This is a genomic window from Empedobacter sp. 225-1 (genome assembly GCF_030328185.1).
GTDB lineage: Bacteria > Bacteroidota > Bacteroidia > Flavobacteriales > Weeksellaceae > Empedobacter > Empedobacter stercoris.
In genome coordinates, this window is the sequence record NZ_JACALO010000006.1 from 1 (window position 1) to 84,784 (window position 84,784).

General features: G+C 32.2%; 73 protein-coding genes, 3 tRNA genes and 1 pseudogene. 33 read left to right on the forward strand and 44 right to left on the reverse strand.

The genetic code is table 11. The annotated features are described in order from the left end of the window. Nucleotides 1-57 precede the first annotated feature (57 nt). Nucleotides 58-486 carry a helix-turn-helix domain-containing protein gene (locus HX088_RS02920; RefSeq protein WP_286421175.1) on the reverse strand — a complete coding sequence of 143 codons (429 nt, stop codon included), beginning with the start codon at nt 484-486 and terminating at the stop codon, nt 58-60. A gap of 82 nt (nt 487-568) precedes the next feature. After that, nucleotides 569-1,588 carry a helix-turn-helix transcriptional regulator gene (locus HX088_RS02925; protein ID WP_286483298.1) on the reverse strand — a complete coding sequence of 340 codons (1,020 nt, stop codon included), beginning with the start codon at nt 1,586-1,588 and terminating at the stop codon, nt 569-571. A gap of 899 nt (nt 1,589-2,487) precedes the next feature. On the opposite strand from HX088_RS02925, the gene HX088_RS02930 reads away from it, so the two are divergent. Together HX088_RS02930 and HX088_RS02935 are read left to right on the forward strand one after the other, a co-directional pair. Then, complete coding sequence (locus HX088_RS02930; protein WP_286483300.1) at nt 2,488-3,579, forward strand: slipin family protein; 1,092 nt, start codon at nt 2,488-2,490, stop codon at nt 3,577-3,579. Between the two features lie 17 nt (nt 3,580-3,596). Beyond that, nucleotides 3,597-5,043: pseudogene (locus HX088_RS02935) on the forward strand (RtcB family protein). A 47-nt stretch (nt 5,044-5,090) separates the two neighbouring features. On the opposite strand, the gene hemF reads toward HX088_RS02935, so the two are convergent. Both hemF and HX088_RS02945 read right to left on the reverse strand, forming a co-directional pair. Further along, nucleotides 5,091-5,993 (reverse strand): oxygen-dependent coproporphyrinogen oxidase, encoded by a 903-nt coding sequence (hemF, locus tag HX088_RS02940; protein WP_171622679.1) that lies wholly within the window; start codon nt 5,991-5,993, stop codon nt 5,091-5,093. A gap of 211 nt (nt 5,994-6,204) precedes the next feature. Continuing rightward, nucleotides 6,205-6,456: a hypothetical protein gene (locus HX088_RS02945; protein WP_171622678.1), complete on the reverse strand. Its 252-nt coding sequence runs from the start codon at nt 6,454-6,456 to the stop codon at nt 6,205-6,207. A gap of 356 nt (nt 6,457-6,812) precedes the next feature. Here HX088_RS02945 and HX088_RS02950 point away from each other — a divergent pair, with 356 nt between their 5' ends. Next, nucleotides 6,813-7,766: an isopenicillin N synthase family dioxygenase gene (locus HX088_RS02950; RefSeq protein WP_171622677.1), complete on the forward strand. Its 954-nt coding sequence runs from the start codon at nt 6,813-6,815 to the stop codon at nt 7,764-7,766. A 59-nt stretch (nt 7,767-7,825) separates the two neighbouring features. Here HX088_RS02950 and HX088_RS02955 read toward each other — a convergent pair whose 3' ends face one another. The 3 genes from HX088_RS02955 to HX088_RS02965 all read right to left on the reverse strand — a co-directional run bounded on the left by HX088_RS02955 (nt 7,826) and on the right by HX088_RS02965 (nt 10,720). After that, nucleotides 7,826-8,272 (reverse strand): hypothetical protein, encoded by a 447-nt coding sequence (locus HX088_RS02955; RefSeq protein ID WP_171622676.1) that lies wholly within the window; start codon nt 8,270-8,272, stop codon nt 7,826-7,828. A 119-nt stretch (nt 8,273-8,391) separates the two neighbouring features. Next, nucleotides 8,392-8,964, reverse strand: coding sequence for a hypothetical protein (locus HX088_RS02960; RefSeq protein ID WP_171622675.1), 573 nt, complete (start codon nt 8,962-8,964; stop codon nt 8,392-8,394). Between the two features lie 457 nt (nt 8,965-9,421). Further along, entirely contained in the window at nt 9,422-10,720 is a 1,299-nt protein-coding gene (locus HX088_RS02965; RefSeq protein WP_286483306.1) for a M28 family metallopeptidase, read from the reverse strand. A gap of 198 nt (nt 10,721-10,918) precedes the next feature. Between HX088_RS02965 and HX088_RS02970 the strand changes: the two genes are divergently transcribed. The 4 genes from HX088_RS02970 (at nt 10,919) to HX088_RS02985 (ending at nt 16,535) form a co-directional block, all read left to right on the forward strand. After that, on the forward strand, nt 10,919-12,097 hold the full coding sequence (locus tag HX088_RS02970) for a thiolase family protein (protein ID WP_284583964.1): 1,179 nt from the start codon (nt 10,919-10,921) through the stop codon (nt 12,095-12,097). A 158-nt stretch (nt 12,098-12,255) separates the two neighbouring features. Continuing rightward, nucleotides 12,256-13,209: an acetyl-CoA carboxylase carboxyltransferase subunit alpha gene (locus HX088_RS02975; protein WP_171622672.1), complete on the forward strand. Its 954-nt coding sequence runs from the start codon at nt 12,256-12,258 to the stop codon at nt 13,207-13,209. 96 nt (nt 13,210-13,305) lie between these two features. Continuing rightward, entirely contained in the window at nt 13,306-14,865 is a 1,560-nt protein-coding gene (gene dnaB, locus HX088_RS02980) for a replicative DNA helicase (RefSeq protein ID WP_225539324.1), read from the forward strand. A gap of 296 nt (nt 14,866-15,161) precedes the next feature. Next, nucleotides 15,162-16,535, forward strand: coding sequence for an NAD-dependent succinate-semialdehyde dehydrogenase (locus tag HX088_RS02985; protein WP_260543850.1), 1,374 nt, complete (start codon nt 15,162-15,164; stop codon nt 16,533-16,535). 57 nt (nt 16,536-16,592) lie between these two features. On the opposite strand, the gene HX088_RS02990 is transcribed toward HX088_RS02985, so the two are convergent. Then, on the reverse strand, nt 16,593-16,991 hold the full coding sequence (locus tag HX088_RS02990; protein WP_188319795.1) for a group III truncated hemoglobin: 399 nt from the start codon (nt 16,989-16,991) through the stop codon (nt 16,593-16,595). Between the two features lie 94 nt (nt 16,992-17,085). Here HX088_RS02990 and rbfA point away from each other — a divergent pair, with 94 nt between their 5' ends. Together rbfA and HX088_RS03000 are read left to right on the forward strand one after the other, a co-directional pair. Further along, nucleotides 17,086-17,445, forward strand: a complete 360-nt coding sequence (rbfA, locus tag HX088_RS02995; RefSeq protein ID WP_188319794.1) for a 30S ribosome-binding factor RbfA — start codon at nt 17,086-17,088, stop codon at nt 17,443-17,445. Beyond that, nucleotides 17,445-18,629 carry an ABC transporter permease gene (locus tag HX088_RS03000; RefSeq protein ID WP_260543854.1) on the forward strand — a complete coding sequence of 395 codons (1,185 nt, stop codon included), beginning with the start codon at nt 17,445-17,447 and terminating at the stop codon, nt 18,627-18,629. The genes rbfA and HX088_RS03000 overlap by 1 nt, the downstream gene beginning before the upstream one ends. 55 nt (nt 18,630-18,684) lie before the next feature. On the opposite strand, the gene HX088_RS03005 is transcribed toward HX088_RS03000, so the two are convergent. From HX088_RS03005 to guaA, 8 genes are all read right to left on the reverse strand, one after another. Continuing rightward, complete coding sequence (locus HX088_RS03005) at nt 18,685-20,445, reverse strand: outer membrane protein assembly factor (RefSeq protein WP_284583966.1); 1,761 nt, start codon at nt 20,443-20,445, stop codon at nt 18,685-18,687. Nucleotides 20,446-20,519: 74 nt separating this feature from the next. Continuing rightward, complete coding sequence (locus tag HX088_RS03010; protein WP_260543859.1) at nt 20,520-21,077, reverse strand: C40 family peptidase; 558 nt, start codon at nt 21,075-21,077, stop codon at nt 20,520-20,522. Nucleotides 21,078-21,128: 51 nt separating this feature from the next. After that, nucleotides 21,129-21,671, reverse strand: coding sequence for an RNA polymerase sigma factor (locus tag HX088_RS03015; RefSeq protein WP_286483320.1), 543 nt, complete (start codon nt 21,669-21,671; stop codon nt 21,129-21,131). A 78-nt stretch (nt 21,672-21,749) separates the two neighbouring features. Further along, a tRNA-Gln gene (locus HX088_RS03020) sits at nt 21,750-21,820 on the reverse strand. Nucleotides 21,821-21,853: 33 nt separating this feature from the next. Further along, nucleotides 21,854-21,924, reverse strand: a tRNA-Gln gene (locus HX088_RS03025). Nucleotides 21,925-22,006: 82 nt separating this feature from the next. After that, nucleotides 22,007-22,077, reverse strand: a tRNA-Gln gene (locus tag HX088_RS03030). 211 nt (nt 22,078-22,288) lie between these two features. Further along, nucleotides 22,289-22,867 (reverse strand): xanthine phosphoribosyltransferase, encoded by a 579-nt coding sequence (gene xpt, locus HX088_RS03035; RefSeq protein ID WP_260543950.1) that lies wholly within the window; start codon nt 22,865-22,867, stop codon nt 22,289-22,291. 66 nt (nt 22,868-22,933) lie between these two features. Beyond that, nucleotides 22,934-24,466 carry a glutamine-hydrolyzing GMP synthase gene (gene guaA / locus HX088_RS03040; RefSeq protein WP_188319790.1) on the reverse strand — a complete coding sequence of 511 codons (1,533 nt, stop codon included), beginning with the start codon at nt 24,464-24,466 and terminating at the stop codon, nt 22,934-22,936. 167 nt (nt 24,467-24,633) lie between these two features. Here guaA and HX088_RS03045 point away from each other — a divergent pair, with 167 nt between their 5' ends. Then, nucleotides 24,634-25,389 carry a glycerophosphodiester phosphodiesterase family protein gene (locus HX088_RS03045; RefSeq protein ID WP_171622661.1) on the forward strand — a complete coding sequence of 252 codons (756 nt, stop codon included), beginning with the start codon at nt 24,634-24,636 and terminating at the stop codon, nt 25,387-25,389. Nucleotides 25,390-25,485: 96 nt separating this feature from the next. Here the strand turns inward: HX088_RS03045 and mtgA are convergent, their stop codons facing one another. From mtgA to HX088_RS03070, 5 genes are all read right to left on the reverse strand, one after another. After that, on the reverse strand, nt 25,486-26,157 hold the full coding sequence (mtgA, locus tag HX088_RS03050) for a monofunctional biosynthetic peptidoglycan transglycosylase (RefSeq protein ID WP_188319788.1): 672 nt from the start codon (nt 26,155-26,157) through the stop codon (nt 25,486-25,488). 343 nt (nt 26,158-26,500) lie between these two features. Beyond that, a complete protein-coding gene (locus tag HX088_RS03055; protein ID WP_171622659.1) occupies nt 26,501-26,719 on the reverse strand; it encodes a hypothetical protein in 219 nt (72 codons plus the stop codon). Further along, complete coding sequence (locus HX088_RS03060) at nt 26,719-27,630, reverse strand: RHS repeat protein (RefSeq protein ID WP_286483322.1); 912 nt, start codon at nt 27,628-27,630, stop codon at nt 26,719-26,721. The genes HX088_RS03055 and HX088_RS03060 overlap by 1 nt, the downstream gene beginning before the upstream one ends. Before the next feature lie 79 nt (nt 27,631-27,709). Further along, nucleotides 27,710-29,293, reverse strand: a complete 1,584-nt coding sequence (locus HX088_RS03065) for an FMN-binding glutamate synthase family protein (protein ID WP_171622656.1) — start codon at nt 29,291-29,293, stop codon at nt 27,710-27,712. 232 nt (nt 29,294-29,525) lie between these two features. Beyond that, nucleotides 29,526-31,112 carry an ABC transporter substrate-binding protein gene (locus HX088_RS03070; RefSeq protein WP_260393810.1) on the reverse strand — a complete coding sequence of 529 codons (1,587 nt, stop codon included), beginning with the start codon at nt 31,110-31,112 and terminating at the stop codon, nt 29,526-29,528. Between the two features lie 56 nt (nt 31,113-31,168). On the opposite strand from HX088_RS03070, the gene mtaB reads away from it, so the two are divergent. The 3 genes from mtaB (at nt 31,169) to HX088_RS03085 (ending at nt 33,852) form a co-directional block, all read left to right on the forward strand. Further along, a complete protein-coding gene (gene mtaB, locus HX088_RS03075; protein WP_225539335.1) occupies nt 31,169-32,503 on the forward strand; it encodes a tRNA (N(6)-L-threonylcarbamoyladenosine(37)-C(2))-methylthiotransferase MtaB in 1,335 nt (444 codons plus the stop codon). Nucleotides 32,504-32,615: 112 nt separating this feature from the next. After that, the gene (locus HX088_RS03080; protein ID WP_171622654.1) at nt 32,616-33,143 is read left to right on the forward strand and encodes a DUF4136 domain-containing protein; all 528 of its coding nucleotides are present in this window, start codon (nt 32,616-32,618) and stop codon (nt 33,141-33,143) included. A 106-nt stretch (nt 33,144-33,249) separates the two neighbouring features. Then, the gene (locus tag HX088_RS03085; protein ID WP_286483330.1) at nt 33,250-33,852 is read left to right on the forward strand and encodes a porin family protein; all 603 of its coding nucleotides are present in this window, start codon (nt 33,250-33,252) and stop codon (nt 33,850-33,852) included. A gap of 62 nt (nt 33,853-33,914) precedes the next feature. On the opposite strand, the gene HX088_RS03090 is transcribed toward HX088_RS03085, so the two are convergent. From HX088_RS03090 to HX088_RS03100, 3 genes are all read right to left on the reverse strand, one after another. Next, a complete protein-coding gene (locus tag HX088_RS03090; protein WP_260543965.1) occupies nt 33,915-35,186 on the reverse strand; it encodes a T9SS type A sorting domain-containing protein in 1,272 nt (423 codons plus the stop codon). Between the two features lie 279 nt (nt 35,187-35,465). Further along, the gene (odhB, locus tag HX088_RS03095; protein ID WP_188319783.1) at nt 35,466-36,689 is read right to left on the reverse strand and encodes a 2-oxoglutarate dehydrogenase complex dihydrolipoyllysine-residue succinyltransferase; all 1,224 of its coding nucleotides are present in this window, start codon (nt 36,687-36,689) and stop codon (nt 35,466-35,468) included. Between the two features lie 18 nt (nt 36,690-36,707). Further along, nucleotides 36,708-39,485, reverse strand: a complete 2,778-nt coding sequence (locus HX088_RS03100; protein WP_286483335.1) for a 2-oxoglutarate dehydrogenase E1 component — start codon at nt 39,483-39,485, stop codon at nt 36,708-36,710. A 157-nt stretch (nt 39,486-39,642) separates the two neighbouring features. Between HX088_RS03100 and HX088_RS03105 the strand changes: the two genes are divergently transcribed. Next, nucleotides 39,643-40,794 (forward strand): sensor histidine kinase, encoded by a 1,152-nt coding sequence (locus HX088_RS03105; RefSeq protein WP_286483337.1) that lies wholly within the window; start codon nt 39,643-39,645, stop codon nt 40,792-40,794. Between the two features lie 69 nt (nt 40,795-40,863). On the opposite strand, the gene HX088_RS03110 is transcribed toward HX088_RS03105, so the two are convergent. The 3 genes from HX088_RS03110 to rsmA are packed head-to-tail and all read right to left on the reverse strand — an operon-like array spanning nt 40,864 to nt 43,451. Next, nucleotides 40,864-41,313, reverse strand: coding sequence for a GyrI-like domain-containing protein (locus HX088_RS03110; protein WP_286483338.1), 450 nt, complete (start codon nt 41,311-41,313; stop codon nt 40,864-40,866). 11 nt (nt 41,314-41,324) lie between these two features. Beyond that, the gene (mgtE, locus tag HX088_RS03115) at nt 41,325-42,680 is read right to left on the reverse strand and encodes a magnesium transporter (protein ID WP_225539339.1); all 1,356 of its coding nucleotides are present in this window, start codon (nt 42,678-42,680) and stop codon (nt 41,325-41,327) included. A 3-nt stretch (nt 42,681-42,683) separates the two neighbouring features. Then, on the reverse strand, nt 42,684-43,451 hold the full coding sequence (gene rsmA, locus HX088_RS03120) for a 16S rRNA (adenine(1518)-N(6)/adenine(1519)-N(6))-dimethyltransferase RsmA (protein WP_171622646.1): 768 nt from the start codon (nt 43,449-43,451) through the stop codon (nt 42,684-42,686). Between the two features lie 106 nt (nt 43,452-43,557). On the opposite strand from rsmA, the gene HX088_RS03125 reads away from it, so the two are divergent. Genes HX088_RS03125 through truB form a run of 4 tightly spaced genes read left to right on the forward strand, consistent with a single transcriptional unit; the run spans nt 43,558 to nt 46,352 of the window. Continuing rightward, a complete protein-coding gene (locus HX088_RS03125) occupies nt 43,558-44,451 on the forward strand; it encodes a cell division protein FtsX (protein ID WP_171622645.1) in 894 nt (297 codons plus the stop codon). Continuing rightward, on the forward strand, nt 44,451-44,753 hold the full coding sequence (locus tag HX088_RS03130) for a DUF3098 domain-containing protein (protein WP_286483340.1): 303 nt from the start codon (nt 44,451-44,453) through the stop codon (nt 44,751-44,753). The genes HX088_RS03125 and HX088_RS03130 overlap by 1 nt, the downstream gene beginning before the upstream one ends. Then, the gene (locus tag HX088_RS03135; protein ID WP_171622643.1) at nt 44,753-45,637 is read left to right on the forward strand and encodes an undecaprenyl-diphosphate phosphatase; all 885 of its coding nucleotides are present in this window, start codon (nt 44,753-44,755) and stop codon (nt 45,635-45,637) included. Before HX088_RS03130 ends, HX088_RS03135 begins: the two co-directional genes overlap by 1 nt. A 1-nt stretch (nt 45,638) precedes the next feature. Next, nucleotides 45,639-46,352, forward strand: coding sequence for a tRNA pseudouridine(55) synthase TruB (gene truB / locus HX088_RS03140; protein WP_188319780.1), 714 nt, complete (start codon nt 45,639-45,641; stop codon nt 46,350-46,352). Nucleotides 46,353-46,391: 39 nt separating this feature from the next. Here truB and HX088_RS03145 read toward each other — a convergent pair whose 3' ends face one another. After that, nucleotides 46,392-47,054: an alpha/beta fold hydrolase gene (locus HX088_RS03145; RefSeq protein WP_171622641.1), complete on the reverse strand. Its 663-nt coding sequence runs from the start codon at nt 47,052-47,054 to the stop codon at nt 46,392-46,394. A 6-nt stretch (nt 47,055-47,060) separates the two neighbouring features. Then, nucleotides 47,061-47,882, reverse strand: coding sequence for an AraC family transcriptional regulator (locus HX088_RS03150; RefSeq protein ID WP_225539341.1), 822 nt, complete (start codon nt 47,880-47,882; stop codon nt 47,061-47,063). A 192-nt stretch (nt 47,883-48,074) separates the two neighbouring features. Between HX088_RS03150 and scpC the strand changes: the two genes are divergently transcribed. The 6 genes from scpC to HX088_RS03180 all read left to right on the forward strand — a co-directional run bounded on the left by scpC (nt 48,075) and on the right by HX088_RS03180 (nt 52,689). After that, nucleotides 48,075-49,586: a succinyl-CoA:acetate CoA-transferase ScpC gene (scpC, locus tag HX088_RS03155; protein WP_286483343.1), complete on the forward strand. Its 1,512-nt coding sequence runs from the start codon at nt 48,075-48,077 to the stop codon at nt 49,584-49,586. A gap of 104 nt (nt 49,587-49,690) precedes the next feature. Next, nucleotides 49,691-49,969: a hypothetical protein gene (locus HX088_RS03160; RefSeq protein WP_286483345.1), complete on the forward strand. Its 279-nt coding sequence runs from the start codon at nt 49,691-49,693 to the stop codon at nt 49,967-49,969. Between the two features lie 6 nt (nt 49,970-49,975). Beyond that, nucleotides 49,976-50,365 carry a hypothetical protein gene (locus HX088_RS03165; protein ID WP_286483346.1) on the forward strand — a complete coding sequence of 130 codons (390 nt, stop codon included), beginning with the start codon at nt 49,976-49,978 and terminating at the stop codon, nt 50,363-50,365. Between the two features lie 9 nt (nt 50,366-50,374). Then, nucleotides 50,375-51,511 (forward strand): glutathionylspermidine synthase family protein, encoded by a 1,137-nt coding sequence (locus tag HX088_RS03170; RefSeq protein ID WP_286483348.1) that lies wholly within the window; start codon nt 50,375-50,377, stop codon nt 51,509-51,511. Nucleotides 51,512-51,757: 246 nt separating this feature from the next. Beyond that, the gene (locus tag HX088_RS03175; protein ID WP_225542014.1) at nt 51,758-52,417 is read left to right on the forward strand and encodes a DUF4240 domain-containing protein; all 660 of its coding nucleotides are present in this window, start codon (nt 51,758-51,760) and stop codon (nt 52,415-52,417) included. Nucleotides 52,418-52,422: 5 nt separating this feature from the next. Next, the gene (locus HX088_RS03180) at nt 52,423-52,689 is read left to right on the forward strand and encodes a cytoplasmic protein (RefSeq protein WP_260543993.1); all 267 of its coding nucleotides are present in this window, start codon (nt 52,423-52,425) and stop codon (nt 52,687-52,689) included. Nucleotides 52,690-52,747: 58 nt separating this feature from the next. On the opposite strand, the gene sucD is transcribed toward HX088_RS03180, so the two are convergent. The 3 genes from sucD to HX088_RS03195 all read right to left on the reverse strand — a co-directional run bounded on the left by sucD (nt 52,748) and on the right by HX088_RS03195 (nt 55,538). Then, nucleotides 52,748-53,617, reverse strand: a complete 870-nt coding sequence (gene sucD / locus HX088_RS03185; protein WP_171622633.1) for a succinate--CoA ligase subunit alpha — start codon at nt 53,615-53,617, stop codon at nt 52,748-52,750. Nucleotides 53,618-53,741: 124 nt separating this feature from the next. Beyond that, complete coding sequence (locus HX088_RS03190; protein ID WP_286483350.1) at nt 53,742-54,668, reverse strand: UDP-3-O-(3-hydroxymyristoyl)glucosamine N-acyltransferase; 927 nt, start codon at nt 54,666-54,668, stop codon at nt 53,742-53,744. 87 nt (nt 54,669-54,755) lie between these two features. Then, complete coding sequence (locus tag HX088_RS03195) at nt 54,756-55,538, reverse strand: META domain-containing protein (RefSeq protein WP_260543997.1); 783 nt, start codon at nt 55,536-55,538, stop codon at nt 54,756-54,758. 163 nt (nt 55,539-55,701) lie between these two features. Here HX088_RS03195 and dnaG point away from each other — a divergent pair, with 163 nt between their 5' ends. Then, the gene (gene dnaG, locus HX088_RS03200) at nt 55,702-57,645 is read left to right on the forward strand and encodes a DNA primase (RefSeq protein ID WP_260543999.1); all 1,944 of its coding nucleotides are present in this window, start codon (nt 55,702-55,704) and stop codon (nt 57,643-57,645) included. Between the two features lie 247 nt (nt 57,646-57,892). Next, complete coding sequence (locus HX088_RS03205; RefSeq protein WP_260544001.1) at nt 57,893-58,393, forward strand: septal ring lytic transglycosylase RlpA family protein; 501 nt, start codon at nt 57,893-57,895, stop codon at nt 58,391-58,393. 59 nt (nt 58,394-58,452) lie between these two features. Here HX088_RS03205 and HX088_RS03210 read toward each other — a convergent pair whose 3' ends face one another. Beyond that, the gene (locus HX088_RS03210) at nt 58,453-58,758 is read right to left on the reverse strand and encodes a hypothetical protein (RefSeq protein WP_394368351.1); all 306 of its coding nucleotides are present in this window, start codon (nt 58,756-58,758) and stop codon (nt 58,453-58,455) included. Between the two features lie 116 nt (nt 58,759-58,874). On the opposite strand from HX088_RS03210, the gene HX088_RS03215 reads away from it, so the two are divergent. Continuing rightward, nucleotides 58,875-59,183 carry a hypothetical protein gene (locus HX088_RS03215; RefSeq protein WP_286483353.1) on the forward strand — a complete coding sequence of 103 codons (309 nt, stop codon included), beginning with the start codon at nt 58,875-58,877 and terminating at the stop codon, nt 59,181-59,183. A gap of 74 nt (nt 59,184-59,257) precedes the next feature. On the opposite strand, the gene HX088_RS03220 is transcribed toward HX088_RS03215, so the two are convergent. The 6 genes from HX088_RS03220 to HX088_RS03245 are packed head-to-tail and all read right to left on the reverse strand — an operon-like array spanning nt 59,258 to nt 67,863. Beyond that, a complete protein-coding gene (locus HX088_RS03220; RefSeq protein ID WP_286483355.1) occupies nt 59,258-60,595 on the reverse strand; it encodes a hypothetical protein in 1,338 nt (445 codons plus the stop codon). 18 nt (nt 60,596-60,613) lie between these two features. Further along, nucleotides 60,614-61,273: a c-type cytochrome gene (locus HX088_RS03225; RefSeq protein WP_260544007.1), complete on the reverse strand. Its 660-nt coding sequence runs from the start codon at nt 61,271-61,273 to the stop codon at nt 60,614-60,616. Next, nucleotides 61,273-61,842, reverse strand: a complete 570-nt coding sequence (locus HX088_RS03230; protein ID WP_221411950.1) for a DUF3341 domain-containing protein — start codon at nt 61,840-61,842, stop codon at nt 61,273-61,275. The genes HX088_RS03225 and HX088_RS03230 overlap by 1 nt, the downstream gene beginning before the upstream one ends. Beyond that, nucleotides 61,823-63,226, reverse strand: a complete 1,404-nt coding sequence (nrfD, locus tag HX088_RS03235) for an NrfD/PsrC family molybdoenzyme membrane anchor subunit (RefSeq protein ID WP_286483357.1) — start codon at nt 63,224-63,226, stop codon at nt 61,823-61,825. The genes HX088_RS03230 and nrfD overlap by 20 nt, the downstream gene beginning before the upstream one ends. 34 nt (nt 63,227-63,260) lie before the next feature. Then, nucleotides 63,261-66,422 carry a TAT-variant-translocated molybdopterin oxidoreductase gene (locus HX088_RS03240; RefSeq protein WP_225539349.1) on the reverse strand — a complete coding sequence of 1,054 codons (3,162 nt, stop codon included), beginning with the start codon at nt 66,420-66,422 and terminating at the stop codon, nt 63,261-63,263. A gap of 22 nt (nt 66,423-66,444) precedes the next feature. Continuing rightward, entirely contained in the window at nt 66,445-67,863 is a 1,419-nt protein-coding gene (locus tag HX088_RS03245; protein WP_286483360.1) for a c-type cytochrome, read from the reverse strand. Nucleotides 67,864-68,276: 413 nt separating this feature from the next. On the opposite strand from HX088_RS03245, the gene HX088_RS03250 reads away from it, so the two are divergent. Beyond that, the gene (locus HX088_RS03250; protein ID WP_260544010.1) at nt 68,277-68,765 is read left to right on the forward strand and encodes an SPOR domain-containing protein; all 489 of its coding nucleotides are present in this window, start codon (nt 68,277-68,279) and stop codon (nt 68,763-68,765) included. 49 nt (nt 68,766-68,814) lie between these two features. Next, on the forward strand, nt 68,815-69,006 hold the full coding sequence (locus tag HX088_RS03255; RefSeq protein WP_225539351.1) for a hypothetical protein: 192 nt from the start codon (nt 68,815-68,817) through the stop codon (nt 69,004-69,006). 114 nt (nt 69,007-69,120) lie between these two features. Here HX088_RS03255 and HX088_RS03260 read toward each other — a convergent pair whose 3' ends face one another. Continuing rightward, nucleotides 69,121-69,441, reverse strand: coding sequence for a hypothetical protein (locus tag HX088_RS03260; protein WP_225539352.1), 321 nt, complete (start codon nt 69,439-69,441; stop codon nt 69,121-69,123). A gap of 156 nt (nt 69,442-69,597) precedes the next feature. Here HX088_RS03260 and HX088_RS03265 point away from each other — a divergent pair, with 156 nt between their 5' ends. Continuing rightward, entirely contained in the window at nt 69,598-69,921 is a 324-nt protein-coding gene (locus HX088_RS03265; RefSeq protein WP_225539353.1) for a HopJ type III effector protein, read from the forward strand. Between the two features lie 46 nt (nt 69,922-69,967). On the opposite strand, the gene ccoG is transcribed toward HX088_RS03265, so the two are convergent. Together ccoG and HX088_RS03275 are read right to left on the reverse strand one after the other, a co-directional pair. Beyond that, nucleotides 69,968-71,422 (reverse strand): cytochrome c oxidase accessory protein CcoG, encoded by a 1,455-nt coding sequence (gene ccoG, locus HX088_RS03270; RefSeq protein ID WP_286483363.1) that lies wholly within the window; start codon nt 71,420-71,422, stop codon nt 69,968-69,970. Between the two features lie 195 nt (nt 71,423-71,617). After that, complete coding sequence (locus tag HX088_RS03275; protein ID WP_171623732.1) at nt 71,618-72,499, reverse strand: AraC family transcriptional regulator; 882 nt, start codon at nt 72,497-72,499, stop codon at nt 71,618-71,620. A 52-nt stretch (nt 72,500-72,551) separates the two neighbouring features. Between HX088_RS03275 and HX088_RS03280 the strand changes: the two genes are divergently transcribed. After that, entirely contained in the window at nt 72,552-73,655 is a 1,104-nt protein-coding gene (locus HX088_RS03280; protein ID WP_286483366.1) for a patatin-like phospholipase family protein, read from the forward strand. Nucleotides 73,656-73,695: 40 nt separating this feature from the next. Here the strand turns inward: HX088_RS03280 and HX088_RS03285 are convergent, their stop codons facing one another. Next, on the reverse strand, nt 73,696-74,022 hold the full coding sequence (locus HX088_RS03285) for a hypothetical protein (protein ID WP_125349744.1): 327 nt from the start codon (nt 74,020-74,022) through the stop codon (nt 73,696-73,698). Between the two features lie 378 nt (nt 74,023-74,400). On the opposite strand from HX088_RS03285, the gene HX088_RS03290 reads away from it, so the two are divergent. Together HX088_RS03290 and tamL are read left to right on the forward strand one after the other, a co-directional pair. Further along, complete coding sequence (locus HX088_RS03290; RefSeq protein WP_502875130.1) at nt 74,401-79,662, forward strand: translocation/assembly module TamB domain-containing protein; 5,262 nt, start codon at nt 74,401-74,403, stop codon at nt 79,660-79,662. Continuing rightward, nucleotides 79,659-82,007: a translocation and assembly module lipoprotein TamL gene (gene tamL / locus HX088_RS03295; protein ID WP_286483370.1), complete on the forward strand. Its 2,349-nt coding sequence runs from the start codon at nt 79,659-79,661 to the stop codon at nt 82,005-82,007. The genes HX088_RS03290 and tamL overlap by 4 nt, the downstream gene beginning before the upstream one ends. A gap of 62 nt (nt 82,008-82,069) precedes the next feature. Here tamL and katG read toward each other — a convergent pair whose 3' ends face one another. After that, nucleotides 82,070-84,292, reverse strand: a complete 2,223-nt coding sequence (gene katG / locus HX088_RS03300) for a catalase/peroxidase HPI (protein ID WP_286483371.1) — start codon at nt 84,290-84,292, stop codon at nt 82,070-82,072. Between the last annotated feature and the right edge of the window lie 492 nt (nt 84,293-84,784).

An 84,784-nucleotide genomic window follows, 5' to 3' on the forward strand; every position in this document is an offset into this window, starting at 1 on the left:
GTTTCAAATGACGATAATAAACCTGTCGGTCAACCCCGAACAATTCACAGGAGAAACTTATGGTTTCTTTTTGTTCCTTTCGGAAAGAATCGATAGTTCGGGTGGTGAGTTTTTTCGTATATCAATTTGATATTCCTCTTCGGCAAGGTTAATCATCATATCGAAAATAATGGCTTTTTTATCAGCCACATAAGCTTGTTTCTCAAGGAAAGCCTTCTGCTTTTGCAAAAGCTTTACTTGGGCTTCAAGCTCCATGATCTTTTGTTCTGGTGACTTTGGCATATTCGAGGGTGTTTGGTTCTCCCAATCAAAGGTACCAAATTTTCTGAGCCAACTCATAACTGTACTTCGGGCTTGGATGCCATACTTACGGCAAGCGCCCACAGTAGATAATTCCCCAGACTCAATTTCTTTTACAACATTCAACTTAAAAGACATACTGTAATCGCGCTGAGTACGTTTGACATAATTGCTTCTTTCTTCCATAATAACGATTTCTTTTTTGTATCGCTATTTCAGGACGGGACACGTTATTACATATAAAAAGCTGTCTTATCTGAGAAAGCTTTTATTTTTTGTATTGATTATACGCTTTATCTAATCGAGTTTTTATTCTTTTTTTCACTAACCTTGGTGCAAGAATTTCAATTTCTTCACCAAAGCCTAAAAGTTCTCGTTCTAACTCAAAATTATGCACCACTTCTATCGAAAACAACGTTCCTTCATCTGTAATCTCCAATGTTTTTTGCGATGCATGAATAGGTTTTGTTACGACATAAGGCGCCAATTTTTTATTAACCCGAAAAATAACTCGTTGCTCCCTTTCTTTCACGTTTTTTGTCACACCAATCGCATTATTATAATACGTATCAAAATCAATTTCTAACTCATCAATAAACGGCTCATTGGCCAATTCATAAAACTCAACAATCCTATCCAAAGCCAAAGTATACAACTTCATGTCTTTTCTCGATTTAGCCAATAAAAACCAACGATTGCGATATTCTTTCAACAAATACGGATAATAAACTTGTTGTTTTGGTTCTTGACTTTTTGCTTTGAACGATTGATACGAAATCAACAAAGGTTGTTTCTTGACAATTGCTTGATACAACCGATTCAAATGTTCTAAACCTTTTAATAAAGGATTTTCTTCGAACTGAATATAATTTGGTTGTTGATGAGTTTGCTTGGATAAATTATTTTCGAGGCGCGTAATAATCTCATTCATATCATCAAAATAATTAAAACCATTCAATTGTTTCATCACCGAAATCACTTCTTTCATTTTATCCAAATCTGCAGACGAAACTGGTGAATTATGAATCGAATACTCTCGATCTTCATATTCATAAAACTTTTTTTCACGCACAACAATTGGCGCATTATAGCCCAATTTATCACTACGCATCACTTGTAAGTCACCTTGTATCGTTCGTTTCGAAACTCCAGACGTTATTCCTTCGTATTCATACAATGCTTCCGAAACTTTTTCTATCAAATCTTCTAATGTCCATTTTCTGAAATGATTTTGCAAACATTTATCAATCGTTTGGTAGCGTATTAATGCAATTTTATTAGTTGCCATGGTTGATTTCTTTGTTCAATACTACAAATTTCAAATCAAAGTACGCAATCTATTTGCGTAGAAATTTTTATTTCAACTTTTATTCAAAATATTTTCAATATAAAACCCTCTATTCATCATTATTTACAAATTATTTTAATAAAAATTTTTATTACGCAATTCTCTTGCGTACTTCTACTTCAACTTTGTCAAAGGTTTAACAACCAAATGATTTTAATTGTTCCTTGACTAATGTTTCAGTATAGCATTGTAGTAGAAAATGTTTCATCACTTCTATTCTGAATAATTAAAATTATCAACGGATGGGTCGTAGGTTCGAATCCTACTTTCAGGAAACTGAAATAACTCAGTGGGTAGAGCAATTCATACAGACTTTAAATCTGTTCATCGCCCGAAAGGGCAACATTGAAAACAAAAAAGCTAAAAAATTTTCTTTTCGAATAAAGAATTTATTTCGTAGAAATGAATTTGAAATAAGATCAAAAAACTTGATTAAAACCTGAATTTGAAACTTTAGTTGATGATTGATTTCAAAAGTTTAGATAAGACATCAAGTCAAAATGATTGGAGGAAATATTTAAAAACAAGACATCAAAACAAGCTGCTCAAACTTCAAATTCCGTTTTAAAAAAAGGAAAATGATTTAGCTTTTTTAATTAGATAATCTGTCACATTGAACTTGTCGAGGACAGAATAACATAAAATAAGAGAGACGATTCTTCGATAAACAAAGAATGACAATAATTCGTCAATTCGAGTGGTTTTCGTTTCGAAAGAAAAAGAAAATTATATTGAGAACAGAGAATTTTTCAATCCTTTTTCTCGATACAAAATTGTTTCACAATTTCACTCGAAATGACGGTTTGAAAAAATAATAAAAACCAATAAAAAAATAGATAATGAAAAAATTAGCGATTAACAACCAAGAAATTGGAATCTATATCAAAAATAACGAAGTAGAAAAAATTTACACAAGAGGAAATTTTTGGATTTTCTTCAATAAAAATATCGAAAAACTAAACATCAACGAAATAATTGATGAAAAATTCCAGGCAATGTTTATGGAAAATGAAATATTGAAAGAAATGGTTGATTTTATAGAAGTGTTGCATAATGAGGTATTGATTATTTACAAAAACAATCAATCATACAATTCGTTTTACAATAAAAATGTAATGATTTGGAAAAATTCAACTCAATTAAAAGCTGTAAAATTTGATTTGAATTCTACTGACGAAATTAAGAATTTAACAAAAAGAGAAATTGATATTTTAAGAAAAGCTGGTGCGATTCGTATTATTTCAATTCCAACTTATCATGAAGGAATTTTGTTTAAAGACAATGAATTTGACTCGGTTTTTAAAGCTGGTGAGTATAAATTTTATAACAACGAAGTCAAAATTTCGATGGTTTCTTATGATATGCGTCCGCAAACAATTGAAATTTCTGGACAAGAAATTTTGACAAAAGATAAAGCACAATTACGAATCAATTTTATGGTAGACTACCAAATCACAGATTTGATAAACGCTTTTCAATCGAACAAAGATTTCGAGAAAATGATTTATCAAGCGATTCAATTGGGATTGAGAGAATTTATTGGCAATATGAATTTTGACGATTTGATGTCGGATAAAAATTCGGTAACGAATTATATTATTCAAAAATATCAAACTCAATTTGAAAAAATTGGTCTAAAATTAATCAACGCAGGGATGAAAGATATTATTCTTCCTGGAGAAATAAGAGAAATTATGAACCGTGTTTTGATTGCCGAAAAAACGGCTCAAGCCAATTCGATTACACGTCGTGAAGAAACTGCTTCGACAAGAAGCTTGTTAAACACAGCAAAATTGATGGAAGAAAATGAAACTTTATGGAAATTAAAAGAAATGGAATACATTGAAAAAATAGCTGATAAAGTTGGAGAAATCTCAATTTCTGGTAGATCAAATGTATTAAATGAATTAAAAACAATGTTTACTAAATAATATTCTAACCAAATTATATGAAAACAACTGAACAACAAAACAAACCAATTAATGGAAATGATTTGATTGCCTTGGGTTATCCTGAAAATGAAATATTAGGAATCGCCTTAAAAATCAACAAAAAAAAGAAATGGTTACACAAAAGCAGAAATTCTTGATAAATATGTGCAAGTTTTATCTTCGCCACAAGATTTCTTAGAAGATAAAGTTTTTAAAACATTGGCAAAAGGTTTTATTGATGGAATTCATTCGCCAAAACAAGATGAAAACTTAATTGAATTGAAAGAAAATCCTAACGATTTCAATATTTATGGTGCAGAAAATATTGAAGACGGTGCTTTAGAACAAATGAAAGTTGCGATGAAACTTCCTGTGACAATTGCTGGTGCAATTATGCCAGATGCGCATCAAGGATACGGTTTACCAATTGGTGGTGTTTTAGCGACAAAAAATGCGATTATTCCTTATGGTGTCGGTGTTGATATTGGTTGTAGAATGGCTTTATCGATTTATGATTTACCAGCTTCTCATTATTTTGAACATCACGATTCGTTAAAAGAAACGTTGATAAAAAACACAAAATTTGGTGCAGGCCATGGATTTCATGGTCAATACAAAGCAGAACATCAGGTTTTGGATGACACAAAATTTGAAACGAATTCATTTATTCAGAATTTAAAAGACAAAGCGTGGTCGCAATTAGGTTCTTCTGGTGGTGGAAACCACTTTGTAGAATTTAGTTTGATCGATTTCAAAGAAGATGATGAGAAATTAAACATCAAAAAAGGTTCGTATTTAGCTTTATTGACACATTCTGGATCGAGAGGTTTCGGTGCTACTATTGCTGGATATTACACTAAAATCGCTAAAGAAATTTGTAAACTTCCGTATAAAGCACAAAATTTAGCTTATTTGGATTTGGATTCTGCAGAAGGTCAAGAATACTGGATTGCGATGAATTTAGCGGGTGAATATGCTTCGGCTTGTCACGAAATTATTCATCAAAAAATCGCAAAATCAATTGGTGCTGAAGTTTTAGCGAAAGTAGAAAATCATCATAATTTTGCTTGGAAAGAAATTCACAATGATGAAGAAGTAATTGTGCATCGAAAAGGTGCTACACCAGCTGCTAAAGATGTGATGGGAATTATTCCAGGTTCGATGACTGCACCAGGATTTTTGGTTCGAGGAAAAGGTGAAGAAAATTCGATTCATTCGGCTTCGCATGGAGCTGGTCGACAAATGAGCAGAACACAAGCGATAAAATCATTGTCTCAACACAAGATAAATGATTATTTAAACGATTTTGGAATTACATTAATTGGCGGTGGAAAAGACGAAGCTCCAATGGCATACAAAGATATTCACGAAGTAATGGCTGCTCAACAAGATTTAGTTGATGTTGTGGCGATATTTACACCAAAAATGGTCCGAATGGCTGATGACGGCTCAAGAGAAGATTAAATGAAAAGCCTGAACAAATTTGTTCAGGCTTTGTATAGTCTAAAAGATTAAATCCATTCCTTTGGATGCATTAATACATCAAGTAATTTAGCTTCTGGTGAATCTGTTTCAGGCTGATGATTATAATGCCATTGTACGTGTTTCGGTAAACTCATTAAAATAGATTCAATTCTACCATTTGTTTTTAAGCCAAACAAAGTACCTCTGTCATGAATTAAATTAAATTCAACATAACGACCTCTCCTTATTTCTTGCCACTCTTTTTGAGCGGCAGTATATTCGTCATACTTATGTTTTTCAACAATTGGCAAATAAGCTTCTAAAAAAGAATTTCCGACTTCCGTCACAAAATCATACCATTTTTCAACAGGCATTTCTTCGGTTGGTTTTAAGTAATCAAAAAACAAACCACCCACTCCTCTTGCTTCTTCGCGATGCGTATTCCAAAAGTATTTATCACATTCTTGTTTATATTTAGGATAAAATGAATCATTATGTGCATCACAACTTTTTTTACAAACCGAATGCCAATGAATAACATCATTTTCATCTAAATAATAAGGTGTCAAATCTTGACCTCCGCCAAACCATTGATCTACAACATTTCCATCTTGATCATACATTTCGAAATATCTCCAATTAGCATGTGTTGTTGGAATATGTGGACTTGTTGGATGAATAACCAAACTCAATCCACAAGCAAAAAATTTACCTGATGAAACATTTAGCGCTTTTTGCATTGTTTCTGGTAATTCACCATAAACTTTCGAGATATTAACACCAGCTTTCTCAAAAACAGCACCGTCAGTTAAAACACAAGAAAGACCTCCACCTCCTTCTTCGCGATGCCATTCGTCTTTTATAAATTTTGCTTTACCATCTACTGCTTCTAACTGAGCAATAATCTTCTTTTGAAGATCTTGTATATATTGGAAAAATTGATCTTTCATCATAATTATTTTTCCAAATATACTAATGATATCTACTCGTGATGAAATTAGGTTTAGGTTTAAATAAGATTAAGCAATAATTAAAATAAAAAAAACACATATTAATTAATAATTTTAAATGGTATATTAAAATTCAAGCTTGCTGCTTCTCCTTTTTCAGTAACAGCAGGAATTATTTTCTTATTATCTTTTTTCAATTTTACAACATAATTTACAAAAGCTTTGTAAGAAGAAACTTCTCTGAATCAGTTCCAATTATTTCTAAATCTTGAAACTCGCCTTCTTTACTTATTTTGAATTTAACCTTTGTATTAACATTTATTTCATTAATTGTTAAATCATTACTTTTTAAAACCTGTTCTACTTCAAACAATAGTTGTTTATTAAAATATTTACTAAAGCAGTCTGCTAATTTCTGTACACCTTTCTTCTCATATTTTTCACATCCAGGGTAAATTAACATTACAGCTTTTCTATTTCTTGTCCAAATAAAACAGAGCTAAATAGCAATAGTATAAATAGTAGTTTCATTGTATTTTATATTTAACTAAAATAATCAAAACATCAAATCAATGTAATCAATTATATTTATTACAATTTAAAACACGATATATATAATTGATATATTCTTAAAGAAATAAAATCACACCAATAGTCTTTATAATAACTGATTTACAATTGTTTAATAAAATAAAAAACGAATAATTATCTAATTCCCCATCAATACAATACTTACACAAAAAAGTTATTAACAATATTATTCACAAAACAAATCTTTGTCCTACATTTGCAAAAGAAATTTTATAAAAGAAAATATAAATGTCACAAAACGGAATTCCATCGGTTAATTTAGCAGACTTTTTATCTGATGATCCTGCAAGAAAACAAAAATTTGTCAACGAAATTGGTCAAGCATATGAAGAAATAGGATTCGTTGCTTTGAAAGGACATTTTTTATCTGACGAATTAGTTGAAAATTTATATAAAAGCGTTCGCGAATTTTACGCTTTACCTACAGAAACTAAACAAAGTTATATCGTAGAAGGCATTGGTGGTCAACGTGGTTATACGGCTTTCGGAAACGAACATGCTAAAGGTAGAACTGTTGGTGATTTGAAAGAATTTTGGCATTTTGGACAGTATTTAACTGAAGAAGATAAAGCGAAATACAATTATCCAGAAAACGTGAAGGTAAATGAAGTTCCTGGTTTTAATACTTATGGAGAAGAAACATACCTACAATTAGAAAAAACTGGAGTTTACGTATTGCGTGCTTTGGCCTTATTCTTAGATTTAGATGAGTTTTATTTTGATGATAAAGTAAAAAACGGAAATTCTATTCTAAGAGCAATTCACTATCCTCCTATCACAGAAGAACCTAAGGATGCTGTTCGTGCAGGTGCTCACGGTGACATCAACTTGATTACGTTATTAATGGGCGCTCAAGGTCGTGGATTACAAGTTCAACGTCACGACGGAACTTGGGTTGACGCAATTGCCGCTGACGACGAATTAGTTATTAATGTTGGTGATATGTTATCTCGTCATACAAACAACAGATTAAAATCTACTATTCATCAAGTGGTGAATCCTGAGAAAGAACTATGGGGAACATCTCGTTTTTCTATACCTTTCTTTATGCATCCAGTTTCTGATATGGATTTATCTGTTTTAGATAATTGTATAACAGAGGAAAATCCAAAACAATTTGAAGATATTACTGCTGGAGATTTTTTAACTCAGCGTTTAAAAGAAATTGGTTTAATTAAATAAACCATATTTAATCTATTATTTCAAAAAAAGAGAGTTGATTTTTTCAACTCTCTTTCTTTTTACATACCTTTTACGTACATATTGTAGTTAAATATATCCAAACACAACAAGGTGTATTTATAATCACTTTTATTGATATTCACTTCTAAAATTGGATCAGAATTGTAAAATCTAATTTTTAAATTGTCATTTTTATCCAACAACAAATAAATAGAAGAAATCGTCGGTCTAATCTCATTCATCCAATTTTTCAATAACTCTGTAGAGTCTTTAATTAATTCAAACTTCTGAAAATAATCTTGAAAAAAATTCTCTAATCGTTGTACTTGTGTTAATCGATCTAATTCACGATACAAATCTATAAAAGCACATAACTTTTCTCTTTTCGGACAAACACATGGATAAGGATGTTCGCCATTGTAAAACCATCTTTGCCACTTTTTACAACTTGTTTCGTCAATCGCTTTTTCAAATTCATCTTCATATTTCAAAAGCCACCAATTCATTCGGCAAATTCGTAAACTACCTTTTGAAAGCTGTAAAAGTTCGTCTATATAAGCACTAACATTTAACATGAAATAGAAAATTAAAGTACAGCTAATTTACAATTTTTTTTTCTTGAATTTTAAGATTTTAAGAATAATTTTTCGAATTTTAATATCTTAAAACTTTCATCAAATAAAAAGTTATAAAAGAACATTTTATCATGCATGATTTTATTCTTCATTTGTACATTTCGAACTGGGATTAAGACATTAAACTGAAACTTCCTATCTTTCTCAAAATGTGCTACTGCAGCATAATAAACCAAATTATACCATGAATCAATCGGTGCGTAAATTCCATAAAAATCTGGGTACAAAGCATCCGATTCATTCTTATAAACATTTGTAATTGTATAGTGATCTATTTCAAATTTTGTGACACATTTATAGGGAGATAATTTAGTACAAAAAGATAAATTTTGATCGTACTTCGCCCCATCTAATTGCAAACCAAATTCATCCATTTTTAAGTCTTGGAATTTATTAATTGTTGGATCAATTACAATTATTTTATTCGGAAAAGCCAAACTTTGTTTTTGGATATCCTGCAAAATAGTATCATAAATCGTCGTTCGTATTTGATCTGGATTAATAATTTGCGCATCAACTGATAAGAATAAGTTGAAGGTTAAGATGAATAAAAATAGTCTCATTCTGTTTTTTGATTAAAATTTATTTACCTTTATTAGGCTGTTAAAATGAAATCAAAATTAACACAAAGATTCTAATTCGTATTATTTCTTCATTGTAATGTGATTAAATAGTTAAATTATCGTTAAAATAAAGCTTTTTAATTTTTCTCTTACAGTATATTAATAAAAGCTAACTATTTACTTTAAAAGCATATAATCAATTACAAATAATTAGTATAGTTTTTATCTATATTCAGTATAAATAAAAACTTTAACTATTTTTTCAAATAAGACATAAAACTAAGACATTTGCAGTGTCAAATAATTTATTCATAGATAGTAAGACAAAGAGGACAAACGAGTATAAGGAAATGGATTTATGAAGTTTGAAATTACTCGCACTCTTTTTTACTTTTTAGAGTTTTTTATAGTAGTTTAGGTTGGTTAGTAATCCGTTCTTATAGAACGGATTTTTTTTTTATAGCTGTTTTATAAAATCTCTCAGTAAGTTGTATACCTTTTCAGAATAACTTAAATCTAAATTTTCGGGTGTATCATAAGGATCATGATAAAAACCTTTTCCTCCTAATGTATAAATAAAAAAAGACGGAACACCTTTCATATAAAACGGACAATGATCAGAATTACATGCTTCTCCTCTTGTTTTTATTTCTCTAAGATAATTATTTTTGGAATTTATTTTTACTAATTGTTGAAACTCCTTCAAAAATATCTTACCATTCACCACTTGAACCCCCTGTTCGCCAGCTCCCATAATATCCAAATTAATTAAAAACTTGATTCGGTTCAAAGAAAATAATGGATGATTAACATAATAATCTGCACCTAAAATACCAGCTTCTTCGCCTGCAAAAGCCATAAAAACGGTTTTATATTTGGGTTGATGTTGAGAATAATACTTCATTAACGTCATCATCATTGCGGTTCCACTTGCATTATCACTTGCTCCTGAAAAAATTGTAGACCCCACTTTTCCTAAATGATCATAGTGCGCAGCAATTACAACTACACTATCGTTGTTCTTTCCTTCTATATACCCAATTATATTATTTGCTTCGAAAGAATTATTCAATTCTGATTCAATAAAAAAATCGTTTATTTTTAAGTTTTTTGTAAAGTAATTATCCGAAATAATAAATTCTGAAACCGAAGATCTTCTTTGACTTAGACTTGCAGTTAGTTTATCCGAAGTAAATCTAAAAATAGCCCGATGTTGGTTGTTATCTTTTTCATAAATATTCGCCCATTGCTTGTAATATTGCTGAATAGAATCAACTTTTGTTTGTAATGGAGGCAAAATAATGTGTTTCTCTTTTTGATTTTGATTATCCTTTATAATAAAACTTCTTGTCTTTTCTTTAGATTGAAAAGATGCGATATATGCAACTGTATCAAATATATAAAAGGGTAAATCAACTTTAGATATTGACTTAGAGCTTGGTTTCACAATAAAATCAATCCCATATTTTAACTCTTTTCCATTTATTTTCAACTTTGCATCTTTAATTACATTAATCGGAAAAGTGAATGTTTGATGATAATCCGAAGAAAATGATTTTAGTCCATTTTTTTGAAATTCGTTTTGTATATAAATACCCGCATTCCTCATTCCATCTTCTACATAACCACGTCCAGCAAAAGATTTTGAAGTAAGTGAATCTAAAACTGTTTTAAAATAATTTTGATCAAACGATTGAGCTTTAGCTATCGCAACTGTAAAACAAGAAATCAATCCAAAAAGTATTATTTTTTTCATCATCATTTGATTCATATTCTTTAAAAAAAACATTCAACACAAACTCAATTATCATTTTAATAAAAAACAACAACTATCTATAGTAACTCGTTAACAAATTTAGAAAATCTTTAAAGAGTAAATCAAATTAATACTACTATAATTTTTATATCTTGCATTATATAAGTTATTATAATAAAAACAACAAATCACAATTAAATGAAAGAAGTCGTAATAGTTTCAGCTGTTCGTACAGCAATGGGATCTTTTTTAGGAAGTTTATCAAATGTTCCTGCTACAGATTTAGGTGCAACAGCGATTAAAGGCGCTTTAAATAAAATTAACCTAGATGGTTCTTTGGTTGATGAAGTATACATGGGGAATGTTTTGCAAGCTGGAGAAGGACAAGCTCCTGCTAAACAAGCTATGATAAAAGCTGGTTTACCAAATACAATTCCTGCAACAACCGTAAATAAAGTATGTGCTTCAGGAATGAAAGCTGTTATGTTTGCAACACAAGCAATTCGTTTGGGTGACGCAGAGATTGTTGTCGCTGGAGGAATGGAAAACATGTCGATGGTTCCTTTTTATTCACCAAATGCAAGAACAGGTAATAAATACGGAAATACCGTTTTATTAGATGGTATTGTAAATGATGGGCTACAAGATTATTATAGCAAAGAAATGATGGGGCTTTTTGGAGATACTTGTGCAACTGAATTTAATATTTCTCGTGAAGAACAAGACGAATTTGCCATTAATTCTTATAAAAAATCGGCTGCAGCTTGGGCTGCGGGTAAATTTGATAATGAAGTTGTTCCTGTAGAAATTCCTCAACGTAAAGGAGAACCAGTTATTTTTAAAGAAGATGAAGAATATAAAAATGTAAACTTTGATAAAGTTCCAGGTTTACGCGCTGTTTTTTCTAAAGAAGGCACTGTAACTGCTGCTAATGCGTCAACAATTAATGATGGGGCTTCTGCTTTAGTTTTAATGTCTTTAGATAAAGCAAATGAATTAGGAATAAAACCTTTAGCTAAAGTAATTGCCTACGCTGACGCTTCTCAAGAACCTTCAAAATTTACGACTGCACCAGCGAAAGCGGTTGAGAAGTTATTGAAAAAAGCAAATATATCTGCAACTGATGTTGATTTTTGGGAATTTAACGAAGCGTTTTCAGTCGTTGGAATCGCTAATACTAAAATTTTAAACTTAGACTCTTCTAAAGTCAATGTAAATGGAGGTGCTGTTTCTATTGGTCATCCACTTGGAAACTCTGGATCTCGTATTTTAGTTACCTTATTAAACGTTTTAGAACAAAATGGAGGTAAAATTGGTGGAGCAGCTATCTGTAATGGTGGCGGTGGAGCTTCAGCGATGATTATCGAAAAAATGTAAAATTCAATTTCAAAAGATAAAAGCGTCTACTAGATAAGTGGACGCTTTTATCTTTTGAAATTGAAGGAATTGTAAAAAATATCAAAAACATTCTACATTTATTTATAATTGGCTAAAAAACCTTTTCTATATTTGTTGAACTGAACAAACACTTTTGTATGGAATATTTAGAATTTGAACAACCTATCAAAGATTTAGAAGAACAGTTATTAAGCTGTCAAATCGTCGGAGAAGGAAGCGGTGTTAACATCAAACAAGCTTGCGTTGAAATTGAGATTGCAATTGAAAATAAAAAGAAGGAAATCTATGGTAATTTAACACCATGGCAACGTGTACAATTGTCTCGTCATCCTTCTCGCCCTTATACTTTAGACTACGCTTACGCGATTACAGATAATACATTTATCGAAATTCACGGAGACAGAACATTTGCTGATGATAAAGCTATGGTTGGTGGTATGGGAAAAATCAATGGTCAAACTTTCATGATTATTGGTCAACAAAAAGGTAAAAACACCAAAGAAAGACAATATCGTCGTTTCGGGATGTCTAATCCAGATGGTTACCGCAAAGCATTACGTTTAATGAAATTAGCAGAAAAGTTTAATATTCCTGTTCTTACTTTAGTCGATACTCCAGGTGCATATCCAGGTTTAGAAGCTGAAGAACGTGGACAAGGAGAGGCAATTGCTAAAAACATCTACGAAATGTTAAAACTTACTGTTCCTGTAATTACAGTTGTAATTGGTGAAGGAGCTTCTGGTGGAGCTTTAGGAATTGGTGTAGGAAATAAAGTTTTCATGATGGAAAACACGTGGTACTCTGTAATTTCACCAGAAAACTGTTCGACTATTTTGTGGAGAAGTTGGGATTACAAAGAACAAGCTGCTTCTCAAATGAAATTAACTGGACCTGATATGTTAGAATTAGGATTAATTGAAGACATTATACAAGAACCTCTTGGTGGTGCTCATTACAAGCCAGAAGTTGCGTACACAAATCTTAAAAATAAAGTTTTGGAAACGTACAATGAATTGAAAAAATTATCTCCAAAAGAACTACAAACGCAACGTCAAGAGCGTTATATCAAGTTCGGAGAATTTTCAGGATAATACATTTTACAACAACATGTATTGTAGAATATACGAATTTAAAACGAGATATAAAATTAGTTATATCTCGTTTTTTTCTTTAATTTTGAGCCTCTTATGGAACAAGCAAATTATAATCCTGAAATACCAGCCAACAAGCGCAATATCATTGGTTTAGAGAAAGGTAAACTTCCTCCACAAGCTGTTGATTTAGAGCAAGCTGTACTTGGTGCGATGATGATTGATAAAAAAGGGCTGGATGAGGTAATCGACATCCTTACACCACAAGTTTTTTATCGTCCCGAGCATCAAGCGATTTATGCTGTCATTCAAAAATTATTTAACGATTCTGAACCGATTGATTTGTTAACGGTTTCGAATGAATTAAAAAAAGACGGCAAATTAGATCGTATTGGAGGTGATTATTATTTAATCCAATTAACACAAAAAGTTTCTTCTTCTGCACACGTCGAATATTACGCACGTGTGATTCAAGAAAAATATATTTTACGTCGGTTAATTGAAATTTCGAGCCAAGTGATCGAAAAATCATACGACGATACAGCAGATGTTTTTGATTTATTAGATTATTCCGAATCGAAATTATTCGAAATTACAGAAGGTGGTATCAAACGTAGTTATTCAGAAGCCAAAGATTTGGTAACTGAAGCAATTGATAAAATTAAGGCCCAATCTACAAAAGAAGGAATGTCTGGTTTATCTTCTGGATTTACGGAGATTGATAAAATTACTTCTGGTTGGCAAGAATCCGATTTGATTATTTTAGCCGCTCGTCCAGGTATGGGTAAGACTGCCTTTATCCTTTCGATGGCGAAAAATATGACGGTTGATAAAAATATTCCAGTTGCTGTTTTCTCTTTAGAGATGTCTTCTGTTCAGTTGATTACACGTATGATTTCAGGTGAAACAGGGATTTCAGGTGAAAAATTGCGTAAAGCAAAATTGGCTGACCACGAGTGGAAACAATTATATACAAAAGTAAAGGGTCTTGAAAATGCACCTTTATATATCGATGATACTCCCGCCCTTTCGATTTTCGATTTAAGAGCAAAAGCACGTCGTTTGGTTTCTCAGCATGGCGTAAAAATGATTTTAATTGACTACTTGCAATTAATGACGGCCGGTGGAAAAGCAAACGGAAATCGTGAACAAGAAATTTCGATGATTTCGCGCTCATTAAAAGCGATTGCAAAAGAATTAAGTATTCCTGTTATTGCACTTTCGCAATTATCGCGTTCGGTAGAAACACGTGGAGGAAGTAAACGACCTTTACTTTCAGATTTACGTGAATCTGGAGCGATTGAACAAGATGCCGATATCGTTTCGTTTATTTATCGTCCCGAATATTATAAACTCGAATATTGGGATGACGAGAGTGAACCTTGTGCTGGACAAGCTGAATTTATCATTGCGAAACACCGTAATGGTGCGTTAGAAAATGTACGTTTACGCTTCATTAATGAACAAGCTAAATTTACTGATTTAGAAACTTCTTATGGTAGCGATTTCGAAATTCAAAGTTCAATGAATGATGGTTCGCAAGAAATGGGAAGTGCTATGAATTTATCTGCTATTGATCCTTCAGATGCCTTTGGAGATTTTGGAAGTGAGTTTACCAGCTCAATGAACAATGACGACGATAATTTACCATTTTAATACATAAAATCAATTTAAATAAGATATATCTTAAGCTGAAATCATTTTCAGCTTTTTTTGTTTATATTAATTACAATTAACAATTCTTTCAAGCTTATGGTGACCATCTTAGTATTTGAAATCTTGAAATACTTTTGAAATATTCTATTTTCAATAAACTAAAAAATACTTATTCATCATTCCTTGCTATCAACTCAATTACATTTTATTCGATAAACTATCAGTTTTATTTATCCTAAAAGTTTTGTTAGGAACGAGAATTGCTACAACTTTGTATAGATTAAATAAAGAGTGAAATGGCAAGTTCAATCAGAACACTAAATCCTGCTACAGGTAAAATCGAAAAAGAATTTCAAGCCTACACAAGCGAAGAAATCAATCAATATATAGACGACGCAAACGAATTATATCAAACATGGCGATTCGAATCTTTTGAAGATCGAAAAGCTGTAATGAAACGTGTTGCAAACGAAATGCGTAAACAAAAATCACGATTAGCAGCTTTAATTACAACTGAAATGGGTAAACCATTGCATGAAAGTGAAATCGAAATTGAGTATAGCGCAAATATTATCGATTATTATGCAGATAATGCAGAAGAATTTTTAGCAAATGTTCCTTTACAAACAGAAAAAGGTGACGCCTATGTAGTTTCAGAACCTATTGGTGTTTTGTTAGGTGTTATGCCTTGGAATTTTCCTTTTTCTCAAATAGCACGTTTTGCAAGTCCACATATCATGGCTGGTAACACGGTTGTTTTGAAAACAGCTTCTAATATTCCGCAATGTGGAATTGCATTCGAAGAAATGTTTATAGCAGCTGGTGCACCAAAAGGTTTGTACAAAAACTTATTGATGTCAGGAAAAGATACAGATGTAATTATCAATAACCCAAAAATAGTTGGTGTTTCTTTAACTGGTTCAGAAGCAGCAGGTGCAGAAGTTGCAAGTATTGCAGGTAAAAATGTAAAACCTTTAGTTTTAGAACTTGGTGGTTCTGATCCAATGATTGTTTTAGATGATGCCGATATCGAAAAAGTAATGAACGGAACAATTAATGGACGTTTGCGTAATGCTGGACAAGCGTGTACTTCTTCGAAACGAATTATTGTACAAGAAGGTATTTACGACGAATATTTAAAACGAATTACAGCTCATGTAAATGGAATGAAAGTTGGCGATCCGACACAAGCAGATACTAATATGGGTCCTGTCAGTTCAGAAAATGCCTTAGAAAAATTATTGGAGCAGATCAATGATTCAGCAAATAAAGGTGCAACAATTCTTGCTGGAGGAAAACGTATTGATCGTGATGGCTTCTTTTTACAACCAACAATTTTAACAGATTTAAAACCTGGAATGAAGGCCTATGACGAAGAAGTTTTTGGACCTGTGATTTGTATTTGGAAAGTTAAGGATGTAGAAGAAGCAATCAAAATTGCGAATGATACGCCTTACGGATTAGGTGCTTCTATTTATACAGAAGATGTTCCGAATGCGGAGAAAATCGCTCGTAGAATAGATTCGGGAATGGTTTACGTAAACAAACAAGTTTCTTCAAGCCCAGATTTACCTTTTGGAGGAGTAAAACATTCGGGATATGGACGTGAACTTTCTAAAGCTGGAATTTTAGAATTTGTGAACAAGAAATTAATCATGATTGCAAAATAGTTTTTCGATCAGCATGATCAAACATAAAAAAATGCAACTTTTAAGAGTTGCATTTTTTTATTGAATAAAACCTTGTTTTTGTTCCATTTGGTCAATTTTGAAAAGAATCAAATCGCGCATTATTTTCGCTCTATTTTTAGCTTCATTTGCAATCTCTCCTTCAAAATTTTCGTCAATTATTCCAAACCACAATTCCATCCAACGTTCGAAATGATGTGGTTTTAATTTTTCTTTCTGACTCAAAACCAAATGTGTTCGCATTGGCCAACCTTCAAAAGTTGCTTTTCCCAACAAAACAGTTTCCCAAAACTGAATCATATGCGGTAAATGTTCGTCCCAATTTACTTGTGCAACTTCCGAAAAAAAGTAACCAATGACATCATCTTTTTGCACTTTATCGTAAAACGTATTTACCAATAAAGCAACATCTTCTGAAGTTTCGATATCTTTTTTCATTAAAACAAATTTACAAAGAACTTAATTCAATTCATCAATGTTTTTAATCACAAAAAAATGCAGTAATTTTACAGTCTTATAAAAACGAATAGAATTGGATAGCAATAGACAACAAAAAGTAAGTAAATTATTTCAAGAAGAATTAGCAGAAGCTTTTAGAAAATGGGCTGTAAAGGAATTCCCAGGAAATTTGATTAGTGTTACAGAAGTAAAAGTAACACCAGATTTAGGCGTTTCTAAAATCTATGTTAGTATTTTCCCTAACACTCAAAAAGATGAAATTTTCAAGGAAATAAAAGTAAATACACCGTTTTTTAGAGGAATTTTATCAAAAAGTGCTTCTAAACAAATGCGTATTACACCTGAATTAATTTTTATTTTAGACAATTCGTTAGACGAAATGGATAAAATCGACAAAGCGTTAAGAGGAGAAGGAAATAATCCGATCTTATAATGAGAAACATTTCGCTTTACATTGCAAAACGCTACATTTTTTCGAAAACGAATACAAATGCTGTAAACATTATTACATCGATTGCTGTTGGTGCTATTTTGGTTGCTACAGCTGCTTTGTTTATCATTTTATCCGTTTTTTCGGGTTTAGAAAAAATGAATTTAAAATATTATAGCAATGTAAATCCTGAAATTAAAATCTCTCCTTCGAAAGGAAAAGTATTAGACAGTTTAACTTTTGTTGTGGATCAATTGAAACAACAAAAAGAGGTTAAAGCTTTTTCGAAAATCATCGAAGAAAAAGTCTACATTAATTACAAAGGAAAGCAAGATATTGCCTACTTGAAAGGTGTAGACGAAAACTTTACCAAAGTTACCCGTTTGGATACGGTAATTTATGGTGGACAATATTTAGATTATACACGAGCGGATAATTTTATTGTTTCGAATGGAATTGCAGAACGTTTGCAACTTTATATCGATCCGATAACGCCAGCAGATTTGATGATGCCAAAGGCAGGAACTGGTTTAATCAAACAAGAAAGTGACGCTTTTACGAGTAAAGATGCGTATAGTGTTGGTGTCTTTATGTTGAATGAACAATATGATAAACATATTTTTACAACACTTGGATTAGCGCAAGAATTATTACTTTTGAATCAAGATCAATGTTATTCGATTGAAGTTAAAACAACTGGCAAAAAGTCGTTTAATGAAGTGAAGAATCAACTTCAAAAAACATTAGGCGATAATTATAAAATTGAAACCAGACAAGATTTAGATTCAGCTTTCTTGAAAGTGATGAATATGGAAAACTTGATTAGTTACCTGATTTTTACTTTAGTCATTATCATTGCGTGTTTTAATTTGGCAGGAACAATTATCATCTTGATTTTAGATAAAAAGAAAGAAATACAAACCATGTATAGTTTTGGTCTATCACGAAAAAACATTCGTAATATCTTCTTTCAAACTGGATTTATCATCACTTTTATTGCGATGACAACAGGTTTATTAATTGCTTCGGTAATTGGATTGTTACAAATTAATTTTGGATTGGTAATGGCATCCGCAACCGTTCCTTTTCCTTTTCTATTTTCTGTAGAAAACTTTATTGCTGTTATTATAACGGTATTAGGTTTAGGAAGTTTAGTTTCGTGGATAGTATCAAGACAAGTGAAATAAAAAACACAACTATTCAATACAAATAGCTTGAAGATTTCTTCAAGCTATTTGTATTTTAATCCCATCTATTCCAACGAATATAATTAGGTTTTGAGAAGTCAAAATCCATCATTTGATAATCTCTATTATCTAATAAATTAGTTTTGATTAAGTTATTACCTTGTCCTGGAATTGACGGATAATACGACAATGAAAATCGAATATTGTTAAATACAAAATAATCATTTGTCAACATTACACCTATACTAAAACGCGAATAAATCGGGTTATTATTCAAAATAAATTTTTTGCTATCCCCTATCGCTGCAAACATAGCATTGAAATAAGGTGAAATACGAAATCCTAAAAATTCGTATGGTAAATACGATTGTAATTGATATTCTATCATCAATTTTTGTTGCCCCGTTAAATCTCTATCCGATTTAAAACCAGCCATTCCAAGATAATCATGTTCATGAAGAGAGAGTTGATCTGCGGGTGAATCCATCCGATTATGTCCCAATAAATAATTCGCCTTTACGAAGTTCCTGAATTTCCAATCTCCCCAATTGATTAACCTTGCCATATATTGCATTTCCACTGACAAGGTTTTTTGTTCAAATTTTCCTTTGTTAAAAAAGCCTCCAAATTCAACACCAAAACCCCAGAATCCGGTATTCAAGAAACCTCCCGCAGAAGCTTTCCCTCCTAAATAATAACGAGTTGTTTGGCGAATATTCTGAATTCCGCCTATTATTCCTAAAGTTTTACCAATTGCAATATCTTCTTCGATATCATAATTAAAAATATATTTTGTTTTGATGTATCGTTTAGATGAAATTCCTAAACCTACTAAATAATTGGTTTGATCAGAAAAAAAATGAACCGGATCATTTTCTTCTGTAGGCATTTCCGTATAATTACGATCATAAAATCGACCAGAAACAATAAGGTTAGTGATATTTTCGGAATAACCATCATCTATTCGAAAAGCCCTCGCTAACCAATAATCTTGAAAATTATACTTAAATGGATTGTTTTCTAAAACTGGTTTATCAAAATCTAACGAATCTTTAAAATAAATTTGTCCCACAGAAACTCCTCCTGCATAATGCGCCAAAGGAGAATAAAAAGGACGTACAAAACTCACCGATTTGGAATAATGATCATCTTCATTCTTAAAATAACGTACATTACCAATAATTCGAGTTTGTGCAATATTAGGCACTGTATAATTGAATTGATAAAGCGAATTTCCTGTTTTATAATTGTGACGATAACGATTATCAAATACATGTCCTACCCCCAGAAAATTTCGTTCACGAACTCTTAATCCTGCTTTTGAACTTGAAACGGAACCTGTAATAAACATACTCCACGAATCTATCGAATTAACATATAAATCAACCGAATCTGTTCCAACAGCTTCTTCTTTGATTTCGACACGACGAATAGAACGATTTGCACGAATTAGACGTTCTGACTCTGTTACTTTTAATGAATCATAACGTTCGCCTGGTTTAACTAACATGTTTTGGCGCAACACAAAGTGTTTTGTTTTCCCGTGTAATGTATTTCCAGCTCTTTCTATCCATTTTGTAGGTACTCTAGTCGTATCTTGTAAAGAGTAACCAAAAGGATCTTGTGTCTTGTAATATATGTTTCGAATTACCTTCCCTTGATACTTTTCGTTCTCAGCAGCATTATTGTATTGAATAGGAAATCTTGTTGGTTTTTTCTTGAACAATAATGTTTCGTAAAGTTTTCTGAATTTAGAATGAGATTTATTTTCTATCCTAACGGTATCAATTTTAATACTGTCATCTTGTGCATTCACAACTATGGATAAACTAAAAAATAGAAATCCAAAAAATGTTAATGATATATTTTTTTTATTAAACACACTTCAAGTTATAAAAGTCTAACCGCTTTTACAAATCTTGTTTTCCAATAATTTTCATCAAGGGAAGAGATAATAACACCTTTTGAAGTCGAAGAATGTACAAAATAGATTGCTCCATCGTTATTAATACGCTCTACGATACCCACATGAGAAATAGAATTTCCCGAAGTATTAAAGAAAATCAGATCACCTATTTTAACATTTTTAATGTTAATTTCTTTTCCATACTCAGCTTGATCACTCGAACGACGCGGTAATTCTAATTTCATTTCCTTAAAACTTACATAAACTAATCCCGAACAATCGAAACCAGATCGAGTAATTCCTCCATATTTATAAGGTGTACCTAAATAGGACTTGGCTGTTTTTAGAATTTTATTAATGTCACGAGGAGCGCTATCATCTGCATTTACAGAACGAAAAACTTCTGAAGTTTCTGATTTTTTAGTTGAAGAATATACTTTTTTAGCTCCTGTTTTTTTGTAAGAAGTTACTTTGCTACTTCCACAAGATGTTAAAAACAAACTTATCATTAGGATTGTTGTAAGGTATATATACTTCTTCATTTCTATATTCTTTTCTATTTTACTTCAACAACTTTTCAACGAATAAATGTACTAAATATTATTTTGCATCACCTCTGTTAACAATTGTTTGGCTCTTAATAATCTAACTTTAACATTTGGTAAGGTTAAATTAAGTTCCTCCGCAATCTCTTTATAGGTTTTATCTTCGATGTATCTCAATTCGATAATTTTCTGATACGGTTCTCTCAGCTTTGCAATGGCCTTTATTAGCGTATCATTATCTTGTTTCAGTATCAGATGTTCTTCAGGAGATGGATGATCTTCTAAAATCTCGAGTAGATTCGTTTCATCATCAATTGAAATATTAAGTTTAGGAGATTTTCTAATATGATCAATCATCGTATTATGAGCAATAGAAATCACCCAAGTCGTAAAGTCAAAATCTTCGTTATATAATTTCAATTTACTGAAAACCTTAGTAAACGTTTCTATCGCGATGTCTTCTGCTTCTTCCTCGTTTCTAATCTTATTATAAACATAATAATAAACTTTGTTCCACAAAACCTCAATCACAGCATTCTGAGCGTTTCGTTTTCCTTTTTTAGCTTCTAAAATTATGTTTTCTAAAGTCATTTATAAATCAATTATTATAAATATAGTAAATTTTATCCATAAAAAAAGCTTCAATACGTATATTGAAGCTTAAATCAGTAGACCCACAGGGATTCGAACCCCAACTAGCGGCACCAAAAACCGATGTGCTACCGTTACACCATGGGTCTGTCCATGATTATTATATATAATTGAAAAAATTGTAGACCCACAGGGATTCGAACCCCAACTAGCGGCACCAAAAACCGATGTGCTACCGTTACACCATGGGTCTGCTACATTTTATTTCAATTTTCGCAACTTTTATTAGATAAAAAAATCTCAACAATTTTTTTATTGAGATTTAAGACATTTAGTAGACCCACAGGGATTCGAACCCCAACTAGCGGCACCAAAAACCGATGTGCTACCGTTACACCATGGGTCTATGTCTTAATTGCTGTGCAAATATAGAAAGGTTTTTTAATTCTCCAAAACTAATTTTACATGTTTTTAGCTAAAACAGACGATTGTTTTGATAATCCATTGAAAATGAATTTTAAAAAAATGTTATTTTTTTTTCTTTTTTGAAAAATATTGAAAACATTCATTTTTTAGATTCTATTTTCGAATAAATAAGTACTTAAAATTGCTTTCTTTTACATTTTTTCTTCAACAAATTCAATCGAGTTTTCTCCTAACCAATCAATTCTAACCAACGATTCAACACGAATTCCTTGATCTATTAATCGATTTCGTCCTTCTTGAAAAGATTTTTCGATGATAAATCCCATTCCCAAAAGATTTGCTCCAGATTGTTTGATTAAATCTTTTACACCTAATGCTGCATTTCCATTTGCTAAAAAATCATCGATAAAAATTACATTATCGTCTTCATTTAAATATTGATTACTTACACATACATCGTACGTTCTGTCTTTTGTAAAAGAGTAAACTTGCGTAGAATAAAAATCTTGCATTGTTTTTGGTTTGGATTTTTTCACAAAAACAACAGGTAATTCTAGTGCTAAACCAACCAATATAGAAGGTGCAATTCCACTTGCTTCGATGGTAATAATCTTGTTAATTTTAAGATCAGAGAAACGTTGAACAAATTCTGAAGCGATAGCTTTCATCAAAATAGGATCCATTTGATGATTGATAAAACTATCTACTTTTAAAATTCCACCTTCGAAACTTTTTCCATCCTTCAGAATTCTTTCTTTTAAAAGTTCCATTTTAATATTAGTTTTTATAGTGTACAAAAAAGTCAGCACTATGGCTGACTTTATATAATAATTCGTTTATTCCCACTCAATAGTTGCTGGTGGTTTTGAACTGATATCGTAGGCTACACGGTTAATTCCTTTCACCTCGTTGATGATTCTATTCGAAACGATTTCTAAGAATTCGTAAGGTAATTTTGACCATGTTGCTGTCATAAAATCGATTGTATTAGCTGAACGAACAACTGCTGTATATTCGTACGTACGCTCATCTCCCATTACACCAACCGATTTCACAGGCAATAATACAACGAAAGCTTGAGAAACTTCGTCGTATAAATTATGTGCATAAAGCTCATCAATAAAAATTTGATCAGCTTCTTGTAAAATACGTACTTTCTCTTCATCTACTTCACCTAAAACACGGATACCTAAACCTGGTCCTGGGAAAGGATGACGGTAAACTAATTCGCGAGGAATACCTAATTCTACTCCAACTTTACGCACCTCATCTTTAAATAATTCGCGTAATGGTTCTAATAATTGAAGTTTCATATCTTCTGGTAAACCACCTACATTGTGGTGTGATTTAATCGTTGCAGAAGGACCTTTTACAGATTGTGATTCGATTACATCAGGATAGATAGTTCCTTGCGCTAAGAAAGAAGCATCATCAAATTTCTTCGATTCTTCATCAAAAACGGCAATAAAATCGTGTCCAATCGATTTACGTTTGGCTTCTGGTTCTTCAATTCCTTTCAAGTTAGATAAAAAGCGATCCGCAGCATCTACCATTTTGATGTTCATGTTGAAGTGTTTTCCATAATTTTCCATTACTTTTTTCCCTTCATCCTTACGTAATAAACCTGTATCAACAAAAATACAAGTTAATTGATCACCAATTGCACGATGAATTAAAACCGCAGCTACAGAAGAATCTACTCCTCCCGAAAGACCTAAAATCACTTTTTTATCACCAACTACTTCTTTTATACGAGCAATTTCTGTTTCGATAAAATCTTTTAAAACCCAATTCTTTTCAGCCTGACAAATATTGAAAACAAAGTTTTCTAACATTGTTGAACCATATTCTGAATGTGTAACTTCTGGGTGAAATTGTACCGCAAAGATCTGACGTTCTTCATTAGCAATTGCTGCTATATCGATGTTTGATTTTCCTGAAACTGTAAATCCAATTGGCGCATTTATGACTTCGTCAAAGTGGCTCATCCAAACTGTAGATTGTTCTGGAACTCCTGTAAATAAGCTGTTTTGAGCTAAAACAGTTAATTCAGACTTTCCATATTCTCCTTTTTCTCCTTTTTTAACTTCACCTCCTAATAAGTGAGAAATCAATTGCATTCCATAGCAAATTCCTAATACAGGAACGCCTAATTCGAATAATTCTTTTTCTACCAAAGCAGCTTCATCTCCAAAAACTGAAGAAGGACCTCCTGATAAAATAATTCCTTTTGGATTGTGTTTTTTGATTTCTTCGATTGAAGTGTTGTAGGGAATAATTTCTGTGTAAACTCCAAATTCTCGAATTCGGCGCGCGATTAATTGATTGTATTGCGAGCCAAAATCTAAAATAATAATTCCTTGCGTCATTGTGTTTGTCTTTGTGCAAAATTAAGCGAATTTCGGTTGAATCCCAATTTTATTCGCTTCATTTTTTCTGCTTTTCGATAGATTTTGAAAGTTTAATTTTAACTTAATATGATCCTAACTTTAAAATCAATTTATCGAAATATTTTTGTTGAGAGAAATAATTCATCATGAAAAAAATTATATTTACTGCCTTAACAACCTTTATGTTCGCAAATATGGCAAATGCGCAAAAAATAATCGCTCATCGTGGTTATTGGGATACTGAAAACAATGCAAAAAATTCAATTCAATCTTTAAAATCTGCACAAGAAATTAATGTTTACGGTTCTGAATTTGACGTGTTGATTAGTGCTGATGATGTTTTGATGGTAAATCACGATGATCATTACCAAGGCTATACAATTGAGACGACAAACTCTACTGTTTTAAAAACGTTGAAATTGGCTAACAACGAAAATATGCCAACTTTGGAAGAATATATTGAACAAGGAAAAAAGAATAAAAATGTTAAATTAATTTTCGAATTAAAACCTCATTCATCCAAAGAAAATGAAAATCGTGCTGTAAAAAAAGCAGTTGAATTGATCAAAAAACATCAAATTGAAGACCAAATTGAAATCATTTCTTTTAGTCAAAATATTTGTGATGAATTTAAACGTTTAGCGCCTGAACATCATGTTTCTTACCTAAATGGTGATTTATCTCCTAAAGAAATAAAAGAAAAAGGTTGGAATGGAATTGATTACAATTACAAGGTTTTTCAGAAAAATCCGAATTGGGTAAAAGAAGCACAAGCATTGGGATTATTGGTGAATGTTTGGACAGTTAACCAACCCAAAGTCATGCAAGAAATGATTGATTTGAAAGTAGATTATATCACTACTGACAAACCGTTGATTTTAAAAGAGCTTTTGACGAAATAATTTAAATTCTTTAAAATCACTAAGAATTAGAAAAAATTTCTGCTGTTAAAATTTATTGGAAACAAAAAAGAGAAGTTAATTAACTTCTCTTTTTTATTATTCTCCTAAAACTTTTTCTAAATCAGCACTTCCTTGTATATTTCGCATCTGACGCTCGATATGACTGGCGCGTCTACTGATAAAAGACGAAGGCGGATTGACATTATATTTTCGTGGCAATGGTAAAGCTGCTGCAATACGAGCTGCTTCGTTCTTCGTTAAATCTTTCGCAGGTTTATTAAAATAATATTCTGATGCAGCTTCAACTCCAAAAACACCAATTCCCATTTCAGAAGTATTCAAATACATTTCTAAAATACGCTGTTTACCCCAAATTTTTTCAATCATAAATGTAAAATACACTTCCAATCCTTTTCTCAACCAAGAACGACCTTGCCACAAGAAAACATTCTTTGCAACTTGTTGAGAAATCGTAGAACCTCCACGAAGTTTTTTTCCTTCTTTGTTTTTTTCGATTGCTTTTTGTATTCCGTCCATATCAAATCCATTGTGAACAGGAAATTTTTGATCTTCAGAACCAATTACTGCTAATTTAATATTACGTCCCATTTCGTTGTACGAAATATAATCGCGCTTAAATTTTCCTTGTTCTATTCCTTGTTGAACTTGTGTGATGGTAAAAGGAGGGTTAATCCATTTTAAAACAACGATGTAAACAAGATGTATTACAAAAAGATAAAGTATAACTTTACGTATAAATTTGAACATGTTTTTACCTTAAATTACAAAAGCAAAGTTATAGGATTTATTGAATTTTGGAAAAATTTTTCTATCGAATTCGTCTGTCATCTTTTTTAACTTTACTCACTTTGTAAATCGATTTATTAATGAGAATAATGCTATCTTCATTAAAGAAATTAAAGCTTTACTAAAACTGATAAAATAACAAAAGGCAAACGTTTGTTTGCCTTTTACTTTATTGTAATTTTGTAGTGTAACAACACATCTGGAACACTACCTTAGTCCACTATTGGGTAAAGTTATTTAATGATTAAATTGTTGTTTGTGTGTGGATTGTGTGATAACAACACTTCTGGAACATTACCCACTTTTACTTTATAAACTTTTTTAATAATAATACTATAATTATTAAGACAGCTATCCCAATGTAAAAAGCTTTTATTCTATCATAATTAGACTCTTTATGGTTAGCATTTATTATTTCGCTGAATTTTTTATTATTTCCTGTTAACTTATATATAAAAAAGAGAATTACTGCACCAATATATATAGTTATGATTTGTTTAAAAATTATTTCTAAAAATTTCATTATTTTTTCTTCTGGTTATTTTCTTCTGGTTTAAATGATGAAATTATACTGATATAATCTCCTGAAGTTCTATCTTTTATAAAGTTAACACCTTTATTATATCCTCTATTTAATAAACCTCTTGTTTGAGCAGAAGCTCTGCTTATAGCAGTACCCTTAAACATAGATGAAAATTGAGCAGCATTTAGCGTTTTTAATTCAGGGGCAAGTTTCGCTTCTCCTGCTAAAGGCATTACTGTAGTAGAGAATGAAACTGCTACATTTCCACTATTATATTCTGTAGAACCGTCTAAATTTGTGTATGCTCTTTGTCCTGTAAGAGGATTAGAGACATTCTCACCGATTATATCTAAATCAAAATCTAAAACTTGGGAAGTGAGATAAATATCATTAGCCATTCCATAGCCTAATTTAGCAAGAAAATTATCTGATTTAGATAAATTTCCCCAAAAGCCTTTATCATCATTTCCTTGTTCAATAGTCTGATTATTAGCTTGATTAACCGCTGTAAAAGATTCTCCGTTGGAAGTAAAAGAACCATTGTCTCCTAATGTAATTTTATTTCCAGTATCTGTTGCTGTATATGAATATCCAGTTGAATGATATGTAGAATCAGAACCATATCTTTCTGTTGCAGAATCTTGATTTGTTACCCTACTGTCATAAACCATTGAACCATTTGATAATCTAATCCAATCATCAGGTGCCATTCCATCAGGGTCGATGAAGAAGATAGGATTGTTGAATGAGTAGTTGTAAGGCGAATGTCGACGCATTTTCTCCGCGAGCGGGTCTATGTTGAACCAACGTCCAATAGCAGGGTCGTAGTTTCGTGCCCCGTAATCATACAAATTAATATTAAAATCGTCTTGTAACTCTTTACCATTGTATTTGTACTTATAACAATTCATCATCATAAATATAAAAAAATACTAAATACAAAAAAAGCTCAATCGAAATTGAGCTTTAAAAATATTTTTTTGAGTTTGATTAATTCACCTTGCTCATTGTACGAACTCTAATTTCTTGTAAAACTTCTTCTACAGACATGCCAACATATGCACCTTCTTCTACAATTGGGTATAATTGGTCATAAGACATAATACGTGTATTGTCGATACGTAAATTAACATGAGAACGGTTAAAATCTCTGTGCGATTTAACACCTGTTGCAGAAATTAATTCAGATAAAATATGCATTGTTTTCTTGTGGAAATTATACATACGCGTTGCTTTATCTTCTACATCTAATCCCTTCATCAATTCACGATCTTGTGTTGCCACACCAACAGGACAAGTATTTGTGTTACATTGTAACGCTTGAATACAACCTACAGCCATCATCATGGCACGAGCAGAATAAACCAAATCAGCACCAATCGCCATAGCGCGTGCAATATGGAAAGAAGAAATTATTTTTCCTGAAGCGACCACACGAATATCTTTTTTAAGACCATAACCACGTAATGTATCAACCGCAAAAGCTAAACCATCTAATAATGGCATACCCAAAGAGTTAGAAAACTCTACAGGCGCAGCTCCTGTTCCTCCTTCTCCACCATCAATTGCGATATAATCTGGCTTAATACCTGTTTTGATCATTGCTTCACAAATTTCAATAAATTCACGTTTGATCCCAATACATAATTTGAAACCAACTGGTTTTCCTCCAGATAAATCTCTTAATTGTTTGATGAAATGTAACATCCCTTCAGCATCAGAGAAAGCCGAGTGAGATGGAGGTGAATCTACAGTTGTATAAGGTTCTACAGCACGAATTGCTGCAATTTCTGGTGTATTTTTATTTGCTGGTAAAATTCCTCCGTGCCCTGGTTTAGCACCTTGAGAAATTTTCAATTCAATCATTTTTACATTTGGTAAACTTGCGCGCTCTACATATTTATCAGGGTCAAATCCTCCGTCTTTTGCACGACATCCAAAATATCCTGTACCAATTTGCCAAATTAAATCTCCACCTGGTTGTAAGTGATAAGGAGAAATTCCTCCTTCACCTGTATTGTGAGCAAAGTTTCCTAATTTTGCACCTTTGTTCATTGCCAACACAGCATTTTCACTTAATGATCCGAAAGACATGGCAGAAATGTTCAATAAACTTGCTAAATAAGGCTGCTTACATTCACTTCCTCCAACTTTAACACGTGGATCATCTGCATGTTTAATTTTACCTGCATACATCGAATGGTTTAACCATTCATATCCTGGTTCGTAAACATCTAATTGCGTTCCGAAAGGCACCGTATCAATTACATTTTTTGCACGACGATAAACCATACTACGCATCAAACGGTCGATCGGTTTTCCTTCTGTATCCGTTTCTACAAAATATTGCATGATTTCTGGACGAATACTTTCCAATAAATAACGGCCATGTCCTACAATAGGAAAGTTTCTTCTAATAGCATGTTTTGTTTGCGTAATATCAGCAATTCCTAAAGCAATTAAAGGAAGAATAATTATTAAAGACCAAAGAATTCCTGGCCAAAAATAAGAGATTACTCCAATTGCAACAAGAGTAATGATAGATCCTACTACGAAAAGTTGTCTTACTTTCATAAGTAAAAATTTAAATGATTTTGATTAAAAATTTGCTGTCAAATATATCTAAAAAAACTCGGTTTTATCGCTTAAATTCTGAAATAATTTGTTTTAAAATATTGATTTCAAACGTTAGAGAAAATTGCTTATTTCAAATAAGCTAACAATTATCGAATGTCGTGAAATAAAATGAAATATTATTCAATTTTTATTAAAAGATATTCAATCTTTCTATGAAAAGTTAAACGAATTATTCTTTGTATACTCGTGTTAAATCTAATAATTTGATTGGTCCCATTGAAAAATTCTTCACTTTTTTATTCAAAAACAACGTTGTCTGATCATAGAATAATGGTAGAATTGGCGCATTTTGCATCATCAATGCATCCATTTTTTGATATTTTTTTGCACGTTCCTCTGGATTATTGATTAAAAAAGCTTCTTCATACAATTTGTCGAATTCTACATTTTTGTAATGTGAATAATTTGGTCCTTCTGGTGCGAAATTTTTCGAATAATATAAGGACAAAAAGTTTTCGGCATCTGGATAATCTGCACCCCAATTTGCTCTAAAAAGTGTAAATTTCCCTGTCGATTTTCCATCGCGCATAGTAGGTCCAGGTACTACATTTACTTTTATTGGTAAACCTAGTTTAGCCATTTCTGCAGCAATATATTCACAAACATCTACGTATTCTTGCACAGTTGTCAACTCTATAGGCTCTATCTTGCCTGTTGTTTTTTTATAACCATTGATTAATTTACGCGCTTTTTCAGGATTATATGCATAACCGCTTTCAGCAGAATATCCAGGTAAACCTTTTGGTATGAAACCTCCATCAGCTTCAAAGGCTTGACCTTTCATCATGTATTTGATGATTTTATCTTTGTTCACTCCATAATTTAAGGCTTGACGCAATTTCAAATCAACTGCATTTGGTGCATCCAGATAAAAACACAAATAAACTGTACTTAAATAAGGAACTTTTTGAATTGTTAATAGATGCGCATATTTTGGATTCAAATCACCTATTGGATTCAGAATTTCATCTTTATAAGACGGGTCCAAATCTGCCATCATATCTAAATTACCTTTGATTAATTCTAAAAATTCAGAATTTTTCTCTGGTAAAAAAGATAAATTAACCGCTTCTAAATATGGTAAACGTTGCCCTTTTTCATCAAATTCAAAATAAATTGGATTTTTTCTAAATACCATTTTCACGTTATCTTCCCAAATTTTAAACTGAAAAGGACCTGTTCCGATAGGATGTTTGATGAAATCTTCGTTTCCATTTCTAAACATTTCTTTTGGAACAACAGAAGCATACTTCATCGATATTAAACCAAGAAAAGCAGGATACGCTTCTTTCAATTTAATCTCGAAAACTGTATCATTAATTGCTTTATACGAATCAATATTATTCATTATCCAACCACCAGAACCTCCAACTTTAGGATCTTTTAATCGATTAAAACTATATTCGAAGTCTGAGGCTGTCACAATTCTTGTAGAATCTTTACCAAACACTTCGTGCTTGTGGAAGTAAACATCGTTACGTAAATGAAAAACATAAGATTTACCATCTTCAGAAATCGACCAAGATTTCGCAATATCTGGTTGAATTTCCAATTGGTTATCAATCTTTACCAAACTATTGTATATCAAGTTACATGCCCAGTTATTGGCTTGTGTGCGTGCATTAATCGGATCTAAAGAAGAAATATTATCGTAACGATTAAGCTTAAATACTTTGTTTTCATCGATTTCTATTTTCTTGGAACACGAAAATACTGAAACGAATAACATAATGTAGATAAAGTATTTAGTCATCATAAAAAGGTGATTTTTTTATGTTTCAAAACTATGGATAATTTCTTAAATTTGCAGCTATGAATAATCAAACTAAAACAGTTGCATTTCATACATTGGGATGTAAGCTTAATTTTTCTGAAACTTCGACGATCGCGAGAAACTTGAAAGATAATGGTTATCAGAAAGTTGAGTTTACAGATTCTGCGAATGTGTACGTAATAAACACATGTTCGGTAACCGCAAATGCAGACAAAGAGTGCAGAACGATTGTGAAAAATGCAATGAAAGCAAATCCAGAAGGTTTTGTTGTCATTGTAGGTTGTTATGCGCAATTGAAACCGCAAGAAATTGCGGAAATGGAAGGTGTTGATTTGGTTTTAGGAGCTGCAGAAAAATTCAATATTGCTGAATATTTAGACGATATCAATAAAAAAGAAGAAACGATTGTACATTCTTGTGAAATTGAAGAGGCCGATTTTTACGTTGGTTCATACTCAATTGGTGACCGTACACGTGCATTCTTGAAAGTACAAGATGGTTGCGATTATAAATGTACCTATTGTACGATTCCTTTGGCACGTGGAATTTCACGTTCAGATACTGTAGAAAATGTGATCAAAAATGCGAATGAAATTGCACAAAAAGGAATCAAAGAAATTGTATTGACTGGTGTAAATATTGGTGATTATGGGAAAGGTGAATTCGGAAATAAAAAACACGAACATACTTTCTTAGAATTGGTGCAAGAATTGGATCAAGTTGAAGCAATCGAACGCATTAGAATTTCATCTATTGAACCAAATTTATTGAAAAATGAAACAATTGATTTTGTATCTAAAAGCAATCGATTTGTTCCACATTTTCATATCCCATTGCAATCAGGTAATGATGAAATTTTGAAAAAAATGAAACGTCGTTATTTATCAAATCTTTATTTAGATCGTGTAACGAAGATTCGAGAAGTAATGCCAAATGCTTGTATTGGCGTAGATGTGATTGTTGGTTTTCCTGGTGAAACTGAAGAATTATTTATGGATACCTATAATTTCTTGAACGAATTACCTATTAGCTATTTACATGTATTTACTTATTCTGAAAGAGATAATACAGAAGCTATCGAATATGATGGTGTTGTAGATCAAGGAGAGCGTAAACGTCGCAATAAAATGTTGCGTATACTATCGGAGAAAAAACGCCAAGCTTTTTACCAATCTCAATTAGGATCAACTCAAAAAGTGCTTTGGGAACATGACAACAAAGATGGAAAAATGTTCGGATTTACAGAAAATTATGTAAAAGTTCAGACGGATTTTAATCTTGAATTAGTCAATCAAACACAACTTGTAGATTTAGTAAGAATCAATCACAATGGTATTGTTGAAGTAAAAATTAACGAGTTAGAATTAGCCTAATAAATTTTGTAAATATTAGTTAAAAAGAAGTTCAATTGTTTTGAGCTTCTTTTTTTTAATTTAACTTTACATTTAGGAATAATAATTGTAGTTTTAATTAAAAATTAAGGTCATGAAAATTATACATTTTACTTTTATAATTTTGTTGTCTTTATTTGTAACGAGCTGTGGTACAGTTCAGGTAAGTACAGATTATGATAGATCAGCAAATTTCGCAACGTATAAAACTTATTCTTTCCATCAAAAAGGCTTGGATAAGCTGAAGGTGAACGATTTAGATAAAAACAGATTAATTGCCGCAATTGATGCACAAATGGCAGCAAAAGGTTTTACAAAAGTAAATACTGATGCCGATTTGGTAGTTAATTTATTAACAAGTTCAAAAGAACAAATTTCTGTAAACAATAACAATTGGGGGTATGGTCCTTACGGATACTACGCCGGTTATTATGGAAATAGCGTTTCATCTTATCAAGCAGGCACAATTGTTCTTGACATTGTAGATGACAAACGAAATGTATTGGTATGGCAAGGTGTAGGATCTGATCTGAACTTGAGTAATATTAGTGCAAAAGCGGAAAGAATACCGAAAGCTATTGAAGAAATTTTAGCTAAATTTCCACCACAACCAAAACAATAATTTTAAACTATTTTATCATATTAGCTCTTCCAAAGAAGAGCTTTTTTGTGGAATGAAAATTGTATTAAAAAAAACTTTAATTTTGTTAAAAAATATACAATAACTTATGAAAAATTTAAAAACCAATCTATTAAGCTTAATCTTATTAAGTTTATCTACTTTGTCTTTTGCTCAAATGGAATATGGAGTAAAAGGTGGTGTAGGACTTAGTAATACAACTATTGTTCATGGAGTTTCTAAAGAGAGAGTTGGATTTTTAGCTGGAGGTGTAGCGAAATATCAATTAACAACACGAAATGAAAACCACTATTTACAAGCCGAAGTTTTATATACTACTCAAGGAGAATATTCATTATATAAAGAAGGGGGCGATAAATATAAAGCGTTCTTGAACTATATCAATATTCCAATTATGTATAAATATTATTTTGATGATCAAGGAAAAGATTTCTTTGTTGAAGGAGGACCACAATTAGGTTTCAAAGTATCAGAAAAATTTGATGAAAATGAGCCAGAAAGAACAAATAATGTTCCTAAATCGTTTGATTTAGCTTTTAATATTGGGGGTGGTTATTCTATTGATAGAAAATATGAAATCAATTTACGCTATCAATATGGATTAATTGACACCTATGACTATACTCGTTGGGACAATGGAACGAATCGTTCTTCTTTCTTAACATTAGGACTTACTTATTTTTTTAAATAAAATTTAAAAAGTCGCTCATATTCAACTATTGAGCGACTTTTTTTTGTGTTAATCTGAATGAATTACTTTTTGATAAACTTAATTGATTCGTTAGTAGAATCTGTATTAATTTTAATCATATAAACTCCTTTATTTAAGAAATTTAAATCAATTTTATTAGTTGTAACTTTAGTTGATTTCCAAACTTGTTGACCTACTAAATTATAAATTTCTATTGTATTAATTTTCTCTTTTGAGTTTATTGTCATTTCATCAATGACAGGATTTGGCGAAATCGTTGTGATATTTTTCTCTATAACGTTTTCTGTTACAGTTAAATTATCTTTCAATTTTATGACAAAACCTTTCAAATCCATTTCATCCCAATTAATTCCAATTCCTCCTATATATTGTCCATTAGGAGAAATTCCTGTTGGTAATACAAAAGTGAAGCTTTTGTCATCAAATCCAGCTTCTTTTACATAGTCTTCAATTTTAACCATACCTTTATCTTTAAACCAGATAAAACCTTCTCCGTCCGTATTTGTTGCATACCATAATCTTGAATATCCAACAGCAACATTACCATCATCTGAAACCGCAATTATAGATGATACATATTCTGGATCTGGATGTTCTACCATTGTATAAACACCTGTTGTAACATTATAGATATATCCTTCTGGATCATTAAATCCAACAATTATATTACCATCAGCAGAAACAGACAATGCTTCCCCTACTTCATTTCCTTGTAAATCTTTTATATGAGTTTGTACTCCATTTTTCCAATACACACCTTTACGAAAACCATTTTCATCATCTTGCCAACCAACAACCATTGTTCCGTCGTTGTTAACAGAATTAGCTCTTGCGCTTTTACCTGAGAAAGTTGACGGCAATTGTTTTATTCCATCTTTTCTATTCCAAACAATAGGTAATGCTTGTGAAGCTGTTAAAAATTTTAATCCAACTAAAGTTTCACCATTACTTGACATACCCCATGCAGAAGTATCCTTCCCTCCTATAAATTCCCATTTATTGTTAGAAATATTATAAAGCGCCAATTCATCATTTCCTGTATCAGGATTTGTCATAGTTCCCGACACCAAAGTCCCATCAGCAGAAATAGTTGTATTACCTGAAATATAATCATCACTTCCAGATAATTCTCCAATTACAGAAGGACCATCTTCTTTTGTCCATTTAAAATGTAAAACACCAGCAGCATTCCCAACAGCTACACCATTATTTGAGATATCAGTAACTTGAGCCCATGTCCCTACATCATAAACCTGTGCGTTCGAATTTAAAAGCATTAATAAAGTAAATGCTGATAAGTAAATTTTCTTCATAATTATTAAAGTGTTAATTCAATACTTTAAAATTAAACTATTTTATCAACAGATGGATAGAAGGAAAATCAAATAGATTTATTTTCCTAAAAATTAAAGAATAATTTAGTGATTATCAATTAATTATTTAAAAAATTTACTCTGTTTAAAAAGAAGAAATTCTTGAAATTCATTTATTAAAAAACAGAATACAATAATATTAATTAGAAAATATCATAAACCAAAAAAGCCATTCTTACGAATGGCTTTCAATTTATGGATTGTTAGAATGTTCTTGTATTACAATTCTAAAGCTCTTTTAGCATCACCTCCCATTAATACATTTAATGGATCTTCTACCGCTTCTTTAACTGCAACTAAGAATCCAACAGATTCGCGTCCGTCAATAATACGGTGGTCATAAGACAAAGCAACATACATCATTGGAGCAATAACAATTTGTCCGTTTTTAACAACTGGACGCTCAACAATATTGTGCATTCCTAAGATACCAGATTGAGGTGGGTTGATGATTGGAGTAGACATCATTGATCCAAATACACCACCATTTGTGATTGTAAATGTACCTCCTGTCATTTCATCAACTGAAATTTTTCCGTCACGTACTTTGATTGCTAAATCTTTGATAGATTGCTCAACACCACGGAAAGTTAAGTTTTCTGCATTACGAACTACTGGTACCATCAAACCTTTTGGTCCTGATACTGCAACAGAAACGTCTGCAAAATCAAATTTAACTTGGTAGTCACCGTCGATCATAGAGTTTACATCTGGGTACATCTCTAATGCGCGAGTAACTGCTTTTGTAAAGAATGACATAAATCCTAAACCAACACCATGTTTCGCTTTGAATTCGTCTTTATATTGATTACGTAAAGCAAAAATTGCTGACATATCAACTTCGTTGAATGTTGTTAACATTGCAGTTTCATTTTTAACAGAAACTAAACGTTGTGCAATTTTACGACGTAATGATGATAATTTTTTCTCTGATTGAGCACGTGTTCCTTGAGTAGAAGTTCCCATTGCTGGAGTAAAACGAACTGCGTCATCTTGAGTGATACGACCGTCACGTCCTGATCCTTTTACTTGAGAAGCGTCAATACCTTTCTCATCTAAAACTTTTTTAGCAGCTGGAGATGGAGTTCCAGTAGCATATGTTGTAGCTGGAGCAGCAGGTGCTGGTGTTGCAACTGGAGCTGGAGCAGCTTTCACTTCTTCTTTTACTTCAGCTTTAGGAGCTTCAGCGCTTCCTCCTGCTGGTTTAGCAGCTGATGTATCAATAAGACAAACAACTTGTCCTACTTCTACAACATCACCTTCTTCAGCTTTCAAAGTGATAATTCCACTTTCTTCTGCTGGTAATTCTAATGTTGCTTTATCTGAATCAACCTCTGCAATTGCTTGGTCTTTTTCTACGTAATCACCGTCTTTTACTAACCACGTAGCGATTTCTACTTCTGTTATTGATTCCCCTGGTGATGGGACTTTCATTTCTAACATATCTATTAGCTTTATTTTTTAATTGAATACTTTATTAATTACCTCTTCGTAAATTGCAGCCCAACGTTTGCTTGAACCTGGTGCTGTTGCTGCACTTTCTGCTGGTGAAACTACGTCGAATGGATATTTTCTTAATTTACGTAAGATATACATCCAAGCTCCCATGTTTTCTGGCTCTTCTTGTGCCCAAACCAATCTAGCATCACCAAATTTAGAGATGATAGTATCTACTTTTTCTTCGTTTAATGGATATAATTGTTCTAAACGAATAATTGCAGTTTCTTTATCTCCTAATTCTTGGCGTTTTTTGTCTAAGTCATAGTAGATTTTACCTGAACAGAAAACTACTTTTTTCACTTTCTTAGCATCTACTGTTACATCTTCGATGATTTCTTGGAAACCTCCATTTGTGAAATCTGCTAATGATGATACAGCTGACGGATGACGTAATAAAAATTTTGGAGACATGACAACCAATGGTTTACGGTAATCAGTAACGACTTGTCTTCTTAATGCATGGAAGAAGTTCGCTGGAGTTGTGATGTTTGCAACAAACATATTGTTACCAGCACACATTTGTAAGAAACGCTCTAAACGTGCTGAAGAGTGCTCTGCTCCTTGTCCTTCATATCCATGAGGCAATAACATCACTAAACCGTTTTGTAATTTCCATTTATCTTCAGCTGCAGAAATGTATTGATCGATTACAATTTGTGCTCCATTCACGAAATCTCCAAACTGAGCTTCCCAAATTGTTAATGCTTTTGGATTAGCCATTGCATATCCATAATCAAAACCTAAAACTGCATACTCAGATAATAATGAATTATAGATTCTTAATTGACCTTGCTCATCATTAATATGGTTTAATAAAATAATTTCTTCTTCTGTGTCTTCAGTTTTTACAACCGCATGACGGTGAGAGAATGTTCCACGCTCTACATCTTCTCCAGAAACACGTACATTACGTCCGTCTGTTAAGATAGAACCGAAAGCTAAAGCTTCTCCTAATCCCCAGTCAATTTTATCTTCCTCAATCATTTTTCCTCGTCCTTCAATCAAACGAGAAACTTTTTTGATTAATTTTTTACCTTCTGGAACTGTAGAAACAGCTTTTGCAATTTCTCTTAATTTCGCTTCGTCATAAGCGGTATTTGCTTGTTCAAAAACTTTCGCATCATCAGCAATTTCAAAACCTTCCCACTCTTCCGGCATAAAAGGGAAGATATGGTTACGTTCGATTTCTTTAGAAGCTTCGAAGTTTTTTTCTAATAACGCTTTAAATTCAGCTTCTTTTTGTTTTACAATTTCTTCTCCAATTACACCCTCTTTTAATAATTGTTCCTTGTAAATTTCACGAGGATTTGGGTGTTTAGAGATTACATTATATAATTTTGGTTGAGTGAATTTTGGTTCATCACCTTCGTTATGTCCATATTTACGGTATCCTAATAAATCGATGAATACATCAGAACCGAATTGTGCACGATAATCTGCTGCAAAACGGAAAGCATGAACTACCGCCTCTACATCATCAGAATTTACATGCATTACAGGAGATAATGTTACTTTCGCAACATCTGTACAATAAGTAGATGTACGGGCATCTAAATAATTTGTTGTAAATCCGATTTGGTTATTTACAACAACGTGTACTGTACCACCTGTTTTATATCCGTCTAATCCTGCCATTTGAACAACTTCGTAAACGATTCCTTGTCCAGCTACAGCAGCATCACCATGAATTAAGATTGGAATAATTTTAGAATAATCATCTTTATAATCTTCCTCAGCTTTTGCACGTGTAACCCCCTCAACAACTGCATCTACAGTCTCTAAGTGAGATGGATTTGGTGCTAAATTGATTTTGATTTCTTTTCCATTCAATGCTTTGATTTGATTAGATGATCCCATGTGATATTTAACATCACCAGCCATCAAATCTGTATCAAACGCTTTTCCTTCGAATTCTGAAAAGATTTGAGAATATGATTTTCCAAAAATGTTAGCCAAAACATTCAAACGTCCACGGTGAGCCATCCCTACGATAACCTCTTGTACACCGTGATCTGCAGAACGATTAATCAATGTATCCAAAGCAGGAATCAATGATTCATTTCCTTCTACTGAGAAACGCTTTTGTCCAACATATTTAGTGTGCATAAAGTTCTCAAAAGCAGTAGCTTCATTCAACTTTTCTAATACACGCTCTTTCTCCTCTTTCGATAATTTTGGTTGATTCAAGTTTTGGTTTAACCAATTCTGAATCCAATTAATTCTTTGAGGTTCTCTAACATACATATACTCGATTCCGATAGATTCGCAGTACATGTTTTCTAAGTGTCCAATGATTTCACGTAAAGTGATTGGCCCACCGATTCCCAAAATTTCACCAGCGTTGAATGTTAACCCTAAATCAGCATCAGTCAAACCGAAGTTTTTGATATCTAATGAAGGTTCAAAAGTTCTACGCGCTCTAACAGGGTTAGTTTTTGTAAACAAATGTCCACGAGTACGATAAGCATCAATTAAGTTGATCACTTTAAACTCCTTTTGTACATTGTCTGGAACTTGAGAAACAACGGCAGGATTCACCCTTGCTTGCGTTGTCTGATTACCTTTGTTAGGTGCTGGTGCAAATAATGGCTCTCCATCATATGTTGCATTTGCAAAGTCATACCCTTGGAAAAAAGCTTTCCAACTTGGTTCAATACTATCCGGATATTGGACGTATTGATCATATAAGTCGCCTATAAACTCTAAATGAGCGGCATTTAAAAACGAAAAACGATCCATAAATTTTACTCTCTATGAGATTTAGCTACAAAAATAAACTATTTAAGGCTTTAAAAAAAATTACTTTCATCATATTTATCTTATTGCGCCATAAAAATATATTATAATCAAATAATGATTACATTTGATATAAATTTAAGAAAGATTTTACATTTAGATGAGAAATTTTCTAACAAGAAAAATAAACAAACGTTGGATTGGCTTCTTTATAATAATTGTTATTTTTTCCATTACCATTTGGTCAAGTAACAAAATTGTAGAAGAATTAAAACTTGAAGAACATAATCGTGTAGAAAATTATGCCCGATCGTTAGAGTTAATTAGCTCATCAGAATTTTTAGATTCTAAAACGCAAGATTTTTTATTTAAATTAATCAAAGACAACAAATCTATTCCGGTTGCACTTGTAGATGAAAAAGGAATTATTGTAGATACTAAAAACATTGATGAATCAATTGTAAAAGATTCTGTAAAATTAGAGAGGTATGTACAAAAAATGAAATCAATTAACCAAACTATTGAAATCGAATTAATTGGTTCTAAAAATTTTGTTTACTTTAAAAACTCCAAACTTTTAAGTCAATTACAATACTATCCACTTATCATTATTTTATTGATTTTAATCTTTTTTGGTTTTTCGTATTGGTATTTCAAAACTATTCGCGAAACCGAAAAAAGTTATTTATGGGCTGGAATGGCAAAGGAAACTGCGCATCAAATTGGAACACCACTTTCTTCTCTGATGGGTTGGGTCGAACTTTTAAAATTAGAAGATATTGATCAGATATCCGTTGTGGAAATTGAAAAAGATGTTGATCGTCTAAAACATATTGCTGAACGTTTTTCTAAAATAGGTTCGACTTCTGAGTTGAAACCAATCGATTTAATCTCGACCTCTAAACAAACGGTTGATTATATTTCGCAACGTATATCAAAAGGTATTGAAATTAATTTCAGAACAGATGTAAAAGAGTTTAAGATCAACCTCAATGCTTCCTTATACAGTTGGGTAATCGAAAATTTGATGAAAAATGCAGCTGATGCCATGCAAAATAAAGGCGTATTGGATATTACCATTACGACAACCAATAAATTTGTGGAAATTACTATTGCTGATACTGGATCTGGCATTCCAACAAAATTACAAAGAAAGATTTTCGAGCCTGGATTTACAACCAAAAAACGTGGATGGGGATTGGGTTTATCGTTAGCAAAACGAATTATAGAAGATTATCACAAAGGAAAAATATTTGTTGCCAAATCCTCTAAAGAAACTGGAACTGAATTTAAGATTTTGTTGAGGAAATAACTTCAAAGATTAAAGCTATAGAAGTTAGAAAACTTTTTCTCTAATTTCTATAGCTTTATACTAAAAATATCAAGCTTTCACTCCTATATAAATCTCAATTTCGGCATCAGCAGGGTTTTGTGCTTTTTCGGTGTATAATTCGTAGTCGTATATATACGTACGATTTAAATTTGCGTCATCATTCCAGATATCATTCCAAGTTTTCGCTACAGCTTCATGCAATTCTCCTTTGGCGATATATTTCTTAAACGTTTGAGGTTGAAATTCTCTTCCAACCATTCCTTCTGGAATTTCATCTAAAGAAGAAACTTCACAACCAATAATTGTTGTATATTTTCCTTTAAAATCACTTTCGTAATCTGTATAAATGGAATAAATATTAGCATTGATTTTATTAGGAATCTTTTCGATAATACTATCCGTAAAAAATTGATGCCATAATTTTCCTAAATCTTCAATCGCTTGGTGATTGTTATTTGAAGTCTGAATCGAAATTCCAATAATTTTCAATGTATTCATTTTGTTATCGTTTAAAATCCTAAAATCATTTTTGCAATCGAAAAATAAATTAACAGCCCAAAGATATCATTACTTGTTGTAATAAACGGACCTGTTGCAATTGCTGGATCTACGCCATATTTATGCAACGTAATAGGAATAAACGTCCCAATTAAACTTGCTAAAATCATAACAATTACTAAGGCCAATACTATTGTAGAAGAAATTTCATAACTCGTACTCATTAAAAAATGTGTTGCGACTAATAATACAAGCGCTAACAAAGTACTGTTTAACAAGGCCAATAACATTTCTTTTCCGAGTCTTTTCCAAATAGAACCAGAAATATTACTATTAGCCAACCCTTGAACAATAATTGCGGAAGATTGCACGCCAACATTTCCTGCCATGGCAGCAACAAGTGGTGTAAAAAAGAATAGTTGAGGATACAAATCCATTGCATCGCTAAAACTTTGAGATACATTTACTGCAATAAAACTACCTACCAAAGCCAATAAAAGCCAAGGTAAACGAGCTCGTGTTAACTTCAAAATACTATCGTCCGAATCTACATTTTGCGTAATCCCTGCTGCCAATTGATAATTTTCTTCAGCTTCTTCACGAATTACATCAATCACATCATCTACCGTAATCACTCCAACCAAACGCATCAATTCATCTACAACTGGAACTTCGTACAAATCATATTTCTCAATCACTTTGGCAACTTCCAAGTCAGTTGTATAGGTTTTTACATATTGTATTTTTTCGTTGTAAACATCGGCTACTTTAGAATTTGCAGAAGTTGTTAACAAACGTTTCAAGCTCAATGTCCCAAGTAATTTATCATCTTCATCGACCACATAAATCGAAAAAACCTCTTCAAAATCCTCTGCTTGTTTACGCATTTGTTTAACAGCTGTAATCACCGACCAATCTTTATTCACTTTGATCAACTCTTTACCCATCAACCCCCCAGCTGTGTCTTCGTCATATCGTAATAAATCAACAATTTCACGGGCGTGTTCTTGGTCTTCTAATTGTGCAATTACCTCATCTTTCTTTTCGTCCGAAAGCTCATTAATCACATCAACAGCATCATCGGTATCCATCTCGTTAATCACATCTTCTGCAATCTCTTTTGCAGTAAGTGTTTTCAGAAATTTACGTCGATCATCCTCTTCTAATTCAAGAAGAATATCAGCAGAAATTTCGTTATCGAGCAAATCAATTACAAAAGACTGTTCCTTGGTCGAAAGTTCATCAAACAATTCGGCAATATCGGCGGGGTGCAAATCTTGCAACATCTCCTTTACCTCTTTTGCATTTTGTTGATTGATTCTTTCTGTTAAAAGTTCAATAAAATCTTTTGTAATTTTCACCTCCATAATCTATTTCATTCTTTTCGTTAATTCAATAAAATCTTCGACAGATAATTGTTCTGCGCGCATACTCATAAATTCGTGATCGTTTAAATCTTCAGGAATTCCTAAAGCTTTCAACGAATTACGAAGCGTTTTTCTTCTTTGTCCAAAACCAGCTTTCACTACTTGAAAAAATCGTTTTTGTTCAACTCCTTCTATTTCTGTTCTGTAACGCTTCATTATAATAACACCTGATTTCACTTTTGGTGGTGGTGTAAAAACGTGTTCTGGCACAGTAAACAAATAATCGCAATGATAGTACGCTTGCGCTAACACTGAAAGTATACCATAATCTTTTGTACCTTTTTTAGAGGCAATACGTTCGGCAACTTCTTTCTGAAACATTCCACAAACTTCGGGAACTGTGTGACGCTCTTCTAACGCTTTAAAAATAATTTGCGAAGAGATATTATACGGAAAATTTCCTAAAATAGCAATTTGTTCATCAAATTTTGATGAGAAATCCATTTTCAAAAAATCCTCAGAATGAATTTTAAATCCTGGATAAAATGGTTGATAATATTCTTTTAAATACTCAACAGATTCATTATCAATTTCTACAACCTCTATATTTTTCTTTGCTTGTAAAATATATTTTGTCAACACTCCCATTCCTGGTCCAATCTCCAACACACGATCATATCCTTGCCAAGTCAATCCTTCAGCAATATCTCGTGCTATATTTTCGTCATTCAAAAAATGCTGACCTAAATGTTTTTTAGCTTTTACTTTCAAAAATTCTAAATTTTAAGTTTTCTTTAACCAACTTACCGTAGAATATATACGGAATATCTTTCTTGCGAAATAAGTTTTTTTTATCTTAGCCCCAAAATTAACCCAAATGTCAAAAACGAACGATAAATTTGAGAAAAAAAGACTGCGCTCTTCTAACATTACTGTTGTGATTAGTATTTCGCTTGTTTTATTTCTATTAGGTATTTTCGGCTTAATTGTCATTAATGCACAAAGTTACGCAGAACATCTAAAAAGAGAGTTAAAAATCGAGGCATATTTTAAAGATGTCGAAGATCCGAAATTAAAAGATAAGGAACTCGATTTACAAAAATCTTATATCGATTCGTTAAAAATTAAATACCCTTTTGTTGAAGCTACACAATATATTAGCAAAGAAGAGGCTGCAAAAATTGCCAAAAAAGATTTAGGTACAGATGGTAGTGATTTCTTCGAAGAAAGTATTTTCCCTGCTTCGGTTCAAATTACGTTAAACCCTGCAATGATAGAATCTGTCGAACAAATTGATTCGATCAACAAAGTTTTAGCAAAAAATCAAATCATAGATGAAGTAAAGAGTGATAAAGAAGCAATGGTAACGATTTATCATAGTATCAACAACATTACGTTTTGGATTATGATATTTGCTGTTATCTTCTTGATAATTGTAGTTGTATTAATCAACAATTCTATCCGCCTGAAAATTTATGCGAAACGTTTTAGCATTAAAACAATGCAATTAGTAGGTGCTCGTAGACGTTTTATTGTAAAACCGTTCTTAATAGAAGCAGCTATTTTAGGTTTCTTAGCAGCATTTATTGCCGTTATTGGTTTAGGTTTCTTGTGGTATATTTTAGCAACAAAAGTAGGTTTGGTTATTTGGAACCCTAACTTTACACTATTAATCCTTATTCTTATTGGAATTGGTGTTGTAATTGCGGTATTTAGTACATTGTTTGCTGCATGGCGTTATTTAAGATTAAAAACTGATCAACTTTATTAATGAAATCAAATTCTATCGATACAACAAAAAAATCAGCAGTTACAAATACTGCTGGTTTTACTTTTTTATTCGGAAAAAGAAATTACATTTTCATGGCAATTGGTGTTGCACTAATTGGTCTTGGCTTTTTATTAATGACAGGACACGATGCCAACACAAAACCTGATGGAACTTGGGATGCTAATTATTGGAACGACGAAATCTATTCTTTCCGAAGAATTAGATTAGCTCCATTTTTAGTTGTTGCAGGTTTTATCGTTGAAATTTATGCCATTTTAATCAATCCGAATAAAGAAAAATAATGAATACTTTACAAGCAATTATCATTGCTATTATAGAAGGTCTTACCGAATATTTACCAATTTCTTCTACAGCGCACATGGGATTTACCGCTGCGTTGATGGGAATGCCAGAAAGCGAATTCTTAAAAATGTTTCAAGTTTCAATACAATTTGGAGCTATTTTATCAATCGTTGTGTTGTATTGGAAAAAATTCTTTGACTTCAAAAATTTTAATTTCAACTTTTACATCAAATTAGCATTAGCTGTAGTTCCTGCGTTAATTTTAGGAAAATTATTTGATGATAAAATTGAAGCTGTTTTAGGAAATCAGATCGCAATTTCTGGTATGTTAGTTTTTGGAGGTGTCATCTTATTATTTGTAGATAAATGGTTCAAAAACCCTAAAATTGATGATGAAAAAGAAATTACCATAAAGAAAGCAATCATTATTGGTTTTTGGCAATGCTTAGCCATGATGCCAGGAACTTCTCGTTCTGCCGCTTCAATTATTGGTGGTATGACGCAAGGTTTAACACGCAAAGCTGCTGCCGAATTCTCTTTCTTTTTAGCTGTTCCTACGATGTTGGCTGTTACCGTCTATTCGATCTTCGTAAAAACATGGGGCGAAAATACCGCTAACCCAATGAAAGGTTACGAAATGATTTTACAAGATCAACATCATATTACTTTATTTATCATTGGAAATGTGGTTGCATTTATCGTTGCCTTGATCGCTGTAAAAACATTTATTGCTGTTTTAACAAAATATGGTTTCAAGTTTTGGGGTTGGTACAGAATAATTATCGGAATTATTTTATTGATTTATTTCTGGAACACTACTCCATCTCAAGTAGAAAAAGACAATGCCGCTTCAGTAGAAACTACAATGATTCAGCACAACTAAAATGAACGTAGAAAAAATACAAGATGGTCACGTTTTTTTGATTGACAAACCACTTGATTGGACTTCTTTTGATGTAGTCAATAAAATTCGTTGGAACATCAGAAAAGCTTATAATTTAAAGAAAATAAAAGTTGGTCATGCCGGAACTTTAGACCCTAAAGCCACTGGCCTTTTATTGGTTTGCACAGGTAAATGGACAAAACGCATTGACGAATTTCAGGCACAAGAAAAAACGTATACAGGAACAATCAAATTAGGCGTAACTACTCCAACTTATGATTTAGAATCAGAAGAAAACGAAATTTTTCCTACAGAACATATCACAGAAGAAATTATTCACGAAACAACGAAACAGTTTATAGGAGAAATTGAACAATTTCCACCAATGCATTCGGCAATTAAAGTGGACGGAAAACGTTTGTACGAATTGGCACGTGATGGTCAAGAAATCGAACGAAAAGCACGTAAAGTTAATATTCTCGATTTCAAAATAACAAAAATAAATTTACCTTTTGTTGATTTTGAAGTGAATTGCAGCAAAGGAACGTATATACGTTCGTTGGCTTATGATTTTGGAAAAGCTTTAAATTCGGGAGGATATTTAACTGCGTTAAGACGAACGAAAATTGGAGAGTTTGATGTAATCAATTCCGAAAATTTAGCTTTAGAAAGAAGTTATTTTGAAGAAGAAGATCAAACAGAAAAAGAATTATAATATATACAAAAGCTTGAATAAATGTTCAAGCTTTTCTTTTTATAATGTAGTCAAAACTTTATTGATTTCTTCACTTACTTGTTTTGGTTTTTGCATCACCATAATATGCGTTCCTCCATCTATTTGTATAGCATCTTTGATGTATTCAATCGGAAAAACGATATCTTTTGTTCCATGAATGTGCGTTACATTTTTTTCGTGATAAGCAGCAGAGTGTTCCCAATTAACAATCTTATGAATCGACCATTTTAAATAATCCGCATTTTTAAACTCAAAAATATCATCTATATTATCTTTTTCACGATCTGTATAATACAACTTTCTCATCATCATATAAGAAAATGTTCGATCTGAAGTTAAAAAACTCATTGGAATTATTTTATGCGCATTGATCAATGCAGAAAATCGAAATAATTTAGGAATCTCTGTTCTATTCTTAACTGTAGAAATTAAAAATGTATGAGCGGGATCAATAAAACGATTCATTTCTTGTACAATTATTCCTCCAAAAGATAATCCCATCAAAAGAAATTCTTCTGTGGGATTTATTTTATCTAATAATCGTTCAGCATAATGAGCCAAAGTTTCGTCTTTCTCTGGGTCTAACCAAGGAATATAAACTTGCTCAAAATCTTGTTCCAAGCGCAGATTTCTAAATGCATTTGCATTTGCACCTAATCCACTTACTTGATAAATTTTCATATCTTATTATAATATATCTTTCTTTTTTGAGTAATCTGTAGGGCGTACACCAATCACTTTTTGAAAAGTATTACTAAACGTCGGTAAACTATTGTATCCTACCATAGTTGATATTTCGCTGATAGAATATGTATTGTCAATCAATAACTGTAAAGCACGTAACATTCTTAGAATAGTAAAGTACTGCACAAATGTCATATTCAAATCTTTTTGAAATAAACGTGACAATGATCGTTCTGAAAACCCAAACTCTGCTGTAATTTTTTTCATTGTGATCGAAGAATCCATATTATCATCTAAGAATTGTACAATTTTTTTCAGACGTTCATCATGTGGAAGTGGTAAAGCTAATCGTAAACTGCTTTTACTTACTTTAGGTAAAATTTCTTTAAATGCTTGTGCTATTACATATTCGCTTCTGTTTTCAGGCACTATGTCACCTTTCCATTGATTAGAGAACAATAAAAGTTCTAAAAGTAAACCATCAGTTGGATAAATTCCTACTTTCTTATAAAACGAATTATCGCTTTCATTTATAGGAAAATATAAATTTCTCATGATTACATCTGGTGTATTTGGGTGTATACTGTGTTCAACATGAGGCGGTATCCACATATAGTGTCTTGCAGGTAAATAAAAAGTATCTTTTCCTATTTTGACATACACTATACCTCCCTCACAATAAAGAAATTGCGCTTTATTATGTTTGTGCTCTACAACGTATGCCTCCGAAATTTCCTTGTGATAACAGAAAATAGAGGTCGGTAGTTTATCAATTTCAGTTAGGTAGTATCGTGTTTCGAATTTATTATCTAAGTGTATATTCATAGTTTTTTAATCTGTGAACTAATATAATAATTTATTTGATATAATGTATCAAGTACACAAATAAAAGTGTCTGAAATAAATAATTATTTGACTATTATTGATATTGACTTTTTATTAAATTATACAATATTTGTAATTCCCTCTACTGAGAAGGGTACAATTATTGAAAAGTATTAGAAAATAAGTTGCATTATGTTGGAAAGAATAAAATTAACTGACTTACAATCAAAGGTAATGACAGCAGAGGAGTCTGCCAAATTTTTTGAAGATGGAATGACTGTAGGTTCAAGTGGTTTTACAAGAGGAGGTGATACAAAAGTTGTATTAAAAGCTGTTGCGGAGCGTGCCAAATCTGAAAATTTAAAAATCACTTTAGTTACTGGTGCATCATTAGGCCATGGAACGGACGCTGCTTTGGTAGAAAGTGGAGCGTTAAAAAAACGTTTACCATTCCAAGTTGACACTGTAATGCGTAAAAATATTAATGCAGGAAATGTATTATTTATAGATCAACACTTAGGAGAATCAGCTGAACATATTTTAGATGGTCAATTTAAGATTGATTTAGGTGTTTTAGAAGTTGCCGAAATTTTAGAAGATGGTTCTTTAGTTCCTACAACTTCTATCGGTAATAATGCAGAAATTGCAGAAAATGCTGATAAATTAATCATCGAGATTAATACAGCTATCCCTACAAATATCAGAGGTATTCACGACATCTATAGTGTAGAAGAATATGGAAAACGTACCCCAATTAACATCACTTCTTGTGATTCTAAAATTGGACGTGAAACAATAAAAGTAGATCCTTCTAAAATTGTTGGAATTGTATTCCACGACATTCAAGATGCTCCTGGAGATATTCAACCAGCTGACGAAGCGACTGCGGCAATTGCACAAAATATTGTAAAATTCTTCGAAAATGAAGTAGAAGAAGGACGTCTTACAAAATCTTTGATGCCATTACAATGTGGTATTGGAAAAGTTGCAAATGCTGTATTAGGTGGATTAGAGCATTCCGACTTCGAAGATTTAGTTATGTATTCAGAAGTTTTACAAGATTCTACATTTGATTTAATCGATTCTGGAAAAATGAAGTTTGCTTCAGCATCTTCAATGACAGTTTCTCAAGAATGTTACGATCGTGTAATTGGAAATGTTGACAACTACAAAGGAAAAATCCTTTTACGTCCACAATCTATTTCTAACTCTTGCGAAGTGATTCGTCGTTTAGGAATTATCGGGATCAATACATCTTTAGAGTGTGATATTTACGGTAACGTAAACTCTACTCACGTTTCTGGTACTCACATGATGAACGGAATCGGTGGTTCTGGAGATTTTGCTCGTAATGCATTTATCTCAATCTTTGTTACTGCTTCTACTGCAAAAGGTGGAAATATTTCTTCTATTGTTCCGATGGTTTCACATACAGACCATACAGAACACGATGTTGATATTATTGTAACAGAACAAGGTTTAGCTGATTTAAGAGGTTTAGCTCCTCGCGAAAGAGCAATCGAAATCATCAACAACTGTGTTCACCCAGATTATAAAGCTGAATTATTATCTTATTTCGAAAGAGCTTGTGCAGAAAGAGGTGGTCAAACACCACATATCTTAGAAGAAGCGTTCTCTTGGCACACAAGATTGAAACAAACAGGTTCTATGAAAAAAGAAGAATTATTAGTATTAAATCATTAGAAATAATAAATAATAAGACTATACTTATTCAAAAGCATAATTCGGAAATTTCGGATTGTGCTTTTTTTGTGAAATAATGTAACTTTGTTAGAATTCTAAAAAACATGAAAAAGATCGTATTCCTAACACTTATTTTGACAACATTTATTGCTTGTCAATCCAATCAAAACGAAAATCAAAATTTAGAACAATTAAATAAAAAATCAGCACGCGAAGTTGTCTTAACAACAGAAACTAAAGGTGATTCTGTTTTACATATTACCAAACAAAAAATTTGGGCTAATAATATGATGATTGCCGAAAAAGTAGATACATTGATTACACATAAACAATATACCCCTACAGATTCGACAAAAATTCCTATTTACGTAACCATACAATAAATAATGATGAATAAAAGAGAAAAAAGGGCGAGTAAAGTAGTAACATTGGTATTAATTTCTTCGGTTCTTAGTTCGTGTATGAATCGTGAAGAACCTGCAGTAACCAATAATGCGCAAAAAGTTTATATGCGAGCAGATTCTACTGCGCCATATAGTGATGTTTCCTCTAATTACGCAGCCCAATCTAGCGGTTCGCATCATGGTGGAATGGGAAGTTCTCTGCTTTGGTTTATGGCATTCCGTAGTTTAGCTGGTGGTGGAATGGGTTATGCAAGCCCAGGTTTACATCAACAATCAAATGTCGGAACAAACACTGCAAAAGCGAAAGCATACAAAAGTCAAACTGTTCGTGGTGGATTTGGAAAATCTGCATCCTCTCGTTCAGCTTCATCTTAAACTAATTTTATGCAATTAAAAAAAATAAAAGCTGACGAAAACTGGCAAGAAAGGTTAGAAAATATCGGCTTTGGATTTCATACAGACGACAATAAACAAACTTATTGGGTCGAAGATTATTATTATTCGATAACAGAAAAAGAAGCGGATCAATTTTTTGAAGCGACAAACGAATTATGGGAAATGTGCTTAAATGCGGTAGAACATGTCATTCAAAATAATCGGTTAGACGAATTTAAAATTCCAAAATTTATTCAACCTTATTTAATTGATACTTGGGAAAATGATGCACCAAGTATTTATGGTCGTTTCGATTTTGCCTATAAAAATGGTCAACTTAAATTATTAGAATTCAATGCAGATACACCAACTTCATTGTTTGAATGTGGTGTGGTACAATGGCTTTGGATGGAAAATTATTTCGGCGAAACAAAAGATCAATTCAATTCTGTTCACGATAAATTAATTGAAACGTGGAAAATGTTAAAACCTTATTTAAAAGGTGAAACCTTACATTTTTCTTGCGTAAGAGAATCCTTAGAAGATTTAACAAACATAGAATACATAAGAGATTGCGCAATACAAGCGGGAATTAATACCAAACTAATTTACATTGACGAAATCGGTTGGAATAATGTCAATTTTGTAGATTTGGAAGAGGAAGAAATTACCGATATATTCAAGCTTTATCCGTGGGAATGGCTGGTAAATGAATTGTTTGCTTACAACATAAAAAATGATGAAATCAACGCAAATTGGATTGAACCTGCCTGGAAAATGATTCTTTCAAACAAAGCAATTTTACCAATTTTATGGGAATTATATCCCAATCATACGTTGTTGTTAGAAGCTTATGCAGATACGCCAAAAGAGATGAAAAACTATGTCAAAAAACCATTGCTATCGCGTGAAGGTGCAAACGTAGAAGTTGTAAAAAATGGTCATATTGCTGAACAAACTTCGGGCGAATATGGCGAAGAAGGTTTTGTCTACCAAGCTTTAACAGATTTGCATCACGAAGAAACAGGTTATACCATTATCGGAAGTTGGGTAATCGGACAAGAATCATGTGGAATTACAGTTCGAGAAAGTAATCAGTTTATTACAACTGACAAAAGTCGATTTGTGCCACATATCATTGAGTAGAGATATAAAAAAAACATACAAAAAGTCTAATTCCTTCAAGAATTAGACTTTTTAGTTTAAACAAAATCAAATAATTACCGCTAAAATTACAAATAATTTAAAAATTGATAGGTTTCATCATTTATTATTTATAAATTAAAAAAAGATTTAGCTAAAATTTTTTATAAATTAAACGTTTAAGGAATAAAACCTTAGATAATTTTTAGCAAATTAAAATTAGCAAATTAAAAACTAAAATGTAAAATTATGGATTTTTTAGATGATTTGTTTAATTCGTCAACTCTACCGCCAGAACGAGTTTCTCGTATGCTCGAAGAAGATCTGTTTTGGCAAATTATAGAAAATTCGTTGATCGATGCCAATAATCTGCAAGACCAAGAATTAGCTTTGATGCAAGAATTAGATGTTCTAACTGCCGAAGATATTATTGGTTTTCAACTTCGATTAGATTTTTTTGCTTACACATTGCATTTACCAGAGGTTTGGTGTGCGTCTTGTATTATGAATGACGGTACAAATCCTGAACATTTTTATTATTTCAAAAATTGGATTATTTCTCAAGGAAAAGAATTGTTTGAAAAAGCGATTTTAAATCCAGATTATTTGGCAGATTTTTTTGAAGAAGGTTTCAATGAAGATGATTTGTTCGAATTCGAAACTTTTCACTTAATTGCAAATAATGTTTTCTATTGTAAATTCGAAAATGATTTTTTTGATTTTATTGATCAAGAATGTATGAAATTCTTTACTGAAGAATTTCCAAAACCAGACTTTGATTGGGATGACGAGAATTTAACAAATCTTCAAGTTATTTGCCCAAGATTATTCAAGGTTTTTATCGAAGATTATTCTCCTGATGACGACGAAACAGAGGATGATTTTGATGATGAAGATGAGTTTTTGTAAATTTTATGAAGTATTCTATTGAATTTTTGAAACAAGCTCACAAAGCGTCTATATTCAATAAATCAAAAATATTGAATACTAATAGTTGCGCATGTTTTTGTTGTAAAGAAATTTTATCTACTACTGAAATCAAAGAATTTATTGAAGAAATAGATGGAAAAGATGAAACTGCAATTTGTCCAAGTTGTGGAATTAATTCTATTATTGACGATATTTTTCCTATTAATGATCCAATTTTCTTAGAGGAAATGAGTAAATATTGGTTTGAATAAAAGTTATAAAAAAAAGGAACTCAAATTGAGTTCCTTTTATATTTAGAAAGAATTTTTCTTATCCTAAAACTTCAGCAACTTTAGCTCCGATATCAGCAGGAGAAGACACCACATGAATTCCACATTCTGTCATAATCGCCATTTTAGCTTGCGCTGTATCATCAGCTCCACCTACGATAGCTCCGGCATGTCCCATTGTACGCCCTTTTGGTGCAGTTTGTCCTGCAATAAATCCTACAACTGGTTTTGTACCATTCGCTTTAATCCAACGAGCAGCTTCAGCTTCTAATTGACCACCAATTTCACCAATCATTACGATACACTCCGTTTCTGGGTCATTCATAAATAATTCAACCGCTTCTTTAGTAGTTGTTCCAATAATTGGATCTCCGCCAATTCCGATTGCTGTAGAAATTCCGTAACCAGCTTTTACAACTTGGTCAGCAGCTTCGTACGTTAAAGTTCCTGATTTAGAAACTATACCAACTTTACCTGGTTTGAAAATAAATCCTGGCATAATACCAACTTTCGCTTCACCTGATGTAATAACACCTGGACAGTTCGGTCCAATTAATGTTACATCTCTTTGGTCAACGTACGCTTGTACTTTTACCATATCTTCTACAGGAATACCTTCTGTAATACAGATAATTACTTTGATACCTGCTTCTGCAGCTTCCATAACAGCATCAGCTGCGAATGCTGGTGGAACGAAAATAATAGAAACGTCAGCTCCAGCCTCAACAACAGCATCTTTCACTGTGTTAAAAATTGGTAAACCTAAATGTGTTTGTCCACCTTTACCTGGAGTTACGCCTCCTACTACGTTTGTTCCATATTCAATCATTTGCTCAGCATGAAAAGTTCCTTCTTTTCCTGTGAACCCTTGAACGATTATTTTTGAATCTTTGTTTACTAATACAGACATTGTGATTTTTAATTTACACAAATATAAAAGGAGTTTTGGATTTTAAAAAATATTCGATGTAAAAAATACACTATCTAATTATCGAAACAAGACAAAAATCTATAAGATATTTATCATAAAAAAATTATTTTTTTCTATAATCGCGTACCATTATCTCTGTGGCTGCTATCTTTTTATACAATCCTCTTGCTTCTTCTGCCGGAGTTCCGAAATAAGTTTTCCCTCCTTCCAAAGATTTACTTACACCTGCTTGTGCTAATAAGACTGCTTTTGTACCTATAGTTACACCACTCGTGATCCCAACTTGTCCCCAAATAGAAACTTCGTCTTCTACATTTACGCATCCTGCAATTCCTACCTGAGAAGCAATCAAACATTTTTTACCAATAATCGTATCGTGACCAATCTGAATTAGATTATCCATAATTGTTCCTTCACCAATAATTGTTGAGGCAGATACTCCTCTATCTATTGTACAGTTTGCACCAATTTCGACATGATTTTCAATAATTACATTTCCGACAGATTTTAAACGATCATAACCCGTTTCACGATTTTTGTAATAAAAAGCATCTGCACCCAAAACAGTTCCTGAACGAATAATAACATTATCTCCGATAATCGCATGATCGTTAATTGAAACATTAGAATGAATCACACAATTTTTACCAATTTTAACATGGTTTCCAATGAAAGCACATGGTTGAATAATTGTCCCCTCCCCTATTTCTGCTGAATCAGAAATTTGCTTATTTGATGGTTGAAATGATAAAAAATATTGGCCAATCTTTACAAAATCACGAAATGGATCATCAGAAATCAGCAGAGCTTTTCCTTCTGGACAATCAACTTCTTTATTAATTAAAACAATTGTTGCATTAGATTGTAATGCTTTATCGTAATATTTAGGATGGTCAACAAATACAATATCTCCCTCTTCTACACGGTGAATTTCATTGATTCCTTCAACTGGAAAATTTTCGTTTCCAATAAATTTTGCATCTATAATAGATGCAATATCTTTTAATTTATGTGTTTGTGGAAATTTCATCTTTCTCTACTTTTAAAAGTCTACAAATATAAAAATAAAAAAGCTGTCAAAAAATGACAGCTTTAATGATTTATGAATTAAATCGAATTATTTTTTCTTGAAAACCATTGTTTTAACATCGTTTGCAAACAAAACTAATTTTCCGTTTTGAATTTCATATTTGTTTACATTGTTAAAACGCTCTCCAAATGCATCAGCATCTACACCTTGACAAGCCATACGTGTTGTCGCAATGTTTTTCACTTTAAGTGAATTTCCAACAGCTAAATAAGCACCTGATAAATTATTACATCCATCATTTCCAGAAACTTTATTATTTTGGAACGTTAAAGTTGGTTTCTGATTTGGAAAACGATCATCCAAAGATTTTGCACTTCTATCTCTACCAATAAATTCTTCTAATTCCCAAGAACCTGCTAAATTCCCTGGACGAACAAAAGTCATTACAACGATATCGTCTTGAATTAATAATAATTTATTATCTGAAATTGAATATTTTAACTTTCCGTTTAATTTTGAACTGAAATTTGAATCTTCTACATTCTCACATGCTTTCATCGTAGACATCATATTTCCGAAAGTAATTTCATTTCCTGAAATTGTAACCCCTCCGTTTAATGTGTTACATCCGTCAGAAGCATTTAACATATTAGTTGAAACAAAATTAAGATAAGGAACACCCATTGGATATGCTTCTGCCAATGTTGCTGCTTTCATAGAATTAACATGACTTAATTCCCATTTACCTAAAATAGAAGTTGTGTTAGTCGTTTCTGTATTTCCACCCATATTATTTACCGTAGAACAAGATGTTAAAAATCCTGTTGCTAAAATTGCTGCAAAAGATATTTTTAAGATTGTTGATTTCATAAAATTTAATTTCAAGTTTCTTCGTATTATACGAATACCATACCAAAATTGAAATATGTTAAAAATCTTTTCTACAATGCTTTTAAGAAAGATGAATTGATATCAATAAAAAGTTATAATTTTGAAAAATAAATCTGGTTTCATCCCTCAAAAATAATTCAATTTGATTTCTCAAAGAACAATAGATATAATCTTCGAAACAGCTCGTGTAGAAGAAGTTGTTGGTGATTTTGTCACTCTGAAACGTGCAGGTTCCAGTTTAAAAGGACTTTCGCCTTTTGGCAATGAAAAAACTCCTTCTTTTGTCGTATCACCTGCTAAACAAATTTGGAAAGATTTTTCATCAGGTAGAGGAGGAAATGTTGTCACTTTTTTAATGGAAGTTGAACAGTTTACCTATCCTGAAGCTTTGCGATGGTTGGCAAAACGTTATAACATCGAAATTGAAGAAGATGGAGAATATAATTTTGAGCAACAGCAAGAAGAAAAAGAACGAGAAAGTTTATATATTTTGACTGATTTTGCAAAGAAATTCTTTGTGAATCAATTACATAATTCCGAAGAAGGAAATTTAATTGGTCTTAGCTATTTCCGGGAACGCGGTTTTACAAAAGAAACGATTGATAAATTTGAACTCGGTTATTCACCAAAACAATGGGATGCATTAGCAGAACATGCTTTAAAAAACGGATATTCAAAAGAATTAATTGAGGAAGCTGGTTTAGCTACGTTTAAAGAAGATCATAAAAAATATGATAAATTTCGCGAACGTGTCATGTTTCCTATTTACAGTTTTTCTGGAAGAACTTTAGGTTTTGGAGGGCGTATTCTACGTAATGATGCCAAAGCTGCAAAGTATTTAAATTCTCCCGAAAATAAAATTTACCACAAAAGTAAAACACTTTATGGTTTATTTCAGGCAAAACAACATATTACAAAAGCCGATCAATGTTTTTTAGTTGAAGGTTATACTGATGTACTTTCTTTACATCAAGCAGGGATACAAAACGTAGTGGCAAGTTCTGGAACAGCGCTAACAAATGAACAAATTCGTTTGATAAAGCGTTTAACAGAAAACATCGTCGTGATGTATGATGGTGATAATGCTGGTATTAAAGCTTCTTTCCGAGGAATAGATATGATTCTGGAACAAGAAATGAACGTCAAAATTCTATTGTTACCAGAAGGTGAAGACCCGGATTCTTTTGCTAAGAAACATTCGACAACAGAAATTGAAGCTTATATAAAATCAAATGCAACAGACTTTATTCGTTTCAAAGCAAATGTTTTATTAGAAGATGCGAAAAATGATCCAATCAAAAAAGCTGAATTAATTCGAGAAATTGTCAAATCAATTTCACTGATTCCAAATATTATTAAACAAGAAGTTTATATTGCGGAAACTTCTAAAATAATGGAAATTCGTGAAGAAGTTTTGTTCAAAGAATTGGCTCAATTACAAAATTCTAATGACAAATCGACCTCTTCTTCTCATATCACCGATCAGTCGAGAACAAAAAAACCAGCCATTTCAATCGTTCCTTCAACAAAAGAAGTTATCAATGTACAGCAAACTGTAGAGAATGAAATCATTAAGCTTATCATGCAATTTGGTGATTTGGAAGTTGATTTAAAGAACGAAAACAACGAACTATATAAAACAACGGTTAACCAAGAAATCATTACCCAATTTGAAGAAAACAATTTGAGTTTGAGTAATCCACTTTTTCAATCGATTTTGGATGATGTAAAAACTGGTTTAGAAAATGATGAACTACGAACAGGAACTTATTTTTCTCGATTAAGCAATCCCGAAATTGTAAATCTTGCCTCTGAAATGATGATGGAAAAACATAGTTTAAGTGAAAATTGGACGGTAAAACAAGGTATCAATATCAAAAAGAAAGAAGAGTTTGTACACAAAGATTTGTTCGATGTCTTATTACGTTTCAAGATTATTTACATCGATAATGTGATAAAAGAGTTAATGCAACAAACCAAAAACACTGATTTATCAATTGAAGAAACGAACCAAATTCTTCAACAGATTATGCATTTTACTGGTTTGAAAAATATCTTAAATCAACATCTTAATCGTGTAATTTAATTCACGCGTTTGTTAAATATTCCGTATTAACCTAATACTCTATAAATTAACGATTAATTAAAGGCTTTTCTTAAAAATTTTAATAAGTGTCATTTTTTTTAACTTAACGTTAACAACTATTCGTAATACAGCTGATAATAATGAATTAGAAGTGTTTTATTAATTGAAAATCAATAAAAAATACTATGCATGTCTAATTAAATTCAATAATTCTTATTTTAGATACAGATTCAGAAAAAACTAAAGAATGACAAAGAATTTTTTAACATTATTAGTAATGCTGATGATTATTCCGTTTGCACAAGCAAAGGAAGAATCAAATTTTTCAACAGTAAGTCCTTTACCATTGCCGGTATCAGTTTATACAAAAAATTTAAAATCTACTCTCCTTAATAAAGTAGCAGATTTAAATAAAATAGACAACACAACTGTTGCAGAAATAGTGGAAAAAGCTGGAAATAAAGTAAGCGGAATAGTTTCTTGGTATGCAGACAAATTTCACGGAAAAAAAACTTCGAGTGGCGAATTATACAATAAAAATAACTTCACAGCTGCTCATAAAACATTACCTTTCGGTACAAAAGTAAAAGTAACAAATACAAATAATGGTAAATCTGTAGTTGTAAAGATAAACGACAGAGGACCGCATACAAAATCAAGATTATTAGATTTGAGTAAAGCAGCGTTTACATCTATAGGTTCTACGAGTGCAGGAATTCTGAACGTACAAATGGAAGTTGTAGATTAAACCGATTTTTAGATATTAAAACAAAAAAAAGGATTGAATGTATTCAATCCTTTTTTTTGTTAATCATCGTAATGTTTATGATGATTTTTCTTTTTGTAATATTTATTATGCTTTTTTTGTTGACCTGGTGCATAATATTTCGCAGACTTATCTCCATGTATCTTTTTATGTTGTCCAGGTGGGAGATTTCTATGGTTATCATACCTTGCATCATATTTGGGATACTTTTTATACTTTTTCTTTTTATGATGTGTATGCTCAATACCATAAATTGTAGTAGAACCATCACAAGAAGTTAGAAATAAAGCCGCAAGTGCAAAGATTGCAACTAAATTAATTTTCTTTAAAACTGTTAATTTCATCATCACTTTAATATATAATGTGAAGAGTAAGACAAGAACCTTACCAAAAATATAATTTAATAAATTTAATTGTCTTTAATGGAATAGTATTTGAGAATCAATTCATAAACCATTAAAATATGAAAGAAAAAATTCAATACCGTTATAAAACTACTAACGAAGCTTTAACGGAGTTAACTGAAAACGGTTTTATAATTGATTATAATATCGAAAAAGGACAATTAAAGCAGAATCCTGAACATTTTGATATTGTATGTATTTACCGTTACGAAGGAATGTCAGATCCTGATGATGAATCTTCTGTTTATGGAATAATTAATAATCAGAGTGGTGATAAGGGGGTATACGTTGTAGGAAATTTATCTACGGGTGATGATGTAGATAAATTTATTGTGAATTTAGAAATTAAACGTAGAACAATTAAATAATAATCATTATTAACAAAATAAAAAAGCTCGATACATATGTATCGAGCTTTTTAGATTTTATAACATCTTTCTGATTAGAAAGGATATTCATAAATTTTTGATTCGTGGAAATAAGGGTGACCTTTTGCTTCTAAGTTTAATTTAGAAACTGCATTCATTACTACGAATGTAAATAATCCTCCAATTCCAACTAACGATCCAATTTCCATTAATCCGAAATTGTGGAACGGTCCAACTGCTGCTGGCATAATTTGGTTGTAAAAATCCCAATAGTGTCCAATAATGATTACAAATCCCATCACGAAAACGATTTGGTAACGACGTTTCATGCTTGATGAAATTAAAATCAAGAATGGAGCTACTAAGTTGATTACTAACATCCAGTAGTATAATGGATATTGCGCCATACGTTGTTGGAAGTATTGAGCTTCCTCAGGAATGTTTGCATACCATTGTAACATAAACTGACAGAACCATAAGTAAGACCATAATAATGAGAAACCGAACATATATTTTGTTAAATCATGTAAGTGGTTATCATTGAATAATGGTAAAGCATTCTTTCTTTTTAAGTAGATTGAAATAATTGCCATAATAGAAACCGCAGAAACTAAGTATGAAACCATTCCGTACCACATAAATAAAGAAGAGAACCAGTGTGGATCTAAAGACATCACGAAATCCCATGCAAAAGCTGCAGAACAAAGTGCAAAAATCACTAAATAAATAACTGATTTTTTGTACAATTGAGCGTAAACTTTTAAGTCTCCTTTTGTTTCATCTAATTTGCGAGTTGCATTTTTAATAACTGGTAACATTAAAGATAATACTACCAAGTAAATAATACAACGAACTAACCAGAAGTTAGGACTTAACCAAAGCTGTGCTTTGTTCGCCATAAAGATGTCATACTTAGCATTGTCTGGATCTATTAAATCAGCATCCATCCAGTGGAATAAATGATTCATGTGAAAATAAGATCCTAATACGATGATTGCTAAAAGAGCAGAACCTACTGGTAAGAAAGAAGCTACAGCTTCCATTACACGAGATACTACCATCGACCAACCTGCATTTGCTACGAATTGAATACATAAGAAAAACAATGCTGAAGCTGCGATACCAAAAGCTAAATAAGCAGGTACATAGAAAGCAGCCCAAGGTCTATTTTTCAATAAATTCTCTAAATGGTGCATATGTGCATCATGATCTGTGTTCATCGATGCAAATGAATCTGAAATATACTCACCAAAAAATTGAGTTGGGTGAGCTTCAATCAAACCGTTAATATATTCAGTTGAATTAGCAACATCTTGTTGATGTAAGAAAAATCCTATCCCGTAAAGCACAACACCTATCACTGTTAGAATAAGTGATGCATTTTTTAATCTTGGGGAAAATGTATATTGCATAATAATTAACTTATTTTATTATTTATTAGTTGCTGTTTCTTCAGTTGCAGGTGTTGCTTCTGCAGCAGGTGCAGCAGTTGAACCACCTTTTAAACTCATTACATATTCAGCAACTCTCCAACGGTCTGCAGGAGTCAATTGAGATGCGTAAGAACCCATCGCATTTTTTCCATACATAATTACATGATAAACAGAACCTACTGTAATCTCTCTTTCTCCGTAAGTCGGAACTCCAGAATAAGCTTTAGATTTTACGATTGATCCTTGTCCATCACCTGCGTCACCGTGACAAACTGCACAGTTTTGACCATATAACACTTTTCCTCTTTCTAAATCCGCAGTTTTGGTTGCAGCATCTAATGGAGAAACAGTTACACTTTTTGATTGAGCATAACCAGCATTATTGTTTTTGAAAGTCCATGGCAAAATATCACCATCAGTTCTTGCAACAGCACCTTCTACAGATTCTAATGCAGACATATTGTGATTTTTATTCATTACAGGAACTTCAGAGTTCTCTTTATCTTCAGGGTAACCGTAAGTTGCCTTTTCATAAGGATCATATGCTGTCGAATAATACATATCCGGCATATATACGATACTCGCGTCACGTTTTTTATCAGAACAAGAAGTGATAATAATACTTCCTAATCCTATAAGTAATGCTATCTTTTTCATTATGCTTCTTGTACTAAATTGTTAACACTTGGTTCTACGACTACATCACCTTTTACTGTTACTTCTTCAGCACCAGTTTCTACAAATACATTTTTGATTTTCTCAACATCAGCAGTTCTGATTTCGATTAAGAATTTATCATCTGTTGTACGTGGATCTGGGTTTTTAGCTTTCGCACCTGGGTACATTTTGTTACGCGCTAAATATGTTAATGACATAAAGTGCGCTGCACAGAAAACTGTCAACTCGAACATAATAGGAACGAACGCTGGCATATTTTCTCCCCAAGAGAAAGATGGTTTACCACCGATATCTTGAGCCCAATCATGGTTCATAATAAACCATGTCATCAAAGATGCTAATGTTGTTCCAAATGCACCGTAGAAGAAAGCAAGGTCAGAAATACGAGTTTTCTTTAAACCTAAGGCTTTATCTAAACCGTGTACAGGGAAAGGTGTATATACTTCATCTATCGTAATACCTTGTTTACGTATAGATTTTACTGCTTTTAATAAATCATCATCGTCTCCGTAAAGACCATAAACGATTTTAGTGTTCGTGATGCTCATCTTCAGTATGATGTTTTTTATAGCTTTCGCCTGATGATTTCAAAATAGTTTTTAATTCAGATTGTGAAATAACTGGGAATGTACGTGCGTACAATAAGTATAACACAGAAAAGAATCCCATAGTACCTAAGAAGATACCTACGTCTACCCATGAAGGCATAAACATTGTCCAGCTTGATGGTAAATAGTCACGAGATAAGTTGATAACGATAATATCAAAACGCTCGAACCACATACCAATGTTAACTACGATAGAGATAACGAATGTCCAGAAGAAGTTTCTTCTAATTGAACGAATCCATAATAACCCTGGTACTAAAACGTTACAAATAATTAACGCCCAGAATGCCCACCAATAAGGTCCTGTTGCTGCTCCTGGAGAAAAATATGTAAAGTCTTCGTAACGAGATCCTGAATACCAAGCGATCCATAACTCAGTTAAATAAGCTACTGCAACCATACCACCTGTTACAACGATTACAATATTCATGTACTCGATATGTTTACGTGTGATATAATCTTCATAGTGTAAAACTTTACGCATTACACTTAATAATGTTTGTACCATCGCGAAACCAGAGAAAATAGCTCCAGCAACGAAATAAGGAGGATATACTGTTGAGTGCCATCCTTTGATTACCGATGTTGCGAAGTCAAAAGATACAATCGTGTGTACCGAGAATACTAACGGTGTACATAAACCAGCTAATACCAAAGATAACTCTTCGAAACGTTGCCAGTGTTTTGCTCCACCACCCCATCCGAATGATAAGATTCCGTAGATTTTCTTAGCGAATGGTTTTGTTGCACGGTCACGTATCATAGCGAAGTCAGGAATTAATCCCATCAACCAGAAAACTGTTGATACAGAGAAATACGTAGAAATCGCGAATACGTCCCATAACAATGGTGAGTTAAAGTTAGGCCATAATGATCCAAATTGGTTAGGAATTGGGAAAACCCAATACATTAACCATGGACGACCCATGTGGATTACAGGGAATAACGCTGCCTGTACAACGGCGAAGATCGTCATGGCTTCCGCAGAACGGTTAACCGACATTCTCCATTTTTGACGGAATAATAATAAAACGGCTGAGATTAACGTACCAGCGTGACCAATACCTACCCACCATACAAAGTTGGTGATATCCCATCCCCAGTTAATCGTTCTATTCAATCCCCAAACACCAATACCAGTTCCAACTGTATAAGCAATTGCACCAACACCAAAGATGAATGCTACCATTGAAATACCGAAACATAGCCACCACAATTTACTTGCAGGCGTCTCAATTGGACGTGCAATGTCTACTGTGATATCGTGGTAGGTTTTATGTCCTAAAATAAGGGGCTCTCTTACCTGTGATTCGTAATGTGACATATTTGTTTACCTTATTAATTCTTTATTAATTTAATTAAGCTTGTTCTTTTCTGTTTCTAACTTTTACTTGATAGATAACATTTGGTTTTGTACCAATTTCTTCTAATAAAACGTAAGAACGTTTATCTTTCGATACTTGTCTTACTTCTGATTTATCATCATTGATATCTCCAAATTTCATCGCTCCTGTTCCACAAGCAGCAGCACAAGCAGCAGCAGCCATAAACTCTTCGTCTTTAACTACTCTGTTTTCTTTCTTAGCTTTTAAGATTGCAGCTTGCGTTTGTTGGATACAGAATGAACATTTCTCAATTACACCTCGTGTTCTTACAACAACATCTGGATTAAGTACCATACGACCTAAATCATTGTTCATGTGGAAGTCGAATTTATCGTTATTCGCCCAGTTAAACCAGTTGAAACGACGTACTTTATAAGGACAGTTATTCGCACAGTAACGAGTACCAACACAACGGTTATAAGCCATCATATTTTGACCTTGACGACCATGAGATGTTGCTCCTACTGGACACACAGTCTCACAAGGAGCGTGGTTACAGTGTTGACACATTAATGGTTGGAAAATCACATCTGGATTTTCTGCCTCTGGCTTAATTAATCGTGTATATTGTTGTGGTTCGTTATCTGGATCAGATTCTAACGCAACTTTCTGAGTTAATTTTCCGTTTGGATCATTGTATGTTACATCAGAGTAGTAACGGTCAATTCTTAACCAGTACATATCTCTTGACATACGCATTTCCTCTTTACCGACAGTTGGTACGTTGTTTTCTGCTTGACAAGCAATTACACACGCTCCACATCCTGTACAAGCATTCATATCAATTGTTAAATTGAAGTGAGGTCCTGTTGAACGATCAAAACTTGCCCATAAGTCAACTTCACCTACAGGAGAATCTCCTCTCCAAGTTGGCATTTTAGCAACTGGATTCCATTCTTGACGGTCTGTATTGATAAAATCAGCTAAAGAAACTTCTCTTGCGATTTCGTAACGACCCATCAATGTTGGTTGTTGCTGCATATTAGCGAACTCATGTTTATCTGTACGAGAAGATTTTTCAATTTTAACGTTAGAAACTCCAACTGTTCCGTTATATAATGTATAAGCATTAACCCCTACATTATTTGAAACTTTACCAGCTTTTGTGCGACCGTAACCGAAAGCTAAACCTACAGTTCCGATAGCTTGACCTGGCTGAATGAATACTGGAACGTTTTCTAAAACAACTCCATTAACAGTTAAGTTTACATACTCACCGTCAAATTGCATTCTTCCATTTGTAACGTTGTAGTTATCTTGAATTTTGATTCCTAATTTCTCCGCATCATTTGGATTAACTGTTAAATAGTTATCCCAAGAGTTACGTGTAATTGGATCTGGTAATTCTTGTAACCAAGGATTATTAGCCTGAGTACCATCTCCTAATCCAGCTTTAGAATAGAATTGGATTTCCCATTCTGTTGCTTTACCTGCAGCTAATTTAGCAGAAGCAGCAGAAGCAGCAGCTGTGTTAGCTGTAAAAGCCGTAGTTTCAGCCGCTTCATTATAACCATTGTATAATGCTTTGTTGAAATCTACACCTAATTTTGGTAAAATAGCTGAATCCCAATTTTGTTTTACGTATAAGTAAAATGGAGATACTTTTTGTCTTGTTGCAGAAACTGCCATCACCATAATTGGATCATTTGGATCTTCTACTTCAGTCACTTCAGTTACTCCTGTCATCCAAGCAATTAATGAATCTTGGAATTGACGAGAATCAAAAATACGTGGAATTGTTGGTTGTTGTAATGAGTACACACCTGTTATTGGGCTGAAATCATTCCAAGACTCTAAACCGTGAGTAACTGGAGCGATAACGTCCATTACTGATGCAGTTTCGTCTAATTTTTCAACTAAACCAACTTTAAGTCCAATGTTTTTGAAAGCTGCTTCAATTTCTTTTGCGTTTTTCGCGTTGTAAATTGGATTCGTTTGGAAGTTTAATAAAACTCCAACTTGCCCAGCTTTAGCGTCTGCAATGAATTGATTGAATACAGTATCGTTAGACTCTTTTAATAATACAGCTTTATCTGAAACTACAGCTGATCCTAAAACTTGGTTAATTGCGAATGCAATAGTATACGCTTCTTTAGAACCATCAGCCATTACAACTGCTTTAGAACCTTTTTCTTTTAACTCAGCAACAATTGCTTTTGCTTCTTTAGATGAAGCAGCTCCACCTGTTAATCCTTGATAAACTTCTGCTAACACTTTTTCAGTATCAGTTGGTTTTAAAGGATAACGTGTATCAGCATTTGCTCCTGTTAAAGATAAAATAGACTCTACTTGGATGTGACGCATCATGTTTGCTCCTGGTTTACGAGCTACACCATAATCACCTTCCATTCCACCACCATTGTAGTCACCTAAGAAATCTGCGTTGAAAGAAACAACTAATTCAGCATTCTTAAGATCATAGAATGGTAATTCTCTTTTTCCGTATACTTCTTGTGCAGCATCTAATGCATTCGAATAAGAAATTGCATCATATACTACATGTTGAGTTGTTGGATATTTTGTTGCGAATTCTGCAATCAACTTTTTAGTTGTTGGAGAAGGTAAAGACGGAGTTAAAATAACTACTTTCTTTCCTCCTACAGATGCTAATGCTTTAGAAACAGTAGCGTCTAAATCTTTCCAAGATGTTGCTTTGAAATTCTCACCACCGTTAATTAAAGGTGATTTTATTTTATCAGAATCATATAATGATAATACAGATGCTTGAACACGAGCATTTGTAGAACCAAAATATTTCGCTCCTTTATTTGCATCAATTCTAATTGGACGACCTTCTCTTGTACGTACTAATACACTCGCATAATCGTATCCATCAAAAACTGTAGATGCATAATATGTAGGCACACCAGGCATAATATTTTCTGGTTTCACTACGTAAGGAACAGATTTTACGATTGGAGCTTCACAGGCTGCTAATGTAACAGCAGCTGTACTGAACCCTAAAATCTTCAAAAAGTCACGTCGTGAAGTTTGACTATTCTCCATGGCGTTGTCATTCCCTAAGAAATTGTCTACGGGAATTTCTTCTGCAAATTCATTGGTAGTTAACTTTTCATTTAATGTATTGTCAGTTAACTCCTCAAAACTTTTCCAGTAATTTTTCTTCGAAGCCATTTATACTCCTCTCTTTTTTATATTAATAATGACATTTACCACACTCTAAACCTCCGATAGCATCAACTGTAATCTTAGTTGCGTCACCGTACTGTTTTTTTAACTTTTCGTGTAGTTCTGCGTAATATTCTTTGTTATACTCGTTGTCCATATCTACCTCAGTAGTTCTGTGACATTCGATACACCATCCCATTGTGAAATCATTCGCCATTTTCACTTCGTTCATCTCATCAACACGTCCGTGACAAGCGAAACAAGTTTGGTCTCCTGATCCAATGTTCAATTCTTTTGCATTTGGAATTGTCCCATCCTTAATTGCTTTCTTAATCGCTTTTTCTCCAGCTACAACGTGTTGTGCGTGGCTAAAGAATACGAAATCTGGCATATTGTGGATACGTACCCATTCGATTGGTTTTTGTGGACCATCGTATTTGTTCGTTTCTGGATTCCATCCAATCGCTTTATACATTTTTTGGATTTCTCCTGTGTAGAAATTTTTAACAGCGTCTTCATCTGCGAATTTACCAGAAGTGATTAATTCTTCTTCGAAGTAATCTCCTTTGTATTCTTTGATTGTTTTGTGACAGTTCATACATACGTTTGGTGAAGGAATTCCAGACACTTTACCGTATTTCGCTGAACTATGACAATACTGACAATCAATCCCTTGCACGCCTGCGTGAACTTTATGAGAGAAGTAGATCGGTTGTTCCGGCTCGTAACCTTTGTCAACACCTACACCCATTAATCCCCAATACACATTGTACAATGCAAAGAATGCTAATACAGCAATTACTACACCACCAACTTTTTGGTATTTTTGGAAGAAGTCAGCAAAAGAAAAAGCAGCTTGCTCATCTTTAGAATTTAAATCTTCTGTAGCTGTTGCTTTAACCAATGCATTAACGCGAACTAAAATCCACAATAACAATGCAGCTAAAACTACAAAACCTACAGCGATAATCCCTGTACTTGCTCCTCCACCTTGTGCAGCTTCAGCAGCTTTTTTATCAGCAGCCTCCTTCTTTTTCAAAGCTTTAGCTTCCTCAAAAGCTTTCACTCCTCCATCAGGATCTGCTGTATATGCTAAAATATTATCAATATCACCATCTGATAAGTTAGGGAAAGCTAACATCTCAGTGTTATTGTAATCAGCATAAATTTTGTTTGCATACGCATCTCCAGATTCGCGCAAAGCTTTGTTGTCCTTAATCCAAGCGTGTAACCACTCTTTTCCAAGTCCAGCTTGCTCTTGTACGCGTTTCTCAACATCACGTAATTCCGGCCCAATTAAATCACCATCAATTTGGTGACATGCTGTACAGTTAGCTTCGAATAACTCGTAACCTTTACCTGCATCTTGGGCATTTGCTAAGGAGAACGTCGATAGTATTATCGCGCAGCTCCATAAACGTATTCTTTTTAGAAATCTTGCCTTCATTTACTTAAATAATCTCAGTTCGTTGTTTCTTTTAACTCGTTTTTATTTGAACACTTAACTATCAGCAAAAATAGCTTCAATACTTAATAAAATCATAAAGTTTACATACTGAACTTTGTCATTGAGCTTAATTTAAAACGTTTCTAAATTAATTATTGAAAAAATTATGATGAAAATAATCTCTATTTGATTTGAGATTAGAGCTTTTCATTTGATGAAAAATCTATTTAACATAATTTCTTTAAAATAATTTTAATATTTTTTATTCAAAAAAGACAATAAAAAGAATCTAATCCATCCTTTAAAGTGAAAAAAAGGTTAATTTGGAATAATATTCGTAGTAAGAAAATAAAAGTCTATAAAATTTAATAACTTAATTGTAAAAAGTATATTTGCACATATTAATTCATCCTATGAAAAAATTTATCTTTTTATTTCTTATCAGTTTTTCTAGTTGTGGTTTTGCACAAAATAAAATTGATACTGTTCAGATTATTAATAACGGTACATTGAACATGGAAATTGATAGTAGAATAAATACTGTATTAAAAGCGAAAGAAGACGCAGTCTGTGTTCATAATGCACCTATCAAAAAAAACACAGAGAAAAAACCTATTGTACATTCCAACGATCCATGTGCTGGAACACCACAAATAAATGGTTTCAAAATTCAGATATATTATTCGAAAGATAGAAAGGACGCTGACAAAGTAAGAAATGAATTTGCCCGTTCTTTTCCTGAGTTGTCGTCTCAAACCGCATACTTTTCACCAGATTATCGTGTTTTAGTTGGTGATTATTTTACAAGAGCATCAGCTTCGAGAGATATTCGTCGTTTAAAATCAAAATACAATAGCGCTTTTTCGATTCCATTCAAAGTATTGTGTAGAAAAGCAAAATAAGCGTTATCATTATTAGTTCTAATCATCATTTTCTTTAAAAAAATGAGAGATGTATCCTTATCATAACAAAATAAAACAACGAATAAATAATGGTGAATTGGTTTCGTACGAATTTGTAGAAAAATATAAAAATATTTCAACATGCTTGGTTTTATATTTCAAAGCAGAACCTTATACACGACCGATTCGTGAACACCGTTTTTCTGAATATAAACTCTTATTAAAAATAGAGGACAAATAATTTATTTTTCGATTTTAAAATTATTGAAAATATAATAAAGCGTTATCAAATTTCTTGGTAACGCTTTTTCAACTTTTAATTGTAACAATTAGTAATCGATTCATGTTTTTGAATTTAATTATTCAGAGTTCGATTTCTACCCTCTATTTCTAATTGGATAAGTATAGATGCCAAAATTGTTTGCACAAATCCTAAATTACCTGCAACTAACACACCTTTTTCTCCTGTTGATATTTTTTCGATTCCATAAACACTTGACTCATCTTCTGGATTTGAATTTCCTTCGTAACGATAGATATAAATAATTCTAAAATCGTGTGGATGATCAATCAAATCATTTTCTAATAAATTAAAATCTTCTTGATATCCTTTTTCTGCTAACTCCTTTAGCGCTACGCTTGAAGTTTCGTAATTAAATTGTCTTCTCTCGAACATATAAATAGTTTTATTTGGTTAATACTTATAAATCTAATCAATTACTTTACAAAAAGTTGTTAAACATAAGTTAAGTATATTTAGTATGAAATAATTTAACATTGTTAATGATTTATTGTATTGGAAATAAGTTCTTACTTTTGACAAAAAGATAAAATGATTTTAGAAAAATTAAATCAAAACGAGGCGAATTTTGCTGATGTTATTGCTTATATCGAAGAAAATTATAATTACACTGCTTCTGCTTTTGTGAATGGAAATCAAGAAAATGCGATAGACCAAAATCAAGGTAGTGCGAAAGTATTTGCTTTTGCAAATTTAAATAACCTTTCTAAAGAAGATACTTTGAAATTATTTGCTGAACATTATGAAGCTGTTTTAGCAACTCCTGAAGGAACTGATCATAATAATATTCGTCAATTTATAAAAAATGGTTGGGAAGGTTTAAAATTTAAAAACGAAGTTTTAACAAAAAAATAATCTCCAAAAAAAACGTCTTACAAAATGTAAGACGTTTGTTAATCATTTAAAATGGAGCCATAAAACTAATCGTGTAATGATCGATGGTTTTTCCTTGCAAATCCTTCAATTCTAAAATAACTGGAACTTTATATGATTTTAGTTCACTTTTAGGAATTTTAATATCTATTAAACCTTGTTTCAATTCCCCTTCATTAATTTCAATATATTGATTAGGCTCTACTAACAAAATTGTTTTCCCTCCTTTGAAACCATTTACATTTACAACCATTTTATAGGTTTTATTTGTTTTATTCATCAAACTATATTGCATTGTATTAATGATATAATCACCTTCTACAACATAATCTTTACCAGGAACTTGTAAAAATTTAACTTCGACATCACTTCTATTTAGCGTAAAAGCAATCATTGCAGAAATCATTGCAACTAAAACAAAAGTAAATGCAATCAATCTTGCTGAAAGTTTAAAAGGTTTTCCTTGTTCTATATTTTCTTCGGAAGCGTGACGAATTAAACCTGTTGGTAGATTAATTTTCGTCATAATTGTATCGCACGCATCCATGCAAGCAGTACAGTTTACACATTCTAATTGCGAACCATTTCTAATATCAATTCCGGTAGGACAAACTGCTACACATTGACCACAATCAATACAATCACCTTTTCCTGCTGCAACTCGATCTTCTCCTTTTCTAAATTTTGAACGTCCGTTTGTGCTTTCTCCTCTTGGAAAATCATACGAAACTTGAATTGTTTTTTTATCAATTAAGACACCTTGTAATCTACCATAAGGACAAACCAATGTACAAACTTGTTCGCGAAACCAGGCGAAAACAAAATAGAATAATACACTAAAAATAAATAATCCTAAAAATTTACCTGCATGTTCTGATGGACCTTCTGAATAAATTTTTATCAGTTCATCAATTCCAATAATATAAGAGAACAGTATGTTCGCGAAGAAAAATGAAATTATGTAAAAAACAGTCCATTTTCCACCTCTTTTCAATATTTTTTCTTCGTTCCAATCTTGTTTATCCAAACGTATTTGTTTACTACGATCTCCTTCAATCCAATATTCAATTCTACGAAAAACACTTTCCATAAAAATGGTTTGCGGACAAACCCAACCACAGAACAAACGTCCGTAAATTGTCGTAAATAAAATAACGAAAACAACACTTACAATCATTCCGAATGCAAGTAAGAAAAAATCTGTTGTAAAAAATGGATAACCAAATAAAATAAAATTGGTATTGAAAACATCAAATTTAAAAACAGGATTTCCATTTGGCAATTTTATAAAAGGTAAAACCACTAATAAAATCAACAAAATCGAAGAAACGATTGAACGATAATTAGTGTACTTTCCTGAAGGTTTTTTTGCATAAACCCATTTTCGAGTTCCTTTCTTATCCATTGTTGCAACCTCTGTTCTAAATTGTTCATTTTCAATCTCAAAACCAAGCTGCGTTGTATCTTGTTTTAAATCACTCATATTAACTATAAATATCTATACAAAGATACCGCCACCTGTAAATTAAAACTTGGCAATATTTATGGTATTTATGGTAATATTTACGTATTGATATAAATCATTTATTTACAATCATCTATTTTTTTTCAAAATACTGACTTGTTCATGATGATAAAATCACTTAAAATAACCATCTTTCTAATTGATACAATTTACTTATAAATAATATTGTTTTCTGAATTGTTCTGGCGTAAAACCTGTATATTTTTTAAAAAATTTGACAAAATAAGAAGCATCTTGAAAGTTGAGTAAATAAGCAATCTCTGTAACCGAAATTTCTTTGTTAACAAGCAAACGCTTGGCCTCAAGCACCACCCTACTCCGAATTAGTTCGCCCGCAGAATTTCCTAAAACATCCTTACAAAGCGCATTCAAATGATTCGGCGTGATATATAAAAGTTCGGCATATTCTTTTGGTAATTTTTTCTTTTTAAAATTTTGTTCAATAAGCGATTGAAAATTATTTATTAACACCGATTGATAATCATCTTCTTTTACATTTACACCTTCCAAACTACGTTCAATATCAATAAACAAATTCATCAAATGAAAACCAATTTTTAAATTAGAAAATTGATCATCTTGATAGTTTTCATGTATCATTTCCTCAAAATAATTTGAAATTTTTTGTTGTAAATCTTTCGAAACTTCAACAACATGATCCTCTACTAAAATAGATTGCAAAAATTGAAACTTTTGTAAAATAGAAGAATTAATTCCAATCCAATCAAAAAAATTGTCCGAAAAATTAACAACAAATCCATCATATTTCTCTTTAAAATACCATTGATGCACTTGTCCCGGTTTCATAAAATACATGGTTCCAGATTTAGCTTCAAATTTTTCGAAATCGATTAAATGCTCACCACTCCCTTCTGTAAAATAAACCAAATGGTAATATTTATGGCTATGCACTTCTTGCAAATGCGGATTACTGTCCACATACCCTCTGAATCGATCTACAGAAAACAAATCATTGCTATTTTTTTCTGTATTCAAATTACAAATATCAAATGTCGGAAATAGTTTTTTGGTCATAATCGAGTAAATTTTTCAGATGTAAAAATAAATACTATTAAAAACATTTAAATTGAAAAGTTTAACTTTAGGCAATAGAACATTAAAAATGGAATTTAAAGAGAAAAAAATTGTCTTACTTTCTTTGGATGGAGGCGGAATTAGAGGAATTATATCTTGTGTCATTTTAAAATACATCGAAGATAAATTAAAGAAAATTCATGACGAAAATGCCAAAATAGGCGATTATGTCGATTTTATTGCAGGTACAAGTACTGGCGCTTTAATCGCTTCTTTGTTATTATCTCCTTCTACCGAAAATCCAAAAAGAGCAAAACACTCGATCACAGATGCACTGAATATTTATTTAGGTGAAGGGAAAAATATCTTCTCAAAAACATTTTGGACAATTCTCAATAATCCGTTGAGTGTGCTAAAAGATAATTTACCAACACTTGTATTGGAAGAGCAATTAAAAATCGTTTTTGGAGATACAGAGTTAAAAGATTTGATTCGTCCTTGCGCGATAGTTTCTTATGATACTGAGCATCAAAAACCAAAAATTTTCAATTCGATTGATGGAATCTCTCCTTTCCGAAATTTCTATGTAAAAGATATTTGCCGTGCTTCATCAGCTGCGCCAACTTATTTTGAACCTGCAAAAATAAAATCATTCGCTGATCAAGAATTTAGTTGCATTGATGGTGGTGTTTTTGCAAACAATCCAACTTTTGTTGGCTTTATCGAAACGCAAAAAATAAATTTTAATAAATATTTCAAAGATGAATTAAAATATAATGGAACAGCACCTTTACAAGAATTTATTATCATTTCTCTCGGAAATGGTTCACGTGCAAAATCATATAAACACGAACATTTAACACGAATTTCAAAATCGAAATGGGTAGATCCTTTGGTAGACATTTTTATTTCGACTGGCGTTGATATGGTCGATCAGGAAATGAGAAGCATGTTCGCTTTATTGAAGCCAAAATATCAACAAAATTATTATCGATTTAATCCTGAAATTCCAGAATCTGCATTGGATTTAGGAAATGTTTCCAACAGCAACATTAAAACATTATTGGACGTTGCCAATGATTATGTCGCAAAACACAAAGAACATTTGGATGAAGTCGTTCAAAAATTAATTTTCAATCAAATTGAAATCTCATAAAAAAAGGCTTTGAGTAAAATTTCAAAGCCTTTTGTAATTTCTATTTATTTCGAACATAAACAAATATTTCTTGTTCTCTATTCAATCCTCTATTATCCACAATACTTTCTAAACACGCATGACAATCTGTTACAATTCCCTCTCCATTGTAATTCGTGTAACTCCCATTCTCTAGCGCAACAACATGTGGTTTCAACAAATCTGCATTCAGTTTTTTGCGTTCTCCAATCAAGGTGTACACATATTCACGTCCAGTTTCGTCAGTAAAATTATCTACTTTATAAATTTGATCCAATTCTCTTTCGTGATCAATTATAACAAATAAGTAGTCTTTGTGGCTATCTTTTTCAAAAAAAATTCTTCTCATAGCTTCAATTGTTTGACTCAAATTTAATAAAAGAATATTGGTTTTACCAATGAAAATTAAAAAGTTTTAAGAGAATTTTAAAATATTATCAATTTCAAAACAGATAATATTTTACTTTTACATCAACCAAAACACAAAAATGAAAACTCTTCTAAAAATCTTGACTTTAGGATTAATTTGCCTTATTTGTCAACCAATTTTTGCGCAAAAAAACGCGAAATTAAAACATAACTTCGAAAAAATTATCCATTCAAAACATTCATTATCTTTTAATGTATGTAGTTGTTATCGTTTCCAAAATGGTAAAACGATTTATGAAAAAATACATTTTTGGTATTATCCTTGTAGAAAATTTGTATCTTAATTCCAATAAAACAAATAAAATCTAACCAATTGAAATTCAACTTAAAAAAAGTATTAAAATATTTTTCCATCACACTCTTGTCAATAATTCTATTGTTGACCATTGCAATTTTTAGTTTACAGTTTCCTATTGTACAAAATTTTGTAAAAAATAAATTAGTTAATTACCTCGAGAATAAAATACATACAAAAGTACAATTAGATCGTGTTTATGTCGATTTTCCAAACAGTTTGGTCATGGAAAATCTATACTTACAAGGACAAGATGTCGACACGCTTTTATCGGTCAAAAAGTTTGACGTTGGTTTAGATATTTGGCAATTGACCAAAAGTAAAGCCGATATAAAATCTATTGATTTAAGTGGCGTTCATGCAAATGTTATCCGTAAACCAGATGGAAAATTCAATTTCGATTATATTATCAATGCTTTTGCAACTGACGAAAAAGACGAAAGTCCTTCAAAACCATTTATCATTTCGTTGGATAAAATAAAACTGAATGATATGAATGTTTTGTTCAATGATCAGCAAGCGGCAAATAACATCAAAGTTCATCTAAATTCGTTTGATACGCGTGTCAAAAAATTCGATTTAGAACAAAATTCGTATGGAATTAGCGATATCAATTTAGATGGTTTAAAACTAAAATTGAAACAAGATATTGTAAAAGAAGTTGCGAAAAAAGTAGAAGAAAAAGTAGATTCTTTGAATGATCAAAAGCCAATGAAAATTGAATTGAACGGCATTCATTTAACCAATTTTGATATCGATTATGGCGATGATATTTCTGGAATGTTTGCTAAAGTCAAATTCAAAGATTTCAAAACGCGTGTTAAAAAACTTGATTTACAACAAAATTCTTATGCGGTTGATGATATTTTAGTGAATGGTTTGTTGGTTGATTTTGATCAAAAAATGGTTAATAAAATCAAAGAAAATAATGTTGATAAAATTGATCCAAAATCTAAGCAAAACCCTCTTCAAATTGCATTAAACAAAATTAATTTGAATGATATAAAAGTCAATTATAGTGACGAAAATTCGAAAACGTATGCAAAAATTAATTTGAATGAATTCGAAACAAAAATCAATAAACTTGATATCGAAAATTCAACCTTTGACATCGAAAATATTTTATTAAAAGACGCCGACATCGAAGCCAATTTATACCTTTCTTCTACTAATTCGACATCTTCTCAAACATCATCTTCATCAGCAATGAACTTGGTTTTGAATAAAACAATTTTAGATAATGTAAACGTAAAATACAACAATACAGCAGAGCGTAGAACTGCGCAAGGAATGGATTTTAATCATTTAGATTTCTCTCCATTAAATCTTGATTTGCGTAATTTCAAAATGTACAATAATACGTTTACTGGACAAGTAAAAAGTGCTGAAATAAAGGAATCAAAAGGTCTAAATATACAAAAATTAACGACAAACTTCTTGTATGCGAATACACAAGCTTATCTGAAAAATCTATACTTACAAACACCTAAAACAATTCTTCGGGACGAAGTAATTCTTCAATACAATAGCATTCAACAACTAACATCTAATCCTGAAAATGTATTGGTTAATGCGAATATCAAACATTCTAAAATTGGATTTGCAGATATTCTAAATCTTGTTCCAACGCTTAGAAAAACGACGCCTTTCGACAACTATCCAAATGCAATTTTACACGTAAACACGAATGTAAAAGGAAAAGTAAATGATTTATTCATCAATAATTTACAGGTTTCTGGTTTAGATGATTTAGAAGTTTCGGCTTCGGGAAGAGTGAAAAATGCAATGAATCCAACGAAATTATTTTATGATTTGAACATTAAAAACTTTTCTACTTCATCGAAAACAATTTACAATTTAGTTCCTAAAAACATTATTCCAAACAACATTAGAATTCCGTCAAAACTTTCTGTAAAAGGAAAGGCGAAAGGAACAACGAAACTTATCAATACGCAATTAACCATCAACTCGACCTTAGGAAACGCAAAAATTGATGCCATTGTGGATATGTTGAAAAAAGATGCGGAAAAATATAACGTAAAAGCTGAAGTCCAACATTTAGATGTCGGAACTTTAATTAGTAATAAAGACATCGGGAAAGTCACTGCAAAATTGAATGCTATCGGCACAAGTTTTAATCCCGAAAAAATGAATACGAAGCTTTCAGGATTTATTACGTCTGCGAATTACAACAATTACACCTATCAAAATATTAACCTTGATGCAAAAATAAATGAAGCTGTTTTTGAAGCACAAGTTTTATCAAAAGATCCAAATGCAAACCTTAATTTAATTGCTTCTGGTCTCTACAAAAAAGAGTTGTCAGATGTAAAATTAAATGGGAATATCAATCAATTAGATGTTCAAAAACTTGGTTTTTATAACGAACCTATGATTATCGCTGGGGAAATAGTTGCAAATTTTGCTAACCTAAATCCTAATCATTTAAATGGATCATTGACTCTCAAAAACTTTGCTTTATCGAACACAAAAGATGTTTTCCCTTTGCAAGAAGTGAATTTAATCGCAAATTCAACAGCCGATTCAAATCAACTTAAACTTACTTCTCAGGTTGCAGATTTAGACTTAAAAGGTAAATTTAAATTGACACAAATTTTTGGATCACTTACCTCAACGATTAATCAATATTATCAATTTCAACAATCTGATGAAAATGAAAAAATAGAACCTCATCAATTTTTTAGCTTACATGCAAAAATAAAAGACGATGAATTGGTTCGAAGATTTGTCCCTGATCTAAAAAATTTCGAAACGATTACATTAGATGCAGCCTATGATGCGGATTTGAAACAAGTTAATGTCGATGGAAAAATACCAAGTTTAACGTATGGTACAAATACGATTAACAATGGTTTTATCAAAATTTCGAACCAAAATGATGCGTTAGTTTATGCATTGAATATTGATCATTTGAGAAGCGATAATTTTCAGTTGAACAAGATAAATCTTGATGGAGATATTGCGAATAATACCATCAATTACAGCATTTCAACGAAAGATGATAAAGATATTACTCAATTTTTGGTTGCTGGAAATTTGAAAACATTGGATGACATTACAGAAATCAGCTTAAATCCGACTGGTTTAGTCTTAAACTATGATCAATGGGAAGTTGGAGAAGGAAATTTAATTCAATTAAAAAAAGACGGCATTGTTGCAAATAATTTCAAACTAATGCATAATGGAAGTGAGATTTTATTGCAATCAGCATCTGATAAAGGTACAAGTCCGCTTGATATTTCGATTAAAGATTTCAAAATAGAAACCATTACCGAAATTATCAAAAAAGATGACTTAGCAGCAAAAGGAACCATCAATGGAACAGCACAAATTAGAGATTTGAATACAAATATGACCTTCAATTCTGATTTAACTATTTCAGATTTAAAAGCATTTGGAAATCCTATTGGAACGATTGTAGCGAAGGTCAATAATACATCTCCAACTTTGATTAATGCAGACATTTCATTAAATGGACACCACAATGATTTGAAGATTTTAGGCGATTACAACACTGAAGCAAGTGCGTTTGATTTGAATTTAGCTATTAACCGTTTGGAAATGAAAACCGTTCAAGGATTTTCGATGAATCAAATCAAAGATACCGAAGGTTATTTGGCTGGAAACTTAAAAATTACTGGAACGGTAGATCAACCAAGTATTTTGGGACAATTAAAATTTAATGAAGTAGGTTTAACGATTGCTGAAACAGGTAGTAATTTCCGAAAAATTGATGACGCAATAGATTTTACGAACAAAGGAATAGAATTTAACCGATTCAAAATTAATGACAACGAAGGAAACTCTCTCACATTAAGAGGCGAAATATTAACTAAAACCTATCGGGATTTTGATTTTAATTTAACTGCTAATGCACGAGATTTTAATGTTGTCAATTCCGAAAAAACTAACGATGCCATGATGTATGGTAAACTGGCTATTAATGCGAATCTAACAATAAAAGGTGATATGGATCTTCCTAAAGTAAACGGAAACTTAAAGGTAACAGATGACACTAATTTTACGTTTGTTTTGCCTCAATCTTCACCATCTTTACAAGAACGAGAAGGAATTGTTGAATTCATTGATCAAGATCAAATCACGTTAAATGAAACGATTAAAACAGCTGAACTAATTACAGATTCTAAGATAAAAGGATTGGATGTTAGCGTGAATATTGAAGTGAGTAAAGAAGCTAAAACATCGATTATCATTGACAAAGTAAACGGAGATTTTGTCGAAATACAAGGTGAAGCTGAGTTGACAGGTGGAATGGATCCTTCTGGTAAAATGACTTTAGTTGGCGTCTATCAAGTAGAAAAAGGTGCTTATGAGCTTTCGGTAAGTTTATTAAAACGCCGTTTTGACATTCAGAAAGGAAGTAGTATAACATGGACAGGTGAGCCAACTGCTGCAAACCTTGATATTACAGCAATTTACAAAACAAAAGCAGCACCAATCGATTTGATCGAACAACAAATTTCGGGTTATTCATCATCAGAAATGAACATGTACAAACAACGTATTCCGTTTAATAGCGAACTCATTTTAAAAGGTGAATTACTAAAGCCTGAGATTAAGTTCAATATTTCGATGGACAAAGACAATCCCTCTATTGCAACAGCCGTTATCGAAAATACACAATCCAAATTGGATCAGTTAAAAAATGATGAAGCAGAAATGAATAAACAAGTTTTTGCATTATTGTTGTTAAATCGCTTTATTGGAGAAAATCCGTTTGAAAGTAAAACAAGTGTTTCTGCCGAAACTATGGCGTTACAAAGTGTGAGTAATATTCTTTCGCAACAATTAAATAATTTGGCAGATGATTTAATCGAAGGAGTTGACATTGATTTGGGATTAGATACGCAAGACGATTATTCATCAGGTACCAAAAACACTCGAACAGACTTGAATGTTGCGGTAAGTAAACGCTTGTTAAATGACCGATTAAAAGTTTCGGTTGGAAGTAATTTTGGACTTGATGGTGACGCCAGAGAAAACGAAAACATGACTAATATTGCTGGAGATATAACAATTGACTATAGTTTATCACGCGATGGTCGATATATGTTAAGAGCTTATCGAAAAGATGAATATCAAGTTGCTTTACAAGGACAAATTGTAGAAACTGGTGTTGGTTTTATTATCACATTAGATTACGATAAATTCAAAGAAATTTTCGAGAAAAGAAGAAAAAATAAAACGAATAGAAAAAAACAAAAAGTCGTATCTCAACCATGAAAAAATCAATTATAACATCTATCAAATGTATTGCTATTTCATTTGCCACAGTTGGTATTACTTCTTGTAGCAACACCCGTTTTCTAAAAGAAGGTGAAACACTTTACACAGGTTCTAAATTAACCATAAAAGGGGATTCATTAAGCAAAAGTGATCGCGTAGCTTTAAAAGATAATCTGGAAGAAAATATTATTCCCAAACCTAATTCAAGTTTTTTTGGATTACGTCCTCGATTATACATTTACAATATCACGAGCGAACCAAAGAAACAAAAAGGATTAAAATATTGGTTGAAATATAAGGTAGGACAAAAACCTATTTTATTAAGTGATGTTGATATCGATTTTAATAAAAAAATCCTGGTTAATTATGCCGAAAACAAAGGCTATTTCAATGCAAAAGCGCAAGGAGATACCATTAGCAAAGACAAAAAAGCAGTAGTAAATTATGTGTTACAACCACACAAACGCTATTACATCAATCAGGTTAATTTTCCAAAAGACACAACATTAGTTGTGAACAAAGAAATTAATAAAACAGAAGCCAAAACTTTACTTAAAGAGAAGCAACCATTTGATTTGGATGTGATAAAAGCCGAACGCGAACGTATAGATTCTCGTTTAAAAGATAACGGTTTTTATTATTTTCATCCCGATAATATTATTGTACAAGCAGATAGTACCGTTACAAACAAACAAGATGTTGAGCTTTTTGTAAAGCTAAAAGACCAAACTCCCGAACAAGCTAAAAAGCAATTTACGATTGATAAGGTTATTGTTTTTCCTGAGTACAATATTCGGCAAGCAAGAAAAGGTTTATACCAAATGCCGATGCCTACTGATTCTTTAGGAAAATATGAACAAAATGGTTTTTATATGGTAGATTCGAAAAAGAACTTTAAACCAAAAGTTTTCGATCGTGCCTTGTATTTCAAAACTGGTGATATCTACAATCGTGCTGATCATAATTTAACCCTAAATAGATTAGTTAATTTAGGTGTTTTTAAATTTGTGAAAAACGATTTCGTTATTTCAGATTCCATCAACAATAAATTTGATGTTTATTATACGTTGACACCACGCGAATTTCAATCGTTGCGCTTAGAAGTTTTAGGTCGAACAAATTCGGCGAATTATGGCGGTGGCGAATTAAACTTAAATTGGACGCATCGTAACATACTAAAAGGAGCAGAACAACTTAAAATGGCTTTATATGGTGCTTTTGATATGCAATTAGGCGGTCAAAAAGATGCGAACAACATTTTTAGAGCTGGTTTTAATACACAACTTTCAATTCCGAGAATTGTAGCACCCTTCAAATTCAATTCATCAAGTGCGTTTGTTCCACGAACAAATATTGAAATGGGTTATGAATACCAAAACAGATCAAAATTATACACCTTACATAATTTCAATACGTCTTTTGGATATGTTTGGAAAGAAAATGCACAGAAAGAACACAACCTAAAAGTGTTTAGTGCAACTTTATTATTTCCGGAAAAAGTAACCAATGAATACAACAGCAAAATTTACGATTCGATAGGAAATATTATTAACCCAAGTTTAAAACGCGTTGTCGATAAACAATTGATTTTTGGCCCACAATATTCGTACACCTATACTACCACAATGTTACCACGAAAAAGTACATTTTATTACCGTGGTTTAGTTGATTTGGCTGGAAATTTAACAGGATTGATTACTGGTGCAAATGTAAAAAAAGACAAGGAAAAAGAAATCTTCAAAATTCCATTTAGTCAATATGCAAAAATGGAACACGACTTCCGTTTTTACCACAAGTTTTCGGATAAATCCTCAATTGCCACACGGTTTATAGGAGGAATTGCTTATCCTTATGGTAATTCTGAATTTGTTCCATATTCCAAACAGTTTTTTGTAGGAGGTAGCAATAGTATTCGCGCATTTAGAGCACGTACATTAGGTCCTGGAAGTTATGATCCACGCTATCAAAATGCGAATTTCTTTTTTGATCAATCGGGAGATATTAAACTCGAATTAAATGCAGAATTTAGACAGAAATTATTTAGTTTTCTAAATTTAGCGTTGTTTGTTGATGCGGGAAATATATGGTTAATGAATGAGGATGAAACGCGTCCAGGTGCAAAATTTTCAAAAGATTTTATAAATGAAATTGCTGTAGGAGCAGGATTAGGACTACGACTTGATTTTAGTATTTTAATTCTAAGATTGGATTTAGCCACTCCTCTTCGTATTCCGTATTATGAGAAAAATGACCGATGGACATTTGATAAAATTGATTTTGGAGACAAAGCATGGCGAAAAGATAACTTAATTTTGAACATCGCGATTGGATATCCATTCTAAGCGTAAAGCAAAAATAAAAAACGAGTATCAAATGATACTCGTTTTTTTATTATTTATACTAATTACTTCAAATCGAAACGATCTGCATTCATCACTTTATTCCAAGCGGCAACAAAATCTTTCATAAATTTATCTTGTGCATCTTCTTGTGCATATACCTCAGCAATAGCTCTCAGTTCAGAATTAGAACCGAATACCAAATCAGCACGAGTTCCTGTCCATTTTGGTGTACCTGTCTTACGATCAGAACCTAAATAAACTTCTTTCGTTTCATCTTTTGCTTTCCATTGTGTACCCATATCCAATAAATTCACAAAGAAATCATTTGTTAATTGACCAGGACGATCTGTTAAAACACCATGATTCGAACCATCATAATTGATATTAATTGCACGTAAACCACCAATTAAAACTGTTAATTCTGGCGCTGTTAACGTTAATAAGTGTGCTTTATCAATCAATAATTCTTCTGTCGAAACACCTTGACGTTTCGTTTTGCGGTAATTACGGAAACCATCTGCAATTGGCTCTAACCAACCGATAGACTCTACATCTGTTTCTTCTTGTGAAGCATCTGCACGACCTGCTGCAAATGGAACTGAAATTGTTTTACCAGCATCATTTGCTGCTTTTTCGATGGCTGCATTTCCACCTAAAACAATCAAATCTGCTAAAGATACTTGTTTCGATGAATTTACTGCATTAAACGAAGCTTGCACACCTTCTAATGCTTTCAATACTTTATTTAATTGAATTGGGTTGTTCACATCCCAATTTTTCATTGGCTCTAATCTAATTCGTGCTCCATTCGCACCTCCACGCTTGTCCGATCCTCGGAATGTAGAAGCTGAAGCCCAAGCTGTACCAGCTAATTCTGAAACTGTTAAACCAAGATCTAAAATTTGTGCTTTTAAATTTTCACAATCATTTTCATCTATCAATTCGTGTGTTACTGCTGGAATAGGATCTTGCCAAGTGAAAGTTTCTGTTGGCACATCTGCACCTAAATAACGAGAAACTGGTCCCATATCGCGGTGAATTAATTTAAACCATGCTTTACGGAAAGCATCTTCAAATTCTTCAGGATGCTCTAAGAAACGACGACCTATTTTTTCATAGATTGGATCAACACGTAATGCGATATCAGATGTCAACATTGTTGGTCTTAATCTTTTCGAAGCATCGTGCGCATGCGGAATAATTTCACCTACATCTTTTGCTACCCATTGATGAGCTCCTGCAGGAGATTTTGTTAATTCCCATTCGAAACCGAACAAATAACTCAAGAATAAATTCGACCATTCTGTTGGTTTACTTGTCCATGTCACTTCAATTCCAGATGTAATTGTATCCCCAGCATTTCCAGTTCCATAAGAGTTTTTCCAACCTAAACCTTGCATTTCAAGACCAGCTGACTCAGGATCATCACCAACGTGATCAGCAGATGCTGCACCATGTGTTTTACCAAAAGTATGTCCACCTGCAATCAACGCTAAAGTTTCTTCATCATTCATCGCCATACGTGCAAACGTATCACGAATATCTCTTGCCGAAGCCAATGGATCTGGGTTACCATCTGGACCTTCAGGGTTCACATAAATTAATCCCATTTGCACTGCAGCCAACGGATTCTCTAAATCACGTTCACCGCTATAACGGCTGTTTGCTCCCCCACTCTCTTCTAACCAAATTTTTTCAGATCCCCAATATACATCAATATTTGGCTCCCAAACATCAGCACGTCCACCTGCAAAACCAAGTGTTTTGAATCCCATTGATTCTAAAGCTACATTTCCTGCTAAGATGATTAAATCTGCCCAAGAAATCTTGTTCCCATATTTTTGTTTAATTGGCCAAATCAAACGACGCGCTTTATCCAAAGACACATTATCTGGCCATGAGTTTAATGGTGCAAATCGTTGTTGCCCTTCTCCACCTCCACCGCGACCGTCTTGTACACGATAAGTTCCTGCACTGTGCCAAGCCATACGAATGAAAAATGGACCATAATGACCAAAATCTGCTGGCCACCAATCTTGCGAATCTGTCATCAAGGTTTTAAGATCTGCCTTAATCGCTTCTAAATCTAATTTTTTAAATTCTTCCGCATAATCAAAATCTTCTCCTAATGGATTTGATTTATTTGAATGTTGACGTAAAATGCTTACATTTAATTGATTTGGCCACCAATCTTTATTTTGTGTTCCCAATCCTCCAACTGGCGTTGTATCCATTTGACCATTATGAAATGGACATTTTGAGATATCTCCTCCTTGATTTTCCATTGATTAATATTTTATGTTTATTATTTTGTTTTGGTAAATATCATAAATATAATAATTTGTCTTATCAATTAAAAATCAAATTGTTTTATCAATTAATCAATTTATCTTATACCAAGTGCAAATTAAATAGTTATTAATTATAAAGCGAAAAATTAATTAACTACATTTAACTGTTACACTCATTGATCCTACCGTGATAAGAAATAATAACTCCGATATTGGTAATTGTAAAGCACAAAAAAAATCAGTTATTTACAAAAAAAACTGATTTTTTTTGAGATTATAATTTATTTTATCGTTTTTATTTATACATCAATCCACCTATATTCGTTATAATTAAAAAGGTTTCTTTTATAAACCCGTTGTGCATTATGAATTAAAAAGATAAAAGTTGTTCATTTGATTGAAAATCAGTAACTTGAATTAGTTGCAAAACATTTACAATGAACAACTTGAATGCAAATTACGAAAGAATTTTGGAAGTTTTGCGAA

Coding starts and splice junctions, on each gene's coding strand:
- HX088_RS03100 (WP_286483335.1), bottom strand. CDS start 39,485: ATGGATCGTTTTTCGTTTTTAAATGCCGCTCATTTAGAGTTTATAGGC.
- HX088_RS03170 (WP_286483348.1), top strand. CDS start 50,375: ATGCAATTAAAAAAAATAAAAGCTGACGAAAACTGGCAAGAAAGGTTA.
- HX088_RS03195 (WP_260543997.1), bottom strand. CDS start 55,538: ATGAAATCAACAATCTTAAAAATATCTTTTGCAGCAATTTTAGCAACA.
- nrfD (WP_286483357.1), bottom strand. CDS start 63,226: ATGTCACATTACGAATCACAGGTAAGAGAGCCCCTTATTTTAGGACAT.
- ccoG (WP_286483363.1), bottom strand. CDS start 71,422: ATGAGTGATTTAAAACAAGATACAACGCAGCTTGGTTTTGAGATTGAA.
- xpt (WP_260543950.1), bottom strand. CDS start 22,867: ATGGAACTTTTAAAAGAAAGAATTCTGAAGGATGGAAAAAGTTTCGAA.
- HX088_RS03010 (WP_260543859.1), bottom strand. CDS start 21,077: ATGAAGAAGTATATATACCTTACAACAATCCTAATGATAAGTTTGTTT.
- HX088_RS02925 (WP_286483298.1), bottom strand. CDS start 1,588: ATGGCAACTAATAAAATTGCATTAATACGCTACCAAACGATTGATAAA.
- HX088_RS03090 (WP_260543965.1), bottom strand. CDS start 35,186: ATGAAGAAAATTTACTTATCAGCATTTACTTTATTAATGCTTTTAAAT.
- HX088_RS03165 (WP_286483346.1), top strand. CDS start 49,976: ATGAATAAAAGAGAAAAAAGGGCGAGTAAAGTAGTAACATTGGTATTA.
- sucD (WP_171622633.1), bottom strand. CDS start 53,617: ATGTCTGTATTAGTAAACAAAGATTCAAAAATAATCGTTCAAGGGTTC.
- HX088_RS02960 (WP_171622675.1), bottom strand. CDS start 8,964: ATGAGACTATTTTTATTCATCTTAACCTTCAACTTATTCTTATCAGTT.
- HX088_RS03060 (WP_286483322.1), bottom strand. CDS start 27,630: ATGAATTGTTATAAGTACAAATACAATGGTAAAGAGTTACAAGACGAT.
- HX088_RS02945 (WP_171622678.1), bottom strand. CDS start 6,456: ATGTTAATTTACCCTGGATGTGAAAAATATGAGAAGAAAGGTGTACAG.
- HX088_RS03080 (WP_171622654.1), top strand. CDS start 32,616: ATGAAAATTATACATTTTACTTTTATAATTTTGTTGTCTTTATTTGTA.
- HX088_RS02975 (WP_171622672.1), top strand. CDS start 12,256: ATGGAATATTTAGAATTTGAACAACCTATCAAAGATTTAGAAGAACAG.
- HX088_RS03260 (WP_225539352.1), bottom strand. CDS start 69,441: ATGTTCGAGAGAAGACAATTTAATTACGAAACTTCAAGCGTAGCGCTA.
- HX088_RS03150 (WP_225539341.1), bottom strand. CDS start 47,882: ATGAATATACACTTAGATAATAAATTCGAAACACGATACTACCTAACT.
- HX088_RS03230 (WP_221411950.1), bottom strand. CDS start 61,842: ATGAGCATCACGAACACTAAAATCGTTTATGGTCTTTACGGAGACGAT.
- HX088_RS03275 (WP_171623732.1), bottom strand. CDS start 72,499: ATGACCAAAAAACTATTTCCGACATTTGATATTTGTAATTTGAATACA.
- HX088_RS03180 (WP_260543993.1), top strand. CDS start 52,423: ATGAAGTATTCTATTGAATTTTTGAAACAAGCTCACAAAGCGTCTATA.
- HX088_RS03240 (WP_225539349.1), bottom strand. CDS start 66,422: ATGGCTTCGAAGAAAAATTACTGGAAAAGTTTTGAGGAGTTAACTGAC.
- HX088_RS03135 (WP_171622643.1), top strand. CDS start 44,753: ATGAATACTTTACAAGCAATTATCATTGCTATTATAGAAGGTCTTACC.
- HX088_RS02970 (WP_284583964.1), top strand. CDS start 10,919: ATGAAAGAAGTCGTAATAGTTTCAGCTGTTCGTACAGCAATGGGATCT.
- tamL (WP_286483370.1), top strand. CDS start 79,659: ATGAAAAAATCAATTATAACATCTATCAAATGTATTGCTATTTCATTT.
- HX088_RS03055 (WP_171622659.1), bottom strand. CDS start 26,719: ATGAAATTTTTAGAAATAATTTTTAAACAAATCATAACTATATATATT.
- HX088_RS03045 (WP_171622661.1), top strand. CDS start 24,634: ATGAAAAAAATTATATTTACTGCCTTAACAACCTTTATGTTCGCAAAT.
- HX088_RS03255 (WP_225539351.1), top strand. CDS start 68,815: ATGTATCCTTATCATAACAAAATAAAACAACGAATAAATAATGGTGAA.
- dnaB (WP_225539324.1), top strand. CDS start 13,306: ATGGAACAAGCAAATTATAATCCTGAAATACCAGCCAACAAGCGCAAT.
- HX088_RS03190 (WP_286483350.1), bottom strand. CDS start 54,668: ATGAAATTTCCACAAACACATAAATTAAAAGATATTGCATCTATTATA.
- HX088_RS03245 (WP_286483360.1), bottom strand. CDS start 67,863: ATGAAGGCAAGATTTCTAAAAAGAATACGTTTATGGAGCTGCGCGATA.
- HX088_RS02990 (WP_188319795.1), bottom strand. CDS start 16,991: ATGAAAAAAGATATCGAAACTTCAGAAGATGTTGCTTTATTGGTAAAT.
- truB (WP_188319780.1), top strand. CDS start 45,639: ATGAACGTAGAAAAAATACAAGATGGTCACGTTTTTTTGATTGACAAA.
- mgtE (WP_225539339.1), bottom strand. CDS start 42,680: ATGGAGGTGAAAATTACAAAAGATTTTATTGAACTTTTAACAGAAAGA.
- HX088_RS03220 (WP_286483355.1), bottom strand. CDS start 60,595: ATGCAATATACATTTTCCCCAAGATTAAAAAATGCATCACTTATTCTA.
- HX088_RS03105 (WP_286483337.1), top strand. CDS start 39,643: ATGAGAAATTTTCTAACAAGAAAAATAAACAAACGTTGGATTGGCTTC.
- HX088_RS03145 (WP_171622641.1), bottom strand. CDS start 47,054: ATGAAAATTTATCAAGTAAGTGGATTAGGTGCAAATGCAAATGCATTT.
- HX088_RS03265 (WP_225539353.1), top strand. CDS start 69,598: ATGATTTTAGAAAAATTAAATCAAAACGAGGCGAATTTTGCTGATGTT.
- HX088_RS03130 (WP_286483340.1), top strand. CDS start 44,451: ATGAAATCAAATTCTATCGATACAACAAAAAAATCAGCAGTTACAAAT.
- HX088_RS03210 (WP_394368351.1), bottom strand. CDS start 58,758: ATGATGAAATTAACAGTTTTAAAGAAAATTAATTTAGTTGCAATCTTT.
- HX088_RS03175 (WP_225542014.1), top strand. CDS start 51,758: ATGGATTTTTTAGATGATTTGTTTAATTCGTCAACTCTACCGCCAGAA.
- HX088_RS02965 (WP_286483306.1), bottom strand. CDS start 10,720: ATGAAAAAAATAATACTTTTTGGATTGATTTCTTGTTTTACAGTTGCG.
- HX088_RS03285 (WP_125349744.1), bottom strand. CDS start 74,022: ATGAGAAGAATTTTTTTTGAAAAAGATAGCCACAAAGACTACTTATTT.
- katG (WP_286483371.1), bottom strand. CDS start 84,292: ATGGAAAATCAAGGAGGAGATATCTCAAAATGTCCATTTCATAATGGT.
- HX088_RS03070 (WP_260393810.1), bottom strand. CDS start 31,112: ATGATGACTAAATACTTTATCTACATTATGTTATTCGTTTCAGTATTT.
- HX088_RS03000 (WP_260543854.1), top strand. CDS start 17,445: ATGAGAAACATTTCGCTTTACATTGCAAAACGCTACATTTTTTCGAAA.
- HX088_RS03125 (WP_171622645.1), top strand. CDS start 43,558: ATGTCAAAAACGAACGATAAATTTGAGAAAAAAAGACTGCGCTCTTCT.
- mtaB (WP_225539335.1), top strand. CDS start 31,169: ATGAATAATCAAACTAAAACAGTTGCATTTCATACATTGGGATGTAAG.
- HX088_RS02955 (WP_171622676.1), bottom strand. CDS start 8,272: ATGAATTGGTGGCTTTTGAAATATGAAGATGAATTTGAAAAAGCGATT.
- scpC (WP_286483343.1), top strand. CDS start 48,075: ATGTTGGAAAGAATAAAATTAACTGACTTACAATCAAAGGTAATGACA.
- HX088_RS03250 (WP_260544010.1), top strand. CDS start 68,277: ATGAAAAAATTTATCTTTTTATTTCTTATCAGTTTTTCTAGTTGTGGT.
- HX088_RS02950 (WP_171622677.1), top strand. CDS start 6,813: ATGTCACAAAACGGAATTCCATCGGTTAATTTAGCAGACTTTTTATCT.
- HX088_RS02920 (WP_286421175.1), bottom strand. CDS start 486: ATGGAAGAAAGAAGCAATTATGTCAAACGTACTCAGCGCGATTACAGT.
- HX088_RS02985 (WP_260543850.1), top strand. CDS start 15,162: ATGGCAAGTTCAATCAGAACACTAAATCCTGCTACAGGTAAAATCGAA.
- HX088_RS03225 (WP_260544007.1), bottom strand. CDS start 61,273: ATGAAAAAGATAGCATTACTTATAGGATTAGGAAGTATTATTATCACT.
- HX088_RS03065 (WP_171622656.1), bottom strand. CDS start 29,293: ATGAAAGTAAGACAACTTTTCGTAGTAGGATCTATCATTACTCTTGTT.
- HX088_RS02930 (WP_286483300.1), top strand. CDS start 2,488: ATGAAAAAATTAGCGATTAACAACCAAGAAATTGGAATCTATATCAAA.
- HX088_RS03160 (WP_286483345.1), top strand. CDS start 49,691: ATGAAAAAGATCGTATTCCTAACACTTATTTTGACAACATTTATTGCT.
- guaA (WP_188319790.1), bottom strand. CDS start 24,466: ATGACGCAAGGAATTATTATTTTAGATTTTGGCTCGCAATACAATCAA.
- mtgA (WP_188319788.1), bottom strand. CDS start 26,157: ATGTTCAAATTTATACGTAAAGTTATACTTTATCTTTTTGTAATACAT.
- odhB (WP_188319783.1), bottom strand. CDS start 36,689: ATGTTAGAAATGAAAGTCCCATCACCAGGGGAATCAATAACAGAAGTA.
- hemF (WP_171622679.1), bottom strand. CDS start 5,993: ATGAAAGATCAATTTTTCCAATATATACAAGATCTTCAAAAGAAGATT.
- HX088_RS03085 (WP_286483330.1), top strand. CDS start 33,250: ATGAAAAATTTAAAAACCAATCTATTAAGCTTAATCTTATTAAGTTTA.
- HX088_RS03205 (WP_260544001.1), top strand. CDS start 57,893: ATGACAAAGAATTTTTTAACATTATTAGTAATGCTGATGATTATTCCG.
- HX088_RS03215 (WP_286483353.1), top strand. CDS start 58,875: ATGAAAGAAAAAATTCAATACCGTTATAAAACTACTAACGAAGCTTTA.
- HX088_RS03015 (WP_286483320.1), bottom strand. CDS start 21,671: ATGACTTTAGAAAACATAATTTTAGAAGCTAAAAAAGGAAAACGAAAC.
- HX088_RS03110 (WP_286483338.1), bottom strand. CDS start 41,313: ATGAATACATTGAAAATTATTGGAATTTCGATTCAGACTTCAAATAAC.